The organism is Photorhabdus luminescens subsp. luminescens (genome assembly GCF_001083805.1).
Taxonomy (GTDB): domain Bacteria; phylum Pseudomonadota; class Gammaproteobacteria; order Enterobacterales; family Enterobacteriaceae; genus Photorhabdus; species Photorhabdus luminescens.
In genome coordinates, this window is record NZ_JXSK01000008.1 from 1 (window position 1) to 115,343 (window position 115,343).

The following is a 115,343-nucleotide window of genomic DNA, read 5'->3' on the forward strand; positions in this document are numbered from 1 at the left end:
CGGCGGTTTCTGAGTCCGGTCTCCGACATCCAGCAGGCCGCACAGGGTGGGCTGCGCCGTTGTCTTCCCCGTCCACAGCAGTTCATAATGCAGCAGGTGTCCCCGGCTGCCGCCATGCAACAACAGGTATTTCCATTTCCGTCAGCCGTTGACAGTGGTTCTTGAGCTGGCTGTCGCTCCAGTGGGTAAAGGCGCGGATATCCCGCCGGTAAAGCGCACTTCGTTTGGCTGGCAGTGCTGGATTTGCGCTTGTGCGTTCACCATCTCTTGTATCAGCAGTAACAGCTTACGCGTCTGCGGCGGCATTTCATCCAGCGTGCGCCCCAGCACCTCATGCGCCAGCCGGTTGGCGAGGGTAATGTCGTCTTGGGTGATTTCGATATATTCGATGACCTGTCCGCGGTGGGTCGTTTTCTTCACTTCACGTTGATACTGGCGCAGCAAGGCAATGGCCTGTATCAGCGTCCAGGTATTTCATATGGTCGCGCCGCATCCGGTTTTGTCTGACAGGAACGTCAGTTGATGGGCGTAAGGATTGACCACTTTCAGCGGCCTTAACAAGCGCTGGGCGTTCTGGTGTAACTGCGTCAGATAACCTTTCTCTGAGTCAGCCAGCAACCCTGCCAGTGTCTGACGGTGCCGTTGCATCGCGTGGATGGCCTGCGTCTGCTCGCGCGATTCGTTGACCGTCAGCACCAGACAGCGGTTCAGCAAGCTCTTCATCCACATCAATGGCCGTCGTCGTTAACATCAGCATGACCGGTCCCTGCACCTTGTATTCCCGCGTCACCAGTTCGCCGCTCTGTTCGTTTTTGCCGGTGCTGGCGATTTTCAGCTCGCCGTCGGACTGTAACAGTTTCAGGGCATAGGCCGCCTGCCGCACGCCTTCCTCTTCGGCGATAGCCAGTATCTTGTGTTGCAGGCTGGTTTCCCCCAGATAGTACAGGCTCTGTCCGGTCATCGCCGAGTACTGGATACGCTCCTCTTCCGGCATCAAGGTTCAGCACGGCGTCCATCAGGGAGGATTTCCCCGCCGCGCTGCTGCTCTGGATTAACACGGCCAGCGGTTTATCCAGTTTGCGCGAGACCGCCGCCAGATACCCGGTCAGCAGATTGGTCGATTCGCCGACCACGCCACAGGCGGCCATGTCGTTGATAATCTGTTCTGTCAGGTTTGGCGATGTCAGCAACGCCAGCGCGGCGGCTTCATCTTCTGCGCTGACCGTGACTGCGGTTGTCCCTGAGGCTTCGGCGTCGGCCTGCTGTTGCGCGTCCTGTTGCTGCTCCAGCATCAGCAAGACCCGCCCGGCTTCGCGTTTGATGACCGACAGCTCGCATTCCAGCTCTTGCGCCGCCGTGCTGATGTAGTTCTGACGATGCCGCGCGTGATACATGTCCAGTGTATCCACATGGAACAGGCCGGACGTTTCATCCCGCACCTGCACATTGACTTTCATCACATCGGGCACCGGCGATTTTTTCATCCCCCGTATCCGCCAGACCCGGGGCCCGCTTTTCATCAGCAGTTCACCGCAGGCCGTGCGCTCACAAGGCACGGGGGCAACAGTCAGCTCTGGTGGGGCGGCTAAGGCAGCCGGTTTAGCCACATCTGCATTGTGAGGCTTTTCCGTCATATCTGACGAGACGGGCCGCTCATGACTGAACACTGCACCTGGTGCCGTTCCCTGTCCCAACCAGACCGCCTGTTGCAGGGCCAGCCCCAGCGCATGTTCGGCGTTGCCACTTTTGACGGCATAGTCATTGACATCCATGCCCGGCGGGAACTGCACCCGCCACGCCTCAATGCCGGATTCCAGTAAGTCAGCCGCCACACTGGCCGCGCCACGGTCTCCGGCCTCGTCCCGGTCAAAGGCAATCAGCACCCGTTTCACGCCGTGATACTGCAAGGCGTCGAGGTGATCGCGGTTAAAACCGTTCACGCCGTAGGCGGCGATCACGTTGCGGAACCCGGCGCACCAGAAGGTCATCGCATCGATCAGTGCTTCGCACAGGATGATTTCCGAAGCCGCTTTCATCGCTTCCTCGTTCCAGACCCCGGCCAGTGGCGACGGCAGGTACAGATGCTTCGGGCTGTCTTTCAGCACCTTGTAATCCGGCTGGGTTCGGCGGCCATACAGTTGCAGCACCCGCCCGCGGCTGGCTACACTGGCCGATTCGGCCCAGCCGATCACCGGCACCACGACGCAGCCCCGGAAGTGATCCTGCCGGGTGGTCGTACGCAACACGCCCAGACCCGATAGCTTGTCACGCAGTTGCTGGCCTTCCTGACTGCTTTTGGACGGCAATAACCCCGCTGAACCGCCGATCCCGTGATGGCCCGCGTACCCCAGCTTAAAGTGACTGACCAGTTCAGGATGATTGAGTCCGCGTCGTTCCAGCCATTCTTTCGCTTCCGGTGACGCCAGTAAATTCTGATGATAAAAATCAATCACCTGGCGCAACAGCGCCTGCCCGTCATCGTCCAGATCGGCCAGTTTCGGGCGCGGCAGGGGGGCCGCCTGTGATTCCGGCTGGGCGGCTAAAGAAGAAGCGGCCACCACGGCATTGTCCATGTCCGGTAACCCGGCCAGTTCCCGCAGCCGGCGGATAGCAATTTTCAGCGTCACCCCTTCCGTTTGTATCACCCAGTCCAGCACCGACCCCGCGGCGCCACAGCCAAAGCAGTGATAGAGGTTTTTGGCCGGTGAGATGACCATTGAGGGCGTTTTCTCATTGTGGAACGGGCAGCGCAGCACATAATCCTCACCGCGTTTTTTCATCGGACGGCCCTGCTTACGCGCCAGCCCCAGCAATGAGACGGACTGCTTTAAGCGGGCTAAATCGGTATCGGGAGTGCGGGTCATAAGTCTTTCCTTTTGAACCTTGTCAATAGACATGTTTGCGATATATAATAATCACATAAAAGAGACTTTACAACAGCCAGCTAAAAAGGAAGGGGTACAATGGCGGACATTTGTGTTTTGCAAACAGGTATTGATATGTCCGTATTTTCTGAACGGCTTAAGATGCTCAGAGAAGCTCGGGGATTAACCCAATCACGGCTTGCCGAGATGATTGAGGTACTACCCAGAGTGTATAACCGCTGGGAGCGGGACACATCGTCCCTCAACTGGAGTCCTTGATTAAGCTGGCTGATGTTTTACAGGTTTCTCTCGATGAACTGGTTGGCCGCTGCGAGACCAGCAAAGATGTGAAGATACGTAACCACATATTGCATGAACTCTGGCAACAGGCTGATTCGTTATCCGATGAGGAGCAGAAGGCGTTGATTATGGTGATTGACAGTTTTGTCACCAAGTCAATGATGGAAAAAGTTGTTATGAAGAGCGCCAAGCGCTGAGATGACGCGGCTACCATGAGTTCGCACCTCATGATGGCCGCTGACCACATAACCAACTATGTAGGAGTTGATTTATGGCTGAACGCGATTGTAATGCAAACTCAAACAGTTCGAAAGCCCAGCGCCGCTATAAAGTCGGCTATATCAGCCGATGTCATGCCGACCGCCACACTGGCATCACTCGCTATTACAGCCAGCACCCCAGTTTGCACCTCAAAGGCAACTGGCTGGAAGAGGCGGGATTTGCCACCGGACAGGCGGTGCAGGTGAGAGTTGAACGGGGACAATTGATTATTCAAGTTGTTACGGAAGATTGAGTTTGCAGCTGGAAAGTTAAAAAAGATCGAAATTAGCGCAGTGAGCAAGCCTTCTGCGCTAATTTAGTCATTGAGATCACATAGTTAATACATCTATTTTAAGCAATATCACCTTCTTCATATCTTAACTGAATATTAACAGGTGCAAGAATTTCCCCAACCTTTTCCAAAAAATCAGCACATTCATGTGGGATATAATACTTAAAATAAACTTCTATTAATATTTCACTTTTTCCACAAGAAGCAGGAAAGCTTTCGTATATCTCTCCGCTTTCAATAAAACGAATATAACTATTTATTTTTTCTTGTAGTTTTAGTAAATGTTCTTCTATCGAACCACTCCACGATAAATGATCAGTTAATCCCAGAACAACTAAGTTTTCATTGTCATTAGGTATACCTATCATATCTATTTTGTTCACATCTTCTATAGACATATTAACTCCTTACTTAATCTTTAGAAGTGGGCCTGATAATGTCAACCTTGGTTGGCGGTATTTTGCTCCCTTCTTCAAAACCCGGTTTTCCTTTTCCAACGACAGTGCCCCCCTTGGTTTCAAGTTCAGGAAAACCTTTCTTTTGATTTGTTGTTAATGGAGCAGTTGATGAGCTTTTACATTCAACACAGATAATGTTTCCTTCTTTATCTTTGCCTATCATGTCAACCCTTATTTTTGTATTACTATCTGTTTTGACAGTAATTTCTCGTGCTGATTCAACTTTATCAACTTTGAATTTATCGTAAGTAGATTGTTCAAATTCTTTACCCTTCTCATAATTCTGCCGTATTTGTGAATCAGAGTTAGGTGATTGAACTTTTGTTTTCACGCCATTTTCAAACGTATAGTACCCACCGTTGTTACTATAAATCGTGTTTCCTGAGGCATCTACTTTTCCTGTATTGCCATAAACACTACCTTTTGGCCCGATAACTGAATTCCCTTTTGGAGCATAACCAGTAGGTAATGTTGCGCCTTTTCCGACTATATTTATAGAAGTTCTATTAGCTTTTGCCCCAATAATTCCCGTCGCTGTCTCCAGCAACATCAGATTCCGATGCTCTTCCTTCACATACTGCGCCGCATCGGCTTTAGATAATCCAGCGTTCTCCAGCTCTTTCTGACGTAATTCAGTATTAAAGAACCCGGAGAGTGGCCCACCGCCACCATTTAGCCAACTACTCTGCTCTGAACGACCTATCTTATCATTGGCACGGTAGCCCGAGACCGCCAGTTCTTTACCCAGTTCATGGTTGATAAAGGCCAGTTCTTCACGGCTCAACTCGCCATTCAGCGCCATTTGTTTCAAAGTATTGATGGTCGCATCGCTGGCCTGACGGTATTCCGTCCAGATGCCTTTGCGGCAGCTGTCATCCTGACAAGCCGCCAGTTTATCGCGCATGTCCTCAACTGACGGCAGACCTTTATCTAGAATGCGCTGACTCAGTTCTTTGGCCTTGCCGCACGCTTCCGGTGACATTGTGCTGCAATCCCCCAGATTTCGGGAGGCCAGCGCATTATTCTCAATAACAACTCTTTATGATTTCAGTTCAGTATTAATAAATGCTCCTGTTTTTTTCATTACTAAATCCTCTGCTAACGGTAAGTCTCTAATTAATTTTTCTATTGTTCCTCTAGGATATCGTTCTTCTTGGAATGTTTTTTCATAATTTGTTGTATAAATAAGACGATCTTCATCGCCATCAAAACCCAACCAAAAAATAAAGCCATAATCTGATAATTCAGAGGATAATGGGATAAAGTTCTCCTGTTCTCCTTCAGAAAAATCTAAATCAGACAATGGGATATTCCCAACATCTCGCAAGTTCTTGTGCATTCCGTCTTTAAGGCTCTCTTTTAGTTCAGATATCACCATGTATAAATCCATTGTTACTCCCTTCCCTGGAACTAATGTGTCATTAATTATAAAATTAAACATTCCACTTGGTGAACACAGGACATCAATTTGCTCAATATGGATAGCAATTTGATAAGGATCTCCAATAATCATTTTATTTTCCAACCTTCTTGTTTTTGTAACCTAGACTTCACCTTTCCAGTTAATTCCAATTTATTTTTTGAATCTCCAGTACTACCAGACCAATGGTAGACACCTGTATTATTTGGTGAAAATCTATGGATATGTCCATTGGTGTCTTTAGCATATCTATGTTTATCAGAATCTATAGATACTGAACCTTCAAAAATACTCAGAGAGTCTCGTGGTTCAATACCAGCGTTCGGTCTGAACCCTTGAGCTCCAGGAGTATGCTTAGAGTTAGATTCAATTTTTAGTCCATTATCTGCAACCGTTGTTTCGGGAATAGGTAATCTATTATCCCGTCCTTCGGCCAAATAAGCTAAATTATCTTTCGTTGCTCCATCAGGAATTGGGGTCACCGTCGTATTACCACCTACATCCGGCTTACCTTCCGTATTACCAGTATGATTTGGCTCAACTCCAGACAGATTTTCCTCATTGCCTGTATGGTTCGGTATACTACCCGGCTCTAACTGTTGGTTTCCACCGGTATGATTAGGGTATTTCCTGATATCACCGGACTGATCACCGCCAGTATGTGTTGGCAGATCAGTTGGATGAGCAACTTGAGTGTATTTATTCTGAAGTGTATTTAGGTAACTCTGTGTAATTTCATCATTTCCCATCATCTGAAGCATGATCAGATGGTCTAAGTCTTCTGAGGAAATCTTATCAGCAATTTCCTTTGCCACTATTCCGGTTATACCCGCCTTAACGCCTATCTCCAGGACTTTCTCTGCTACTTTGGCTCGGCATGGGGCAGCTATTGCACACCCTTCCGTTACCAGTTTACCTAAGAAATTATTGTCAGCCGCATTCTTCCCAGCCTGTGCCCCAGTGAGGGCGCTGGCGCTGGAATCACCGGCAATGCCGCCGGCCAGCCCGGCTGCCAGAGTAGCAAGGGTGCTGACAGTTTGTTTCTGCTCCTCCGTTAACTCACTGACGTTAGCCTTATCGCCGTAAAGTTGCTTAATCAATACCTGAGCCGCCAGTTCACCGGAAGCGGCGCCGGCTGCTCCCGCCAGGGCGTTGTTACCACTGACTTCCGCCGCCACGGCGCCCAAAATCGCATGGGCCAGCGTATTGGCGGCGATATCCACCTGATGGGTTTGTGGGTCAGTAGTCAGTTCTTTAATCACGCCAGCCAGATACGGCGAAGTACCGCCGGCCAGCGCCTGACCGAGATTGTTCCCCGCTAGCCCCTGAATCGCTGCTGTGGCCGCCTGTAACGCTTTCTGGTATTTACCGCCGGTTCCCAGGCCGGAGTCATTCAGCGCCTGCGTGTAGGCGGTATCATAGATTTGTTGGTTGATATCCGCGGAAGTCGGGTGTTGATTGCCCCGGTTAACCAACTTTTCTCTGGCAGCGGCTTTATCCTGTTCACTGATATGGTCCAGTTTCGCTTTCGCCGCTTGGGTGGCGATAATTTTCCCTTCGGTCCCGGCTATCTCGGTCATCTGGGCGCTGAGTTCGCCAATCAGTTGCGCCTGTTTCAACCGTTGTTGCTCTTTCTCCTTATCAAATATCGGACTCAGGACATTGGCGGCGTTATCGGTATCGCGACTTAAGTTGGCGATATCCTGCGTCTGGTGCGCCTTATCCCGGATAATCAGAGTGCCGTCACTGACCGCGGCATGCGTGGTACTGCTGTCATGGCCCTGATTATGGGCCCCCGTCAGCGCATTGACCGCCAGATTATTCAGCACCTGACCGGTGGTTGGCTGACCAAGGCTGACGCCCGCACTCTGCTGTTCGACAGTAAAGTCCGCTTTATTTTGAATATCTTTAAAGCCCAGTGTCCCGGTGTTGAGGGTGTTTTTGGCTTTGTCAGCTTGACTCGCTATCACCGCGCCGTCCAGTTGGGTGTGGTCGCCGACATTAACCTGATAACCGCCTTTACCAGCAAACAGCCCGGTTTGCTCCTGCACTGAATCATAGTTGCTGTGCAGTTTATTGCGGCTGGCATTGAGAGTCAGGGTGCCGTTGGTGAGGGGGCCCACGGTGGCACTGACGCCGGCGCTGGCATTCTGTTGTCGGCTGTCATAGCGCTGGCTGTCTTGTTCACTGCTGAGTGTCAAATGACGTTTCACGTCGGCAGTAATTTGTTCGCCGCTGATTTGTGCCCCTTTCAGCGTCGTATCCCGGCCACTGTTCAGCTCGACGGTCTGTCCTGCGTCTAACGTGGTGTTATTGTGGCTGACACCATTGCCGTTTTCACGGCCATTGCCCCGACTGACATTGGCCGAGACGTTCAGACCGGTGCCCCCGGGTCCGGCGGTCAGGCCCACGCCCAGCGAGCTGCCGTGGCTGCTGTTTTTGCCGGTGGTCTGTTCGGTGTTCTGGCTGGACGAGAGCGTAATATCCCGATTCGCATTGAGTTGCAGGTCTTTGCCCGCCTGTAACTGGCTGCCCTGAATGCGGATATCGCCGTTCGGCCCTGAGGTCCCTTTATCGTCACCGTGCGCCGTTATCGTGAGGTTATCCCCGGCGGTGAGGTGGCTGCCCTGTTGAGTGGTCTGGCGGTGCTGCTGTTCTGAACGGGCAGACTGGCGACCGTAGGACAGACTAACCCCGGCCAGGTTGTTATTGCTGCGGTTGTCGCTGCCCTGAGCTTCCGCCAGTCGGGCGGCCTGAGTCGCTTGTACTCCGCTGAGGGCGGCTTTAGTGTTCTGTAACGCTTTCAGGCGGGGGTCGGCAGTCTGTTGCGCTTCATGGGCCGTTTGCACGGCGCTGTTGATAGCACCTCCTGCGGCGCCGCTCAGCGCTACCGTCAGGCCGCTCTGTTTCTGTTCGGTTTTTGTTGTGGTGTGATTGCGGTTTTCCGCACTGGTGACCGTGACCTGTTGACCGGTCAGCGTCAGGTCTTTACCGGCAATCACCTCACTGCCGTGAACCCGGAGCTGTTCCCCTGCGTTGAGCGTCACATTGCCCTGACTGCTGCCGACCGTGCTGCCTTTACTCAGCTGGCTGTCGCTGTCCGTGGTGACTTTCTGGCTGGCTTTGCCAACGGTAAAACCAATCCCGCCCGTGCCCATCAGGCCCGATTTTTTCTCCTGCCGCAAATGGGTTTCACCGTGAGATTCTGCGGCGGTGGCGACGGTAAGCTGATGACCGGCGTTCAGGCTGACATCCTGCGTGCCCGCGACATTACTGCCGCTGACCGTCAAGTCATGGCCGGCCTGTAGGTTGACTTTATCACCGCTAAATGTGGTACTGAGCGCCTGCCGGTCGTGCACTTCGTCGTGGGTTTCCACTGACGACTTCGACAGCCAGCCTTTGCTGGTTTGCTTACTGTGCTCCACTAAGTCGGATGAGGCGGTACCGGTTGTCAATGTCAGGTTATGCCCGGCCTGCGCCGTCAGGTGTTGACCGGCATTGACGTGGGCGGCGGTGGCGGTCAAATCCTGCCCGGCTTGCAGGGTCACCTCACCGGCACCGGTTATCTGGCTGCCGATATCTTGTTGTTGGGTCAGATGGCGATAGTTATCTTTCCCCCAATTCCCCTGCTCTGTACGGTGTGTGCTTAAGGTGTCCAGCGTCAGGTTATGGCCTGCGGTTATCTCGGTGTGACCGTCTTTACCGGCGTTTTTGACGTCACTGGCGGTTAATTGCACATTGTTGATAGCGCTCAATGATAAGGTGCCCTTATCGTTCTGCACATAAATCCCCGCCGGACGGTCCAGCCAGCGGTTAGCCTTATCCCCGCGCAACGTAGACGCGCTGGTGATATCGCGACCTGTCAAAGTCACCCGGTCGTCTCCCTGAATCTGGCCGCCCCGGTTGGCGAGCGTTTGTTGGGCCGTCACATCCACTTTGCCGCCACGAATAAAGCCGTTGTTGGTCAGGTTGTTCGCCGTCAGTTGGGTGACGTCACGCCCGCTAATCGTACCGCTGTTGGTAATATCGCCCTGATTGTTGAGCGCCACGGCATTACCGGCGAGTAAGGCGCCATCACTGCTCAGGTCGCCCTGACGGACACGCGCATACACCTGCGGCACGGTCACCACTTCAGTAGTCCCATCCGGCAAGGTCACGGTTTGGTTAGTCAGCCAGATAATGTCTGAGGTGAGCAGCGCCATTTGCGCCGGGCTTAAGGCGACGCCCGGCGTTAGCTGTTGCTGTTGGCCAAAGGCGATACCGGCATCCATCAGCGCTTTAAACTGCGCTTCGTCGTTATTGTAGCCCGGCAGATAGCGTCGGCCAGTCAGTTGGGTGATTTGGTCGCGCACCAGCCGCTGTTCGTAAAACCCATCGCCCAGGCGTTTGTGGACCAGCGCCGGGTCGTGCGTTAATTGTTGCCGCATATAATCCGAGCCCAGCCACTGTTTATACTGGGTAAATTTCGGGTCGGTCTCGACCAGATAGTGGCTGTCACTGCCCGGTTGCACCGTATACAGGCTGTTATCCGGCAGGCGGGTATTGGGGGTCACTACACGTATCGCCGGGTCGATTGTTTGCCCTTTCACCGTTTCCGGGGGCAAACTCAGTTCAAATGGCTGGCCGGGGGGCAAGACCAGAGGCTGGTCGTTTATCCCGCTCACCGGTTTGACCGCCGTGGGAGCCGCGTGTATCTGACCGGTCTGTCGGTCTGTAATCGTGATATCGGTGCCCTGTGGACGGGTATGCTCCTGCCAGGCCAGCGTTTTCAGGTCAATCGTTTCTGTCACCGGGGCAGGGTGATAACCACTGCGGCTTTTCCCCTGCGAGGTTTTGGTGCCGCCGAACCCGAATTTTTTCTTTCTGGTTTTTTTTGCATACCAACGAGTCTGGCGGCCGGTATCAGTAGTGATACGTTCGCCCTGAGTCGCTATATTGTGCAGTTCGCCGATTTCCCCGTCCAGTGCGCCGCCCGCCACGATTTGGCTGTCGTGATTGGTGACTTTCGCACTGTTGAGCGTGATATTGCCGCCCGCCAGAATTTTACCGGGGTCACTCTGTTTGACCTGCGTTTCCTTCACGGTGCGGGTGTACTGATATTCGTAAAAGTCATTACTGCGACTGCCATCCGGCATGATGGCATCGTGCACGCCATATTTATTGTGGCGGGACGTGTCCACTTGCGACCAGTCATAGCGGGTGGTCTGGCCGCTCAATACCGCATCGTGATGTGGCGATTTTTCCGTTTCGACGACTTGGGTGACCAGACCGGCGTTGGTGTTGTGAATCTGCTCAGCCTGAATCTTCAAATTGTTCCCGGCTTCAATCGTTGCGGCGTGGTTATTGAGCTCACGCGCCTGACCGGTGGCTGTCAGGCTGTTGTCCAACCGGCCGCCAATGCGCATATCGCCCACGCTGTAAATCTGGGCATGATGCTGGTTGTTGAGTATCCCGGCGCCGATATCCAGCCGGTCACGGGCAGCAATCACGGCGGCTTTGCCGTCCTGTGCGCTGTTATTCAGCGTGCCCGTCTGGAGGGCGAGTTGGTCGCCGTAAATGCGCCCGGTGCCGGTATTGTTCAGGGTGTTGGCCGTGAGATGGGTCAGGCCGCCGTCAATCAATCCGGTATTGTTCAGCGTATCGTGGACCTTGATTTGCGTTTGCCCGGCGCTGATTTCACCGGCAGCGCTGTTGGTAAGATTTTGCGCCCCAAGATGCAGCGCCCGACCGGCTTTTATCTGGCGGTCATTAAGAATATTGCCGCTGGTTTTCAGGGTCAGATTGCCATTGGCCGCCGTGTTGCCGGTATGGTGAAAATCCTCGGTTAAGGTGACGGCCATATCCCCCTGCGATAACAGTTGGCCGTCACCGCTGAGGGACTCGGCGTTAATATCGAACTGCTTTCCGGCAATTAAGGCGCCCTGTTGGTTGTTAATCCTCAGATGCGGTTGCTGAGCCTCGCGGTTGATAGTGAGCTGTTTGCCTGCGGAGACCAGCCCCTGAGTATTATTCAAGGTCTGGCTGATGTTCGCTTGCAGGCGGTCGGCCGCCCGTAAAGCGCCCTGGCGGTTGTCCACCTGTTGGGCGTTGACCGTCAGGTTTTGCGCTTCCAGTCCTTTATCCGTCTGCGCCGTGTCGCGGTTAATCAGGTGAGCGGCGCTCAAGGTCAATTGCTGACCGCCACGGATAAGGCCGCCGGTGTTATCGGTTTGGGTTTTGACATTGAGTGTGGTGTCGCCCACGGCTTGCACCTGCCCGTGTCGATTATCGAGCCGCTGGGTTTTCAGGTTGAATGTACCGGCCGACAACAATTTGCCGTCCCGGTTATCGGTTTGCGCCTGTCGGGTGTCGATAACCAACTGTCCGCCTTGAAGATGGCCGTGGCGATTATCCAGCGGGCCGCTGGTGACGGTGGTTTTGCCCTCGCCAATAATCTGGCCCTGCTGGTTATCCAGTAACTGCCCGTCGGTATCCAGATTCAGGGCGTCTGCGGATTGTAAGGTCCCGTTGCGGTTAGTGAGTTGCTGACTGTGAATGTCCAGCCCGCCATTCCCGGCTATCTGTCCCTGAGTATTGTTGAGCATGCTGCTGGTCAGCGTCGTTTTGCCGTCCGCCGCTATCATGCCGCCGGTGTTATCAATGTCGCCGGTACGCAGGGTTAACTGCCCGCCGCTTAACAACCGGCCTCCTTTTTGGTCGGCATTGCGGGTATTAATGAGCCCATGCCCGTGGGTATCAACGGCCATCTCCCGGCCGGATTGTAACCGCCCCGCCGTATTATCCAGTTCACCACTGTTTAAGGTCAGGGTGTCCCCGGCTATCACCTGTCCCGCGGTATTGATGAAGGGCTGGCCGGTGGTCTGGCTGTTGATATGCTGCACCAGCAACACGCCTTGCGTGTTATCCAGTGTCTGGCTGGTTGTAGTCAGTCGGGTTTTGGCTTCAAGATGGCCGTTAGCGTTTTGAATGGCTTTGCCAATGGTCAGGGTGGCGCTGTCCCCAGCGGCGACAAGGCTACCCCGGCGATTATCCAGTTGGGCGGCGCTGAGCCGGAGCGCATTGCCCGCTTCCAGCCGGCCCGCCTGATTGTCCAGCGTGTCTTTGACCGTCAGTGTCAGCGAGCCCTTGTCGGCAGCCACAAGGTTGCCATGACGATTATCGACGGTCGTTGCCTTAAGGTTCAGGTTACCGTTACCGGCAAGGGTGCCGTTCTGGTTATTTAGGGTGTTCACCGTCAGAGACAGCGTATCTTTGCCGCGTTGTTGCATCAGCCCGCCTTGATGGCTCAGGGTATCCGCGTTGACGGTAATCTGCCCGGCCTGCGTTTCAGCCTGATTCAGTTGCAGTTCACCCGCCTGTATCGTCAGGGCGCCGTTGGTGAGCAGTTTGCCTTTATCACCCAGCCAGCGTTGGCTGTTGAGTGCCAGTTTCCCGTTACCCGCCAGTTGCACTGTGCCCTGAGTGTTATCTGCTTGATGCGCGGTCAGATGCAGGTCCTCGCCCTGACTGGCAATGTTGCCCTGCTGGTTATTCAGTGTGTCTGTGGTAATCGTGAGCTGTTTGCCCTGGCTGAACAGGGTACCGCCACGGTTATTCAGCATGCGAGTGTTAAGCGTCAGTTCACCGGTACCGGTCTGGTTAATTTTTCCCTGCTGGTTGGCGATATCCGGGGTCGTGAGGTGGATTTCCCGCGCCACTAACTGGCCGCCGTTGTTGTTAAACTGGCCCGGCGTTTTCGCAGTCAAACGGTTTGCGTTAACGGTGGCGCGAGCGGTACTTATCCCGTGTTGACTGGCATTCAATTGAATCTGACTGGCGGCGGTCTGGCTGTCGCTCAGGTCAATGTGTTGACTGTGGACGACCAGTGTGTCGGTCGCCAGATTTTTGCCATTGGCCTGAACGTGTTGCGCGGTCAGGGTCAGTGAACCGGGGCGGGTGGTGTTGCCCTTATCATCCAGTCCGGCGGCCCAGACGCTGTCATGGCTGCTGTGTATGGTGCCTGCGGTAACGGTGGTATCGCCGCGGGCTTCCACCCGGCCCTGATTCTTTAACGCCCCGTTGGCTTGTAAATTCACCGTTGATTGTGACAACAATTTGCCCGCGTTAGTCACATTGGAAGACGACGTTAATTGCAGCCCGTCACGGCTGCTGATGGCGCCGCGGTTTTCTATCCAGCCATCGGCGGTAATATGCACGTCCCCGGCTGAGGCCCCGATATTGCCGGCATTATGGACGCCCACCCCCGTTTCGGTGCCTATTAGCCTAATTTTATGGGCATACATGCCGCCCAGTGCCGCCACATCCAACGCAAACTCCGGCTGGTCAGTGGCCTCAGCGGATTTTTTCTCAATCTTCTGGTGTGCCGCATCCACCCGATTGCGCCCGGTGGTCACTTTCAGGTCTTGCGCGTGTAATTTGGCGTTAATCGCCACGGAGCGGGCGATAATATCGGTGTAACTTTGCTGGGTGCTGTCCATGCCGTGCCCGTCAATGCGCACTTCCCCCTGATTGACATCAAACCCTTTCAATCGGCCCCGCTCCATCAGCGCTTGTCCGGTGGTGAGCGTGGTGCGATGCGCGTTAATAAACCCGCAGCCGTTACAGGTGATCCCCGAAGGGTTGGCAATAATCACCTCGGCTTTATGCCCGGCCACTTCAATCCAGCCGTTGAGGTGACTGCGGTCGTGGCTGTTGACTTCATTGAGGATAACGCTGGCGTCCCCTTTGGCTAACCACGGATTACCCGCCACCATACCGCCGAGTTGGGTCTGCGTGGCCTGATGGCTGTTATTAAGGATAACCCCTTGTTTATCCACATCAAACTGACGGTAGCTGTTGTGAGAAACGCCATCAGAGCCGGGCGTCTGAATATTCACCTGCGGCGTGCCGTTGGCGCTGCGAATGATGGTCGGCTGCTGACGTCCCGGCGCCTGTCCATCGGCCACAATCGCCGCCTGTGCGGTGAGTGAAATCCCGCCCAGCGCTAACAAGAGACTGAATCGTAACGCCGTAAACCGGCAACGACACGACGGCAGAGATGGCCGACGAGCGCGGCGTCCCGTTCGTCCGCGCCCGGCACACACTATCTCGGCCACTACCATCCACATCTGACGGGCCTGATTAAAGATAATACGATACAACTGCTTGTTCATGATTTTTGCTCCACACAACACTACCCACTGGCAGTTTTGCTATTTGAATTAATACTGCCAATACAGGTTGAATCCGGCCGTGACCGGGGAGGTTTGGAAACCGGCGGGTTTGGACAGCGGGATGCCGACAAACAGGTCGTAGCTCACCCCTTTCAGGTTGCCTCGCCAGCCCAGGGCACTTCCCGCCAGGTGTTTTCCGAGCAGCGCGTCACTGCCCCGTCCGCCCACTTCGCCATAGTCGATCCCCAGATACAGCGATTGCCCGCGCAACGGGGTTTGCCAGTCCAGTTCGTTCCGGCTGTACCAACCCCGATCAGCGGATAACGTCAACTCGCCATCAAAGCCGCGTACCGTCCAGCGGCCGCCAATGGAAAAGCGATCCTGGGGCGTCAATGGGCTGGCGCTTATCTGACGTAAGTATTGGGTTTGATAAGAGAAGGGTTGAGAAAACAGCGTTACCGGCCCGGCCAGCGTCGCCGAGAATTGGGTGATTTTAGGTAAGGCGGTCCCTTCATTGCGATACTCTTCCGGCGCCGGTTGCGCGCCAAACCAGCGCATGCCCTGTTGGTAAGTCACCCGGGTATCGAGAGTGGCGTTGCCGATAGTGTGATGATGGGACAGCCCCAGCTTCCAGCCTGCGGTTTCCCGGCGCTGAACATCGATTTCAGTGTTGTCAATAAAATTGCGGGACGCCCGGCGATAAATTTCACCGTTGAGCAGGGTTTTCTGGTCGGCGTTACGGTGCAGCACCCGGCTGAGCTGGACCGCCAGGTTTTGGCTTTTGCCCCGGTATTGGATCGCCTGATTCAGCCCGGCGATTGTCTGCACATAATCGTAATGACTGGCGGTCACGCTCGCCATCCAGTAGCCGAAGGGCAGCGAATAATAGAGCGTGTCGTTTTGGCTGCCTTTTCCGGCAGACGCATGAATATCGCGTCCACCGGAGAGATAGAACAGGTCGCTTAGCGCCAGCGGGTTATCCAGAAAAAAGGTGAATCCGCCCTGATAACGCCCGGTGCTTTTGGTGCCGGTATCATCCAGATACGTGGCGACTCGCCAGTGCCGGGACTGACGCCAGTCCAGCACAATATCACTCTCCCCCGGTTGCGCTGCCGGGACAATGTTCATCTCCGCCTGAACCGTCGGAAAACGTTGCAAGTTTTCCAGTCCCTGCTCGATATCCCGTAAATCCAGCAATTTTCCTTCACGCGCGGGAAAGGGGGTTATCCGCTGGATATATTTTCCGCTGTCAGGGGTATAGCGGATATGTCGGATGTTGCCCGGTATCATCACCAGTTTTAGCGTTTGGGTATGCAGATCCTGACGAGGAACCAGAACCCGGCTGGTGACATAGCCGTGATTAATGAGCTGATCTTGCAATTCGGTCATCAGTCGGTTAATGCCCTGAGCGCCGAGGCAATGGTTTTCGCCCTGTTGAGCAACACGCCTGAACGGCAACCAATGCGGGAAATTTTCAGTGCCGGCCAACACGACGCGGGTGATCGGAAAACACGGCGTTTCCCGCGGAAATGCGGATGACACCGCCTGTTCGGGGACAGACAGGTGAACCTCCGCAGGGGGTGGGGCTAATTGCGCCTCCAGGGCTTGCGCGTGCCTGTTGATGAATGAGTTGTTGTGCTGAGAGGTCTGCGGCCTGACTGCCTGAGACTACACTATAAAAAACCGCAAACACTAAAATACTGCTTTTCATTGACTTTCTATTCCACAATGCCAGAGCGGTATTAACCACGAATTTAGCTTAGCGATCAATATTTGAGATTGATGATCAACTGGACATCTAAAATAGGAGGTTGGTTAAGATAGCAGCAAAAACAAGGGGTTATATTGCAAGCAAAAAACAGGCCAATGTGATTATTTTGTGACAATATTGTATAAAAAATAGATTAATATTAATCATTTAATAACCAATATTAATAATTTCAAATTAATTTCATTTTTTGTGTCAATTATGTGATGCATATCACATTTATTATGTTTGGTTTCATAATGAAATCACTAGCGAAGTGATTCTTGTCGTAAATTGGTGATGAAATGTTATCTTTTTTGATGAGGTTAGATGGTAACTTTTAGCTCAGTTGGCAGAAAAGTAAGACGCGGTATACCCTTATCGTTAAGCTCCATAGCAAACAGCATCAGAAGTCGCGCAAGCCGCCGTGAAAGTGTTATACGGGTTAAACATTCAACAACGGTTTGGTGTTTGCAGAGCATGAATTCATCAGTGAAAAATTAGAGGCACAAATTTACTTTTATCACACCCCTACTTACTTCTGGAAAAGAGGGGATCAATGGGTTAATCAGGCAATACTTTCCAAAGGGAACCAAACTTAATGAAGTCTCTGAGCCGGAAATAAATTTCGTGGTAAACCGATTCAATAATCGCTACCGAAAAATTCGAGGGTAAAACACCCAATGAATTATTTAAAGGAATGCGGATATGTTTACTTCTAGAGTAACGATATTGTACTTATTATATGAATCTTCCCTACACTATTAATAGGGTCATTCAAACTTATCCACCCTTAATAAAAACCTACTTTTTATTTTAAGAAAAATAACTTCCTCACCAAAGCGATTATAAATTAATTTTAAAATCACATTCAGTAATAATTAGTATAGATAGCCCAGTTACTCGCTAACAGAACAATGGACTAAGAAATAATAATAATATGAAATACCCAATTATAGTTATACTAAGGATGAAATTAACCAAAGAGGAGAATGATAATGTCTATATCCCTTGAGTACTTTCAATCTGCAAAATTTGACGGTAATTTATATCTCAAATGTCACGGTGAAATGAGTAACAATACAGAAATAAAATACACCGTAACCAATTTGAATACAAAAGAGATATATGAATATTATAGTGAAGATAATCAACTCGTCTGTTTGACTTCACTTAAACCCGCAAATTATACAATAGAAACCACCCTTATTCAGGAGGGTAAAACAATTTTTGATCTTACACCAGAAAATATAGAAATAAAAGAATCAGATTTCTTATTTGATATCAATAAGAAAATCGATGAGATAGATAAAAACAAAAGTTATAATATCGACATTAACCATATACCACCGAAAAAAACATCCCCAAAAGATAACACTATCTCTTTAAAAGGAAATAATGACATCCCAAATAAAAATTTAAAGTATAATCTTGAGATTATGTTTTACGCTGATGGGTTAAAAAGATTTGAAATAGAAAAAGATAATTTATTACCTGTTTTTAATTCATATAAAAGCATAATAGAAATAAAACCTGTTTTTAATCAAGAAGATTTAGATAAGAAAACCTGGAAAACACCCGAATTCAGTAAATTAATTCACCTTTACAAGGTAGATGCTGATATTAATCATGCTGATTTAGTCAAGTTAGCCAATGAATTGGAGAAACTGGATTATGTCGAATTTTGCTCTCTTACACCGATTTTGAAAGAGCTACCGCCGCCACCTTTGCTTCTCGAAGAAGAAACTGCAATTCCTGAATTTGATACTATTCATATCGTTACACCTGATTTTTCACATCTACAGGGATATTTAGACGAACACAACGGTATGAATATTAAAAAGGCTTGGGATGAAGGTTATAAAGGCAAAGGCGTCACTGTACATCATCTTGATTTTGGCGTTTATAGAAACCATGAAGATTTAGTTGGTAATATTACGGTTATCAACAGCCGCCCAGAAACACAAGATTGTAATCACGGTACAGCAGCTACCGGCTGTATTTCTGCAAAAGATAACAAATTCGGTGTGACGGGTATTGCTCACGAATGTCAATTCCGTTTTTATGATGTCGATGATTTTGATAGAATAATATATAGCTTTTTACCCGGAGATATTATTAGTTTAAATATTCAAACTGTAGCCAATAATAGATATTATCCTTTTACCTACCTCAAATCTAATTGGCAAAAAATAAAAAGTTGTGCTGATGCAGGAGCAATCATTATTTTCGCTTCTGGTAATAGTGGTATTAATTTAGCCTATGACTTCACTTTCCCTAATTATGGCGATCCTGGCGGTATTATGATCGGCGCCTGTGCATCAATTAATGGACACAGGTTAGTCTTTTCCAATCATAATCTTTACACCAGTTTAAACTCTTGGGGTGAGAATGTCACAACTACTGGATATACAAACTTACAGTATCTACCAGGAAATAATAGAAATTATACTCGCAGTTATAATGGCACATCCAGTGCTACACCTTTAGTCGCAGGTGCATTAGCACTTATTCAGTCCTATGCTAAATCAAAATATCATAAATATCTTAATTGCACTCAAATAGCAACACTGGTTAGAAGTAGCGGTTTTACAATAGGAGAACTACAAGGAATCGGCACACGACCAAATGTCGCAAATGCTTTCAAATTAGTTGATCGTCTGTTTTCTTAATTCAGATAAATGATTTCAAATTAAAGTAGCGATATTTTATCAAGGCCACCCGTTATTCTACGGGGGCCTTATATTAATTAAATAATTAATGCAGTTTTAATCGTGGGCGAATTACACGGTTAATACCGCCAACGAGCATCATCAGGCCAGTTTTGATATATCCATGTAAGGCTACCTGATGCATACGATATAAAGAGATATAGACAGCGCGAGCTACACGCCCTTCTATCATCATTGAACCACGCATCAAATTGCCCATCAAACTACCCACCGTACTGAATTTAGATAATGACACCAATGAGCCATGATCTTTATAGGTATATTCTTTTAACGGCTTGTCATGCAACAAGGCAATAATATTACTATAACAGCGGCTGGCCATTTGATGAGCCGCTTGCGCCCTTGGTGGAACAAAGCCGCCTTCCTTCTTCGAGCATGATGCGCAATCACCAATGGCAAAAATATGCTCATCAAATGTCGTTTGCAGCGTTGGCTTCACCACTAACTGATTAATCCGGTTCGTTTCAAGACCGGCAATATCTTTCATAAAATCAGGTGCTTTGATACCAGCAGCCCATACCATGAGATCAGCCTTAATCAGCTCACCCTCTTTAGTATTCAACCCATGCTCATCAGCACTGGTCACCATAGTTTTAGTTAATACATGAACGCCAAGTTTGGTAAGTTCCTGATGTGCCGCAGCAGAAATACGTGCCGGCAATGCAGGCAAAATTCGTTCTCCTGCTTCAACTAACGTAACGTTCAACGCTTCTGAACTTAGCCCTTCAAAACCATAACTGTTAAGCTGTTTTACCGCATTGTGCAATTCCGCTGATAACTCAACCCCTGTCGCACCACCGCCAACGATAGCAATATTAACCTTATCTTGCTGACCACAGTTTGCAGAATACTTAAGAAACAGATTCAACATTTCATTATGGAAACGGTGAGCCTGTTGCGGGTTATCCAGGAAGATACAGTGTTCTTTCACACCTTGTGTATTAAAATCATTAGATGTACTGCCCAGGGCCATAACCAGAATGTCATAACTCAATTCACGTTCAGGCACCAGTACTTCGTTATATTCATCCCTGATTTCAGACAAAGTAACTTTTTTGCTATCACGGTGAATATCAGTCAACGTCCCTAATTGGAAACTGAAATAGTGGTTACGGGCATGAGCCAGATAACTCAACGCATCAACTCCATCATCAAGGGAGCCGGTTGCTACTTCATGTAATAACGGCTTCCATAAGTGACTTTGGTTACGATCCACCAGCACAATTTCTGCTTTCTTCTTGCGACCTAACTTATGCCCCAGACTGGTTGCCAGTTCCAAACCACCAGCACCTCCACCAATGATAACAATTCTCTTCTTTGGTGTTGTCATGACTACTCCACTAAAATGTAAACCAAATGTTATTTAAGGGCAGTAAAATAGTACCTTTAAATAACATTTAGTTTTATACCCGTTATCTTTCAAGTTGCCTCTTTGTTGGCTGCGCTCACTCACCCCGGTCACATAGTTATCTATGCTCCCGGGGATTCGCTCCTTTGCCGTCGCGATGCATCTTGAAATCCATTGGGTATATATAAATAACTGATGTGATAATTACAGAATATCATGACTGGTTAGTGGGTCATACCAAAATTGAACAACATCAAATTCTTTTGAATAAATAAACATCAATCACAAAATTTGTCAATTTATTTTCAATCGGTTGGATTCGGCTCTTATTTCTTTCACTTTCCCATTTACATAGGAAATAAAATATGCCCTAAAAAAAGAGCGCTTAAAGAACCTGATATTAAAGAAATTTCAGGAATGTGACCATGCTATGTATACAAAAAAGCGGGATATTTTCCCGCACAATTAACGCTAAAGGTCATCTATTTGGCAGTAACACAAACACTTTACAAATTACCGTGCGCAATCCTGCCATTGTTCATACAAAGCCGTTAGTGCTTTATTAGCCTGCTGCCAACGCTTTGAATTCTTTAACTCATTCAGGCTATATTGACCGCCTCGATGATACAATTCTGATAATTTCTCCACTTTGGTCAACGGCAGATTGTCAAGCACGCTAACCGCCCCATCACGGTTATTACAGATCAAAATCATGTCACAACCAGCATTCAGTGCTGTCTGTCCGCGTTCAACGTAACTTCCCATCATCGCCGCCCCTTCCATAGAGAGGTCATCGGAAAATATCACGCCATTAAACCCCAATTGCTGACGCAGCACCGATTTTAACCAATATGAAGACCCACTGGCGGGATGCTCATCTACCTGAGGATAGATCACATGAGCCGGCATAATCGCATCCAATAAATTACGCTGGATAAAATCACGGAAAATAGACATATCATGATGACAAATAACTTCCAACGGGCGATCATCACAGGGAGTTTCTTTATGAGAATCAGCATTGACAGCGCCATGCCCCGGAAAATGTTTACCCGTCGATTTCATTCCGGCAGAATGCATGCCTTTAATAAAGCACTCCGCCATCATCTTGGCCTGTTCAGGATCTTCATGGAATGAACGTTCACCAATAGCCACACACTGGTGACCTAAATCCAAAACCGGCGCAAAGCTGATATCAATATCCATAGCAATCATTTCAGACGCCATCAACCAACCCGCTTCTTCCGCCAATTGAGTGCCATTAAGATTATCTCCCAATCCTGCAAAAGATTGAGCCGCCGGTAAGCAAGTAAAACCTTCACGGAAACGCTGAACTCTGCCGCCTTCTTGATCAACAGCAATCACCAGACGGTGACGGGAAGCCTTACGAATCTGACGTACTAATTCTCGTAATTGCTCAACATCATAAAAATTACGGGTAAACAGAATTAATCCGCCCACTAATGGATGTTGCAAAATTTCCTTCTCTTCACTATCCAATTCATAACCAACAACATCTAACATGACCGGACCCATAACATTCCTCGCTTGTATTCATATATTGCAATCAATACAGTAGTGATAGATTTAAAACGTTAGACCAAAAGAGAGACGTAACGGTTGCGCTAATTCTAAAAATTGTGGATCGCCACTCTGTCTCCAACGCACTTCAAACCACATCAAAAACATATAATCAACCCAAGGTTGCCAACGTTTAATCTGGCGCTCTAATCGCGTCCGATCTAAGTATCCTGATGGCTGACAGCAATAAGAGTTCAAAAAATCCTGCTGCTGCGAATCACCCCAATGATTAGTGCGAAACAGTGTCGCTAGCGCAAATCCAATATCGGTATCAGTTGCATATTCCCAATCAATGAGTTTCAACCCCCAAGAAGTATTAAGCAAATTACCGTAATGCACATCCATATGAGCAGGTGATAATTTTAGTATTGAAGGCATTGGAGACGATATAAAATGTTTATGCAACCGCAACCAGCGGGGAGTAAGACGCGCTTTATCAATTTGCAACCAGTAGCTTTCTAGCTGATGCCGTAGTTGAAGCCGATACCCAAACAGAGGCTGGTGATGCAAAATCGCCAATAATGCCGCCAATTTTTGCAAAAAATCAGGCTGAGAAAACTCATTTTGCCCAATAACACGACCGGGCAACCACTCCAACAACAGCCAGTGAGGAACCATTGCTATGACTTGCGGAGCAATTTTTACCTGGCCGAGATGGCGCAAAATGGCGCTTTCACGCCGACGATTAACGCCAAGCTGTTTCCCCTGCCGCCACTGCCTGCGGCCAACAACATGATATTCACCATTGGTAGCATAATAACTCTCGTTTGTCAGACCACTTAACGATCTTATCTTCCAATCGCTTACCTCAGTATGCGGCCATTGCCTGCACAACGCCCGCAACAAACAATCATGATTATTTAACGTCACCGTGCCCTGACCAAAGAATTTCACCCGTCTGTACCAGCATCAGTTGCATGACGATATCACGCTTATCACTGTTGCCCGAAACTATAGAATAGAGAACATAATCGGCATTCAAATAACGCGCCAGACCAATCGCTTTGCTACGCAAACCCAAACTATCTTCCTCAGATAAGCCTAGAGATTGACGGGCACTTTGCACCTGATCTTGCGGCACTAATTCAAAAACATGTTTGCTACTGAGAGCCTGACATAAAGCATTGGTTGCCGGCATGGTTTGTAACGCACCGTTGGTATTGTTTTTTACTGTATCAACTAACAGTAATTTTCCGTTTTCCAACCCATTAGCCTTAACTAATTGCTCGACTAATGGCTGCACAGTACCTTCCCAATCAGTCGTGCTCATTTTCGGGAGTTCTGGCACCTTTTCAGATGGTGGCGTCGGTTTTTCCGATGGAGTCACTGGTACAACTGGCGTCGGGGGTTCAGGCTGCTCCGGTGGCAAAGATGGACATCCAGCCAAAAACATAACCGATAGTGCTACAAAAAGAATTCTTCTCATTAACCTATTCCAATTACAGAGTTTTAAAAAACAGATAAGTTTTCGCTGTGACAGCAGCAACATACTATCGGTTCAACTCCAATGATAAATTCGCAGCATTTATTAAAAAATCGAGTATTAAAAAATCGAGATATTCGAGGCCATCTTGGAATAGACATCCCCAAATATCTACTTATATCCATGAATTTCAGTGCGTTACATTGTCTTTATCAGCAATGGCCCTAAATGGCGACCACCAACCAAATGCATATGAATATGATAAACTTCCTGTCCCGCATGGCGGTTACAGTTCATAATCAAACGATATCCATCTTCAGCAATGCCTTCTTGTTCAGCAATTTTTGCTGCAACCGTCATCATTCGTCCTAACGTTGCTTCATGCTCCGGTTTAACATCGTTCACTGTTGGGATAAGAACATTTGGAATAATCAGAATATGGGTCGGTGCCTGTGGAGAAATATCGCGGAATGCAGTGACCAGATCGTCCTGATAAACAATATCAGAAGGTATTTCACGGCGAATAATTTTACTGAAAATAGTTTCTTCTGCCATCACATTTTCCTTTTATTCAAAAAAATAACAGATATATGAGCGCCTACAAGCCAAAGATTCAAGTTGATAAATCAGATTTTGTCTACATCAACATGAAATAAATCGCAAAAATTCTGTGTGGTCACCTCTGCTAGTGTTTCAACATTCACACCTTTGAGTACAGCCATATATTCCGCAACATCACGTACATATGCAGGTTGGTTCTCTTTGCCACGATGAGGCACGGGAGCAAGGTAAGGAGAATCGGTTTCAATCAGAATACGATCCAACGGTACATATCTCGCCGCTTCACGAATCTGCTCCGCATTACGGAAAGTTACAATACCAGAGAATGAAATATAGAAGCCCAAATCCAGCAATTCTCTCGCCGTATCTTTATCTTCGGTAAAACAGTGCAAAACACCACCACACTCTCGTGCCTGTTCTTCACGCAATACCTTCAAAGTATCATCACGAGCATTACGGGTATGAACGATAACAGGCTTGTTAAGTTTGCGTCCGATACGGATATGTTCACGAAATGAGGTTCGCTGTAATTCAGCATTATCCTGTTGATAATAGTAATCCAACCCAGTTTCACCTAGTGCGACAACTTCATTCCCGGCCGCTAAACGTGCCAACTCATCAAAGTCATAACCTTCATCCAGATTAAGTGGATGAATACCGCAGGAAAAGACGATATTTTCCCGTTTACCAATGAGAGTTTTCATTTGCTGGAAACCGGGTAGCGTCGTCGCTACTGCCAGCATAAATTTAACCTCCCGATCTGCCGCTTTTGCAACCACATCATCTACATTTTTATGTAGGTTTTCATAATCGAGACAATCGAGATGACAATGCGAATCAACTAACAACATATTTAAACTCGTATACAAAAAGATTTCAGGGTTATGAAGTAAACTGTTTTTCCCAATTGAGCAACTGTTCTGTCAACAATAATTCCCAATTTACGCCCACCACTGAAAGCAACTGATGACGACAAGACATCCAATCATCAACGCTTTGCAGCAAAACAGCCATAGTATGCATGGAACTTAATTGATAAATCAGCGTTTGTTGATCCTGATTGATGCAATAACGCTGTACCTGCCGTTGCCACTTCACTGCATCAAGTAACAAACTGATAAGCCAATGAAGGCGTTGCGGCGCATTTTCATGATTCAGTTGAGGTAAAAGTGACAAAATATCACGTTTGTCCAAAGCCTGTTTGACAGCCTGGCAAAATCGCTCCCGTATCTGCCATTGCTCTGGTTGTAACAATTGTTCTGCTGCTACGGGTGCCCCTTGAGACAGTTTCAACGCTGTCATTGCATCGACCGAAGAAATTAAAGGCAACTGTTTTTGCAACCAATAAAGGCTACTTTCCATTTCAGGCACCGACAGAAAATAGTAAAAACAGCGGCTACGTAAAGTTGCCAAAAGGCTGGCTGGTTGCCGGCATTCCAGAAGAAAATAGGTATGTTCCGGCGGCTCTTCCAACGTTTTCAATAATGCATTAGCCGCAGCATCTGTCAAACACTCAGTCAAAGGTAACCAGACAATTTTTACCCCGCCTTGCTGAGAACGACTATAGAGCTTTTCCGTAATCTGCCGTACCGCTTCCACACCAACGCTGGTTTTACCCTTCTCCGGAGACATAATGTGCCAATCAGGATGGGTCTCTGCCATCATCAAGTGACAACTATGACACTTCCCACAACTTTTCATCTCCTGCCTATTCTGACACATCAACCATCGGCTTAATCCATAGATCAACACATCGGCTCCAGTACCTGCATTAGCATGAACCAATAAAGCGTGATGTCCTCGTCCTTGCCGGTGAGATTCCACCAACTGACGATATGCCTGATTAAGCCACGGATACCAATTCATCAGCTATTTTCCTGCTGCTTTAGCCACTGCCCAAGTACCTGATAAATATCTTCTTGTACCTGCTCTATTGATTGAGCCGCATCAACGGTCACAATACGCTTATCCTGTGCTGCAAACTCCAGGTAACGACTACGAGTACGATTAAAAAAATCCATCGACTCTTTTTCAATTCGGTCTAACTCTCCACGTTCGCGAGCGCGTAGTAAACCAATCTGAGGAGGAATATCAAGATAAATAGTTAGGTCAGGGTGAAAATCGCCAAGCACGGTATCACGCAGTGAAGTCATCAAGTTTTTATCAATACCACGCCCACCCCCTTGATATGCCTGGGAAGAGAGGTCATGACGATCACCCACAACCCATGTACCGCAAGCCAAAGCAGGTTTAATCACATTTTCGACTAATTGAACTCTGGCTGCATATAACATTAATACCTCTGCTTTATCCGTCAGAGATTCACCTTCAACACCTTGTTTAATTAACCCACGTAATTTTTCTGCCAGTGGTGTTCCACCCGGCTCACGGGTAAAAATTAAATTCTGAATACCGTGCTGCTGCAATATTTCAACGACTGTTTTCATCGCTGACGTTTTTCCTGCGCCTTCCAGCCCTTCAATAACAATAAATTTGCCGTTCATTTGTCTTGTTTTAACCTCTGACGGTAAGTATTTACCGCCTTATTATGCGCAGCCAGATTGGTTGTAAACGTATGACCACCTTTACCATTCGCCACAAAATAAAGAAATTCGGTTTTTGCCGGATGGGCAGCCGCTTTTATGGAAGCAAGGCCAGGCATCGCAATCGGTGTGGGTGGCAAACCACTAATCATATAAGTATTGTAGGGCGTTAATGTCGTTAAATCTTTACGAAAAATAGTGCCTGTGTATTTTTCACCTAAACCATAAATCACGGTCGGATCAGTTTGAAGCCGCATGTTCAACCGTAAGCGATTAATAAATACAGAAGCCACTTTTGTCCGCTCAGCCTCAACACCGGTCTCTTTTTCAATAATCGACGCCATAATCAACATTTCATAAGCATTCTTATAGGGCAGGTTTTTGTCGCGCCCTTCCCATTCCTCTTCAAGCGTCATTTTCATCTGTCGATATGCTCGTTTCAACAATGCCACATCGCTTGTACCTGCCGTATAGTGATAGGTATCAGGATAAAGCCATCCCTCCAAAGTATCTGTATCTTTTATATCGAGTATTTCAGCCAACTCCTGAGCATCTTTATTATCCAGTTCATGTTTAAGATATTCAGATTGCTGTAATATTTTCCACCAGTCAGATAAACGACTACCTTCAACAAAACGGACCGTAAATTGCGCTTCTTTACCACTAGAAAATAATTGCAGCATTTCCCGCAAAGTCATTTCGCGTGTTAATTGGTAAGTTCCCGCTTTAAACTCGGCAAGTTTTGGTTCCAACCTTAATAACCAAGGGAAAATATGACTATCTTCAATCAAGTTATCCCGAACCAGTAACGTCTCCAAACCATGACGACCAATACCTGCTGGTAAGGTAAATATTCGATCCTGTTTAATTGTTAGTGTTTGATCCGCAAATTTTTCAACTTTTTTATAGCCAGCATAGAGTAATATTGCTGCCGTAATGACCATCAAAACCAATAGAGCAAAAAGACGTTTTTTTCTTTTCATTAATTAATCTAATAATTTAAACAGATAGTGAATTACAACTTCAGGCACTCAGGAAGCAAATAACCATACAGCTCCCTTGACTGATATTCCCATATGGGCTGATTTTCATTAGCTTGAATTTCTCTAACAGGTATCACTGGCATTAAAGAATTACAGACTATCACCTCATCTGCATCAGCCAAGGTTTCGGGATAACAGTTTACACAGGAAAAGTAATAATCGCTTTCTGATAATAACGCGATGATTCTTTCCCGCATCACCCCTTCGATACCACAGCCTCGTAAATCAGGAGTATACACATCTTTTCCCTTACGCCAGAAAATGTTTGCAGTACAGCATTCAACCAACAAACCATCCGTATCAAGCACCAGAGCTTCATCAGCATTTGCTTTTTCAATAAATGATTTAATCAATACCTGTTCTAATCGATTAAGGTGTTTAATTCCGGCAAGATAGGGGTTTATTCCCATCGGTATCGGACTAAGCACCAGAGAGAAACCTTTCTGACGCTGTTTCAAATATTTTTCGGGATAAGGACTAAGAGACAAAATCTGATTGGGTTGCGTAAAACCCTCAGCACTGTAACCTCGCCCTCCGGTTCCACGGGAAATAATAACTTTAAGTACACCTTGTTCAGTTGTAGAAGCAATCTGTCTTATGTGGTTTTCAAGCTGTTGCCAATCGGGTTGTGGAAGATATAACCTTTCAACGCCCTTTTGTAATCTTTGGATATGCAATGGCAGCAAAGCGGCCTGCCCTTGTTCTACTCTTGCTGTTGTGAAGCAACCATCACCGAATTGAACTGAACGATCATTGACAGGTAAATAGTCGCTCCGCTCTCCATTAATCCAATACATATAACTTTGTTCTTAATTACTCAAAAAGGCATTTCAACCAATTTATCAACAAACGCTATCATAGTATATCGCTGACACGAGTGCAAAAATGCCCATAGTTCTTGCCACAAAAAAAGCTCCAATAATTATTAACTATTGGAGCTCTTTATCTATCACCTCTCGACATTTACAAAACCATACCGAGAGACTTTCAACATTAACAGCAACTTTCTGTAATATCAGGCTTTGTCTGTCAATTAGGTTTATATCTTACGAAAAATCAGTGAGCCGTTAGTACCACCGAAGCCGAAAGAGTTACACAATGCATATTCCATCCCCTCCACCTTACGGGACTCATTTGGCACGAAGTCCAGACGGCAGTTCTCATCCTGATTTTCCAGGTTGATAGTTGGCGGAACAAGCTGATCACGCAATGCCAAGATAGTGAAAATAGACTCAACCGCCCCCGCAGCACCCAACAAATGACCCGTCATTGATTTGGTTGAACTCACTAAAACATCAGTGCCTTCACCAAACACGGACTCAACTGCATGGGCTTCCGCTAAGTCGCCAGCCGATGTTGAAGTACCGTGAGCATTAATATAGCCCACTTGCTTGGTAGTGATACCGGCATCTTTCAGCGCATTTTCCATCGCCAGAGCAGCGCCTGCGCCATTTTCTGGTGGTGATGTCATATGATAAGCATCACTGCTCATGCCAAAGCCAACGATTTCTGCGTAAATTTTCGCACCACGTCTCTTCGCATGCTCATACTCTTCCAGTACCAAGATTCCTGCACCATCCCCTAGTACAAAGCCATCGCGGTCTTTATCCCACGGACGACTTGCGCCTTGTGGATTATCGTTACGGGTAGATAAAGCACGGGCAGCGCCAAAACCACCAACCCCCAGAGGAGTACTGGCCTTTTCCGCACCACCCGCCAGCATAATGTCAGCATCATTATAAGCAATAATACGGGCAGCATGACCAATATTATGTACACCTGATGTACATGCTGTGGCGATAGAAATACTTGGACCACGCAAACCGTAAATGATACTCAGATGACCTGCTACCATGTTTACGATCGTAGAAGGTACGAAGAATGGGCTGATCTTACGAGGACCACTCGCCACCAACGCCCCGTGATTTTCTTCAATCAGACCCAAACCACCAATACCAGAACCAATAGCAGCACCAAAACGACTAGCATTGGCTTCTGTTACTTCAATTCCGGAATCTTCAATGGCTTGCACACCTGCTGCAATACCATATTGAATGAAGTCATCCATTTTTCGTGCATCCTTGCGCGAAATATTGAAATCTTCATGATTAAAATCTTTAACCAGACCAGCAAACTTAGTTGCATGGTGACTGGTGTCAAAATGATCAATAAGGCTGATACCACTCTGTCCGGCACAAACAGCTTTCCAAGAAGATTCTGCTGTATTACCGACAGGAGATAACATGCCTAGTCCGGTCACAACTACTCGACGCTTAGACACGCTTATCCTCCAGGGAGGGAAATTATTTAGGGCAGAAACATAGGCGGTCGAATGACCGCCTAGGTGTGTTCACTTATTCGCTTTGGTTCTGGACGTAGTCAATAGCTGCCTGAACTGTAGTGATCTTTTCTGCTTCTTCATCTGGAATTTCGATATCGAACTCTTCTTCCAGAGCCATTACTAGTTCAACTGTGTCAAGAGAATCAGCGCCCAAGTCATCTACAAAAGAAGCTGAATTAACAACTTCTTCCTCTTTAACACCAAGTTGTTCAACGATGATTTTTTTAACGCGTTCTTCAATAGTGCTCATGCTATTAAATTTCCTATCAAAATTCGCTTTCGCGATGGTTTTCGTAGTTTATAAAATACAGGAAAAGATGCAACCCAATCCCGGCTGGTCGAACCACAAACTTGCACTATTTTGCGTCATCTGACACAAAAAATGCAACTGGTTCGCTCATTTTTTAGTTCATGTACATGCCGCCATTGACATGTAATGTTTCGCCTGTGATGTAAGCCGCTTCATCAGAAGCAAAGAAAGCTACAGCACTAGCAATTTCTTTTACATCCCCAAGCCGCTTAGCGGGGATATCATTCGAAAAGTTCGCCAACTGTTCCTCTGGCAATGCTTTTAGCATATCAGTTTCGATAAGCCCTGGCGCAACAACATTAACAGTAATACCGCGGGAAATCACTTCGCGAGCCAATGTCTTACTGAACCCAACAAGACCTGCTTTCGCTGCTGCATAGCTTGCTTGCCCAACGTTCCCCATTGATCCAACAACAGAACCAATAGAGACAATACGGCCATAACGTTTTTTTATCATGAAACGCATTGCCGCTTTTGTCATACGGAAAACGGATGAAAGATTAGTGTCAATAACATGCTGCCACTCATCATCCTTTATGCGCATCACCAGGTTATCACCCGTGATGCCCGCATTATTCACTAAAATGTCAAGCCCACCCCACTCTGTTCGGATGGTAGACATAAGTTGTTCAATCGATTCCGGATCAGTGACATCCAGCACAAAACCTTTACCTTTTTCACCAAGGTAATTACTGATGACTTCAGCACCTTTTTCACTCGTTGCTGTACCAATGACATAGGCTCCACGCTCTGCTAATAGCTCAGCAGTTGCACGGCCAATCCCACGGCTAGCACCTGTTACTAATGCAATCTTTCCGTCTAATCTCATATTGCCCTCAGTTATTTTCCAATGCGGTTATTAGTGAAGTTGTGTCATTAACTGCTGCTGCGCTTAAGGTATTGACAATTCGTTTATTTAAACCTGTCAAAACTTTACCTGGCCCTATTTCTAATAGCTGTCCGATACCCTGTCCAGCAATAAATTCAACTGTGTCTGTCCAACGAACAGGATTATAGAGTTGTCGTACCAGTGCATCACGAATAGCTTCAGCAGATTGTTCTATTTTCACATCAACATTATTTATCACTGGGAACTGAGGATGACTGAATTCAATTCCTTCCAAAACAACTGCCAGCTTGTCTGCGGCGGGTTTCATCAGCGCACAATGCGACGGTACACTGACTGCCAAAGGCAAAGCCCGTTTGGCGCCTGCGGCTTTACATGCATCACCAGCACGCTCTACCGCCTCTTTCTCACCCGCAATAACCACCTGACCATGTGAGTTGAAGTTAACAGGAGAAACAATTTGCCCCTGAGCCGCTTCTTTACAAGCACGGTCAATGGATTCATTATCTAAACCAATAATAACATACATTGCACCAATGCCTTCAGGTACAGCTTCTTGCATCAATTTACCACGTAGTTCAACAAGTCTAATTGCTTGTTTGAAATCAATGACGCCTGCACAAACCAATGCAGAATATTCGCCAAGGCTATGCCCAGCCATCAGTGATGGCGCTTTTCCGCCTTTTTCCTGCCAGACCCGCCAAATAGCAACCGATGCTGCCAACAACGCGGGCTGAGTTTGCCATGTTTTGTTCAGTTCTTCTTCTGGCCCCTGTTGAACCAATGCCCAGAGATCATATCCCAGCACATCAGACGCCTCAGCGAAAGTTTGCTCGACAGCCGGGAACGCTGTGGCCAAATCGGCCAACATACCAAGGTCTTGAGAACCCTGACCAGGAAATACCATTGCAAATTCAGACATAGACATGCTCATCTTCCTGTCAAATTAAAAACGTATCAGTGCTGAACCCCAAGTAAGGCCACCACCAAAAGCCTCAATTAAGATTAACTGACCACGCTTAATCCGGCCATCCCGCACTGCTTCATCAAATGCTGTGGGTACCGATGCCGCAGAAGTATTACCGTAACGATCCAGCGTTACCACTACTTTATCCATTGTCATATTTAATTTTTTAGCTGTCGCTGCGATAATACGCAAATTAGCCTGATGAGGCACCAACCAATCCAACTCGCTATACGACAAGTTATTTGCATCTAAAGTTTCATCAACTATGTTAGCCAATTCACGAACTGCAATCTTAAACACTTCATTACCGATCATACTGGCATACGCTGGTTCTTTTAGATTCTGACGCTCCTGATAAGGCAATACCAACAATTCACCATAGTTACCATTTGCATGAAGGTGGGTTGAAAGAATCCCTGGCTCATCAGAAGCCCCTACTACCATAGCGCCTGCGCCATCACCAAACAGGACAAGTGTTCCACGATCTTCTGGATCAAGTGTTCTGGTAATAGAATCAGAACCAATAACCAATGCATGTTTCGCCACACCGGTTCTAATAAACTTATCAGCAATACTCAGTGCATAAACAAAACCAGAACAAGCGGCAGAAATATCAAAAGCCGCTGAATTTTGGGTACCCAACATGTGCTGAATTTGGCACGCAGAACTGGGGAAAGCATGAGTGGATGAAGCTGTTGCAACAATGATTAAATCAATCTGATCTTTATCAATGCCCGACATTTCAATTGCTTTCTTTGCGGCCCGAAACCCCATAACCGCAACGGTTTCATCATCAGTAGCAATACGACGTTCGCGGACACCTGTACGGGTAACAATCCACTCATCAGAAGTATCTACCATTTTTTCTAAATCAGCATTAGTACGCACTTGCGCAGGCAGATAACTACCTGTACCTAAAATTTTTGTATACATGTATGTTCAGTCACTCTTGGGTAATGCTGTTTCCAGGCGTGCAGCAATTCTATCAGGAACCTGCCTTTCAACGGCCTGAACAGCCTGTTCGATTGCGGCTTTAAACGCATGCTCATTAGCCGCCCCATGGCTTTTGATTACAATTCCATATAATCCTAACAGACATGCGCCATTATACTGGTCAGGGTTCAGGTGACCGAAGCGTTTTGTCATCCGTTTTTGCAACCACTTCTTGACTATTTTCAACAACCAGGAAAACTTTTTCTTTTGCCCATCCGATGATTTAAGCAGGGATAAGATAACTCTGATCGCCCCTTCCATCGTTTTTAATGTCACGTTACCTGCGAAGCCGTCACATACCAATACATCACTCTTACCTGTCAGTAATTCATCACCTTCCAGATAACCAATGTAATTTATTGTCGGAATGCTCTTTAAAATAGTGGCGGCTTCGCGGATATTATCCAGCCCTTTACTCTCTTCCGTACCAATGTTAAGCAATGCTACCGCGGGATTAACCACCCCTACGACTTCCTCGGCCATTACTGAACCCATAATGGCGAATTGTACCAACATGCGGCTATCGCAATTAACATTGGCGCCTAAATCCAATACAACCGTTTCCCGCTGTTTCAAGTTTGGCAACACGGTCATCAAAGCAGGTCTTTCAATGCCTTCTATCGATTTTAGCATTAACTTAGATAACCCCATCAACACTCCGGTATTTCCTGCGCTGATACACGCCTGCGCTTCACCTGATTTCACTAAATCTAGAGCAATACGCATTGACGTTCCTCGGCTGTTGCGAATCGCTTGCGATGGTTTCGCATCATTAGCCACAACCCGTTCAGCAGGAACCACTTGTAAACGACTGAGCAACTTAGCATCGCTATTTACAAGCATCGGAGAAATGATATCGGGGATCCCGACCAGCAATAATTTAAGTCTAGGGTTAGACGCCAGTGCCTGCAATGCAGCAGGCACCGTAACGCGAGGACCAAAGTCCCCGCTCATGGCATCTAACGCTAAAGTCAGATTAGTCAAGGTATCAACTTGCTAATGACTGGCGGAGATTATTTGTTGATAACTTTGCGGCCACGGTAGTAGCCATCAGCAGTCACATGGTGACGCAGGTGAGTTTCACCAGAAGTTTTATCTACAGACAGTAATGGTGCAGTCAGTGCATCGTGTGAACGACGCATACCACGTTTAGAACGAGTTGGTTTATTCTGTTGTACGGCCATTGACCTTACTCCTTAAGTACTTTTCTTTAAGCTGGCTAATACGGCAAATGGGTTTGGTTTTTCAGCCTCTAGAGGTAATTCGCCAAACACCATGTCCGCCTCGGACACTTCACAGTGTTCAGAATCATGTACCGGGACCACCGGCAGAGAAAGAATTATTTCATCTTCAATCGTTGCCAGCAAATCTATTTCACCAAATTCGTTAACGTCAATTGGCTCATATTCTTCCGGTAATGCTTCAGCCTGTTCATCATTGACGACCGGGCTAAAACAATATGTTATGTGAACGTGATGGCTGAAATTACCGCCACAACGCTGACATTCAAGCGTAACATCCACATCGGAATGCCCACGCACAACCGCCAGACGTTGGTTATCTATCTGAAACGATAAAACGCTGTCTACATCATTGTCCACACTAACCACAGATTCCGCGATACGCAAAACTTGCTCAGGTGAATAACTACCTGCGTAGTCTAATCGTTTCTGAGCTGCGCGAAGCGCATCAATGGTCAGGGGTAATTTTACCTTTTGCATAAGGCGCGCATATTATCTTTGTAATGAGATATAGTCAAAGAAAAAGGCCACACATCTGTACCTTTCCGCCAAATATTCGCTTATTAAGCTGTGCCTAGTTTAAAATGCCTGCAATTATTTCGCCATGTCTTTTGGAAAAATTATGACACAAATCATTTTAGCTTCCACTTCATCTTACCGCCGCATGTTACTGGAAAAACTTCGTTTACCCTTTATATGTGCAGCTCCTGATACTGATGAAGCACCTCGAATGAATGAAAATGCAGAACAGCTTGTTATGCGCTTGGCGCAAGCTAAGGCACAGGCATTACAAGCAAAATATTCTCAGCATTTGATTATTGGTTCTGATCAGGTCTGTGTTATTAATGGCGAAATTACCGGCAAACCTCACAGTTTTGAAAATGCATTTAAACAATTACGGCAAGCCAGTGGTCATTGCGTCACCTTTTATACCGGCATTTCTCTCTTTAATAGCAAAACAGGAATAGCTGATACCCGTTGTGAATTATTCAATGTCTATTTTAGAGAGCTGACTGATGATGAAATTTGGGCTTATTTAACTGCGGAAAACCCCCTTAATTGTGCTGGAAGCTTTAAAAGCGAAGGGTTAGGAATTACTTTATTTGAACGACTAGAAGGGAAAGATCCGAATACGCTAATCGGTTTACCATTAATTACATTGACTGAATTATTAATCCGCCAGGGGGTAAACCCACTGACGGCGAGAGGTTAATTACTGTGATTCTGACGTAGCGTTTTTATACAATAGCGCAATTGCTCATCCATCGGTGCTTCAAGACGTAATATCTCCCCCGTCGAAGGATGAGTAAATTTTAGCGCGCTGGCATGCAAAAATAGGCGGTTAAGACCCGTATCTGACAATTGCGAATCAAAAACTTTATCGCCATAACGATCATCAAAAGCGATCGGATGCCCAGCATATTGAGCATGAACACGGATTTGATGAGTCCGACCTGTTACTGGGCTAGCTTTCACTAACGTTGCATTAGTAAAACGCTCTTCTACTTTAAAACGTGTTTCAGAAAGCTTACCTTCACTGCTTACTTTAACAATCCGCTCACCACTTTGCAGGATATTTTTCAGCAATGGAGCCTGAACAACTTTACAATGTGATTGCCATTGTCCTCGTACTAAAGCCAAATAATCTTTCTGCATCTGTTTAAGTCGTAATTGCTCGTGCAAAGCTCGCAAAGTTGAGCGTTTTTTAGCAATTAGCAGAATTCCAGAGGTATCACGATCCAAACGATGCGCCAATTCGAGGAATTTTGCTTCCGGACGCAAAACCCGTAACCCTTCAATCACCCCGAAACTTAAGCCACTGCCGCCATGAACGGCCGTACCAGAAGGTTTATTGAGCACCAGAATATGGTCATCTTCGTATAAGATACAGTCACCTAATGCAGCGACTTTATCCAGTTTAGCTGAAACTGGCGCCTCTTGCCGTTCTGCAACCCGAACTGGCGGAATTCTAACCACATCTCCCGCAGACAACTTATACTCAGGCTTTATCCTACCTTTGTTTACCCGAACTTCACCTTTACGCACAATCCGGTAAATCATGCTTTTAGGAACCCCTTTCAAACGCGCTAATAAAAAATTATCAACACGCTGTCCGGCCTCATCGTCATCAATAGTGACAAATTGTACAATTTGATTATTCGTTTTCATGATAGCAATTTTAATTATCACTCGAGCAGAGTGCTACTCATTTTTAAATATGTGTAAAAATCACACATACTTTCTGGTTGTTACCTTTCCTACTTTAAGATAAAGATTAAATATTAACTATTTCTTCCTATTTCATCAGAAAAACCGCTTAAAGACATAAAGTCACCTTGCTATCACCCCAACAGCAATGGAATAATACGTAGCCACCATCAGTTTTTTAATCCTGAATGGCGAAGTTAAACGTTTGTTCTTTATTTGATTGCACAAAAACGCAGCAATGGCGTAAGACGTACTGGGAAATCAAATAATTAGCGGGCTACGGGTAGCAGATTACTGGAATTGGATTCAATCCGCTTCATTTATATTTGCAGATTATTCCTAGAAAAGGGTACTGTTTTCTAAGTGAAAATTCAGACCTACCGAAAATATGCGTCTCTATACAAACGACAACCGGGAGGTTGGCGGATTTGTAAAAGACACGAGACCATCGGTTACCAGTCGCTTATCTATATTTGCCCGTAGCTCTATAACTAATGTAAAAAATAATGAGTAAGTTACAATGAAAAGAATGCTAATCAACGCAACTCAGCAAGAAGAGTTGCGTGTTGCTCTGGTTGACGGGCAACGTCTTTATGATTTGGATATCGAAAGCCCAGGACACGAGCAAAAAAAAGCAAATATCTACAAAGGTAAAATCACCCGAATTGAACCTAGTTTGGAAGCCGCTTTTGTTGACTATGGTTCTGAACGGCATGGTTTCCTTCCTATTAAAGAAATAGCTCGCGAATACTTCCCCAATAACTACCACCCTCATGGTCGCCCTAATATCAAAGATGTTCTCAGGGAAGGCCAAGAAGTTATCGTTCAAGTCGATAAAGAAGAACGTGGTAATAAAGGGGCTGCCTTGACCACTTTTATCAGCCTGGCGGGCAGTTATCTGGTATTAATGCCGAATAACCCTCGAGCTGGCGGTATTTCCCGTCGTATCGAAGGAGATGACCGCACAGAACTGAAAGAAGCGTTGGCATCGCTAGAAGTGCCGGAAGGAATGGGATTGATCGTCCGCACTGCGGGCGTCGGTAAATCCGCAGAAGCACTACAATGGGATTTATCATTCCGCCTTAAACACTGGGAGGCGATCAAAAAAGCCGCCGAAAACCGCTCTGCGCCATTCTTAATCCATCAAGAAAGTAATGTTATCGTCCGTGCTTTCCGCGACTATTTGCGCCCAGATATCGGTGAAATTTTAATCGACAATCCCAAAGTTCTCGATCTAGCTCGGCAGCATATCACCGCGCTTGGCCGCCCGGATTTCACCAGTAAAATTAAACTGTATAGTGGTGAAGTTCCCCTGTTCAGCCATTATCAGATTGAATCACAGATTGAATCTGCATTTCAGCGTGAAGTTCGCCTGCCATCAGGCGGCGCTGTAGTTATTGATACTACCGAAGCATTAACCGCGATCGATATTAACTCTTCCCGTGCAACACGCGGAGGGGATATCGAAGAAACAGCTTTTAATACCAACCTTGAAGCAGCGGATGAAATTGCCCGTCAGTTACGCCTGCGAGACCTTGGTGGTTTGATTGTTATCGATTTTATCGATATGACGCCAGTACGCCATCAGCGTGAAGTGGAAAACCGCCTACGCGATGCTGTTCGCCAGGATCGCGCTCGTATTCAAATTGGCCGTATTTCCCGCTTTGGCCTACTGGAAATGTCCCGTCAGCGCCTGAGCCCATCGCTAGGTGAATCTAGCCACCACGTTTGCCCGCGTTGTAGCGGTACAGGAACTATTCGTGATAACGAATCCCTGTCGCTATCCATTTTACGTCTGATTGAAGAAGAGGCGCTGAAAGAGAACACACATCAGGTACATGCTATTGTTCCAGTACAAATCGCTTCATATCTACTAAACGAAAAACGCCAGGCAGTCAGTGCAATTGAGCGCCGTCAAGGCGATGTCGGCGTGGTGATCGTGCCTAACGATCAAATGCAGACGCCTCACTTCTCTGTTCTACGCGTACGTAAGGGTGAGGAAGTTTCTACGCTGAGTTACCTGCTTCCTCAATTTCATGAAACTGGAACGACAAGTCCTCAAGAAGATGTCCAACCTGAACGTAAGCGTCCTGAGCAGCCCGCTATTTCTGCCTTTGCTTTGCCAACCGATACGCCAGCACAGCAACCATCACATAAAGCAAAAGAGAAAAAGCCTAACCGCCCTGCTCAGACTATAACGGAACAACCTAGTCTCTTACGCCGCTTCTTGACTGCTTTGAAAAAAATGTTCAGCGCAGAAGAAGAAAAACCGGCACAGAAAAAAGAGAACAAATTATCCGGTCATGATAACCGTCGCTCTTCTGAACGACGCAACCAACGTCGCCAAAATTCACGTAAAGATCGTGATGATAATAATCTGCGTGATGAACAACGTAATAACCGTGATCGTGACGAACAACGGAAAAATCGTAATACTCAACAGAAAAATGGCTCTCAAGATAACAACGTGACGATAGATACTGCTGCTCGTGAAGCCCAACAGCAGCAACGTCGCGAGCAACGTGCAGAACGTCAACGCCGTCGTCAGGAAGAAAAGCGTCAGCAGCAACTTGAAACCCAAAAGCCAGAAATCGTTGAAAATGAGGTTGAAGAGCGTCTGCCAGTTGTACCACGTCGTCAACGTCGTCAGCTTGAACAAAAAATTCGCATCATAGATGAGGTAAAAGAAGTTACAACGGTCGCTTCACTGCCAGTCCCTGTTGTTACAGAAGAGCAATTACCAGCACCTGTTGGAATACCTGTAGAAACAATTCAACCACAACAATTGGCTGAAAATAAAGAGCAACAAGATAATGTTATGCCACGCCGCTCTCGTCGTTCACCTCGTCATTTGCGTGTTAGTGGTCAACGCCGCCGTCGTTACCGCGATGAAAGAAATCTACTTCAATCACCGATGCCATTATCTATGGCTGTCGCATCACCCGAAATGGCTTCCGGTAAAGTTTGGGTTCGCTATCCCGTGGTTCCGATTTCCATAGAAATTCCTGAGGAGATTTCCATGATCGAACAGCAAGAACAGCAAAATGAGGTATTGCCAGCAATAGCAGCAGAAACAGTACCTGCAATTACCGTTGTTGCAGAATCTGAACAAACCATCACTGAATCTCCTAGGGTAACGGAAACGCTGGAAGTTCACCAAGACGGAATTAAACCTGAAACAGGCATTACAGAACAAAATGACATTGTTCTACAGCAAACTGAATCAGTGCAGGAAGAGCCGTCAGTTATTGAACTTGTTGCAATAACGCCGATTGCCCCTGAATTTGAACAGCAACCTGAAACAGACATTGTTGTTCCTGAAGAAATTGCAGTAGTGATGATTGTTGAAGAGAGTAAAGATGAAATGGCCCAAAAACAACCTGTTGCTATTATAGCCAAAGCTCATCATGCTTATGCGCCGATGACCAAAGCGCCAGCCCCTGAGATGATTGAGAAGCCGATTATTATCAGCGAATGGCAACGGCCTTTTTCTCATTTTGAAGGGAAAGGAGGAGCTGGGGGCCATTCAGCCACGAATGCGGCTACTTCACCAATGGCTAAACCGCAAGCCTTCAAATAAATAACATTGTTTAATATTAGCAGAATGGCTCTTTTTGGGGAGCCATTTTTTTTGCTACTAACCCCACAAAAATGCTTACCATTAATTCTATTCTACCTATATAAGGGGTAGTTTAAACGGCTATCACTGTTACTCTGTTCAATTAATTATCATTCGATCTATACCCTATGGATTTCAAGATGCATCGCGACGGCAAGGGAGTGAATCCCCGGGAGCATAGATAACTATGTGACCGGGGTGAGCGAGTGCAGCCAACAAAGAGGCAACTTGAAAGATAACGGGTATATTATTTAACCAGGAGAATAGTCTATGAAACCGTGGCTTATTTTTGGTGCAGGTAGCGGCGTTGGACGTCATCTCGCGACTGTCGCACTGCAACAAAAACGTCCCGTAATTGCGCTTATCCGTAATCCTGAGCAAGCTACTGAGCTTAGTGCTTTAGGTGTCAAAGTGATACAAGGTGATGCCTGTAATGCTGAAGATGTTGAAAAAGCAGTACAACATGTAAGCTCAGAAGCAATCGTCTTTTCTACTATTGGTGGAATTGATTCAGATCTCCCTGGCAATATGACTATAATTGATACTATTGAGAAAACTGGAATAACACGTATGTTACTCGTTACCTCAATAGGCTGTGGCGAAGGCTGGAAAAACCTGTCACCCAGAGCTAAATCACTGTTTGGCCAATCTGTCAGGCGTAAATCAATGGCAGAAAGCTACCTTCAGACAAGTTCTTTGAATTATACGATTATTCGCCCAGGTGGATTAACAGATAAACCGGGAACAGGCCATTGCCAAAGATATCAGCATGAAATTCATGGGGCAGTTAGTCGTCAAGATGTTGCACATCAACTGGCAACTATGGCAGAAGAAGAATCTTCATATCAGCAGATTTATACCTTAGTTGATCCAGAGCTTAAGCCTGATTGGGTTACTGCGTAGTCGGTAAAAATAACCACGCATTTATGCGTGGTTATCGAATGATGCTATTTGAGTTCACCCATTGCTTTAAGCTTTTTAGACAATTCACGACGCTCTTTAGAAAGATCCGCATTTTTAATTATGTGATCATCTATACGATCTTCATAATCACTTCTCATATTCATAATGATGCTCTGAATATCCTCAATTGACATACCGGGCTTGATGTATTCGCTCAAGTTATCAAGTAATAAAACACGTTTCTGGTTATCACGTATTTTCTTTTCATTGTCTGCGATTTCGCGCTGTAACTTATTCTTACGACGAAACATACGTACAAACTCCAGCACATTGTGGAATGACGGCTTATTTACGTTGTCCATTTTCATACCTTTCTTAACTCAAACGTACAGATTATCCAATTGGATTACACAATACAGCCTAAAGCCATTAATAGACAAGTCAGTTTCCGTTCTTTATTGATTTTAATTGATTACGTAAACCTGTTAGCTTACTGATGAAGAGTTCAGCATATTGCTTTAATCGAAAACAACTGGCTAACATCTGGTTAATATAGGTGAATAATGCAGCGCCAACCTTTCACTGATATACCCTTCATCTTTCAATCTGTTGCTTTGTTGGCTGCTTTCACTCACCCCAGTCACATAGTTATCTATGCTCCTGGGGATTCGTTCACTTGCCGCCGCGCTGCGGCTCGAAATCTATTAGGTATAATAAATTTTTCGAAACATAATCTTATATATTTTTATGTAATAATTATTCCGTTGCTATCTCATAGAAATGAAAAAATTATAAAACCATTTCAGATTATTTAGGAATAAAATTATTAATCCAGCCGTTAAAAAACAAGTTAAATAAAGGCAATTGATTGCATGGAATATTATTAAAATTTCAAATAATAAGCATCCTCCATAGGATTCTATACTCTTTGAATTTTCGCAAATAATTTTATCTTACAGTTTCTCACAAAATGGTATTTTTATGAAATCATTTCGAATTGAAATTTATATAAAATTAAAATTGTTCATTAGTTTATTATTTAAATATCTTACAAAAACCACTATATTTGTGATATTCGTCTTAATAATAAAATAAAAAGTTCCTTATTGCTTAAACATAATTAAAATTGACGAAAAACATAATGATGACTAGGTTAGGTGATGAAAAAAATTCCTTTTGATTTGGATGGTTACGAAATCTCTTTTGGCCATGCACGTAGAACAAGAATTCCCATTATCAGAATAACCCACCCCAAAAATGGGATTTCTATTAAACCATTTTATAGTGTCAATAGAATAAATTTACTTGAAAGAATCCAATATGAAACTGGTTTAAGTGATCAATATATTGAATCTATTAATGAGCATTTTCAAGAGATTAATTATCCATAATAAGACTAAACATATTTAGGAAACTATATTCTAATTATTATATGCTTTGTTTTCATATAAAATTTATTAAACAATTTACCAGAAAACTAGTAAAAGGAGTTTATAGATTTCCTATAATACTATTGATAACAGGAAATCTCTCCTTGAAAAATATAATTATTAGTCAACTTTCCCTAGGGAAAGAATAACTCCTACGTTTACTAATGATAATCTATTTGAATTATGCGCATCACGATTTTATCAAGATAATTATGATCTTCATCGTCATTTATCTAATCCTTTAGTGAACTCATCAAATATTTCATTAAATAAACCTCAATGTTGCATATTTTGACCGTCAACCTTTAAATAAATTAAATTTGACATATTCACACTATTAATATTTTCGACATCTCACCTACATTATTGAAGTAAATATATCAACGTAATCAAGGATAAATGGCCTTAAAACGTACAATTTTTTATTCCTCCCCCAAAATGTTAATAATTGGCTTCCAATCGTAGAACAGAAAGCAGAAAAACAGGTATACAATATTGATTGCAATTACCTAGATTCTCTAAGATAGTAAGCAACAATTGTCTGTATTTTATGACAAAAATGTCATCCATTCTTTGAAAAAACAGAAGAAACAAACAATTAACATCATTGGACATTGAACAACAGTGAAAAATAGCAGCGAACAACCCACTTTCTACATCCACGACTACGAAACTTTTGGTCAACATCCGGCCTTAGACAGACCAGCTCAGTTTGCTGGTGTTCGTACTGACATGGATTTCAATATTATTGAAGCGCCATTAGTTATTTACTGTTCACCTGCTGATGATTATCTCCCACAACCAGAAGCTGTCATGATTACCGGCATTACGCCTCAAATTGCATTAGAAAAAGGGATTAATGAAGCGGAGTTTGCCCGCCAGATTCATAATGTATTCAGCGTACCGAACAGTTGTATCCTCGGTTATAACAATATTCGGTTTGATGATGAAGTCAGCCGGAATATCTTTTACCGCAATTTTTATGATCCATACGCTTATAGTTGGCAAAAAGGCAATTCCCGTTGGGATTTGCTTGATGTATTACGTGCCTGTTATGCCTTGCGCCCCGAAGGTATTGTCTGGCCAGAGAATGACGATGGTCTGCCAAGCTTTAAACTAGAACATCTGACCAAGGCAAATGGTGTTGAACATTCACATGCTCACGATGCTATGTCTGATGTCTACGCCACAATTGCAATGGCAAAACTACTTAAAGAAGTACAGCCAAGGATGTTCAATTATTTCTTTCAGTTAAGAAATAAGCAGAAAATTAGCGCCCTCATTGATATCCCTCAAATGAAACCACTGGTTCATGTTTCCGGGATGTTTGGCGCTGCTCGCAGCAACCTTAGTTTGGTTGCGCCTCTTGCCTGGCATCCAGTAAACCGGAATGCTGTTATTATGTGTGATTTAGCTGGAGATATTTCACCATTACTGGAATTGGATGCAGATACGTTGCGTGAACGCCTATATACCCGCCATGATGAATTGCAGTCAGATCAACCACCAGTCCCGATAAAACTAGTTCATATTAATAAGTGCCCGATAATCGCTCCCGATAACACTTTACGAACAGAAGATGCTGAACGTATTGGATTGGATCGTGATCATTGCGAAAAAAATCTGGCTATTCTACGGAATAATCCTCAAATTAGAGAAAAAGCTGTAGAATTGTTTGCAGAAGCCGAACCTTTCCCTGAATCCGATAATGTTGACGCTAAGCTATATAATGGCTTTTTTAGTGATGCCGATAAAGCAGCAATGAATATTATTCGCGAGACGCTGCCTCAAAATTTACCTGCACTCGATCTGACTTTTCAGGACCCACGGATTAAAACGCTGTTATTCCGCTATCGTGCCAGAAACTACCCTGCTACTCTAACTTACGATGAACAACAACGCTGGTTACGTCATCGTCAAGATGTATTAACTCAAGATCAGCTCAATGAATATTTCTTTATAATTGAACAACTCTTTACTGAATATCAAGGCAACGAAGAAAAATGTCGTCAGCTTAAAGCACTCATGGAGTATGCCGTGCAACTGGCTGGATAATTAAACGGGTGGTGAATAAATATAAAACGGCGAGTCATATATACTCGCCTTTCTTTCTGACACGATAACTCTCTCATCAATCTCTACAGATTTAAACTTTCTTAGTACCAGCATGGCGTTGTAACTACTGAGAATATTGACATTAAGATCCATTGCCCCAATTTTTCAACTTGGATGTTTTCCCAATTCCTGGATTGAGAGTGTTAGTGGGATCAGTCATCCGATAAAAAGCCTTAAGTTGAGGCTTAGCCTGATATAGATGACCTACATTATGCTCTGCGGGATATTCCGCTCCTCTCTTATCAAGCAGTTCTATCATCTTTTCCTTCAATGCATGTACATCCACCCCTTTTTTAACAATGTAATCCTGATGGAACACATAGCACATAAAGTGCCCACAATAAAGTTTATGTACCAGTACATCATCAAACTCTGGGGGTAATTGTTCAAACCATTCACGATCATTACGGCGCAGAGCAATATCAAGCGAAAGGATATTCTCTACTTTGTTGCTATGCACCGCTTGATAACGGATCGCTGAGCCACCAGCGGAAAAACGATGCAAGAACGCTTTAGCACCTTCCTCTGGCGTACAAGCAAAGAAATCCCCTTCTGCCCGGCTAAAATATTCTTCCAACCAACTTCTGGCCTCTTCAACCCCATCACCAGACATCTTTAATATCAAATGGTGCTCAAAACGATTACGATATTCTTTCAAACGTTTAGGCAAGTGAGAAGGCAGTAAGCGACTTAATCCCTGCATAATGCGATCCATAAGATTAGAAGGTAAAAATGGAACCCGGTTGAAAATAGCATCCATTCTCCCTTTTAAAGTAAAATAAGCCGGCATTTTATCGGTACCAAGCTTATCAATCATGATGAAAGTATCTTTACCGTAAGTTTCCGCAATATCAAAAATATCCCGGTGCATATATTCACCCGCCACCGGTAAATTATGAAAATTTGCTAATATATGACGACGCAATTCCGTCAATACGCCAGTTTGGTTGGTACCGATATAAAATACTTGAGACAAAGGTTCTGCCGGGAAAGTATCGAGCCGGACCGCAAACACAACCAGCTTACCTGCACAACCTGAAGCTTCAAACAAACGGCGCTCGTCAGAATTGAAGCGAGATGGAGTATCCGCATCTACGTCACGCACTCGTTGGGCATATTCATGATCAGATGCTTTACGTTGACCCTGTTCTACATCCTGATCACTGTAACGCTGTTCTTCCAGACAAGAGAGGATCTCTTCTGGTGTTTCTCCCAAATAGATACCCAAATGATTAATCAATTCTGGCTTACCGCTCTCATTGACCCGTCCATACAATGCCATTTCGGTATAAGCTGGCCCACGATGAACCAAAGAACCTCCTGAATTATTACAAATGCCGCCAACCACGGAAGCACCGATGCAGGAAGAACCGATAACTGAGTGAGGTTCACGTCCCAGTGGCTTGAGCGCACGTTCAAGTTGCCATAATGTACTACCTGGTAACGCAACCACTTGGTTACACTGTTTTAAGATCTGAATTTTATTCATGCGTAGCGTACTAATGATCACTATGTCACGATCGTAATCCTTGCCATTCGGAGTAGAACCCTCAGTTACTCCGGTGTTGGCCGCTTGCATTAAGATAATTTTATCTGCTTCAACACAGGCCTTAAACACACGCCACTGTTCCACCAGCGAGCCGGGAAATACGACGGCTAAAGCGTCTCCCTGACCGGAGCGAAAGCCTTTACGATAACGTTCAGTTTTATGGGGAGCAGTCAGGATATGAGATTTACCGACAATATTGGTCAGGGTAGTAATGAATTGTTGATTTTGAGAGGTTTTTGTATCATTCATAGTCTCTTCCTTAATAAGAATCACCTCTCAGAGCATAGATTGTTTTTCTCCGTTTTCCGTTGAAATTTTTCTTATCTGTAAGCTACCTCGCTGTTTTTTTTCTTAAGCTCCCCTTCCTTCACTATTACTGTAAATTAGCAACATAGTAAAAATAATGGCGCCAAATTCGGCGCCATTATTCTTTAATACTAGATATTAAACCATTTCAGAACATTGAGGCATCGGCTGACGAAAACTACGGGTCAGGAATATCATATAAATCAGACCAATTGCTCCCCAAGTTAGCCCCAATTCCATAGAACTTTGTTCCAGATTCATCCACAGCACGCTAACAGTACAAGCACCTATCACAGGTAGCACCAAGAAATTAATGGTATCTCTTAGTGTACGATTACGACGTTCACGGATATAGAATTGAGAAATAACTGACAAGTTTACAAAGGTGAACGCTATTAATGCACCAAAGTTAATCAGAGCTGTTGCAGTCACCAGATCAAAGGTAATAGCAGATAACGCTACAATACCTACCAGCGATACGTTGACTACCGGAGTCCGCCATTTTGGATGAACATAGCCAAATACTTTTTCAGGAAATACACCATCTCGTCCCATAACATAGAGCAGACGGGAAACCCCCGCGTGAGCCGCCATACCAGAAGCCAAAACGGTGACGCAAGAGAACACCAAGATAATGGCTTGGAACAGAGTACCCGCTACATACAGCATAATTTCCGGCTGGGATTCATCTGGGTTCTTGAATCGAGAGACATCCGGAAAATAGAGCTGTAAGAAATAAGAAACCGCAATGAAGATAACTCCACCGATTAATACTATCAGGAAAATTGCTTTCGGAATTACCTTACCAGCATTCGGTGTCTCTTCCGACAACGAACTAATGCCATCAAACCCTAAAAATGAAAAGCACAAAATCGTGGCCCCAGTAATCATTGGGAGCAAATGGGCATCTTCAGAAATGAATGGTTTCGCACTCCATAAAGTTCCTACGCCTTCCCCGTTGTATACACCGTGGATCAGTAAACCCACAAATACAACCATAATGGCTACCTGAACAATAACAATAGCTGTGTTGAGATTAGCAACAACGTTAATGCCACGCAGGTTAAAAGCTGTCATCAGTAATGCAAAACCCACAACGAAGATCCACGGATCCACGCTAGGAAAAATGGCTTGAAGATAAATTTTCGCTAACAAGACATTAATCATCGGCATGAACATATAGTCCAATAGCGATGACCAACCCACCATAAAGCCAACATGCGGACTAATGGATTTTTGCGCATAAGTATATGCAGATCCGGCAGATGGGAAACGTTTTACCAATTTCCCATAGCTCAGAGCGGTAAACAGAATTGCGACCAAAGCAATAGCGTAGGATGTCGCTACGTGACCGTCGGTCAAACCAGAAACAATGCCGAAAGTATCAAAGATGGTCATAGGTTGCAGATAAGCAAGCCCCATCATCACCACCTGCATTAAGGTCAGTGTTTTTCTGAGTTGAACACGATTGTTCGCACCAGTTTGGTTGGTGCCTAGTGGGATTGCAGTATTATGAGACATGAGCGAAACCTCCCATAACTTCGATTCGCGTTATGACGCTACTTAATCGACAGTTACTGGGAAGACTTCGCTTCTGCCTATAGGCAGGAGAGTTAGAGGCTGGATTATACGCAGAGCGCAACGCTCCGTAGTCATCGATGCAGCAGCATGTACCGATTGGTACAAGTGCGAAAGAGAATAATTGCTCCATATTTAGCGTTCCTCATTACGGCAACCGATTCTCATTAAGGTTGCTCGTGGGCCAATTATCTATCCGGCTCAGAGTCCGGCCTCTGGTACAGTAAAAAATAAGTCAAAGCAAAAAAAATAACCGATACATAATAAACGCATCAGTTATTCTCTAGTGGGCGAATTCTGCACTTGAAGACCTGAAATAGCAATACTCGCCGCACTAAAAGTTCATTATTTTTTACCACACTCATCGATGACGCTATGGAATTCAATGGTGTCATATACATTTCTATGACATGAGCCAAGTTTTAACACAACACAAAACAGATTGCTATTCAGTTTTTACAGGTATAAATAAAAAACAAAAATCCCCTCTGTCAGCAACAAACAAAGAGGATTATGACACTGTTAGTTAGAACGCGTTATTAAAAGTCGTAATTGATACCAATGTTATAACGACGACCATCCAGTTGTGCTCCATAATTCTCGCTAGTCACACGTTTATCAAATACGTTATATACACCGCCCAACACGCGTAAATCTTTGGTTAGATTATAAACAGCACCTATATCCACAAAGGCATAAGACGGTGTTCCTTCACTCATTCTTTCACCACGGCCTAAATAATCTGAGGTTTTACCACGGAAGTTAACTCGGGCCCAAGTTTGCATTTCTGGTAAGGCTTGCCAGTTCAGAGTCGCATTTGCCATATGTTTAGGCATTTTGTTCAAAGGTTTTCCTTTGTGTGTTCCACTCTTCTGTTCTGAATCAGTGTAAGTGTAGTTTGCAGCCAATGACCAGTTTTCAACGATATCCCAGTTCATTGTCGCTTCGACACCACGGATATTAGCCTTCTGTACGTTTATACGTTTACTGATAAATGTATATACATGTGGATCCATTCCAACAGTGCAAGGTTTTGAACTCTGCCTATTACAAATTGGAATTTCTGTAATTTTATCTTTAAAATCAGTATTAAATACCGTTAACCCTGCATTAAAATTATCCCGATTATTCCAGATAACACCAATTTCTTCATTGACGCTTTTCTCAGGTTTCAAATTCGAGTTACCGAGAATAATACCATTTCCTACTGCACGACCACCTGTTTCCTGCCCCCAATCCTCCGAAATATAACGCAAATCCGGAGAACGGTAACCAGTAGATACACCGCCTTTAATCGTCCATTGTTCATCTACATGCCACACACCATACAGGCGCGGAGTCCAATGACTACCAAAATTCTCGTCTTTATCCATACGGATACCACCAGTTAAGGCGAAATCATTGGTCACCTGCCATTCATCCTCAGCAAACAATGCCCAACTCCAGCGAGTTAATTTATCCATGCCATTAGTAGAAACTAGTCTATTATCACCGCCATGTAAGTTCTCATAACGGTATTGCCCTCCCACACTCACAGTATGATCATCTAACTGTAAAACAGTTTGATTATTAAACACAGTATCCCGATACCTCATATCACGACCAGGATTACGTGAATCATCATGTTGAATATATGAAGTCATAGTGCCAAAATCATAAATACCATTATGCGTAATAGAATAATTATTACGATCATAATCACTTACCGAGTCATAGCGAGACGATTTTCCTTTAGTAGCATCACGCTTTTGCTCATAACGACCCGCTTCAAAATCAAAAGTATTCTTATCATCAGGCGTCAAAGAAAGAATTGCTGAACCGTTACGCATTTCTTGCTCGCTAAAACCATCAATAAATTTATCTTCGTTGCGGTAAGAATATAGGCCATTGACTTTCAAACCTAACAAGCCATCAACGACGGGACCTGCTGCATAAACACTGCTCTGATAACTGTTACCTGAATCTTTACTTTCAGTTAACATCGTATCGGCACGAAAACTGGTTCTCCACTCTTTCTGAACTTTGCGGGTGATCACGTTAATCACCCCTCCCATCGCATCAGAACCATAAAGGGAGGACATTGGCCCGCGTACCACTTCGATACGTTCTATCGCGGCCAATGGCGGCAACCACCCCTGTTCAATACCAGAGTTATCACTGTTCGGCCGTGTATTACGGGTATCAACACGCTTACCATCAATCAGAATCATCGTATATTGAGACGTCATACCGCGAATACTGATATCACTGTAACTCCCTCCGCCAGTAACAACGACCCCCGGCACATCTTTCAATGCATCAGTCACATCACGATAAGCCTTAGTTTCCAATTGTTCACGGCTCACCACAGAAATAGACGCTGGAGCATCTTCAATTTTCTGTTGAAAGCCTGCTGCCGTAGTGACAAGAATAGTGTCATTACTGCTACTAGCCGCAAAAACTGAGCCAGATGAGATTGCAGCAATAACGCCTAATGTGATTTTTCTTTTATTAAAAACACCCATTCCCGATTCTCCAAGAGATATAATTACGCTTCATTTATCTATAAAAATGGATAATCAACATGTGCTCAAATAACGAGGATAAAATATTTACCTCTGTGTAGTTTTATTATTTTATTAGTTTGCTTATATCTTATTATTATAAGACACAAGACAACATTCTATATTAATCACAATAATCCATGTTATTAACTTATTCCATTTACCATCCTTCGCAGTAAAGAGTGAATCTCAGCATTAACCCGACAAAAACTGTAGTTTTTAAATACGGATAGCTTTTAAATACACAGTAATACAAGGTAAATAAACTATTCCTCATATACAACAATGCACGTTCTGATTTTTGTGCGCATTCTGCGCCTACGCTTTATTACAAATATAATTTAAACAATAAGTTAAAATTAATTTTCAATCTCTAGCTTTGAAATCAGCACCTGTAAAATACCCCCTTAATAACCGCGTTTAATTTTTTACCATGTCACAAAGCAATATTAACATCATATACAACCACACAATATAATGATTATTAAGACAATATGTTTCTCGTGATACCAATACCATTACGTAATATTGATAATTCAAATTCAGTTCACTAAGTGGCTCATTTAATAAAAATAAATAATCAATACACGCCAAAATAACGAGAAAAAAATATTTATTCCTATGTAGTTTTATTAGTTTACTGACATCTTATTACCGTAAAGTATAAGACTGTATTTTTATTGACTATAATAATCTATCCCACTAATTCATTCTATTTACTACCCTTTGCAATAAATAATAGATTTCAGCATTATCCAGACAAAAAATGCAGCTTTTAAATATCATTTAAATAACAAGTTAAAATGAATTCTCATTCGCTAGCTTTGAAACCAATCCATCAACTAATACCTGGGGAATGCCCTGAGAACAACGTTCAATTCTGCCTTTTACACCATAAACCTGTGCCAGACTCTCTGGCGTAATTACCTGCTCAGGAGTTCCTTCTGCGATTAAATTACCTTTTTGCAACATTAATATATGGTCACCATGACGCAAAGCAATATTAATATCATGTACAACGACCACAGTAATAATATTCCGTCGATAAGTTTCTTGCGCCACCAACGCCATTACGTGATATTGATAATTTAAATCCAGAGCACTAAGTGGTTCATCTAATAACAATAATGTTGGTTTACGAATTAACGATTGCGCCAATCCGACTAACTGTTTTTGGCCGCCAGATAACTGATCTAAATAACATAACGCCAGATGTTCAATTCCCAACTGACGTAACAACAACATTACCTCTTCTTCACTGGTTTCAGAATGACGCCCTCCCGATGCTCGTTGAGCAACGATAATCGATTCCAATACATGCAAATGAACACCAGCAGGTAAGCTTTGCGGTAAATAAACCACATTGTCCGATCGCTGGATAAAATTCATCTTCATCAAATCTTGACCATCAAGCCAAAGCTGACCTCTTGCACGATTTAAACCAGCCAAAGAACGTAGCAGTGTTGATTTACCGCTACCATTTGGCCCCAACAGTACCGTAATTTTTCCACGCGGCAACGGAGCAACATTCAGATTTTCAATAACCGAATGTTTCGGATAACCCGCAAAAAAATTGCTAATGGTTAATCCCGGGCTCATATGTTCCCTCTATGACGTAAAATTATGCTAAGGAAGAATGGAACCCCAACTAACGCGGTAACGATCCCAACAGGAATAACAACACCTGGGATCAGATTCTTCGAGGCGATGGACGCCATAGACAACACTAATGCGCCAATTAAAGCACTAGCTGGCAAATAAAAACGATGATCTTCACCAAACATTATACGGGCAATATGTGGCGCAATTAAACCAACAAAGGCAATTGGCCCAACAAACGCAACGGCTAAAGCGGCAAGTATGCTGATACGCAATAATGTCCCCAAGCGCAGACGACGAACATCGATACCAAAACTGATTGCACGATCTTCACCCAAGCGCAGCGCTGTCAGTCTCCAGGAATTTATCATTGAAATAGGAAAAACAGCCGCAAACACCAACAACATAACACCCAATTTTATCCAGGTTGCTCTGGCAAGACTACCCATTGTCCAGAGTACCAACCCCTGAAGGGTATCTTCCGTTGCAATAAACTGCATCATGGAAACCAATGCGTCAAAGGTAAAGACCAATGCAATACCAAATAATACTACCCCGGACGTAGCAACCCGCGTCCAACGAGTAATCGTATCCAGTACCAATGCAGCCAACAAAGCGAAAATGAAAGCATTCGCAGAGATGAACCATTGATCAGGCACACCTGGAATACCAATACCAGATACAATCGCCAATGCAGCACCAAATGCAGCCGCCTGAGCAACCCCTAAGGTAGAGGGACTGGCTAATGGGTTATTTAAGATCGTCTGCATTTCCGCGCCAGCCAACCCAAGAGACAAGCCAATCACTACCGCCATCAGGGCATATGGTAAACGAATATCCCAAACAATTACCCGCGTACCCGCATCCACACTCTCTGGCGACACTAAAGTCTGCCAGAGAGATGGCAAAGATAAACTTGATGGCCCTATCGTAAAATCTAATACCAGTGAAGCACCAATAATCAGCACGATGAATACCATCATCACAATACGGCGGCGTAAAATATATCGGTAATGGACTTTTACACTGCTATCATCTAATTGTTGTTTCACCATTGGCTCGGTAGTGGCGCTCATTATTCCCGTTACCTGACTTACTGATTACTTTTCACTGATCCAATAAACCCCTGATGGCTCAACTGCCAGGAATTTACTGTGCAATTCATTCAGTGTCTTTTGCGGATCTAAATCTGTAAATTGCTTAGGATAGAACCATTTAGCAAATACCTGAGTCGCTACCACATTATATGGAGAATTGTAGTAGTTATGCCAAATCGCATAATCTCTGCCCTCTTTGACCGCAGTCAACGAGCTAATACCTTTACGTTCAGTCAGTTGTTTCAGGCTGGCTTTTGCTAGTTCAGGCGTAGATTGCGCTCCCAGTTTTACACCAGGTTCATTACTATCTGGCGCTTTTGCACCACTAGCAATGTAAATATAAGGGTCAACTGCAATAATTTTTTCGAGATTCATGTTACCAAGTACGCCTGGCAGAACACCTTTAGCAATGTTTTTACCACCGGCCAAATCGATAAAATTACCCATATTACCGTCACCGGCAGTCGCACAACAGTCTTCAAAAGCACCCGCTCTCAAATCGATAAATACTGTCGGTTTTTTCTCTTCCGGGATTTTATTGGTGATATCAGTCACCAGTTTTACGTTTTTCTCGTAAAAATCGGCATACTCTGCCGCTTGTTTTTCACGATTTAGTACCTTACCTAGCATACGAATGCTCGGTAACGTGTTCTTTAACGGCTCAGTACGAAAATCGACGAATACAACCGGAACACCGGCCTTTTCAAGTTGGGCAACCAATTCGCTGTCTTTTCCAGGACCATGACCAGACAAGCCAAAAATGGCGATATCCGGGTTGAGAGTTAATACTTTTTCAGAGCTGACACTTTCAGCGCTGGTATTACCAATCAAAGGAACCTTGTCAATCTCAGGGAATTTAGCTTTATAGACGGCGTAAGACTGTGGGTCCAATTTGCGGAAATCACCTTGCCAACCCGCGATACGGGCCAGAGGTTTATCACCTTCAAGTAAAGCAATAGCGTGGAACAAACGGCCTTCGCCCAGCAAAATACGATTTACATTCTCAGGAACTTCAACAGTGCGGCCAACTATGTCGGTAACCGCTTCAGCCCATGATGCAAAACTTGCCATGACTGCCGAACCTGCTAACAGGCCGACACTGATACTCTTTGCTATGGATCGAGATATAAATTTCATTTTGTTAGCCCTTTGATATTAATAATTATGGCATTAACAATAGGCCAAATGAGAATACTTATCAATATAATCTACACAGATTTTGGTAAATTACGTGATTAATTGTATGATTAACGCTATGAAAAATAAAAAATACCCATTTGATCACAAAATGGGGGTTTTCTTTTAATTTCTTATCAATAACGGCTTATCTACTCAAATAAATAAAACATTAAGATAATAATAAATTAATCGTGCATCGAATTAAAAGGACCATAAAACTAGGCCGGTAGGAATTTTCTCAAAGATTCCTACCGGCCTGTTAATCACGATCTAACGTATTCACATTCACTGATTTGCGATATCAGGAAATTTCATCTCGCTATATTTGATAAAGCGAGTTTTCTTCACTAATTTGTAACCAAACCAAATCAATAGGAATAGTGGAATACCAATATAAGTTGCAGTTACACCATACCAGTCAATTTTATCCTGTAGAAATGCTTGATAATTCTGCCCTAATGTAATGATTAGACACAAAACAAACGCAAAGATTGGGCCAACCGGGAAAAATCCTGAACGATAAGGTAATTTACTTAAATTTAATCCCTGCGCTATATAGCCACGGCGGAAACGATAATGGCTGATAGCAATCCCCAACCATGCAATAAAACCGGTCATCCCAGAGGTATTCAACAACCACAGATAGACAGTCTGGTTACCGTACATTGAACTGAGGAAACACAATGCAGCAACCACTGTTGTTGCATACAAAGCATTACGCGGTACACCGCCTTTGGATAATTTACCAAAAATCCTTGGCGCTTTACCCTCTTTTGCTAATGTGAACAACATACGAGTCGATGCATACATACCTGAATTACCCGCAGACAACACAGCCGTCAAAATAACCGCATTCATCATAGCTGCGGCGGATAACAAACCAGCGTTTTCAAACACCAACGTAAACGGACTAACACTGATATCACCGACCTCATTACGCAATAGGCTTGGATCAGTATAAGGAATAATCAGACTAATGATCAGGATTGCAAAAATATAGAACAGCAGAATACGCCAGAATACCTTACGCACAGCACTGGGAACATTCTTCGCTGGATCTTTTGACTCACCCGCAGCAATGCCAATCAGCTCGGTTCCCTGGAAAGAAAACCCAACTATCATTGCCACGCCAATCATGGCAGAAAAGCCACCAGCAAAAGGAGCATCACCAACAGTCCAGTTATGCCATCCAGCACCTTCTGCCCCTTTCATGATACCGGCTATCATCAGTAATCCGACCACAATAAAGACAATAACCGTGCTGACTTTAATTAAAGAGAACCAGTACTCAGCCTCACCAAATCCTTTCACTGAAATAAAATTCAATAGGAAAATCAACGCGAGGAATAGCGCACTCCAGATCCAACCCGGCATATCCGGCAACCAATAACCCATAACCAATTGAGCCGCAACCAAATCCACCGCGATAGTCACCGCCCAGTTGTACCAGTAGTTCCAACCCAGAGCAAAACCAAACCCTTCTTCAACATATTTAGAACCGTAAGTTGAGAAAGAACCGGAAACCGGCATATAAGCGGCCAATTCACCCAAACTGGTCATCAGGAAATAAACCATCAAGCCAATTAATGCATAGGAAAGTAATGCTCCGCCAGGCCCTGCCTGTGAAACTGTCGCACCTGAAGCCACGAATAACCCAGTACCTATTGATCCGCCAATGGCAATCATCGCCAGATGCCGAGCTTTCAATTCACGTCGCAAATGTTGTACTGGTTTCCGAGAAACACTTTTTTGTTGTTGAGACATTCTGTTCCTGTTAGCTGCGAATAAATCTGATGGCGGATTGTAACAAATCCTCACTATCAAAATAGCGAGGAAGCTCTGTTATAAGATACCTTCATAATTCAGAGAAAATTATAAGTAACACAGCTAATTTTGGATTCTAGACAGAACGTAAACTTTACCGGCAATAACTGAGCAATTTTTGCAAAGCGTTAGACATGTGCTTTTGCCGATGATGAATCAAGTACAATGTTCTGAAAAGTCTTAATTCTGGCACTTTTAACTCCAGTAAAGTGCGATTTTGCAATTGCTCTGCAACGACTCGTCTGGATAAACAACTGATGCCCATACCAAATTTGACCGCATGCTTTATCGCTTCAGAATTTCCCAACTCCATCAAAATTTTGAACCCAGGTAAACGGGCAAATAACAGATGATCCAGCACTTCTCTTGTACCCGATCCACTCTCCCTTAATATCCATGATGCCTTAACTAAATCATCCAATTTTAGATCCTGCTTAGCTAGCGGATTTTCAGGAGAAGAAAAAATAACCAACTCATCCTCCATCCATAGCTGAGTTATTAACTCAGGACTATGACAAGCCCCTTCTATCAAACCAAGATCAACACGGAATTCCAGCACCGAATTGATGACATCCTGCGTATTACTGATATTTAACTCCAGCGGCGTATCAGGAAAATCTTGACGATAATTTGCCAGCATTTCCGGCAACATATAATTCCCAATGGTGCTACTGGCAGCGATACGTAACGCTCCCAACTCCTGTTTGAATAACTGCTGAATTTCCCCTGCCTGCTCTAGCAATGCCAAAGCCTTGGGATAGAGTAGACGGCCATGTTCATTAGTCACCAACCGCTTTCCTACCCGATCAAAAAGCTGTACGCCAAGCTGGCTTTCCAGATCCGTTAATGAGGCGCTCACTGCGGACTGAGATAGCGCCAATTGCTGAGAGGCTTGCGTCGTTGAGCCGCTTTTCAATACCTCAGTAAAAACTTCCAACTGTCTCAAGGTGATGTGCATATTGCCCCGCAAAGTATGGTGTCAGTCAAAGTTAGCTTGTTTTAATTTTATACAGTAATAAACAACTTAACAAAAATCCTCTTTTTTACCATTTTTTTAGATTATATATAAATATATTATCGATTTTAATGATAACTCAATCTGCTATATGCTTATGTTTAAAGCATATAAGCAAAGTGAGAAACATCTATGTCTGACATTCGTGCTGAAAAATTCAGCAAACAATCATCTATTCTCGGCATCAAATTAATACCGGGGTTAATACTAGCGGCAATACTGACTGCAATTTCAATATATGCCGGAAATATTCCGTGGTTTATTAATATGGGGCTAGGTACATTAACACTGGCGATCCTTGCAGGGATCATTACCGGTAATACTGTCTACCCTTTACTCAAACCTTATTGTGATGAGGGTATCCATTTCTCAAAACATTATCTTTTGCGGGCAGGGATTATTCTTTACGGTTTCCGTCTGACATTTCAACAAATTGCCGATGTTGGCGTTACCGGCCTTCTGATTGATGCTGTGATATTATCGTCCACTTTTTTTATTGCAATCTGGCTAGGCAAATCCCTCTTTAGATTAGACCAGCAAACAGTAATACTGATTGGCGCCGGTAGCAGTATCTGCGGTGCAGCCGCTATTATGGCAACAGAGCCGGTAGTCAATGCCCCTGCCAGTAAAGTTGCTGTTGCGGTATCGACAGTTGTTATCTTTGGCACTATCGCTATTTTCATTTATCCGTGGTTTTATCAACTTAATGAGTATTATCAATGGTTACCACTTACTCAGGAAACTTTTGGTATCTTTACTGGCTCCACCATTCACGAAGTTGCTCAAGTTGTTGCTGTTGGACATGCTATTAGTGACCAAACGGAAAACGCAGCCGTCATCAGTAAAATGATTAGGGTTATGATGTTAGCGCCATTCCTGTTGTTATTATCTCGTTACATCAGCCGTGCCCACATTAAAAATGGCATAAACCATCAGGAGAAAACACCAATGACTATACCCTGGTTTGCGGTGATTTTTATTGCAATAGCGGGTTTTAATTCTTTCAATTTACTCCCCGCCGCAATCGTTCATTCTCTGATTAATATCGATACTATTATGCTTACTATGGCAATGGGAGCATTAGGTTTAACGACTCATGTGAGCGCTATCCGTCAAGCCGGATTTAAACCCATTTTATTAGCTCTAATTTTGTTTGTATGGCTGATAGCGGGTGGTTTTTTGATAAATCTGGGCATTCAACATTTATTTGGTTAATCAGAGTCTATACGGAGAAATTTCGGCAACATATAACCTTTCCATTCTTAAGGTTCATTGAGTGGTTGAACAATGCCATAATGACGTAAATTAGGAAGGAGAAAAATATGAAATTTGTTGGAGCACATGTCAGCGCTGCCGGCGGAGTTGATCAAGCGGTTATCCGGGCACACGAATTAAAAGCTACCGCCTTTGCCCTATTTACAAAAAATCAACGCCAGTGGAATGCTCCACCTTTAACCACTGATGTTATCAATAAATTTAAAGAAAATTGTGAACGCTATGGATATGGCAGCCGACAAATTCTCCCTCACGATAGCTATCTGATTAATCTTGGCCACCCAGAAATTGAAGCTCTGGAAAAATCCCGGCTGGCTTTTATCGATGAGATGCAACGTTGCGAACAATTAGGGATCGATTTATTAAATTTTCATCCTGGTAGCCATCTCAATAAAATAGATGTGGATAAATGCCTGGCACGTATTGCAGAATCTATCAACATTGCTCTCAATAAAACCCAAGGAGTCACGGCTGTTATCGAAAATACGGCAGGTCAAGGTACTAATCTGGGTTTTAAATTTGAACATCTGGCAGCAATTATTGATGGAGTTGAAGATAAAAGCCGAGTGGGCGTCTGTATTGATACCTGTCACGCCTTTGCGGCTGGCTACGATTTACGTACAGACGATGCTTGTAAACAAACTTTTCAGCAGTTTGAAAAAGTTGTTGGCTTTCAATACCTATGTGGAATGCATTTAAATGATGCCAAAAGTGAATTCGCCAGCCGTGTTGATCGACATCATAGCCTTGGAGAAGGGAATATTGGCAAAACACCTTTCAGTTATATTATGAAAGATGCTCGTTTTGATGGTATTCCACTCATCCTTGAAACGATAAATCCAGATATTTGGCCGCAAGAAATTGCCTGGCTGAAATTACAACAAAATTAACTATTCTTTAATTAAAGCATTATTTAACGGGTATCAGTTCAACGTTAGCCATCATGGCAGCTAAGTCGGGGCGATTGCTGATACCCACATTAGGCTGACTAACGGCAAGCGCAGATACAGCCGTCGCCAATCGCAACGTGTGTTCACTAGATTCCCTCATCAGCAAACCGTAAACCAAACCACCAACCATTGAATCACCAGCCCCAACAGTGCTAACGACTTTGCAATATGGTGGTTTTGCCAACCATGCTCCAGAAGCATTAACCCATAATGCTCCTTGCTCACCTAAGGATATGACAACATGCGCAATTCCCTGATCTCTCAGTTGATGCGCAGCCATGATGATATCGGATAACTCAGGTAACAGACGCCCCGCCCATACTTCAAGCTCATGGCGATTCGGCTTAACTAACCAAGGAGATGCCTTTAACCCTGCAACCAATGCTTCACGGCTGCTATCGAAAACAATACAAGGGCAAAGCTGACGTAGACAGGTCATCCAGTCGGTAAACGATTCAGCAGAGACGCCAGCAGGTAAGCTACCACTAACAACGACCATATCAAACTGTCCAAGCCATGAAAGCGAATCACTAACAAATCCCGACCATTCAGCTTCACCGACATAAAAACCAGAGAAGTTAAAATCTGTCACTTCTCCGCTTTCTTCTGTCAATTTAACATTAATCCGTGTTCTACCCGGTACTAAATGAAAACGATTTACCATACCATTTTCATGGAAGAATTGTTGAAATCCTTCCTGATTTTCCTTACCCAAAAAACCACTCACCGTGACATCAATACCTAAGTCACACAAAACCTTAGCAACATTATTGCCTTTCCCGGCAGCATGTAGTCCGGCGGTTTGCACTCGATTGATCGCCCCCTTGACAATTTCCGGGCACAATCCCACTAAATCATAAGCAGGGTTTAGGGTAATAGTGGCAACTCTACGGCTCATTTTGCCCGATGTCTCCTAAGTAGATATCATCATTACTATGAATTTTCAGCTCTATTTATATCACTAAAATTGAATCGTTTCAGTTAAATTCCGTACTTTATTGATTCGTTGCCTTAAATTGATTTACGGATAAGAATAGCATTGAATTTTTCTCAAAATGAGATGCAAACTTGCTGAAACTTAGATGTAGGGAATAAACCAAATGTCTGTCATTGTGGGTGTTGGCGTTGTTATTGTAAATGAAGATGGTCAGGTATTACTTGGAAAACGCAGTAGTAAACATGCGCCATACTGGTCGATCTTTGGTGGTCATGTTGATGCCGGCGAAACTTTTGAACAATGTGCTATCCGTGAAATTGCAGAAGAAACAGGCCTGACGATTCAGTCACCAAAAGTCTACGGTATCTGTAATAACCTTCAAACTTATCAACAAGAAGGAAAACATACTATTTCGGTGTGTTTACTGGCAAAACATCCAGGTGATGAACCAAAATTAATGGAACCAGAAAAGTGTGAACAGTTTATGTGGTGCGATCCCGATAATCTTCCTGAACCTCATTTTGAAGCCAGCCGGAATGCAATAAAAATGTGGCAAGAAAATAAATTTTATCTTACCGAATGAACTAATTTATGTTAGTTCAATTTTAAATAATCCTTTATGACATCTATTTACACTCTATAGACAAAAATGTATCTTTAAGCTAGTACAAAGAAACAATATTACCAGCAGGAGTTAAATATGTCCATTGAGACAACCCAGAGTTTAAAGCGCCCTCCCATACTGGGCGGCGCCATGATAATTGCCGGAACTGCTGTCGGTGCAGGAATGTTCTCTACTCCCGTGGTGACTTCCGGCGTCTGGTTTACTGGCTCAATTATTCTGCTGGTTTACACATGGACGTGTATGTATTTTTCCGGCTTGATGATACTAGAAACCAACCTAAACTATCCAGCAGGCGCAAGCTTCCATACCATAACTAAAGATTTACTCGGTAAAGGATGGAATGCAATCAACGGCATCTCTATTGCATTCGTGCTTTATATATTGACCTACGCTTATATTTCAGCGGGCGGCTCAATTATTGCCCTCAATTTTAAAAATATTATTCCGATATCACAGGCAAATGCTGGCTTTATTTTCTCCTTTATCGTTGCATTTATTGTCTGGTTATCAACTAAAGCCGTCGATCGTCTGAGTACAATTTTAATCGGTGGGATGGTTATTACCTTTTTTATGTCGGTCGGCGGTATGTTTACCGAAGTTAAATATGCCATCTTGTTTAATCAGGCAGATGCTATATCAAACAACACAGCAACGAGTTATATGCCTTACGCCTTAGCCGCTCTGCCCTATTTACTCGTTTCATTCGGATATCACGGTAATATCCCAAGTTTAGTAAAATATTACCGTAAAGATAGTAAAGCCGTTATTCACAGTCTTTTATTCGGTACATTGATCGCATTAGCCATTTATATTCTGTGGCAATATGTCATTCAGGGAAATATTCCCCGTGAAGCATTCAAACAGATTATTGCTGATGGCGGGAATATTGGTGATTTATTAAAACACATGGATAATACAACAAACAGTGAAGTCGTTCACCAGCTTCTAAATACCTTTTCTTATATGGCATTAGCAAGTTCATTTCTCGGTGTCTCTTTAGGGTTATTTGATTACATAGCCGACTTCTTCGGTTTTAAAGATAACAACATCGGCCGGTTAAAATCTGCATTAGTGACATTTATTCCACCAACAGCGCTGGCTCTAATGGTCCCTAATGGTTTTCTATACGCCATTGGTTTTGCCGGGTTCGCTGCAACCATCTGGGCTGTCATTATTCCAGCACTTATGGTTCGGGCAAGTCGCCAGCGCTTCCCAGAAGCCAGTTATCGAGCGCCAGGAGGAAAATTCCTCATTGGGTTCGTTATCCTGTTTGGTTTGTTAAATGCTATAGCTCATATTTTGTCCTCCCTTGATTTATTACCTGTGTATCGTTGATATAAGACATTCTTACTACAACCCCAATGTAAAAAAACAGTGGGGTTTTCTAATCCCCACTTGCCTAATGCCTTGACTGCGAGTAATTTTGTCGCCGATTATTCTCTTGCGGTTTTATGGAAGGTTACATATGGCTAAAGCCAACGAAATTAAACGCGGTAGCGCCGTCAGTTATAATGGTAAATTACTGCTGGTCAAAGACATTGATATTCAAGCACCAAGCGCCCGGGGAGCTAGCACATTATATAAAATGCGCTTTACTGATATCCGCACCGGTCAGAAAGTGGAAGAACGTTTCAAGGGCGATGATATCCTTGATACGATCAGCCTGACTCGTCGTAGCGTTAACTTTTCCTATATTGATGGTGATGAATATGTTTTCATGGATGATGAAGATTTCACACCTTATCACTTTAAAAAGGAACAAATCGAAGAAGAGTTGTTATTTATTCCTGAAGGCGGCCTGCCAGGTATGCAAGTTCTGACAATAGAAGGACAAGTCATTGCCCTTGAATTGCCACAGACAGTCGATATGGTTATCGAAGAAACGGCCCCGGAATTAAAGGCGCTTCAGCCAGTGCACGGACAAAACCTGCCAAAATGAGCACCGGACTCACGGTACAAGTACCTGAATATATCAGCAGCGGGGAAAAAATCCGTATTCACATTGCAGAACGTCGCTATATGGGACGTTGCGATTAACAATATTATCTCATTCTAAAATATTATCTCATTCTGAGTTGCCCGGTATAAAACAGGGTAACTCACTTTACCTACTCGATTAATTAAATCAGTCACCTGCTTTAGCATTTGAATATAGTTTAAATTTCCAAATAAAATACAATATCAATCTGTCACTCATTAATTTTAACAAAAATAAATAAAACCCTTACTCTTCTTCAATTAACTATTGAAGAAATAACATACAAAATTTTTCTTAACATCAATTATAGGAAATTGTAACAACACCAATTTTCTCTTTTCCTTTTATCCATTTAATCTCTGTTACACCCATTTGGTGCGGTAAATAAAAATAAATATCATTTTGCAAATCAAGCTTTCGTCTTTGGGTAATCTTATGTCCCTTTCGCCAACAAGTGGTGTCAGCCCAATTATCACGCCAATCAAAACGACACGGTGATTCAACGATCGCACCTGAAAAGCGAATAACCCCTGTACTCGATGTTGTTTCTGACCCACTATTGACAAGACTAGGAATCATCAGAAAAAAACAGCCCATCATAACCCGAAACATAGACATACCCCCCCACCATAAAACAGCATCATTTGCTGCGATTTCCGAAAATTAAATCAATCTAGAAATCGGAAAAATTTATGAGTCTATGTATTGGTAACGGCTATTTTCGTTGTTTATTTATGATTTTTAGCGATTAAAACTAATTAAGATATTTACATCTTCCAATATTAGAGTTATCAGAATTAATTATCAATAAATTAAGAATTTACAACCTTAAACACCATAATATCACTCAAGAAAAACGCACAGAATTGAACAGGAATAGTCACCAAAGTAAATAAAAAAATAAAGGAAAAAGCACAAAGTAGATAAAAAATCAACAGATTAACTTATGATTAAGAATTGTGACATTATTACTCAATATTTGTTATATTAACCTACATAATTGTAAGTTTAGTTACCACTTATTTTATTTTTAACAAATTAGGTATCCCATGACACGCAATCACCCATTTGCCATATTGATACTGAACCTATTAGGAATTACTTTGTTTCTCTCCTGGTATTTACCAGAACACCACGGTTTTTGGTTCAAGATCGACTCTGCAATCTTCTACTTCTTTAATGAGAAATTAATTCCCGGTTCAACATTCACAGAATTTGTCGCATTTGTGAATATCAGGGCTTTCGATGCTATTTCACTTTTATGTATGGGATTACTGTATTACAACGCTTTTCGTAAACAGAATTACGATGGCAAGCGCAGATTATTCATGATTGGTTTGGTCATGATAATAAGCGCAATTATACTTAACCAAATCGGTCATCTACTCCCAGTTATCCGTCCAAGCCCAACATTAACCTTTGAGCATATCAATCGTATTAGCGAAATGACCAATCTGGCCACAAAAGATGCATCAGGTGATAGCTTTCCAGGTGATCACGGATTAATGCTCCTGATTTTTAGCTGCTTTATCCTTCGCTATATCTCAGGTAGCGCATTCTGTATCGCATTATTGATCATGGTAATCTTTGTATTACCTCGTATCATGGCAGGAGCGCATTGGTTTACCGATATTGCAGTCGGCTCTTTATCTGTGGTGCTAATCGGAACAAGTTGGCTACTATTAACACCATTAAGTGACATCATGATTAACTGGTTGGATAAGCGTCTGCCACAAATTGGTCGCCCAATTTAAAAGCTTTCCCATAAACTCTTTTTATCCAACAATATTGGGAAGGTATTTAACCTTCCCAATAGCTCATAAAACCCACATAAATAACATAAATTAACAACATTCCTGATCTCTCCTACTTCGAAATCTAATTTTTTGTAAATTATGTCATTAAATACTCGCCTTTTCCTGATTGTTTCTGTACTCTCGGTCTGAATGACATTTATTGTAAATATCGTTATAAAACGTGGCATCAGACGCGTTTTTTCACCAAGCGCGTTGTTTACTCATTGTTTTTTCTAACACCAGGCATCTAAGCGTTTGATATTTTTCAATAATAGCGACCAACTAAGGTAAGGATAGCAAGGGAAAACAAAAATAATGGTCAAGTCTCAACCGACTCTGAGATACATGACGCGGCTGATACCCGCGCTGTTCGTAGCGATCACTTTATCCGCGTGCAGCTCACCAGATTCATCAAAGTTTCGTAACACACAAACTGATACGCATGCAGTAAACGGTAAGAATGGCTTCTTACTTCAAGCGTCTCAGGATGAATTCGAAGCACTCGTTCGTAATCTGGACATAAAATCTAAAATTCTTAGCCAATACAATGGCTGGAAGGGGGTTGCCTATCGACTTGGCGGCGATACCAAACGCGGTATAGATTGTTCTGGCTTTGTTCAACGTACTTTCCGTGACCAGTTTGGTATGGAACTACCGCGTTCAACATTTGAACAACAGAATATTGGCAAAAGAATCGACCGTTCAAAATTACGCCCTGGAGATTTAGTTTTATTTAAGACAGGTTCTCGTACCAGACATATTGGCATCTATGTTGGCAATGACCAATTCGTCCATGCCTCTACCAGCAATGGTGTCATTGTTTCCAGGTTAAGCAGCACATACTGGAGCAAACGTTATTACGGCGGTCGCCGAGTCATCAGCAATAGCATGGTGCCTAACGGTTAAAAATTTTTCCCTTGCCCACAAAAAAGCGCTTCTATCAAAGGAAGCGCTTTTCGCATTTATACCCGTTATCTTTCAAGTTGCCTCTTTGTTAGCTGCTCTCACTCACCCCGGCCACATAGTTCACTATGCTCCCGGGGATTCGCTTCCTTGCCGTCGCGATGCATCTTAAATCCATAGGGTATATATCAAAATGGATAAAGCGCGGTTATCTTTTCAGCAATAGCAGCGCCAAGTGTCTTCAAACGGCACATAACCGCACTTTCATCTTCACTATTAATAAATAAGCACGGTTGACCTTCCAACTCAATCACCGTGCTTCCGATTTGCATATCAGCAAGTGATTGCTGTAATTTTTGCATAACATTCCACGCAGCCTCATCTTCGTGGCTGAGTAACTTCAACCCCATCAGACTGCTTTCCGCATTCACTTCATCAACCGGAAGCGGCTCAACTTTGATACCCGCAAAACCGGGTGACCACCTGTAACTTTGCGGCAGCCGATGTACTACCGAAAGCTGAATATTATTCACGAATCATTCCTACCTGAAAGAACATAGATACAAAAGTTAAAGTTAGCGGCTATCTTCAGGTGTTCTACTCGCCAAAACCGAATAACTAACGCCCAAAAAAGGTAAACGAAAAGTTAAATTTGTGTTTATAGTATTACATTAATTCCAAATTTCACCTTAGAAAAAGTGAGATCAATCTCTCATTTCTCATATATTTATACTTTTTTTAAAGAAAACTCAACTAATTTTTATGCAAAAACCCAACTTTATGTTTAATGATTGTTTACATATTTTATTTTTTCAACTCAACACTTTAACATAAAAATCAAATAAGAACTGTAAAAACAAATAGATAACAATGTGTTTTATAAGGTATAATTAATGACAACCTAATGATAACGCCATTTAATATTTTTTAATTTAACAAAAATACAACAAAGACTTATAATCACCATCAATGCATCAACAACAACTTATTCGCACGGCAAAACATTTCGGAATTTCCTTATTGTGAAAAGTTAACCTCTCAGCTCAACGGGAATACAAAAATCAACAAATACGCAACAACAATAATAAAAAAACAGTGAAGCGACAATAGTTTCACCTCTCCACAAATAGATCAGTATCACCATTTATAGCTATTAAGCATAGCCAATTGTTCAGTTCCCCGGAATATTCAGGAAAAATATTCCCTTTAATAACATTATCGTTTTTAATGATAATTTCAATGATACAGAAAATGCGACTGATACCACAAATTTATTACAGCTTCATTGCTTAATGGTAAATCTTAGAATAAGAAAAAAATATCATAATAATATGATTTAACTTACTATTTTCAATAAATCATATCAAATTTTACCCCTACCAATCAAGAATATATCAATGAGAGCAGATATACATTTTAAGATAAAATAGCTCTTCAATAATATCGCATAAAATTATAACCAGAAAATATCATCAAAAATATTTTTCGCTGACAATAATTTTCTTTTTAAGGAAAAGGCTGCACATGAAAACAGCCTTCTGTTTTTATTTACCGCCTCTTTTTTGCGTATACAATAAGCAATACAGCCAAAATAACAGATAAAACCATAGAACCAACCATTGGCCAGGCATTACGTGCAGGTAACATGGCAAGTAATACACCAACTAAGGCACTAATACCAAAACGAATTGTACCCGCCAATGAAGACACTGTTCCGGCCATATGCGGATAATCATCTAAAACCACCGCCATGACATTGGATGTAATCATAGAAATACCACATATATAAGCTGCAACACCGATGACCAGAGCAGTGAAGCCAAAATCGAGTGTGGTAGACAGTAATAACCAGATCCCCATCACAAACTGCACACTCAAACCAAAATACATCATCTTCAACGCACCAAAGCGCCGGACATAGCGACTATTTATTGTCGTCATCACAAACAGAAATACGATGTTAAGCGCAAAGTAATAACCAAAATGCTGAGGAGAAACACCATTTAACTCAATATAAACAAATGGCCCTGCACTGAGAAAAGAAAACATTCCTGCAAATGAAAAACCGCTGGCAAGCATATAGCAAAATACACGACGCTGGCGAAATAACATAATAAACTGACTTACAGTTGTACGCAGATGAAATTTTTGTCTTTTCTCTTTTGGCAAAGTCTCTCTTATAAAGAAAGCAATAAGGAATACGGCAATAACAGAAGTCACCGCAATACTCCAGAAAATAGCATGCCATGTAAACCAAATCATTATCATGCCACCAAGAATTGGAGCAATTAATGGAGCAATGGTCATTACTAATATCACAAAAGACATGCTACGCGAAAATTCATCTTTGGTGAACAGATCTCGCATGAGCGCATTGATAACAACTCCCGCAGCGGCAGCAGAGAATCCATGCAAAAAGCGCATATAAATAAAATCATCAATATTCTGAACCATTGCGCATGCAGCCGAAGTTAAAGCAAATACAGTAACTCCCCCCAGAATAACTGGCTTACGCCCCAAACTGTCAGCCATTGGGCCATATACCATTTGACCGATAGCAAAACCAAGAATATAACTGCTTAGCGTCATCTGAACCTGACCATTATCCACACCGAAATCTTCGGCAACGGTCGGCAAACTCGGTAAATACATATCAATGGCAAGAGGCATTAACATAGAAAGCAGCCCAAGAATTAAAATCAGTCCTAAATAGGATGATCGTTGTTGTTGCACGTATATTGCTCCAATAATTTAAAACAATTAACTAAAAATAGGATTAAGGAACATTGATACTGGCAATTTCTTGCTCAGTTAATGAACGATACTCTCCTGGTTCCAATTCAGGATCTAAAATGATTTCACCAATTCGCTCACGATGGAGCGCTATTACCCGATTACCTACCGCTGCAAACATACGTTTTACCTGATGGTAACGCCCTTCACTAATCGTCAAGCGGGCTACCTGAGACTCCAGAATTTCTAGTTGGGCAGGTTTTGTCACTGTCTTTTCACCATTAAGTTGAACCCCTGCAAGAAATTTATCTGCCGTCTCTGCTGCAACCGGACATTCAAGTGTGACTAGATATGTTTTTTTACAATGATGTTTCGGGGAAGTAATACGATGTGACCATTGACCATCATCAGTTAGCAAAACCAGACCGGTGGTATCCATATCCAGCCTGCCAGCCGTATGTAATTTATGCGCAGCCGGTTCATCAATAAAATAGAGAACTGTCGGATTTATTGGATCATCAGTGGAACAAACATACCCTTGCGGTTTATTTAGCATAAAATAACGAGGCCCTTGCTGCTGTTCCAATAACGAACCATCAAACATAACCTGTTGCTCTGGAGTTAATTTATAAGCTCCGGTTTTTACAATCTCGTCATCAACAGTGATACGCCCTGCACGCAACTCGCGTCCTACGTCATTCCGACTGATACCAAGCTGTTGTGACAAAAATTTATCCAATCGCATGGATGAAGACACCTGTATTAATTAATTTAACAATGAATGTTATCCACTACTATTTTGGCACTACCTTGACACTACAACACTGAGCCACCAAAAAAGAAGATGTGAAATGAACCAAAAAGATTTGAAAGCTAATCATAACTATGTTTATGTTTACTATAAACAACAATTATCTATTTGTTATATACCCAATGGATTTCAAGATGCATCGCGACGGCAAGGGAGCGAATCCCCGGGAGCATAGATAACTATGTGACCGGGGTGAGTGAGTGCAGCCAACAAAGAGGCAACTTGAAAGATGACGGGTATAACCAGTTATAGTTTCACTCAATCAGATAATTATCTTACCTTGACTTCCGTCCACAGCAAATTGATAAGAAAAATGTTACTCTTTTACGAATATTTTTCTGTTGCGGAACGATTATGACTTTTACTTTACGTCCCTATCAGCAAGAAGCCGTGGATGCTACTGTTAATCATTTCCGGCACCATCATGAGCCTGCGGTCATTGTATTACCAACTGGAGCAGGTAAAAGCCTAGTTATTGCTGAACTGGCAAAATTAGCTCGTGGGAAAGTATTAGTATTAGCGCATGTAAAAGAATTAGTTGCACAAAACTACAGCAAATATTGCGCATACGGTTTACCGGCAGATATTTTTTCCGCCGGATTGCAGCAAAAGCAAAGTGCAGGAAAAGTCGTATTTGGTAGTGTGCAATCTGTCACCCGTAATCTTGAACATTTTGATAATCAATTCTCTTTGCTGATAATTGATGAGTGCCACCGCATCAGCGATGATGAAAACAGCCAGTATCAGCAAATTATTCATCACCTTCGGCAAAATAACCCGCAGCTACGTATTCTTGGCTTAACAGCAACACCTTACAGACTGGCTATCGGCTGGATATATCAATATCACTATCACGGAATGATCCGTGGTGATGAAAACTGTTTTTTCCGTGATTGCATCTATGAATTACCCCTGCGTTATATGATTAAACACGGTTTCCTGGTGCCCCCAAAGCGGCTAGATATGCCGGTTATGCAATATGATTTCAGCCAAGTTCGCTCCAGTCAGCAAGGTATCTTCAATGAAACTAATTTAAATCACGAAATTAAACGACAAAAACGCATCACACCTCATATTATAAAACAAGTCATTGAATATTCCGCTGATCGCAAAGGCGTTATGCTTTTTGCCGCAACTGTCGAACATGCCAAAGAGATTGTTCAATTACTCCCTTCCGGCCAAGCCGCATTAGTCAGCGCCGATACATCAACCGCTGATCGTGATCTATTTATCGAAGCCTTTAAAACTCAGCAATTGCGCTATATGGTTAACGTCGCTGTATTGACAACTGGATTTGATGCTCCTCATGTTGATCTGATAGCCATTCTGCGTCCTACTGAATCCGTCAGTCTATATCAGCAAATTATTGGTCGTGGTTTACGATTATTTCCCAGCAAAAAAGATTGTTTGATTCTCGATTATGCAGGAAATCCTCATGATCTCTATACACCAGAAGTTGGCAGCAATAAACCCGATAAACAGAGCCAACCAGTTCAAGTATTCTGCCCTATCTGCAACTTTGCCAATATATTTTGGGGAAAATGCACTTCCGACGGGGAAATTATTGAACATTTTGGCCGCCGCTGTCAGGGTTGGGAAAAGGATCAATACGGCAAACGCCATCAATGTGAGTTCCGTTTTCGTTTCAAACTCTGCCCTCACTGCAATACAGAAAACGATATCGCGGCGCGGCGCTGCTACAGTTGTCAAGCGGTGCTGGTTGATCCTGACGATATGCTGAAAGCCGCATTAAAACTCAAAGACGCACTGGTGCTACGTTGTGGTGGTATGCAGCTCACCCCTGAAATTGATAGTAAAGGAGAATGGCTGAAAATCATTTATTACGATGAAGATGGTGCTGACGTTTCCGAACGTTTTCGACTTACAACCCCTGCCCAGCGACGGCTCTTTGAGCACCAATTTCTTCGTCAGCATCAACGTGCTCCGGCCATACCTTTTAACTGGAAAACCGCCTCAGATATCGTTCACCAGCAACCTTTATTACGTCATCCAGATTTTATTGTCGCCCGTAAAAAAGGTCGATTCTGGCAGATTCGTGAAAAAGTCTTTGATTACCAAGGACGTTTCCGACGAGCAGACGAACTATATTAATAGGAATCATATTAATAGGAATCGTACTAATAGATTCAGATTGACCTATTCCATTTGCTGTAACCGCCATTTTTCGCTAGAATGCCGCCCGCTTAACCTATGTTAAGCCAAATCTCGAACCTGCTGCTGGGTCGCCTGTAGCAGGGTTTATTTTCTTCTTAAAGAGAAAAAATAATGTTTACTATTAATGCAGAAGTACGTAAAGAGCAGGGCAAAGGTGCGAGCCGCCGCCTGCGCAGAGCTAACAAGTTCCCAGCTATCGTATACGGTGGCAACCAAGAGCCAGTTTCTATTGAGCTGGATCACGATCAGGTTATTAATATGGAACGCAAAGCTGAATTTTATAGCGAAGTTCTGACCCTGGTTATCGACGGTAAAGAAACTAAAGTTAAAGTGCAGGCTGTACAGCGCCATCCGTTTAAGCCAAAACTGGCGCACATTGACTTCCTGCGTGCTTAATTAGCCACAGCCGAGCTTTTCGGGACGCCGAGTAAATAACGCCGCATTTGCGGCGTTATTTATTTGTCAACCTCAATGACCACCATTACGGCGCTGTAACTGGTCACGTAAATTTGGCGGCGTACCTTTAATAGTTAAAGTATCCGTTGCTGGGTCCCAGAAAATTCTTTCACCAAATAACATCGCATCAAAATTAATTGTTAATCCGCCGCCACTGCCGGCAAATTTAGTTAGCTGCCGCAACGTACTGCGATCTGCCGGAAAACTCTCTTCCAGTTCATATCCCTGCGCCTGAGAAAACTGCTGAAAATTCTGCTCCCCAAACGTGGGTAATGCCTGAGACAACTCCTTAATTTCGATTTCCTCTCCCGCCTGCAATTGTTCATTACAATAGCTGTATACTTGCTGGCGATACGCCTGACGCTCATTTTTATTAAGCTCGCCAGATTCACAATAATCATCAACCGCTTGTAGCAGGCCTTTATTCTGAACTTTCGCATTCATACCTTCACTGGCAGCAAGAAAATCCATAAAGAAATCTGAAACTTTACGCCCTACCCGGCCTTTCAGAAATGTCAAATAACGGCTTGATTCAGGATTAGTTTCCCACTCCGTCAAATCTATACGAGCGACAATATCAGCATGAGGAATATCCAGATAATGCGTAGTATTTAAATCCAAATTATCGTTAACAGACATACTGTTACAGCTATTAAGCACAGCAATCAGTAAATACTCTACCGCCAGATAGCGATACTGACAAAACAAGACCGTTCCCCCTTCGGCAAACGGATATTTCGCCAGCTCATCCCTCAGACGTGCCGTTGCTGCACGGCTGAACCCAAGAAAATCTTCATCGCCTTTACGCTGATGTCTGAGCGCTTCTGCCAATTCACTCTCTTCATTAAATAAGCCGTAAGCTTTACTTTTTGCGCTGTATACCCGGTGTAATTCAGCCATCATATCTTCCACCACGTGATCGGCGGCGAGTAAAGAATCACGCAACACGACATCTAATGTCTGTTCATCACGCTTGATTAATTGATGCAAGGCAATCTGGTCTATTTGCAGACTCATTCTTTCTACTCCTTTCGCGGCTGACTTCATGCGTTTTGAAACACGCATTCAAACACCGATAACAAACGACTGCAATAAAAAACCCCGAAAGAAAATAACGTTTCGTTATCTGCCATCAACTATAATTTACTGGCAGATATCAAAAAATTGCTAAAAATGGGTTATTACTGCAACATAATCTTAACCGTGAATTAATTTGCCACAAAAGAGCAGAAAAACACGCATCTATACGGTAAGATAATGTGCTTTGTTAGTTCAGGAAGTTTAAATCTATGCCACAGTCATCTCGTTACAGTGACGAACACGTTGAACGCTTATTAACAGAACTCGTCAGTGTTCTGGAAAGAAACCATACGCCGACAGACCTTTCTTTAATGGTACTGGGCAATATGGTAACAAACTTAATCAATACGAGTATATCTCCTGCACAGCGCAGACATATTGCTGACTCGTTTGCACACGCGCTTAAATCTTCGGTAAACGAAGATAAAGCCCATTAATTTTTTAACTAAGACTACAACGTAAACAAAATATGGTGACTAGCCGTCAGCGTTATCGTGAAAAAGTTTCCCAAATGATTAGCTGGGGGCATTGGTTTGCCCTATTTAATATTCTGTTCAGTCTTGGATTAGGTAGTCGTTACCTGTTTGTTTCTGACTGGCCGAACTCACTGTTCGGCCGAGTCTATGCTCTGGCTAGTTGGCTTGGGCACTTTAGTTTTATTATTTTTGCCGCTTATTTGCTGGTCCTGTTTCCACTGACATTTATTGTCATGTCACAGCGCTTGCTAAGGTTTCTCTCAGCCATTTTCGCCACAGCCGGGCTGACACTGTTAATATTCGATATTGCCATATACAACCGTTTCCATCTTCACCTTACACCTTTGGTGTGGGATTTAGTTATCAATCCTGATCAAGGGGAGCTAGCGCGAGAATGGCAGCTAATGTTCATCTGTATTCCCGTTATTTTTCTGATACAGATGCTATTTGGCACCTGGAGTTGGCAGAAACTACGCAGCCTGAATCGGCAACGGTTTGGTAAGCCACTGGCTGTCGTCTTTATTTCGGCTTTTTTAGCTTCCCATTTGATGTATATCTGGGCTGATGCTAATTTTTATCGTCCTATTACCATGCAACGCTCTAACCTGCCGCTCTCCTATCCAATGACCGCGCGTAAATTTCTTGAAAAACATGGTCTGCTCGATCAACAAGAATATCAGCGCCGCCTTATGCAACAGGGTGATCCTGCTGCGCTGACAGTGGAATATCCACTTAATGATCTGACTTATCAGGATAAAGGAAGCGGATACAATCTGTTAATACTGGTAGTTGATAAACTGGATAATAGAGATATTACAGAGAATATGCCTGTGCTCTCTCATTTCAGAGAAACCAACATTCAGTTCAATCAACATTTCAGTACTGGGATTCAAAATGATACTGCCCTATTCGGATTGTTTTATGGCATTTCTTCCGGTTATCTGGATGGAATACTGGCTGGACGTAAATCATCAGCCCTAATTGATGCCCTGACTCATCAAGGATATCAATTCGGCCTATTCTCTTCCGTGGGATTTGATACTCCGCTTTATCGTCATGCATTACTTTCCGACTACTCATTACCGACCGAAGTCAACCAAAGTAACCAACTGACGGTCGAACAATGGCAACAATGGCTAAACTTACCCAATACTAACGCCCCGTGGTTCTCTTTCTTAAGAATGAGTGGATTGGATAAAATTGATGCACTAGGTAATGCTGCTGCGCTCGATGATACAATTAATATGGTATTAGAGACGCTAAAAAATAAAAATGCACTGAACAACACGGTCATTGTTATTACCGCTGAACATAGTGAAATCGCCTCTACACATCCACCTAAATGGATCAACAATGGCAAATTTAATCGTGCTCAAATGCACGTTCCACTGCTAATTCATTGGCCTGGAACACCATCACAGACAATTAATAAACTGACCAATCATCAGGACGTCATGACAACATTAATGCAACGTTTGTTGCATGTCAGCAATACTCCTGCTGATTATTCTCAAGGCCAAGATCTATTTGCAACACAGCGTGATAATCCGTGGGTGATTACCGGTGATGATGGTTCCCTTATCATTACAACCAGCGAAAACACCCTGTTCCTGGATAAAAATGGTGATTATCACTTATATGACTTGGAAGGCAATAAAATCAAAGATGCTAAGCCCAATTTGGCGCAACTGTTACAGATACTAACCGAGGTTAAACATTTTATAGCCAACTAAATGCTTAAAAATCAATCGGTCACAAAATTCAGTACTTGCTTTTAGATAAAAAATCAGTACTATAATACGAATTATCGGCATGTAGCGCAGCTTGGTAGCGCACCGTCATGGGGTGTCGGGGGTCGTAGGTTCAAATCCTATCATGCCGACCAAATTCCTCTAGAAAAACCAACCTCTTACGGTTGGTTTTTTTATTTGTGGGATTTGGCTCTGGTAAAATTTTGGTAAAACTCTGGTAAAACCCCAACTTCAAATCTGGTATTTATAGCTACTGATAAGCCAGCTTTTCCTGACTAAAAACATAAAATTATCTAATTATTACTCTTCACTTCGGCACCTCCGGCCACTCCACATCCGGCGCTTGTGAAACATCTACACGAGTCAGCAATACCCGGTATTTCTTCCACTCTAACAGAGCGGCTTTCTCTGAGTCTGTAGCGACTTCTAAGTCAACCGAGTCTTGTAGCAATGAGAGTGTTTCATTTGCTTGCTGTAACAGTGCTGCTTGCTTCTGTTTTGCTTCGTTGATTTGATGAGACTTGAGTAAGTCTTTATCAACTACCCACTCTTTACCATCCCATTTGTCGAAATCGGTGGGAGGCTTCTTGAAGGTTAGTGTTGCGGGTAACTCACCGATTTCTGTTATCTCTATCGGCGCACGAGTTAACGTGTCGTAAGCGATTTTTCCTCTGTAATCAGGAAGTATTTCCCAACACTTACCGTCTTCACTGCGACAGACGGCCTTATCGTGAGAATCGGGAAGCTTTGGCGCGTCAGGATAGGCCCCAGCCGATAAACTGACACCAAGCATGACATACTCGATATCAGAGTTTGTGAATTCTCTCGTTATCTGATTCGAGTGATAAACCTTTATCCAGCCGGCTTGAATAGCCAATCCGTCTTTACCCAATACGGCTGTTTCATGTTCTAAAGAGTACTTTTGTTCTGTCATTATGCTGCTCTCACTATGTAGTTAAATGCGACGTTGCGGGGGCGATTTTCATTTGCAGTCGGCACAACACGAGACGCATCAAACGATAATGCTGCAAGTCGATCACGTGCACCTACACTACTCATTGGCCCTTGAGACCTTACAACGTAATCTCCGTATTCGCCTGATGTTAAAAATGCTCCAGACCTATCATCATTACCTGAAAATATTCTCCCGTTGGCTATATCCGTGCGTCCTTGTACGAATGCCGTGATATTTCTAATGGCGTCTCCCTGCAACGATAAAATCTTACGACCATTATCCACACCACGTTTCCCACTCCAGCCACGAATAAATTCCCCACGCAAATCAGGTAATTTTCCTGTGGGATATGCTGCCGCTAATTGTGGGTAAGCTGCTTTATCAAACTCGGCTCCGTTACATTGTAACCACCCAACTGGCGGTATATCAGTAGGCCAAGGAATAGGAGTACCCACGGGTAGATAATTAGCTTTATTACTGATATTAATCTCTTCACGTAATGAATTTATTATTTCCTGAGCAAGCTTTTGTGTAACCGCCAATGTGTCGCTATTGCCCACCACATCCGTAAGCTGAACAACGCCCTTTTGTGTTAATGAGGCATCGGGAACTTTTGTTGTGGTTTTTTGTTCTAAAGCTCTATTTAATTGTGCGGTTAGTTTAACTACGTTTCCATCATCCAGAACATCATCACCAGATTGTGTCGCAATGAAATTAGCTACGACAGATGATATGGTTGATGATTGACGCAATGCTTTATTTAACAAGTGAGTTGGAACATCATTTGGTGGAAACCCCGTCAGTAAATCCTTACTTTCTTCATATAATCTCTGACTCACTACATTCGCATTATCACTAATAGAAAAAGCTTTAAAATCATTCTTCTGACTCATATACACCCCTTAAATTAAATAATATTATTTTATAGATTTATAGACGACTTATCACAATTAAGTGTATTTCAACAAAATAATAATAAAACATCCTTATAACTCAGAAAGCTGATTATTTTTATATAATCCAAAGAGTAAAAACAAAATATTTATCAATCAAAGATATACTAAACCCATTTATATTTAACATCTGAAAACTATTTTTCTTTTATTACTTTAATCCTTTCCTGCAACTCCCGCGGCTTAACATTCCACATTGAATCTTTAGGCATTTTAACTCTAACATCTAATCTACAGTGTTCAGGAATATCACAAGGCTCTCCACCTTTGTAAAATAGGTTACTGGTTTTACCTTATTAAACAAGCGACACATTCGCTTTGATTGAATAATCATATCTGAGAGGTTCTTATATTCCGTATCGAAAATAACCCAGCGCCAAAATGGGACATAACTAATTCAGCATCGAGTTTAACCACTTCATTATACTCTGACTTTGAATTCTGAGATCCATTTTTGAATATCTAGTTTTAACAAGTTTTTTGAACTAATCTGGTTTGCAGAATCTGCACTGTTTGCATTCACAGTCAAAACTCACGAAACCCATGTGTAGCAAGGCCTTGAGCCAAATAATGCTATTGTCATGGAGTGTCGGATCATAGGTTCAAATCCTCTCATGCCGACCAAATTCCCCTAGAAAAACCAACCTCTTACGCTTGGTTTTTTTGTGCCTGAAATTTGCTTGGTGTAAAATGGGTGTAAAACCCCAACTTCAAATCTGGTATTTATAGCTACTGATAAGCCAGCTTTTCCTGACTAAAAACATAAAATTATCTAATTATTCTTCACTTCGGCATCTCCGGCCAAATCACATCAGGCGCTTGTGAAACATCTACACGAGTAAGTAATACCCATAAAGATCTGCTCACAATTTATACTCATCAAAGTATTTCACTGTAAATCACTGTTTTGGTCATTTGTTGATACCCGGATATAGCCTATCTTTGCCATGTTTAATCCTGTTTAATACCAACAAGGGCTATTGGTATAGGAATGATCATGAATTTGAGGATTCTAAAAAACCTCGGTTTGTCGGAAACCGTGGAGCAGGCGAGAAATGCCGTACCGAGCAGCCGGAAAATTAATGGTAAGGCGTTGACTGGGGATGTCAGTTTGAGTGCCGGGGATGTGGGGGCTTTTCCGATTTCGAGTAATTTAAATGTCCAAACAGGTACATTGAGAATCAATAATGCTTCGAATTGGCCAAATCTTGAGTTTGCCGCGACAAACGGCCACATCATTGGTCTTGAAGGGACACAGGGTAACAGAATCACAATTTACGCTAACGATGCAGCCCGCAAACGCAGATATACATTAATAACACCGGAGAAAGGCGGTACACTAGCAACAATAGATGAAGTTATTAGCTCAAATGGTGGTGTTGTTGGGAAAAACTCATATTCCACAATCGATGATTTTGATAAAGTTCCACCTAATTCTACATTTTTTGGATACTCAGAAGGGCTAAATGGGGCCGGAATAACGGGCCCTGGTATTAAACTTTCAGGAGGAGGAGCATTTCGTGGTTATGATCTTATGATTCAAGCTGCATATTATGCGGGAAGTAGTGGTTTATACTTTAGGTCGCGTAATGGAGACGGTGCTGGTCGTTGGAATCCGTGGTATAGCATTTGGTCAACAAGCAACGCAAAACCCGACACTAACGGATTCCTTAAGCAATCTTCCCCGATAGTAGAAATCTATTCCGATGGCACATTCAAAACGAATGACGAATCTAAAGAGGCAACAGTCGAACGGCTTTCAGAGGGGGTTTATCTCATCACTGGAGTTCTTGGATTCAATGCAGATGCCGCTTGGGGCGGTGGGGATGGCGGAATTGAAATACCGTTATGTAAGAACAAGTTACCCCTCATCTGGGTTGATTATGAAGTTATGCAAGATGGTTCAATAAAACTCATGACATATCATCGCGAGCATCCAGATGCGCCAGCATTCGCCAGAAATGTGAGAGAAGGTTACACTGACGGTAATTTGATTGATATCCCACAAGGCCGATTTATCTCTGTTCGTGTGCAAATGCCAGCCACCCCTGATAAGTTACCGACTGTTTAACTCATTTAACGCCTGCTGCTTGGCGTTCCATACTGATATCTTCCGGCATCTGGACACGGACGTCTAAACAGTAGTTATCAGGAATATCACAAGGTTCTCCATCTTCGTAAAATACACGCTCATTATTCTCATCGATAAGCTTAAGTCGCCAGTTCTGAAAACGGGTTGGTAAATGTGAATGCTGTCTGTGAAAGGTTTCGATGATAATAGAGCCATTATATTGAACACGGTCATCGATAAAAATCAGTTCTAAGCCGTTATTGTCTTTTGGTACTGAGATACCGCCATGCACACCCCAAGCACCATCAGCGTTATAGCCCGAAATATTCGATATGCGATATACACCGGTACCCTCTTTTGTGACTTTTGCCCCCTCTGATTCTTCGTTAGTTGTGAATGCGCCATCAGGGTAAACTTCAATTATCGGGGAAGCTTTCTTATAGAATCCATTTGCGTCAACAGTCCATTGATCTGACGTCATCACGTAGTACCAGTCTCCCCATTTCCCGTATTCCCTATATCTATAATAGAATTGGTTCTTGTAATATGCCTGCTGCAAAATATGATCTGGAACTCTTGCTAAAACAAAGCAGGGTCCATATGGAGTGTTACCTATTGCATTCTTTGCTGCTGCTCCCGGCCCGGCATAAACACCGGAAATAATAGCATTATTATAATCGCCATCCGGCACAATCATTCCATTTGATGAGCCAATCCCAAATTGACCTGGATAGATTTTCCAATCAATAGCTTTTTCCACACTTTCCATTTTTTCATTAAAGTCATTGGTTGACACCGCATTTCTCGCCTGCTCCACGGTTTCCGACAAACCGAGGTTTTTTACAAACGTATCTTTATCAGGAATATCTGCGCCGTTTTGATTTTTTGCCAATCGGTTATTAGCATTATCATTTACATCAGAAACAAGCTTCTGTGTTACCGCGAGGGTATTACTGTTACCGGTTCTATCTGTGAGCTGAATAACACCTTTTTGTGTTAATGAGGCATTTGGCACTTCGGCTGCAATTTTTTGTTCTAATGCTCGACTTAATTGAGTAGCAAGTTTAACTAAATCACCATCATCCAGAACATCATTGCCAGAATATGTCGCGATAAAATTAGCTAAAACAGATGTTATTGTCGACGACTGACGTAATACTTTATTGAGCAAATGGACCGTAATATCGTCTGGCGGAAACCCCATTTTTAAACTCCGGCTTTCTTCATACCCTTCTTGACTCACTACATTGGCATTATTATTAGTAGAAAAAGCTTTAAAATCATTCTTGTAATTCATATACCTTCCTTAAGTTAGATAATGTTATTTCATAATCAATATATTTGAATCATTGCAAAAATAATCCCCTTGCAACTCACGCCAATCAAAGTTTAACTCATAAAAATAATAATTCGCCGTTATTATTCATTATAAGGTTAACTATCTTTATATAATTAATAGTAATAAGTAGCTCAATGTTTCGAAATTGAAGATATATTTAGAAATATATATTTAATATCTGGAAACTATTTTTCTATTATTTCCTGTAACTCTCTCTACTTAATGTTCCACACTGAATCTTTACCTAATACCTAACCTACAGTGTTCAGGGAATACTACATAGCTCACCGTCTTCATAAAATACACGCCCATTATTCTCATAAATGCATTTGAGTCTCCAGTTTTGAATACGAGTTGGTAAGTAAGAGAGCCATATGTAAATTCCCTAGAAAAACCAACCTATTACGATTAGTTTTTTATGCTTGAGGCTTGTCTGGTGTAAAACTCTTTTGCCTAACTTCATTCATTTGGGCATCTCCGGCCACTCAATATCAGGCGTTTGTAAAATATCTACACGAGCGAGTAATACTCTGTATTTCTTCCACTCTAGCAAAGCAGCTTCTTCTGCCGTAGTAGCAATTTCAAGGTCAACAGAGTCTTGTAGCAATGAGAGTGTTTCATTTGCCTGAAGTAACAGTTCTGCTTGCTTCTGTTTTGCTTCTGCAATCTGATGGGATTTGAGTAGGTCTTGATCAACTACCCACTCTTTACCATTCCATCTATCGTAATCGGTATCAGGTTTCTTGAATGTCAGAATTTCTGGCAACTCGCCCAATTCCGTAATTTCTTGCTGTGCACGAGTTTGCTTGTTGTAAACAATTTTTCCGCGATAGTCAGGTACTATTTCCCAACGCTTACCGTCTTCACTGCGACAAATAGCCATATCATCAGAATCGGGCAGCTCTGGCTCATCAAGATAAGCACCCGCCGACAAACTGACACCAAGCATGGCATATTCAATATCAGAGTTTGTAAATTCTCGTGTAATTTGATTAGTGTGATAAACTTTTATCCAACCTGCTTGAATTGCTAATCCGTCTTTACCCAATACTGCTGTTTCATGTTCTAAAGCGTATTTTTGTTCAGTCATTATGCTACATACTGCTCTCACTATGTAATTAAATGTATCAAATTTACCACGCAAATCAGGTATTTTACCGTCAGGATAAGCTGCCGCTAATTGCGGATATCGAGATTTATCAAATGTCTGACCATGACAACAAAGATACCCTTTCGGAGTGTATCTTGACGAATGCAAGATGGGGGCACCAACTGGAATATTTACAGAACTAACATCGTCAGTCATCGCTAATGTTCCGGATTTCTTTTGTAAACTTGCATAATAGAGGGTATTGCCACTTTTATCTCTGTAATAGATAGTCAATGGATCTTGTCCGTCAGGATTCGTTGCCATCTGAATATAATATCCATCTTTTTTCTTTAGCCGGATACCTGCATATTCGTGATTTGCATCTACATCTAAACTACTGCATGTGAATTGTTCTTGAGATTTTTTTAACGCATAGTTCCCGCTCACCCAGTCGCGCTGAGCTGAATTCTTAGCCAAACTCACCGTTTCCGACAAACCCAAATTTTTCACAAACTCATTTTTATCAGAAATATCTGCACCATTTTGGTTTTTGGACAATCTGCTGTTAGCATTATTATTTACATCGGAAACAAGCTTCTGAGTTGCAGCAAGTATATTACTATTACCAACCACCTCTATAAGCTGAACAACACCTTTCTGTGTTAATGAAGCATTTGGTACTTCGGTTGCAATTTTTTGATCTAAAGCTCCATTTAATTGGGCAGTGAGCTTAACTATATCCCCATCATCCAAAACATCATTGCCGGAATATGTTGCAATAAAATTAGATACAACAGATGCTATTGTTGACGACTGACGTAATACCTTATTAAGCAAATGAACAGTAATATTATCTGGTGGAAACCCTGTTTTTAAACTCTGACTTTCCTCATATCTTTCTTGACTGACTACATTCGCATTATCATTGATAGAAAAAGCCTTAAAATCATTCTTAGAACTCATATACTCTCCCCTCAAGTTAAATAATATTACTTTATAATCAACATGTTGAATTATTGTAAAAACAATTCCCTGTGACTCACGCTAATCAAAGTCTAGTTCATAAAAAGAATGATGTAGTTTTTTCATTAATTTATAACGTTAACTGCTTTTTTATAATAGGCAGAAATACGTAATTCAACATTTTGAAATTTAAAATATATCCAAAAATATATATTTAACATCTGAAAATTATTTTCTCTTATTTCCTCTATCTTTTCCTGCAACTCTCTCTACTTAATGTTCCATACTGAATCTTTAAGTATCTGAACTCTAATACTTAATCTACAACGTTCAGGGAATATTACATAGCTCACCGTCTTCACAAAATACGCGCCCATTATTTTCATAAACTCATTTGAGTCTTAGTTTTGAAGACGGGTTAGTAAGTAAGAGAGCTGTATGTAAATTCCCTAGAAAAACCAACCTTTTACGGTTGGTTTTTTATGCTTGAGACTTATCTGATATAAAACTCCTCTTACCCAATCTCATTCATTTGGGCATCTCCGGCCACTCCACATCCGGCGCTTGTGAAGTATCTACACGAGCGAGTAATACTCTGTATTTTTTCCACTCTAGCAAAGCAGCTTCTTCTGCCGTATTAGCAATTTCAAGGTCAACAGAGTCTTGTAGCAATGAGAGTGTTTCATTTGCATGTCGCAACATTTCTACTTGCTTCTGTTTTGCGTCATTGATTTGACTGGATTTGAGAAGGTCTTTATCGATTACCCATTCTTCACCATTCCATTTGTCATAATCGGTGTCAGGCTTCTCGAAGGTCAGAGTTTCTGGTAACTCACCAATTTCAGTAATTTTCTGCGGTAAACGAGTCTGTTTGTCGTAAGCTGTTTTTCCGCGATAATCTGGCACAATCAGCCAATGGGTTAAATCAGATGAACGGCAAGCGACATATCCCTCTTTAATCTCAGGTAATGCATCTGTGCAAGAGTTAGCAGGAAGACCAATACCAACAGGAAGATACTCATCAGTGCTGTTTAAATACTCCAGCGTAATTGCATCGTAATTAAACACCATGATATTTCCGCTACTGATAGCAATATTATTTTTATCCAATACAGCCTTATTCATCAGGCAATCCTCACAATATAATTAAATGCTACGTTTCGTGGACGTGTTTCTATTCCTGTTGAAGCAACAATCACATTATCCATATAACCGTAGCCACCAGATCCCATTCCAATAGCAATACCTAGCCCGCGAGTATCAATTCCATAGTTAACATTTTGGTAAACACTATTGAGAATACGGCTTGGTGTACCCAAACCATCGGTTCCACCATTTGAGTTGGACCACATCCGGCCAATTCTGTGACTATGTGGAGCGATATCTGCCAGTTGAGTGGAAAGTAGATATCGATTAATGTCCACTCCACGCCCATCATCCCAACCACGAATAAATTCACCCCGCAAATCGGGTAATACACCGGATGGATATGCTGCCGCTAATTTTGGATATAAAATTTTATCAAAGATCGCTCCATTACATTTCACCCACCCAATTGGTGGTACATCAGTCGGCCAAGGAAGTGGTATTCCTACCGGAATCTCTTCAAGTAAAGATATGCTCATTATGCTGCCCTTAAAATATAGTTAAATGCTATGTTTCATGGTCTTGACACGCCTATAAAATTAAAATCCTCTGACCATTCTGCCCCTTTTGGATAATATACAACTTTTACCGAAAAATAGAGTAACGGCCACGAAATAGGATAACTTACAGGTATATTAATTTCTTCAAGTAATGAATTTATTATTTCCTTAATAAACTTTTATGTAACCACCTATGTGTCGCTATTGCCCATCACATCTGTAAACTGGACAATATCTTTCTATATTAATAAAGCACTGAGAATGTCTGTTGTAATTTTCACCCTAAAGACTTAAAATCATTTTTTCTCATATAATTTTCTTAAATAAAATAATTTTCTTATGTAATAAATATATTAAATTATTGAAAAAATACTCCCTCTGCAATTCACACTAACCAAAGTCTAGTTCATAAAAATAATAATGCGGTATTCTTATTTCTTATAAGGCCAATCGTTTCTATATAATTAAAAGTAATAAATATTTCAATATTTTTGAATCGAAAACATATACAAACCATCTATATTTAACGCCTGGGAACTATTTTTTTCTTATTCTTTCTATCTATTCCTGCAATTCTTTCTGTTTTAAATTCTAAACTGAATCTTTCTGCATTTGGGCACGAATATCTAAGTGACAGAATTGGGAAAAATTCCACCTTCTAACTTAAAGCTTTCATCAGACTTGTCTCTACCTTTTCCTTATCTAACAAAATAGCATCCATGCGCCAATAAGATCTCTTTCAGTTGAGGATATAAACCAAATCCCATGTCAGAACACCATCCTTAAATCGTAAGACTGTTCCTGAACGAAACTAATTTTCACCGCCTCAGGATTACTACCCAAATTCATCTCGTATAACTCTGGAACTATCTCCCATACTCGTTCTATCAATTTATCATAGGTTTTGGCTTCGGTTATTAACCCTAACTCATCACATTCAGCAATCCACATATCATCATAAGTGACTTTTACAACAAAATTAGTTTGCCGATCACCGAAATGTACTTTGTAAACTATGTTCATAACACTCCTCCTCATCACTTACTACCATTTGGTAATAATAGTCCGCACGATAATGTAAGAAAAGGAGATCATTTAAGCCATCCTACCAATCTTGAAGACATTCAACTACTGCGCATTTCTCGCGAAGTTCCCAATTCTGTTTTACTAGGGCCTTAAAATCCGCATTGTTATCCGTAACCAATTTAGCTTGAAGGTAATCAACATTATAGATTGTTATCAGCTTGAGATAATGCCGGGGTCGAGCAGATTAACTTTTCAGCCTTACTAGTAGCTTTTGAGCAATCAAAGCTCGCACCGAATGATAGGAATGACATACCACACAGTATTAATGCCAAAAAACCTATTAGTGTTCTCATACACTACTCCTATTAGTGATTTTTCAGCATTATTTTAAATACATTAAAGATAAAATCACAACCTGAATCTTTTCTAATTTACAATTTTCTCCTCAAGAGACTAATTGTATTTTTAACTCTTGATTTCCTCGAAGTTATCATACCTTCTCCGCCCGCTCCTACATGGCTATGAATAATCTGAGCACATCTATTTATCCTCAAGCATGCGGTAAACACACCATCAAGTTTTACCTGATATGTCTCATATTCGGTTCATTCCTTTATTTAATGATTTTCACTGGCAAATACATCGTCGCTGTAGAGTTGGATAATTCAGTATTAACAAAACTATTCTAAGAATGGCCTGTCTATTCAGGCCACTGTCGTTATTTTGGCTGTTCCGGCCATTCAATATCAGGAGCCTGTGAAATATCAACCCTGTTCAGCATGACTCTGTATTTCTTCCATACTGATAGAGCCGTTTCCTCTTCTTTAGTCGCAATCCCTAAATCAACAGCATCTTGTAATGGCGCTATCTGCTGACTAGCCTCTACAATAAATTGTTGCTTTTTACTTTCAACATACTGCTGCAATTCTTCTCTTGTTGGCGGAGGAATATCAGCCCATTCCGGTAAACCATTTTGACCTGCTATACGATATTTTCCTTCTGGAACATTATTAGCGGCGTATTCTTGATAAACATCAATACCAACCTCAATAATATCATCGGGCAATGAACCAGAAGCAATATAATTCTGTTCCAATTCTATAGGGTAGAATGCATTTGTCTTTGCGCTATAAAAATACATAATTAATATCCTATCGCCAAATATCTCACGACACTATTTGTTAACGCATATACAGAGTTTCTACATGTTACAATAAATTGATTTGCAGAAAGAGGTACAGCAGCAACCCCTGCGCCATATTGACCAAAATCAGAATATGTCGCAACAATCTGTAAACAAGCATTAGGAAATGGGATGGCGAAAGTTTTGTAATCATTTAGATTCATAGAGCCGGCTACCTGACCCCACTGAATAATTATCCCAGTATCACCACATTTCCACCAACCATTCACAACCTTGTTGGCAGTATTCACATTAAGATTACAACACTTGGCAATTTTTTGGTCTAATACGCTTTTAAATTGTGCGGTGATTTTAGCTACATCACCATCATCCAAAACATCAGTGCCAGATTCTGTCGCAATAAAATCAGCTACAGCAGATGATATAGTTGATGCTTGACGTAATATCTTATTTAATATGTGATTAGGAATATATTGATTGTCTGGAAACCCAACCAGCAAATTCGGATATGTTTCATAGCTTTGTTGACTAGTCACATTAGCGTTACTACTGATAGCAAAAGCTTTAAAATCATTTTTTGCACTCATATACATCTCCTTAAATTAAATAACATTATTTCATAATAAACATATTTAACTATCACTAAAGATGATTTCTCACAATTCACATCGATAATAGTCTAGTTTAGAAAAACGATAATGAAATATTTTTATAACTAAAAGGAGTAACTATTTTTATATAATGTGCAAAAATAAACAACGCGATATATTGTAATCAAATACATCCCCAAAACCATTATATTCAACATTAGAAATTATTATTTCTATATCTTTTTTTCCTTCAATTATTTTCTCATTAAGTCACAAATATAACCTTAAAGCATTTTATTACACTCCCCATCACTGCCATTCAATAATATTCCATATTATTCATATATAGCCAAAATCCATATTTAAATTCTGGCTATATTCCTATGGCACTCACTGAGAGATTATTACCTTATACACCCAAATAAATTACCGGTATCATACTGACATTTAACGGGCGGTTTTCATCTGCCGTTGGTACGACCTTTGATGCATCAAAAGTGGCATATGCCGAATATCCATGATTACTATTAGCATTCGTTCCCGCAGCAATGACTGTTGCCGTACTCCTAACACCATAAAATACACCACTGGTACGAGTAAAAAGCCCATGCGCTTGCCATCCCAAATTACCTGTAATATTTCTAATCGCATCTCCCTGTATTACACCTGGTGTCAATCCAGCGCGCACAAATACCCCTCTTCCATCGGCAAACAGATTAGGCAGGTTGATTTTATTGCCATTCTGTTTGATTCCCCATGCTGCCTTATACGCATCTGATAAATTATTCAATGCCCGACCAACAGTTGAATCAATCTCATGAATAGCACCATTCGCAATATATTCTCCTTTAGCTAAATCTGATGCTGGATGTGCAGATAAATAGATATCACCCGGTCGCTTAGATCCGACATAAAAAGCTTTTTTTAATTGTGCAGTGAGTTTGGTTATATCACCATTATCCAAAACGTCCTCGCCAGATTGTTCCGCAATAAAATTAGCCACGATGGATGCCATTACTGACGTTTGACGTAATATTTTATTTAACACATGGGTAGGAACATTATACGGTGGAAATCCAGTCGACAATTCCGGCATCTCTTCATATAGTTGCTGGCTTACTACATTAGCATTATTACTAGTAGAAAAAGCTTTAAAATCATTTTTTGCGCTCATATATATCCCCTTTAGATTAAATGATATTATTTTATAATTAACATATTGAATCACTATTAGATGATTGACATTAATTCATGCAGATTAGAATCTAGTTCAAAAAATAATTAAATATTCTTGTAATATGAATAATCTATTTATTCAGACTATCTTTATTACTTCGGCTGTTGCGGCCACTCAACATCAGGAGCCAATGAAATATTAACTTTGCTCAACATTACTCTATATTTCTTCCATTCCAATAGAACTGTTTTTTCTGCTTCGGAAGCAATACCTAAATCAACAGCATCTTGTAGTGGCGCAACAAGATTATTGGCTTTAATCAATAACTGAGATTTCTCATGTTCTGCTTGCTGTATTAGTTTCTCTTTATCAGCAACATAAACATTATCAGATTCTACTTCCGTATTCTCCCCAACAGCCTTGTCAGAAGGTTTATTCAATGAGTTATATTCTTGCGCCCAAGGTGTCCACGGACTATCGTGAAATTGGCTACGTGTATATACTCTACTGCTGTTATAAACAAAATAACGCTGAATAACGCCTGCCGCTTTCAATACAATAAGCGAACCAGCGAACGGCTCAGGGTAATTCGCGCCATTTTTAGCATGAGCATTATATTCTTGATAATAAATCCCTGGAGTTTTATAACTATTTAAATCCGCGTTATCACCTAAATTAATCGACTGCCCGGCAAAGATATCTTGAGAGGTAATATTGATATCCGCAGCTAACGCTTTTCCATTAACTTTGCGGAGCCCTGTGATATATCGAGAATCAGACTCTGCTTTTGCATACGCTCCAACCTCTCCAGCAGTAGGCCTATTCAATGTGTTATATTCTCTAGTCCAAGGAGTCCACGGGCTTTCATGAAATTGACTACGTGTATATACCCGGCTGCTGTTATAGACAAAATAACGTTGAATAACCCCGGCCGCTTTCAGTACAACAAGCGAACCAGCGAACGGTTCAGGGTAATTATTACCGTTTTTGGCATGAGCATTATACTCTTGGTGATAAATCCCCGGTATTTTGTAATTATCCAAATTCGCATTGTCGCCTAAACTATGCGCCTGCCCAGCAAGAATATCCTGAGAAGTAATATTAATATCCTCAGTCAATACTTTCCCGTTAACTTTTCTGGTATTCGGTATCCTGGTATTAATACTTTCACGCAATGAATTTATTATTTCCTGAACCAGCTTTTGCGTAACCGCTAGTGTGTCACTATTACCCACTACATCGGTAAGCTGAACAATACCTTTTCGTGTTAATGAGGCATTTGGAACTTCTGTTGCAATTTTTTGTTCTAAGGCTCTATTTAGTTGATCAGTAAGTTTAGCTATATTGCCATCATCCAAAATATCATTGCCAGATTGGGTCGCGATAAAATTAGCTACCACAGATGATATTGTTGACGATTGACGTAATACCTTATTTAACAGATTAACAGGAATATTATCGGATGGAAATCCAGTCTGCAAACTCTGGCTTTCTTCATACTTTGCCTGATTCACTACATTCGCATTATCACTAATAGAAAAAGCCTTAAAATCATTTTTAGCACTCATATATAACCCTCAAATTGAATAATATTATTTACAAAAGACACCTTTAATTACTGCAAAAATAACCTATCACAATTCACATCAGTAATAGTCTAGTTGATAAAAACAATAACAAAACATCCTTATGAATCAGAATATTAACTATTTTTGTATAATTTAAAAAAAGAAAATTAAATTTCACAGAATTACTCTCATATTTATTCTACATTTCTCACTCTAACTTTCCTGTTTTAAGTTACAAACTTAATTTTTCAGCATATTATATAAAAAAGATCTGATTTCAACTCTACATTTTACATATTAAATTATTTCAAAAATAAACTAATTTTATAATTTAAACATAAAATCCTCATTAATATATTTGGTCATTTAAAGAAAGTCTGACTCTTATTAACTACAGAAATCAGACTTTAATAGCTACTTAATTTAAACTGTTCAAGTTTTGAAAGGCAGTGCAAAAATAAAAAGCATTTACTTTTGCATTATAAATTATATATCAATATCCTACTGCAAACCAAAATGCAGAGCTTTCAGTCTCATATGCGCAATAATTAAATCCTGTTACAGCTAATTGTTTTGCAACAACATTGTATGATGATTGCGGATTAGATTTATCACCCAATGTCAACGAAACATTTACACAGGCATTAGGAAACTGAATTGGAAAATTAACGGGTGTATCATACGCTGCCCAATTCACGATCCCCCACTGATAAATCACTCCTGTATCCCCACATTTCCACCAACCATTCACTGATTTCAAAGCTGTATTTTTATTTCCTTTAGCACTAATTAAGCTATCTACTTCTGCTTTTGTATACCCACTAATAACTCTGTCAGCAGGTTTATTTAATGTGTTATATTCCTGGGCCCAAGGTGTCCACGGATTATCATGGAATTGGCTACGTGTATATACCCGACTGCTGTTATAAACGAAATAACGTTGAATGATTCCGGCCGCTTTCAATACAATAAGCGAACCAGAGAGCGGCTCAGGATAATTGACGCCATTTTTAGCATGAGCATTATAATCCTGATAATAAATTCCTGGTGTTTTACAGTAATCCAAATTCACATTATCACCTAAACTAATCGCCTGCCCACTCAAAATATCCTGAGAAGTAATAGTGACATCCGTAGATAAAGACTTTCCATTCACTTTGCGAATTCCCGCAATATATCGAGAATCAGCTTCTATTTTTGTATATGCGCCAATATCCTCAGCAGTAGGTTTATTCAGCGTATTATATTCTCTGGTCCAAGGTGTCCACGGATTATCATGAAACTGGCTACGTGTATATACTCGACTACTATTATAAACAAAATAGCGTTGAACTACTCCGGCCGATTTCAATACAACAAGAGAACCAGCGAGAAATTCAGGGTAATTAAGGCCATTTTTAGCATGAGCATCATACTCTTGATGATAAATTCCCGGCGTTTTATAGCTATTCAAATCCGCCTTTTCACCTAAGCTAATCGCCTGTCCACCCAAAATATCCTGAGAAGTAATAATGATATCCTCAGACAGTGCTTTCCCGTTAATTTTTCGAGTATTGGGTACCTTGGTATTAACACTTTCACGCAATGAATTTACTATTTCCTGAGCAAGCTTTTGTGTAACAGCTAATGTATCACTATCGCCCACCACATTAGTAAGCTGAACAACACCTTTTTGTGTTAATGAGGCATTTGGAACTTCTGTTGTAATTTTTTGTTTTAATGCCTTATTTAATTGCTCAGCTAATTTAGCTATATCGCCATCATCCAGAATATCACTGCCAGATTGGGTCGCAATAAAATTAGCCACGACAGATGCTATTGTTGACGATTGACGTAATACCTTGTTTAGCAAATTACTAGTGATATTATCTGGTGGAAACCCAGCCTGCAAACTCTGATCTTGTTCATATTTATCCTGACTCACTATATTAGCATTATTACTAATAGAAAAAGCTTTAAAATCATTCTTAGTACTCATATACACCCCTTAGATTAAATATCATTATTTAATTATTATTAAAGCAACCCACCATAATTTACGGCAGCCATAGTTTAATTCATAAAAATAATAATAAAATGTTCTTCTAAGTTAGAAGAATAATTATTTTTATATCATTGACAGCAAGAAAAAAAACCAACAAATTTCAACTAAAATTATATTCAAACCATTCATATTCAACATCTATAATTATTTCACTTTGTCATTACTTATTTTTATATTCCAGACTAAATTTTTCAATATTCTAACCCTAGAAAAATAAAAACACTGTATAAACGGCCTGTTTATTCAGGCCATTCAATATCAGGAACCAGTGAAGCATCTATCCTGTTTAGCACCGACAACTTCAATATTTTATTAATTAAAAGCGCAGCCTAAATAGACCGCGCTTTATCAATAATATGTCAAGACCATATGACTTTATTTCTACTTTAATAGCTTAAAGCAATTAACATCAGAAATGAATGAATTATCTTTGTTAGTAGTAAAAATATCTGCTGATTCTGATAAACCATTTTCATTCTCTACACAGTATTCATCCCTCAAAGGAATAATGTACTTTTAATATCCAATAGCCATCCAATGGACCGCTCGTGCCCGATAATCAGTGTTTAGCGCACCAACAGTTGTTGCTGTAAAAGATACTGCTGTAATCTCACCAACTTCAACAAAACAACGATCTAAGATCGGAGACGAAGGTTTTTTTCTACCATCAGGTGTCGCAACCACCGTTGTACATGCACTAGGAAAGCGAATAGGAAAGTTGACCAAATAATTATCACTACCAGTTACAACCCCCCACTGATAGATTATTCCTGTATCACCACATTTCCACCAGCCATTTGCAGATTTTAAAGCTGTGTTTTTATTGCCATATCGAACATCAGATTCAGATTTAGCATAACTCCCTACATCCCCAGCACTTAGACTAATATCATTCGACAACACTTTCCCATTCACCTTACGACTATTAGGTACTCTGGTATTAATATCTCCACGTAATGAATTTACTATTTCCTGAGCAAGCTTTTGTGTCACGGCCAATATATCACTATTGCCAATGACATCAGTAAGCTGAACAACGCCTGTCTGGGTTAATGAAGCATTAGGAATTTCTGTTGTAATCTTTTGTTTTAATGCCTTATTTAATTGCTCAGCAAGTTTGGCTACATCACCATTATCCATAATATCATCGCCAGATTGTGTCGCAATGAAGTTAGCCACAACAGATGATATAATTGACGATTGACGTAATACCTTATTTAATATGTGAGGCGTCATAGAATATGGTGGAAACCCAGTTTGTAACTCCGGGCTCTCTTCATATCCTTGCTGGCTTATTACATTAGCATTACTATTAGTAGAAAAAGCTTTAAAATCATTCTTTTGACTCATATACACTCCTTAAATTGAATAATATTATCTTATGATAAACATATTAAATTATTGTAAAAGTGACTTTTATTAATTCATTGCAACAATCATCCAGCTCATAAAAATAATAATAAAATCCCATTGCAACTTAAAGAATAAATTATCTCTATACAACTGATAGGAATAAATACCCAAATAAATTACAATCAAAAACACATCCAAAATAATTATATTCAACATTCGAGATTATTTTTCTGTTATCTTTCTTATTTTAATTATCCTATTCGGAGAAATAATAATAAAAACGGAAAGTTAATAACCCCTTTAAGCACAGTTTTATCTTGCTAGATTTGTATCAAATCGATAGATCGCCTGATTCTGGCTGTTCAGTATCCCCCACAAGATACGCTCACTTTGTCACCTAAAACTCTTATACCCGTTATCTTTCAAGTTGCCTCTTTGTTGGCTGCACTCACTCACCCCGGTCACCTAGTTATCTATGCTCCCGGGGATTCGCTCCTTTGCCGTCGCGATGCATCTTGAAATCCATAGGGTATATACAAAATTATTTTAATCTTTAAAATAATTTTTAAAAACCGCTTGACTCTGAAGTTTTTCTGATTAAAATCACAGCCACAATTTAGATTTTCGTGAAACAAATCACATTTTACCAATAAAGAGAGTTCATCATGAAATCTGTTACATCTTTCATATCAAGCGTTCACAACGTTGTTGTCTACCTCTCAACATCTCGCTTTCTGTAAGGCGACTTTTTGATCGATGCGTGAAAAGCCAGTTTCCAAGCTGGCTTTTATGTTCAGGGCTTAACCTCTGTCAAATTAACCCGCCAATCCATTTTTTTATTTCCTGGGTTATTTTTTACTTTCTTAATAAAATGACAGCAAGAAAACATCTGAAGATAAACCTGTTTCAGGAAATATTCTTTTATTTCCTGATTTCGTTTCAACTTTCTGCTAATAGTTGATGGACTTCAGTGCATTTTCCTTTAGAACAAGGATAATAGCGACTCACCCCCCCCTGAAAATGCACTTATTAGTTTAGCCGAATCTATTTGTTATTAATAATCCAATGCGTTAAGAATTCATTTCTTCAATAAAGCAACTTCATCCGCGTTTTTCTGGCATAACAGAGTAAGATTAGTAATAGAACGGGTAAGATTATCTATAGTACTCTCCAGCTTTTTAATATCCATTTCCAGTTGCTTATTTTTTATATCCAATGCACTCATTTTTTTCAATTCAGCATATAATTGCTGACCATTTACCGCCTCCGTACTGTTCCTGGAAATATCCCCGGCAGCAACATTCACAATCTTACGTTGATTACCCGGTCTTCCTACAGAAACAACATTCGATTTGCCGGCAACAGCATTTGCACCTAATGCAATGCTCCCGCTTGCTGTTACAGAGGCGTTTTGACCAATCGCGATTCCCTGTGACGCACTAACACTAACTTTTTGCCCCACGACAATAGCAGACGAAGAGTCGGATCTAGAGTCTGATCCTAATACAATACTCTTACTTCCTGTTACAGAGGAGTTTTGACCAATCACAATTGCCTGAGACCCACTGGCAGAAACCTTTTGCCCAAGAGCAATAGAAGACGAGCCGCTGGATACAGAACTATCTCCTAATGCAACACTCGCGCTTCCTGTTGCAGAGGAATTTTGACTAATTGCTACTGCTTGATTCCCTCTGGCAATAGCTTTTTTCCCCAGAGCAATAGCAGCCGAACCGCTGGATATAGAATCTGATCCCAATGCAACACTTGAATTTCCTGTTGCAGTGGAGTTTTGACTAATTGCTACTGCCTGAACCGCGCTAGCAACAACCTTTTGCCCCAGGGCAATAGAAGCTGAAGCACTAGATATAGAATCAGCGCCAATCGCAATTGGCCATATGACTTTATCATCCTTATTCTCTTTTCTACCCGCCAGTTGATTTTGCCCAATAGCAATAGCACCCTCGCTAATTGATTTAGAAGCTAGTGGTGAAGCGCCAATTGCTACAGCATATATTGCTGGCGCTTCTGCATTTCCCACAACAACTGAATCTTTACCAACTGTTTGATCGGTTATATTCATATTCTCTGTAGACATATATACCTCTTAATTTAGAAATTAGATTATTATACCCGTCATCTTTCAAGTTGCCTCTTTGTTGATAGGATATATCATATATTCTCAGCCTAATAGCCAAGAATATATGAAACAACAACCAACAGATATTAATAATTCAATGCATCAAGAAGTCGTTTCTTCAGTGCTGCAACATCATCCACACTATTCTGAACCAGCAAAGTAAGATTAGCTATATCGCTTTCCAAAGATTGAATCTTCTCTTCCAATTCCTTATTCTTCGCATCCAATAATATATCAATCCTTGCCGATTCAGCATGTAACTGCTGACCATTAACCGCCTCAGTACTGTGATTTGAAATATCCCCAGCCGCAACATGTATAATCTTACGTTCATGGCCGGTTTTTCCTACAGAAACAACATTCGGTTTATTAGCAATAGAATCTGCGCCTAATGCAATGCTCCCCTTTTCTGTTGCAGAGGAGTGTTGACCAATTGCCACCGCTTGAGCCGCACTAGCAGTCACCTTTTGTCCCAGAGCGATAGAAGCCAAGCCGTTGGATACAGAATCAGCGCCAATCGCAATAGGCCAAACGACTTTCGCATCACCTTGTTTACCCGCAAGTTGATTTTGCCCAATGGCAATAGCCGCTTCACTGATGGTTTTAGAATTTCGGGATGAAGCGCCAATTGCGATAGAATGTACTGCTGGCGCTTCTGCATGTCCAAGTACAACTGAATCCTTACCCGTTGTTTGTTCAGCTACATCGATATTTTCAATAGACATATTAAACCTCTTAATTTATAAATTAAATAACCATGCGTTGTTTGAAACTTAATAAAGTGTGCAACAGAATATGATATGGATTACGTGAACTCGTTTCTCATATCAAAACTTAAATTAACGTTATATTTATTCCGCCGACAATATTAGATATAAATGCCAACTTGTAAATAAATTAAAATTATTGGATGGTGGAATACATTGCATGGAATTTATTTAATGCATTATCAAGCTTTATGGAATATATATTCCACAAAGTCCATTACAACCAATTAATCAATCATTTCCATATTAATGGATTTTTATATACTTAATCTAAATGAACATAGGATAAGATTTTATTATTAACCTTAAATTGTTTAAGAAATAATTATCAAATATATATTTAACACTCTGAAAATACAATCACATTTGATTAATTATAATTTTAATAATAAATACTCTCAATGAAATTTTTTACCACTAATGATTTCGCAGCCTTCATAGACGATAATTCACTAACTAAATAAATTCCCAATAAGCTGTTGAAAGTTTATAATCTATTAGCCAAAAAAATTTCTTAATATCAATGATAAGAATCTTGAAGATAACTTATCATTTGGTTTATTAACCGAGGTAACATGTATTGAGTGATAAGCGACTCATCAAAATGCAGAATAATGGCAGAGCGTTTTCATAAATCTGGCACAGTATCAAATATAACCATGAGAGAAATTAATGTACTGGTTAAACAAGATAAAAACGTGAATCACTCTTCATCTGATGTAATAACGGGGAAGCGCATAATTAAGTGAAAGCATATTTTACGGAACGCATTTCACTAATAGTATCCGCCAGTTCAATTAATTCAACAGGGTAATCTTGTCCGGTAATGATCACCGTTTGATTAATTGGTCGTTCGCTTAATCCCTTGATAATTTCATCAAGGGATAAATAACCATTACTTATCATATAAGTTAGTTCACCGAGCACTACCAATGATAATTCAGGATCACGCATCATACGCAGCGCGTGCTGCCAAACCGCAGTACAAACAGCAATATCTTTAGTACGATTTTGCGTTTCTCCAGCCAAGTTCATTGATATTAGTTGAAATTCTACCCCATGCTGCTGTAACAAAACACGCTCACCGGCTGACCATTCATCCCTAATAAACTGGATAACACCGGCCTTTAATCTATGACCCAACGCTCGCGTAACCGTTCCCATTGCTGCGGTGGTTCTCCCCCTACCGTTACCAGTATAGATAATGATAATTCCCCGACTTTCCTGAGCGGCTGCGACTTGTGCCATAAATCTCTCTTTTTGCCGCTGTTTTCTCTGTTTATATCGTTCCTCGCTCATTTGCCCAGCTCCAATATATTAGTCAGTCAAAGAACAACTGTTCGTTTTGTCTGTATTTGCTTGAGATGATTCAGAGAATAATGTTTCTACTACCTGATCAACTTGTTGACGATCTTGGCTGACCAACGATTGTATTAATCGCTCATTAGTGAAAAACCGTTCCCAAAAGTGACGACGTGCCGCCAAATGATGAAAATGTCGCTTTACCCGTTGACGAAGTGTTCCACCATAAGCAGCCAGACGACCAAGATGCATCGGTAACAACCGTTCGAGTTTTTCACGCCATAATCTAACCAATACCGGCGCATTACCCCCGGAGGAGATAGCAATTACCAGCGGTGAGCGATCAATCACTGACGGCGTGATAAAACTGGCTTGCTGCGGCTCATCCACCACATTACAAAAAATACGGCGCTCCGTCGCACAATCATTCACATAGCCATTCACCGCTGTATCATTAGTGGCAGCAATAACCAGCCAACAACGTTCAAGCCAGTGAGGCTCAAACTCTCCGTGAATGAGTGTTACTTGGCCGTTATCCGCCCATATCTTAAATTGCGAGGTAAATTCTCTTGCATTAACTAATAGATGCGCGCCAGCGTCTAATAACAAACGCGCTTTACGCTCCGCGACCTGACCTCCTCCAACCAGCAGACAGGTTTTATCCCGGATCTGACAAAACATCGGCAAATAATCCAACATAAGTCCCCTCCTACAGTTAACGCACACCGCCCGGTATCATGGTCAGCAAGTGCTGACGAGGATAAAAACGCGTGACGCCTCGGTGTTTCAACCACCAGCATAGGTATTCAACATCATGATGGCGACGATCGCACAATAACCCGACAACACTGCCACTATGAGCAACGTTCAGCCCGTAGATCCCACTCCGTTCTACTAGTTCCAACAAGCTGTCAAATGCAGGTTTTACCGACAACTTTTGATTGGCCTGCGCACTGAGCGTCGTGGCTTCTCCCAATCTGAGACAATTCCGTGTCGCAACAGCCTGACAAAATAGTTTCCAGGCATGCTCTAGCATTGCGGCATTCTCCAGTAATGTCGGATGGCGATTTAAACGGTGATAATCAGCAGTAATCAAAGTTGCCGGACTTTCCAATAACAAAATGTCTATGGGCGGCTGCCAGTCACAGGCAATTTGAGTTTTACCTGTTTGATGATCGAACAAGGTAAGCTGGCTGAACAACGTGCTATCAGTAGGTTCAAGCTGTACGCAAAAGCTAGCCAGTGTCGTTTCATCAACGGTTTCCCCCAGATAACGCGCCGTCGCCAGCGCCGTAGCGGCAATATCCGCGGTACTACTTGCCAGCCCTTTTGCCACCGGGATCGTAGAGGTAAAGGAGATCCGTAAACCTCGCGCCATCTCCACCGACAAACCAAAATACGCCAGTACAATTTTCACCATTTGGCGCATACGGGGACGTTCATCTTTTCCCGGTACGCCATCTGTAACAGATACCTCGCTGAACCAATTCACCGGACAAGAGATCAATTTCTCACCGCCAAGGACCCATCCCTGGATAAGTTCACCACATGATGCCGGACAACGAGCTTTAGCCATAACCGAATACCTGACGTAACGCCGACACCAGACGGCGATTGTCATGCTCACCCTTGATAGCGACCCGATAATAATCAGCGTTCAAGCCTGAATAGTTAGCACAATGACGAATCAGTATTCTCTGTTTCAACAATGCTTGTTGAAGATTGATTTCCGGGCGCAAACAACGCAGGAAGATATAATTTGCCGAAGGAGGCCAAACACACAGTTCCGGTAAGGCGGTCAATGCCTGATAAAGCCAACGTTGCTGCTCCGCTAACCAACAGTGTGTTGCCTGAATGTAAGCGTTATCATTAAGCACAATTTCACCCGCCAACGCTGCGAAAGCGTTAATGGTCCACGGCTCCCGCCAACATTTCATTGCCCTGATACCCGCAATATCACCACTGACCAGATAACCAAGGCGCAACCCCGGAATAGCAAAAAATTTCGTTAGTGAACGCAGAATATAGAGACGGGGGAAATGCGTTATCTGAGAAATAAATCCGACAGTATCCGGGAGAAAATCGATAAACGCTTCATCGACAATCAGTGCAATATTATGCTGACGGCAACGTTCAAATATCACCTGCAACAGCACCGCATCCGGCATCAAACCGGTCGGATTATTGGGTGTGGCAAGAAACAGGCAATCAGGGCGACTGCGATCCAATGCTGCTAATAAACGTTCATCAGGCTGATAACCATCGGCTTCACTCATTACATACTCATCAATCCGGCAATCAATCCGCTGTAAGGCTTTCCGATATTCAGCAAATCCCGGTATCAACAGCATGGCACGACGCGGCTTAAGATAATTCACCACAGCATAAATCAATTCGGTAGCGCCATTACCCGCCATCAAGTTTTCAGTCGAACAATGATGAGCCTTCGCTAACGCTGCATGTAACCGGCGGTATTCTGTATCAGGGTAGCACTCTGCTCGCTGCAACTGGTCGATAATGGCCGTTCTCAGGGATGTCGGCATTCCCAACGGATTAATATTAGCGCTGAAATCAATTATCTCTTCCGCTGCAACACCGATTTTCAGCGCCATTTCCAGCACATTACCACCATGTTCGCTCATCAAATATTATCCAAATGTTAAACAGAAAATCAGAGTGCCATCAGTGATGGAACAGAAGACAACAACAAACGATCCCGGCTAAAAGCCAGTGTTTCCCGCAGACGTACCACATCACCAATCACAATCAATGCTGGCGCAGTCAATTTCTGAGCTGCCACTTGTTGAGCCAGCGTTAACAAGGTTGCGCTAGCAACTTGCTGTTGCTGATGGCTAGCATACATCACAACCGCCGCTGGCGTCGTCGGCGCTTTACCGCCAGCGATCAATTGCTCACAGATACTCGCCAGTTGCGTCATTCCCATTAAGATCACCAACGTACCTTCCAACTTTGCCAACGTCGCCCAATCCTGTGATTCATTTCCCTGACGCAGATGGCCGGTAATCACATGAAAACCTGATGCATAATCACGATGGGTAACCGGTATCCCGGCACAAGCCAGACCACCAATGGATGAACTGATGCCCGGTACCACTTCAAAGGGAATTTTCGCCAGTGCCAAAGCTTCCGCTTCTTCACCGCCACGGCCAAACACATAGGGATCTCCCCCTTTCAGCCGGACAACATTTAACCCTTGTTGCGCACACTCCACCAAGATCTGATTAATTTGCCGTTGCGGCACTGGGTGATAGTTCGGCGTTTTGCCGACATTAATCATTTGGCAATCATCGGGTGCTTCAGATAGCAGGTCCGGGCTGACTAATCGATCATAGACCAGCGCCTCAGCCTGACGGATACAATGTAACCCTCTGACAGTAATCAGCGCCGCATCGCCGGGACCGGCGCCTACCAACCAAACTTTTCCGCTATTCATCATATTGTTCACCCTGTAACGAAAGTCTGTTGGAAGATATATAACCGATAGCCAGCAACACGATCTGGTGTGAGATCAATAATTCTTCATTTTTATTAATGTATTGACGATAACTATCTGTCCTGACACATTGCAGCTTTATCTACTTGTTTCCCTTAGTAACTTTGCCCGGTATCTTGTATCTACGCCATTTTTATTATAATCCTTAATGTTTTTGTGACCGCAGTTGATTTTTCAATCAAATTGACGATGTTTAATACTGATTGATAAAAAAAAATGCCAACATACGCCTTATTACAGACAAGGGGCGTAGCGATGGAAGCCAAGGAATTATTCAGTGTCGGTATTGACATCGGCACCACCACCACACAAGTGATCTTTTCGCGTCTGTCACTGGTGAACCGTGCAGCGGTATCACAAGTGCCACGCTACGAGTTTGTTAGCCGCGAGATTATCTGGCAAAGCCCGGTATTATTTACCCCCGTAGATTTCGCCGGGCAATTGCGTGAAGACGAACTGTTCAACTTGATCCAGGCACAATATCAGGCAGCAAATATCGATCCGGAAAGTATCGATTCCGGCGCAGTCATCATTACCGGTGAAACCGCGAAAACGTGTAATGCACGCCCGGCGATTATGGCATTGGCACAAAAATTAGGGGATTTTGTTGTCGCAACAGCGGGGCCACATCTGGAATCAATGATTGCCGGTTTGGGTTCCGGCGCTCAAGCGCTGTCACAACAGAAAATGGCCAGAGTGCTCAATATTGATATCGGCGGCGGCACAGCCAACTATGCGTTATTCGATGCCGGGCGACTTATCGCCTCTGCTTGCTTAAATGTCGGTGGCCGCCTCTTGGAAACCGATCCCCAAGGGAAAGTTTTACGGGCGCATCCGCCCGGCGCACTGATCGTTGATTCACTGTTTGGTGAAAACACCGATATTCAACATCTGACAGCCACGCAATTGCAGCAAATTGCTACGCGGATGTCCCAATTGCTATGGGAAGTCGTCACCGGGCAACTCACACCACTGGCGCAACAATTACTGATGACCGAACCGCTGCCAAACTGTGATGCGCTCTACGCAGTTACCCTCTCCGGCGGGGTAGGAGAATGTTATCGTGAAGCATCGGATCATGATCTATTCCGTTTTCACGATTTAGGACCACTGCTGGCGCAAGCTATTCATCGTGATAATGATTTCGTCAAACTGCCGCTGCAAGTGCCGAAACAAACCGTACGCGCTACCGTCATTGGCGCCGGCGCTCATACATTATCGTTATCCGGCAGTACTATCTGGCTTGATACGCTGTCACTACCACTGCGCAACATTCCCGTCGTTCATCCTGACACAGAAGCCGCTGAATCACTGGCAGAAGCCTGGCAACATGCGCTCACACAAATGGATCTGAATGCCGAACAAGATCTCTATGCATTGGCCCTACCCGACGCCCTGCCGGTGAATTATGCCGCCGTACAGACATGCATTACCGCTTTACAGAACTTTGCCGGACGCTATCCCTCTTCTCACCCGCTGCTCATCGTCGCTGGTCAAGACTTTGGTAAGGCATTGGGAATGCTGTTACATCCTCTGATGGGAGAACGACCGCTGGCGGTTATTGATGAAGTTATCACCCGCACCGGAGATTATATCGACATTGGCACACCACTATTTAATGGCACTGTCGTTCCCGTCACTATCAAATCACTGGCTTTTCCTTCCTGAGAGAACGTAAACATGAAATTGAAAACTCAGCTTTTTGGTAAGACCTATCAGTTTAAAGATGTCAAACAGGTGCTGGCAATGGCTAACGAATTGCGCTCTGGGGATATACTCGCCGGGGTGGCTGCCGAAAATTCCCAACAACGGGTAGCGGCTAAACATGTCCTCTCGGAGATGACGATTGCGGATATTCGCATGAACCCAATCATCCCTTATGAAGAGGATTGCGTGACCCGCATTATTCAGGATGACATCAACGAAATTGCCTACGCCCGCATAAAAAACTGGAGCATTGGCGAACTGCGTGAATATATACTAAGCGACGATACCAGCGTGGATGATATCGCCTTTCTACGTAAAGGAATCAGTTCTGAAGTTGTCGCCGCCGTGGCAAAAATTAGTTCCAATGCGGACCTGATCTATGGCGCGAAAAAAATGCCGGTGATCAAAAAAGCCAATACCACCATCGGGGCGCCGGGAACGTTCAGCGCCCGGCTGCAACCTAACGATACCCGCGACGATGTACAAAGCATTCTGGCCCAGATTTACGAAGGGCTATCGTTTGGCGTTGGTGATGCAGTCATCGGCGTTAACCCGGTAACTGACGATGTGGAAAACCTCACCCGCGTGCTGGATACCATTTATGAAGTGATCGACAAATTCGCTATCCCAACACAGGGCTGTGTTTTAGCCCATGTCACGACTCAGATAGAAGCCATTAAACGTGGGGCGCCGGGCGGCTTGATTTTCCAAAGTATCTGCGGCAGTGAAAAAGGGCTAAAAGAGTTTGGCGTAGAATTGGCTATGTTGGATGAAGCCCGTGCCGTTGGTGCGGAATATTGCCGTCTTGCCGGCGATAACTGCCTGTATCTTGAAACCGGACAAGGTTCAGCCCTCTCCGCCGGTGCTCACTTTGGCGCTGATCAAGTAACAATGGAGGCACGAAACTACGGTTTAGCACGCCACTATGACCCATTTCTCGTGAATACCGTTGTCGGTTTCATCGGGCCGGAATACCTCTACAATGATCGCCAGATTATCCGCGCCGGATTAGAAGACCACTTTATGGGAAAACTCAGCGGCGTCTCAATGGGATGTGACTGCTGCTACACCAACCACGCAGACTCTGATCAAAACCAGAATGAAAACCTGATGATTCTGCTGGCAACCGCAGGATGTAATTTCATCATGGGAATGCCGCTCGGTGATGACATTATGCTTAATTACCAGACATCTGCTTTCCACGATACCGCCACTATCCGTCATCTGCTCAATCTGCGCCCATCACCAGAGTTTGAACGCTGGCTGGAACAGATGGGGATCATGGCAAACGGGCGTTTAACATCACGCGCAGGCGATGCATCGTTCTTTTTCTGATTCTTTGCTGAGATAAATCACCATGAACCAAAAACCAATTAAAGCATGTGCAGATAATGCGGTCCTTAGCCAAGAACCACCAACATTATCCCCTCCTACAGCGGTAATCATTGACGAAACCGAAAGCTGTACGCCGGATTTAGGCTCCTTAGAAGCCAAACAGTGGATAGGCGTCCAAAACCCGAACCGTATGGAAGTCTTACAGGAATTACGCCGTAGCACTGTGGCGAGAGTCGGTACCGGCCGCAGCGGTCCGCGCCCCCGAACTCAGGCATTACTGCGTTTTCAGGCTGATCACTCCCGTTCAAAAGATACAGTGTTAAAAGAAGTCCCGGTTGAATGGATAGAAAAACGGGGATTGCTGGAAGTGCAATCTCAAGTCAGCGACAAAAATCTCTATCTGACTCGGCCGGATTTAGGGCGAAAACTCAGTGCGAATGCAGCAGAAACCTTGCTGACACAGTGTAAAACAGGTCCTGACGTACAGGTTGTTATCTCCGATGGCCTTTCTACTGATGCCATTATCGCTAACTACGAAGATCTTGTGCCCCCCTTGTTAAAAGGGTTGGAGCAAGCAGGAATGTGCATCGGCACCCCGTTTTTTGTGCGCTATGGTCGCGTTAAAATCGAAGATCAAATTGGCGAGTTACTAAAAGCTAAAGTGGTTATCTTACTAATTGGAGAACGCCCCGGATTAGGGCAATCGGAAAGTCTCTCCTGCTATGCCGTTTACCAGCCGACAGTAGAGAAAACCGTTGAAGCTGACCGTACTTGTATCTCTAATATTCACCGTGGCGGCACACCGCCAATTGAAGCCGCGGCAATTATTGTCGATTTAGCTAAAAATATGCTGGCACAACAAGCCTCCGGTATTGCGCTTAGTCGTTAATGGAATGGCGGATATATACCCTATAGATTTCAAGGTGCATCGCGACGGCAAGGGAGCGAATCCCCAAGAGCATAGATAACTATGTGACTGGGGTGAGTGAGTGCAGCCAACAAAGAGGCAACTTGAAAGATAACGGGAATAACCATTTACCTCTAAGGGCTACATAACTACGTAAACATACGGAGCAAAAGCATATGGCTAGTATTCAATTTATTACAGACGAGCATGGCAAAAAACAAGCCGTTATTTTACCAATGGACGAGTACGAAAGACTGTTGGCAGCCGCGGATCATGATGAAGATTATCAAATTATTCCCTATACAGCGGGACCAAATGACGATGAAACTATTCCTCATGAAGTCGTTTCTATCATGGTAGACAATGAAGTTTCACTACAAGCCGCTTGGCGCATTTATCGTGGACTATCACAAGCTGAGGTAGCGGAAAAGCTGGGTATAAAACAAGCTGCCGTTTCTCAGTTTGAGAAATCAGATCGCCCACGCAAAGCAACGATTGAAAAATTAGCGGCTTTATATGATTGCCGAATAAGTCAACTAGTGCTCGACTGATTAAAAGAAAATCATCAATATAAAAATAAAAAAGAGGATGGCAGGCCAGAACCTGCCTCCTACTTTATTAACTGGCGGGCCATATATGCGATATAACTTCAAATTCTGCATTTTGAACATCACGGCTAATGTTATAGACTACAATTTTATAGAAATTAACAACATTAGGCGGTGATGCAAGTATATCGGTGTTACCGGCGTCAACATCAACATGGGTATACATATTATAACTTCCAAACGCACTAGCCCAATAATTTATAGCCCTAATATGTGCAAAGCCATTGTTTCTTATAATTGCATCACTGAATTCAGTAGGGAATACTGCATCACCAGAATTATAAATTTCAAATCCATGTGGATTGGTCAACAGTATTTTTCTTGATCGAATGTCAGTGTTTTTATACTTAGAATCCAATACAAAATCAATTTCTGCCGTTTCAGTACTGCTAAGATTGGAAACTACTATTTTATATCGGTAAAGAAGGTGAGTAGGTCTTGCGAGTATTCTAACTTCTCCAAGATAAACATCAACATAACTATACTGCTGATAATCTCCAGTCAGACTAGCCCAGTAATTTATAGCTCTAATTGGTGCTATAGTCCTGTTTTTTATAACTGCCGTTGGGACAGTATTGGGCATTACAATATTGCTACTACTATGAATCTCAACGGTTTGAAGAGGACCTATAGATATTCTTTTTTTCGTTGACATTATTCTTTTCCTTATTATTTATGTTGTTTAGTAATATACATAACAGGTAGTTTTACCTGTAAAATTTAACTTAACACTTTCCACAAACAGTTAAATATTGAAATTTGTCAGCACAGTAAAAAAATACAATCAACGAATTCATTGTATATACTTTGTCATTCAATCATGTAATAAATAACAACCGAAATAATAAGGTGCTATTTTTTTCGCATTATCTATTCTGATAACACCTTTCTCTCTCATTTCTATTACGACAGCAGTACCATACCATTAAATACAACAAACTTTTGAAAAACAGATCTAAAGAATGCATTTATTAGGTATAATAAAGTTATAATTATGTTATGATAAATCATTATATCAACAAAATATTATGAGATTGAATAGATGGATTTGGAAAAGTTAAGAAAATTAACCCTCAGTAGTGGATTCACATTTAAAGAGCTTCTCGAAATGGAAAGAATCTTTAAAAATCTTGACGATGATGAAAGAAGGTACCTTATAGAGATTTATACAAAAAACGATAATATTTACAATGTTATAATATTATTTTCTGAAGAAGTAGGTTTTCCTGTGTTATACATAACTGCCTGGTATGTAGTATTCATATTAATAGAACTGTACGATAATGCGTGGTTTATGATTCCATTTACATCACTTACTTATGTCATTGTGACAATGATATGTTTATGTTACAAACATTTTTGTCAAAATTATACTTTCCCCATGTGCATAAAATTAATAATTTTCTATATTCGATTTAAAATAAAAGAAAAACTCAAGAAATTATAAAAAATAATAAAAATAACCATAAAATAAAACCGAGCCTAAATAAATGAACCTAGCTGACTTAAGAAAATTAATATTAAATAGCGGATTCACCATTAAAGAACTTCTTAAGATAAAGAGAAGCTTTATTATTCTACATAAAGATGATCCTGATATTTATCATAAATACCAAAGCAAAACCGATTGCTTTTGTCATTATCTGCTATTTAGAGGTGAAGAAGCAGCCATGCCAATAATATATTCGACACTGATTTCTTCATTTATAATGTTAGGCATGCTTTTTAGTGGAAAAGCATATGGGATTCCATTAATGTTTTTTGTTTATTTATTAACAATAGTATCTTTTTATTTTTATTTGGTCATTCCATTAATCTTATTACAGAATTGAAATTATCAATACTTTATTTCCGATTTAAAATAAAAACTAAATTTCAATCGTCATGAAGTTTATTTATGTCATCTATCAAAAGTTTGACTTTATACATACTACCAGATATTTGAATGGTTAATATAGGATTTGGTGTTAACCGCCATTTTCTGGCAAGATCCTCATTAATATACCTAAATAATTTTCCCGCCCCCAGCTTTACAGGATAGCCCCCCGATATATTATTCTTTGATTTAATAGGCTTAAGCTTGAACATTCCATATGCACTCGCCACTAAATCAACTGAACTATAAGCAACATTAGCTACATTATCACCATAACCTAAAGCATGAGAGATGTGCCGATATCCCTCCCTGAGCCAGCCTATATCTTGACTCTCATAGAGAATCGGACTAATAGCTTCATAAAAGTTATTACCTCCATGAGCCAACAAAACAACCCCCATAGACTGAACCTTTTTAGATCTTACCAATTTACCAGATTTAAAAACTGCAACACCAGCAGCTGACTGAACAATACCAGCAACAACCCCACCGCCTATTTTTGCGTATTTAACCACGCCCTGATCTTCAAATATATCGGTTACAATATATTTGGTATAATCCTTACGCCTTAAAGCCTGATATTCTCTTTCCGTTATTTCATATTCATCTTTTACTTCATAAACCAATCTCTTCTTTTCACTTAGTGTGCTTTACGCTTCAATGACGAAGCGTAATTATTTAAATCATAAGAAAGATCGGATATCCCTTTCATAAAAACCTCAATAAACGTTGTCTTCCCATATGCTATATGCACTGGTGCCAGACATCACATGTTCCCACGTTATTGATTTATACATTAAAGATAAACTTTCCTGTGGCTGGCATTCATTATGCGTAGATGAGTTTGGATAAAAGCCATTCAATCCACATAGATATGCGCCTGTGAGTTTTATCTTATAATAGAGTTCTAAACCACCTTTAGTTGATGTTCTGTAAAAATAAAAAATACATTGCAGCGATTCTTTATTGGTTATGGCTAATCCCAAAAGAGGAGAAGATTTGTCTATTGGTTTTCTTATCTCAACCGGTTGATGATTAACATGTTGACCTCTGGTTATATTAGACGTCAATTCATAAACAAATATATGGTCTTCATGACCAAGCTGACATGTGTTACCAATAGAATCAACCGTTGAACATCCCTGTGATATCAAACCTTGTTTATCACCCTTAATTTCCAAATAGATTATATTTGCCATAAAAAATCATCAATTAGTTAACATTCAAAAATATGAATATATAGTATATTGATAAGAAATGTAATATAACTGTTGGTTTCATTTCCAAAGAGTGTGATAAATCTCATGACAAGAAAAGTTTCGTTAATCCCTTTAGTGTTAGAAATAGAATTTAATCGCTATAAATATTCCACTTAAATCAACCTTGAAAGCCATTAACAATTAAATATTACGAGATATACTTACTGAAAACACTTAAAGTTATTTCTTAATAGAATAGCCAACTCCAAAAGAGTGAGATTTAATATCACCTAAAATAAAGGATGGCAGGTTAAAACCTGCCTCCTTAATCGGTTTGCTAGATAATTAAATTCTTAAAATATGCCCCATAAAGGTTCAACTACCAATTCCAAAACTGCGATGTAACTTCAATTTCTGCGTTGTAAATAGTGCTGAAATTGGTGACTATAATTTTATAGAAATAAACAGCGTTAACAGGTGCGAGAAATGTTTTCTCCTCACCGGGGTAAACATCAATATAACCATACTGGTTATAATCTCCAATCGGGGGAGCCCAGTAATTTACCGCCCTAATCGGCGCCATACCATTGTTTTTTATAATCGCCAAAGGATAATGATTGGGAAATATTACATTTCCATGCTTAAAAATCTCAAACGATTGACCAGGGTTTATAGCTATAACTTTCGATGACATTTTATTCCTTCCTTATTTTAACTGTTATTTAATGACATATATAATAGGTAATTTCACCTATGAAATTTAACTTAACATTTTCCACAAACAGTTAAATATTGAAATTTGTCAGCACAGTTAAGAAAAATACAACCAACAAATTCATTGTATATACTTTGTCATTCAATCATGTAATAAATAACAACCGAAATAATAAGGTGCTGTTTTTTCCGCATTATCTATTCTGATAACCAATTCTCTCTCTCATTTCTATTACGACAGCAGTACCATACCATTAAATACAACAAACTTTTGAAAAACAGATATAAATAATGCATTTATTAGGTATAATAAAATTATAATTATGTTATGATAAGTCATTATATCAACAAAATATTATGAGATTGAATAGATGGATTTGGAAAAGTTAAGAAAATTAACCCTCAATAGTGGATTCACATTTAAAGAGCTTCTTATGCTGCAAAGGACCTTTAAAAATCTTGACGATGATGAAAGAAGATATGTAATAAAATATTACACAAAAAGCGATAATATTTACAATGTTATAATAGTGCTTGCTGAAGATGCCGGCGATCCCGTGTTATTTTTAACTTTCACATATACATGCTTCATAATAGCTGGGCTTCTCAGCTATGATAAAAATACAATATCCATTTTATCATTTGCGTCGCTCATTTATATAATTCTAACAATAATATGCATATGCTATAAGTCTTTTTATCACCGCTATCGTTATAATTTTTTCACATGTATAAAATTAGTCATTTTCTATATTCGTCTAAAAATAAAAGAAAAACTCAAACAGTTATAAAGAATAAGTATTTTACGGCAAGCAATTTATATAGTTATAACAATGAGTTTAAACAAATGAATTTAATTGACTTAAGAAAATTAATATTAAATAGCGAATTCACCTTTAAAGAATTGATTAAGATAAAGAGAAACTTTATTATGCTATATAAAGATGAGCCTGATATTTATGATAAATACCAAAGCAAAACAGATTGTTTTTGTCATTATCTGTTATTTATAGCTGAAGAAGTCGCTATACCATTAATATATTCAACACTAATTAACTTATTTATAATATCAGGAATGTTTTTCAGTGGAAAAGCATATGGAATTCCATTGATGATTTTTGTTTACTTATCAATAACAATATCAGCTTTATTCTATTTCAGCTACTCCGTTAACTGTAATTTCATAACAGGATCAAAATTAGCAACATTCTATATTCGTTTTAAAATAAAAAATAAATTTCAATCATCATAAAATTTATGATTTATTTCGCTATACAGAAGTTGAGCTTTATAGAAACTACTAGATATTTGGATAGTTAGCATAGGTTTTGACGTTAACCGCCATTTCCTTGCAAGATCCGCGTTAATATACCTAAATAATTTTCCCGTACCCGGTTTGACAGAATAGCCTCCCGATATCCTATTCTTAGATTTAACAGGTTTAAGCTTGAACATTCCAAACGTTCCATATGCACTCGCCGCTAAATCAACCGAACTATAAACAATATCTCCTACATCGTCATCATAACCCAAAACATGAGAAATATACTGATAGCCCTCTCTAACCCAACCTATATATTGATTTTCATAGAGAACTGGAGTAATAGATTCATAAACATTATTAGGACCATGCGCCAACAAAACAACACCTATTGATTGAACACCTTTAGATCTTACAAATTTCTTTGACTTAATTACAGCAAAACCAGCAACTGCTTGAGCACCACCAGCAACAACCCCACCGCCTATTTTTGCGTATTTAACCACGCCCTGATCTTCAAATATATCGGTTACAATATATTTGGTATAATCCTTACGCCTTAAAGCCTGATATTCTCTTTCCGTTATTTCATATTCATCTTTTACTTCATAAACCAATCTCTTCTTTTCACTTACATCAAAGGTATTTTCAAACTCACGTGTTTTTATATTAACAAAGTCATCAATTTCTTTTAAATATGACATTCTCAACTGGCTATCCTCTATAAAAAAGCTGGCAGCCAAGTGTGCTTTACGCTTCAATGACGAAGCGTAATTATTTAAATCATAAGAAAGATGGGATATCCCTTTCATAAAAACCTCAATAAACGTTGTCTTCCCATATGCTATATGCACTGGTGCCAGACATAACATGTTCCCACGTTATTGACTTATACATTAAAGATAAACTTTCCTGTGGCTGGCATTCATTATGCGTAGATGAATTTGGATAAAAACCATTCAATCCACATATATACGCGCCAGTGAGTTTTATCTTATAATAGAGTTCTAAACCACCTTTAGTTGATGTTCTGTAAAAATAAAAAATACATTGCAGCGATTCTTTATTGGTTATGGCTAACCCCAAAAGAGGAGAAGATTTGTCTATTGGCTTTCTTATCTCAACCGGTTGATGGTTAACATGTTGACCTCTGGTTATATTGGAAGTCAATTCATAAACAAATATATGGTCTTCATGACCAAGCTGACATGTGTTACCAATAGAATCAACCGTTGAACATCCCTGTGATATCAAACCTTGTTTATCACCCTTAATTTCCAAATAGATTATATTTGCCATAAATAACCATCAGTTAGTCAATTTTTCAAAAACGTGAATATATATCAAATTAATAAGAATTATAATTAGTTATAAGTTCTATTCCAAAAAATATGATATATTTCATGACAAGATAGACTCAGTTAATACTTTTGCGTTAGTAATTTAATTAATTTACTAATCCAAGCAAACTCAGAATAGATGAGAGATATTGGTAATCAAATTGTACAAGATATATTTACCTAAAACACTTAAAGTTTTTGCCCAAGGTTAGTTATAGCAGAGCAGAACAAAAAGTCCCTAAAACAGATAAATTATCCTTTTCTGTTTCAAACATGAAAATAGCAAATATAAATGTTGACCAAGGTAATCAAAAATGTTTACCATAACTCTATGTTCAACAAAAAGGAGGGATGGTGAAACAACGCGTAATGCCGAGGCACCCCGGCAATGAGATAAAAGAAGCTCTAAGAAGAGCCATTATCAAGCAGTTAGGTCTTTAACAAATCCAGCCCTTCGTGGCTGGTACTTGCGGACTTTCACCATAAAAAAATATGCGATATCCAGTAAACTTACAGTCAGCCGATGAGGGCGGCTTTGTTGTATCGTTTCCCGATATACCAGAGGCCCTTACACAAGGTGATACACGCGAAGAAGCGCTAGAAATGGCGCTTGATGCACTTATTACCGCTTTTGAGTTTTATTTTGAAGATAGTGAGAAAGTGCCTTTACCTAGTTCAATAACAGGTGATTTTGTCGATGTGCCTATAAGTGTTGCAGCAAAAATTATGATGTTGAATACGTTTATTGATTCCGGCTTAACTCAGGTGGAGCTGGCCGAGCGTATTTCGGTTAAAAAACAGGAAGTACAACGTATTTTTAATTTACGGCATTCAACAAAAATCGACACTGTTCAGCGTGCTATCGGGGCAATGGGTAAAAATCTTGAGGTATCCGTGACTTCACACTGATAGGTAACGGAAGCAACAATATAAAGCTTTATTCAGTCTCTTATTGGTATGACCCACGCCAATAAGAGACCAGAGATCAGCACTCAGTAAAATGCTGGCATAAAGCAGGGTATTTTCTGATCCCTTCCGCCAAAAACCTTAATTTATATTCAGTATTGGAAACCATGAGCAGATCACGTAGTCATGATGAAGCAGTAATTGAAATAATTCGTAAGGACCCTGAGTTTGCTGAAATATACCCTATTGATTTCAAGATGCATCGCGACGGCAAGGGAGCGAATCCCCGGGAGCATAGATAACGATGTGACCGGGGTGAGTGAGCGCAGCCAACAAAGAGGCAACTTGAAAGATGACGGGTATAAATCAAATACCATTTTATCCGCGTTATCCTACCCCGATAACGCTTTTTCTCTCATTCTTTTACAACGGCAGCACAATATTGCTATCGGCCAATAGCCCCATATTGTTATACATAGCACAAGCCGCATCCACCAGATGCATAGCCAACGCAGCGCCGCTCCCCTCCCCCAAACGCATGTCCAAATGTAGATAAGGCGCTAGTTGCAGGTGTTGCAACGCAATAATGGAGCCTTTCTCTGCCGATAAATGCGAAGGAATCAGGTAATGACGCACATCAGGAGCGATTCGACAAGCGGCCAGCGCCGCCGCGTAAGAGGGGAATCCATCCAGAATCACCGGCAGCCCGGCAGAAGCCGCGCCAAGCATGATGCCCGTCATCCCCACCAAATCATAACCACCGACCTTTGCCAATACATCAATACTATCTCTGGCATCAGGTCGATTGATTTCAATCGCCTGTTGCACAACCGCCACTTTGTGATGCAGGCGTTCTATGGGGAAGTTAGCTCCAATGCCTACGATCTGTTGTGGATGGTTATCCGTAAGGACGCTGATCACAGCCGCCGCCGGTGTGGTATTCGCCATGCCCAATTCGCCCACACCAAACAATTTCACGCCATTTGCAACCTGTTCCAATGTCAGGTACGCACTTGCCAGTAGCAAATCTTCGGCTTGCTGGCGGCTCATCGCTGGCCCTTGAGCAATGTTGCCACTGCCGCACCCCATCTTCATGTTCACTAATCCCGGAACAGGATCACTATCAATGCCCACATCCACAACTTTAATATCTGCGCCCGCGTTCACCGCCAAAACGCAAACACCAGTGATCCCTTTCATCATATTCTGCGCATGAATAGCCGTTGCTGACTTAGGCGATATGGTCACGCCTTCGTCATAAACCCCATGATCAGCAACCATCACAATAATCTGTTTACGATCAATATGATGGCCCGGCAATCCTCGCATTCCGGCAAGCTGAATCGCCAGATGTTCCAGACGTCCGAAACTACCTGTCGGTTTAACCAGCCCATCCAATCGGGTAGCAGTACGCGCCATCGCAACGTTATCCAATGGCACAATAGTATTGATGATCGATGACAATGTTTGCATGGTGTTATTTCCGTATCTCAGGCAGCCAGTCAGTCCGGCTATTAAATGTGCGCAATGTCGTAAATCCATGTTGGATTTCCACAACACTGTACGCTCCCTGTTCAAAATGAAAATGCCACATAGCCGCAGGCGGCATCGCTAGCAGACACGCCAATAACAAGCCCAATACTCCCTGATGCGCGACTAATAACAGATTATCCTGACTTTCTTGTATCAGCAGTTGCTGAACCACATGTTCTATCCGGGCAGCAAATGTCGGAAAGGTTTCACCTCCGGTCGGGGATGCCTGTTGCCAATCTGCTAACCAAGCAGCCCAGGCTTGAGCGTCTTCATGTTGTAAATCGCGGTGATGGCGCATTTCCCATGCGCCGAAATGCATCTCATTGAGTTGAGCATCAATGCTAGCTGATAGCGCATGATCGGCCAGAATAATCTCCGCAGTATGGCGCGCCCGCCGTAACGTGCTGCTTATCGCTTGTGAAAATGTCACTGCCGATAGATAACGGGCAACTTGCCGAGCCTGATTTATCCCCGTTTCAGTCAACGCCACATCCGTCATACCACAGAAAACACCGCTCAGATTCGCTTCCGTTTGACCATGCCGAACCAAAAATAGTCGCATTATCGTTACTCACAGTAACGCCAGTAAAAACACCAACTCCCCAACTTCCACTGACGCACCAAGGGTATCACCAGTCTGACCGCCTAATCGTCGATGCAGATAAACCGCCAACAACCCGATAACCAACAGCGTGATCGCTAACGCCAACACACCAGACCAGCGCATCAGTAGAGCAATCAACATTGCCCCGCCTAACAATGTCAACAGTGTCTGATAACCGTTAACCCGCCCGATATAGAGATTCCCCAATCCACTCCCTTCACGAGCACAACGCTGGCGGTACATTAATAAGATAATCGCGCTCCTACCCGCAACAGATGCCGCAGTCAAAGCCATTAGCATAGGAGCGCCACGCAGAGATAATTCACTCACCACCAGTACTTTCGCCAAAATAAGGAAGATCAATGCCAACCCGCCATTT

General features: G+C 42.2%; 93 protein-coding genes, 1 tRNA gene and 8 pseudogenes (1 of these 102 running past the window's edge). 30 read left to right on the forward strand and 72 right to left on the reverse strand.

Going from position 1 to position 115,343, the window contains the following annotated elements; all coding sequences use genetic code 11:
* Nucleotides 1-2,864: pseudogene (locus tag TI10_RS16980) on the reverse strand (CHC2 zinc finger domain-containing protein); the annotation flags it as partial.
* 99 nt (nucleotides 2,865-2,963) lie between these two features.
* Between TI10_RS16980 and TI10_RS26155 the strand changes: the two are divergent.
* The 3 genes from TI10_RS26155 (at nucleotide 2,964) to TI10_RS16990 (ending at nucleotide 3,678) form a co-directional block, all read left to right on the forward strand.
* Nucleotides 2,964-3,143 carry a helix-turn-helix transcriptional regulator gene (locus tag TI10_RS26155; protein WP_244161640.1) on the forward strand — a complete coding sequence of 60 codons (180 nt, stop codon included), beginning with the start codon at nucleotides 2,964-2,966 and terminating at the stop codon, nucleotides 3,141-3,143.
* Nucleotides 3,140-3,361 carry a hypothetical protein gene (locus TI10_RS26160; protein WP_244161641.1) on the forward strand — a complete coding sequence of 74 codons (222 nt, stop codon included), beginning with the start codon at nucleotides 3,140-3,142 and terminating at the stop codon, nucleotides 3,359-3,361. The genes TI10_RS26155 and TI10_RS26160 overlap by 4 nt, the downstream gene beginning before the upstream one ends.
* Nucleotides 3,362-3,435: 74 nt before the next feature.
* A complete protein-coding gene (locus TI10_RS16990) occupies nucleotides 3,436-3,678 on the forward strand; it encodes a SymE family type I addiction module toxin (protein WP_049582795.1) in 243 nt (80 codons plus the stop codon).
* A gap of 98 nt (nucleotides 3,679-3,776) precedes the next feature.
* On the opposite strand, the gene TI10_RS16995 is transcribed toward TI10_RS16990, so the two are convergent.
* The 5 genes and pseudogenes from TI10_RS16995 to TI10_RS17015 form a co-directional block, all read right to left on the reverse strand.
* On the reverse strand, nucleotides 3,777-4,115 hold the full coding sequence (locus TI10_RS16995; protein WP_049582794.1) for a DUF6572 domain-containing protein: 339 nt from the start codon (nucleotides 4,113-4,115) through the stop codon (nucleotides 3,777-3,779).
* A 13-nt stretch (nucleotides 4,116-4,128) separates the two neighbouring features.
* A complete protein-coding gene (locus TI10_RS17000) occupies nucleotides 4,129-5,157 on the reverse strand; it encodes a hypothetical protein (protein WP_049584593.1) in 1,029 nt (342 codons plus the stop codon).
* Between the two features lie 57 nt (nucleotides 5,158-5,214).
* Nucleotides 5,215-5,688, reverse strand: coding sequence for an Imm42 family immunity protein (locus TI10_RS17005; protein WP_049584594.1), 474 nt, complete (start codon nucleotides 5,686-5,688; stop codon nucleotides 5,215-5,217).
* Nucleotides 5,685-14,747 (reverse strand): two-partner secretion domain-containing protein, encoded by a 9,063-nt coding sequence (locus tag TI10_RS17010; protein ID WP_049584595.1) that lies wholly within the window; start codon nucleotides 14,745-14,747, stop codon nucleotides 5,685-5,687. Before TI10_RS17010 ends, TI10_RS17005 begins: the two co-directional genes overlap by 4 nt.
* A gap of 48 nt (nucleotides 14,748-14,795) precedes the next feature.
* Nucleotides 14,796-16,458, reverse strand: a pseudogene (locus TI10_RS17015) (ShlB/FhaC/HecB family hemolysin secretion/activation protein).
* 398 nt (nucleotides 16,459-16,856) lie between these two features.
* On the opposite strand from TI10_RS17015, the pseudogene TI10_RS25460 reads away from it, so the two are divergent.
* Together TI10_RS25460 and TI10_RS17020 are read left to right on the forward strand one after the other, a co-directional pair.
* A pseudogene (locus TI10_RS25460) lies at nucleotides 16,857-17,221 on the forward strand (IS30 family transposase); the annotation flags it as partial.
* A 271-nt stretch (nucleotides 17,222-17,492) separates the two neighbouring features.
* Nucleotides 17,493-19,166, forward strand: coding sequence for a S8 family peptidase (locus TI10_RS17020; RefSeq protein WP_049584597.1), 1,674 nt, complete (start codon nucleotides 17,493-17,495; stop codon nucleotides 19,164-19,166).
* Nucleotides 19,167-19,251: 85 nt separating this feature from the next.
* On the opposite strand, the gene TI10_RS17025 is transcribed toward TI10_RS17020, so the two are convergent.
* The 18 genes from TI10_RS17025 to yceD all read right to left on the reverse strand — a co-directional run bounded on the left by TI10_RS17025 (nucleotide 19,252) and on the right by yceD (nucleotide 34,904).
* Nucleotides 19,252-20,556: an NAD(P)/FAD-dependent oxidoreductase gene (locus TI10_RS17025; protein ID WP_049584598.1), complete on the reverse strand. Its 1,305-nt coding sequence runs from the start codon at nucleotides 20,554-20,556 to the stop codon at nucleotides 19,252-19,254.
* 531 nt (nucleotides 20,557-21,087) lie between these two features.
* Entirely contained in the window at nucleotides 21,088-22,110 is a 1,023-nt protein-coding gene (nagZ, locus tag TI10_RS17030) for a beta-N-acetylhexosaminidase (RefSeq protein WP_049584599.1), read from the reverse strand.
* Between the two features lie 51 nt (nucleotides 22,111-22,161).
* On the reverse strand, nucleotides 22,162-23,025 hold the full coding sequence (gene thiK, locus TI10_RS17035) for a thiamine kinase (protein ID WP_080985094.1): 864 nt from the start codon (nucleotides 23,023-23,025) through the stop codon (nucleotides 22,162-22,164).
* Nucleotides 23,012-23,581, reverse strand: coding sequence for a penicillin-binding protein activator LpoB (lpoB, locus tag TI10_RS17040; protein WP_049584600.1), 570 nt, complete (start codon nucleotides 23,579-23,581; stop codon nucleotides 23,012-23,014). The genes thiK and lpoB overlap by 14 nt, the downstream gene beginning before the upstream one ends.
* Before the next feature lie 195 nt (nucleotides 23,582-23,776).
* On the reverse strand, nucleotides 23,777-24,133 hold the full coding sequence (gene hinT, locus TI10_RS17045; RefSeq protein ID WP_049584601.1) for a purine nucleoside phosphoramidase: 357 nt from the start codon (nucleotides 24,131-24,133) through the stop codon (nucleotides 23,777-23,779).
* A gap of 71 nt (nucleotides 24,134-24,204) precedes the next feature.
* Nucleotides 24,205-24,990: a metal-dependent hydrolase gene (locus tag TI10_RS17050; RefSeq protein ID WP_049584602.1), complete on the reverse strand. Its 786-nt coding sequence runs from the start codon at nucleotides 24,988-24,990 to the stop codon at nucleotides 24,205-24,207.
* A gap of 31 nt (nucleotides 24,991-25,021) precedes the next feature.
* A complete protein-coding gene (gene holB / locus TI10_RS17055) occupies nucleotides 25,022-26,005 on the reverse strand; it encodes a DNA polymerase III subunit delta' (RefSeq protein WP_049584603.1) in 984 nt (327 codons plus the stop codon).
* Nucleotides 26,005-26,643 (reverse strand): dTMP kinase, encoded by a 639-nt coding sequence (gene tmk / locus TI10_RS17060; RefSeq protein ID WP_049584604.1) that lies wholly within the window; start codon nucleotides 26,641-26,643, stop codon nucleotides 26,005-26,007. Before tmk ends, holB begins: the two co-directional genes overlap by 1 nt.
* Nucleotides 26,640-27,665, reverse strand: a complete 1,026-nt coding sequence (gene mltG / locus TI10_RS17065; RefSeq protein WP_049584605.1) for an endolytic transglycosylase MltG — start codon at nucleotides 27,663-27,665, stop codon at nucleotides 26,640-26,642. Before mltG ends, tmk begins: the two co-directional genes overlap by 4 nt.
* 32 nt (nucleotides 27,666-27,697) lie before the next feature.
* A complete protein-coding gene (pabC, locus tag TI10_RS17070) occupies nucleotides 27,698-28,522 on the reverse strand; it encodes an aminodeoxychorismate lyase (RefSeq protein WP_049584606.1) in 825 nt (274 codons plus the stop codon).
* A 242-nt stretch (nucleotides 28,523-28,764) separates the two neighbouring features.
* On the reverse strand, nucleotides 28,765-30,006 hold the full coding sequence (gene fabF / locus TI10_RS17075) for a beta-ketoacyl-ACP synthase II (RefSeq protein ID WP_049584607.1): 1,242 nt from the start codon (nucleotides 30,004-30,006) through the stop codon (nucleotides 28,765-28,767).
* 73 nt (nucleotides 30,007-30,079) lie between these two features.
* Entirely contained in the window at nucleotides 30,080-30,316 is a 237-nt protein-coding gene (gene acpP, locus TI10_RS17080) for an acyl carrier protein (protein WP_011147052.1), read from the reverse strand.
* Between the two features lie 154 nt (nucleotides 30,317-30,470).
* A complete protein-coding gene (gene fabG, locus TI10_RS17085) occupies nucleotides 30,471-31,205 on the reverse strand; it encodes a 3-oxoacyl-ACP reductase FabG (protein WP_049584608.1) in 735 nt (244 codons plus the stop codon).
* A 7-nt stretch (nucleotides 31,206-31,212) separates the two neighbouring features.
* Nucleotides 31,213-32,145 carry an ACP S-malonyltransferase gene (gene fabD, locus TI10_RS17090; RefSeq protein WP_049584816.1) on the reverse strand — a complete coding sequence of 311 codons (933 nt, stop codon included), beginning with the start codon at nucleotides 32,143-32,145 and terminating at the stop codon, nucleotides 31,213-31,215.
* 24 nt (nucleotides 32,146-32,169) lie between these two features.
* Complete coding sequence (locus tag TI10_RS17095) at nucleotides 32,170-33,123, reverse strand: beta-ketoacyl-ACP synthase III (protein ID WP_049584609.1); 954 nt, start codon at nucleotides 33,121-33,123, stop codon at nucleotides 32,170-32,172.
* A gap of 6 nt (nucleotides 33,124-33,129) precedes the next feature.
* Nucleotides 33,130-34,167, reverse strand: coding sequence for a phosphate acyltransferase PlsX (gene plsX / locus TI10_RS17100; protein WP_074525084.1), 1,038 nt, complete (start codon nucleotides 34,165-34,167; stop codon nucleotides 33,130-33,132).
* A 29-nt stretch (nucleotides 34,168-34,196) separates the two neighbouring features.
* The gene (gene rpmF, locus TI10_RS17105) at nucleotides 34,197-34,367 is read right to left on the reverse strand and encodes a 50S ribosomal protein L32 (RefSeq protein WP_011147057.1); all 171 of its coding nucleotides are present in this window, start codon (nucleotides 34,365-34,367) and stop codon (nucleotides 34,197-34,199) included.
* 12 nt (nucleotides 34,368-34,379) lie between these two features.
* Nucleotides 34,380-34,904 (reverse strand): 23S rRNA accumulation protein YceD, encoded by a 525-nt coding sequence (gene yceD, locus TI10_RS17110; protein ID WP_049584611.1) that lies wholly within the window; start codon nucleotides 34,902-34,904, stop codon nucleotides 34,380-34,382.
* A 142-nt stretch (nucleotides 34,905-35,046) separates the two neighbouring features.
* Here yceD and TI10_RS17115 point away from each other — a divergent pair, with 142 nt between their 5' ends.
* On the forward strand, nucleotides 35,047-35,637 hold the full coding sequence (locus tag TI10_RS17115) for a Maf family protein (RefSeq protein WP_049584612.1): 591 nt from the start codon (nucleotides 35,047-35,049) through the stop codon (nucleotides 35,635-35,637).
* On the opposite strand, the gene rluC is transcribed toward TI10_RS17115, so the two are convergent.
* Nucleotides 35,634-36,593, reverse strand: a complete 960-nt coding sequence (gene rluC, locus TI10_RS17120) for a 23S rRNA pseudouridine(955/2504/2580) synthase RluC (RefSeq protein WP_049584817.1) — start codon at nucleotides 36,591-36,593, stop codon at nucleotides 35,634-35,636. The two genes, TI10_RS17115 and rluC, sit on opposite strands and share 4 nt — an antisense overlap.
* 559 nt (nucleotides 36,594-37,152) lie before the next feature.
* On the opposite strand from rluC, the gene rne reads away from it, so the two are divergent.
* Both rne and TI10_RS17130 read left to right on the forward strand, forming a co-directional pair.
* The gene (gene rne, locus TI10_RS17125; RefSeq protein WP_049584613.1) at nucleotides 37,153-40,212 is read left to right on the forward strand and encodes a ribonuclease E; all 3,060 of its coding nucleotides are present in this window, start codon (nucleotides 37,153-37,155) and stop codon (nucleotides 40,210-40,212) included.
* A gap of 309 nt (nucleotides 40,213-40,521) precedes the next feature.
* Nucleotides 40,522-41,154 (forward strand): NAD(P)-binding oxidoreductase, encoded by a 633-nt coding sequence (locus TI10_RS17130; RefSeq protein ID WP_049584614.1) that lies wholly within the window; start codon nucleotides 40,522-40,524, stop codon nucleotides 41,152-41,154.
* A 44-nt stretch (nucleotides 41,155-41,198) separates the two neighbouring features.
* Here TI10_RS17130 and tmaR read toward each other — a convergent pair whose 3' ends face one another.
* Nucleotides 41,199-41,516 carry a PTS system regulator TmaR gene (gene tmaR / locus TI10_RS17135; RefSeq protein WP_049584818.1) on the reverse strand — a complete coding sequence of 106 codons (318 nt, stop codon included), beginning with the start codon at nucleotides 41,514-41,516 and terminating at the stop codon, nucleotides 41,199-41,201.
* A gap of 798 nt (nucleotides 41,517-42,314) precedes the next feature.
* Between tmaR and TI10_RS17145 the strand changes: the two genes are divergently transcribed.
* Together TI10_RS17145 and sbcB are read left to right on the forward strand one after the other, a co-directional pair.
* Complete coding sequence (locus tag TI10_RS17145; protein WP_049584616.1) at nucleotides 42,315-42,545, forward strand: hypothetical protein; 231 nt, start codon at nucleotides 42,315-42,317, stop codon at nucleotides 42,543-42,545.
* Nucleotides 42,546-43,208: 663 nt separating this feature from the next.
* Nucleotides 43,209-44,639, forward strand: coding sequence for an exodeoxyribonuclease I (gene sbcB / locus TI10_RS17150; RefSeq protein WP_049584617.1), 1,431 nt, complete (start codon nucleotides 43,209-43,211; stop codon nucleotides 44,637-44,639).
* 142 nt (nucleotides 44,640-44,781) lie between these two features.
* Here sbcB and dld read toward each other — a convergent pair whose 3' ends face one another.
* From dld to yieE, 8 genes are all read right to left on the reverse strand, one after another.
* Nucleotides 44,782-46,497 (reverse strand): D-lactate dehydrogenase, encoded by a 1,716-nt coding sequence (gene dld, locus TI10_RS17155; RefSeq protein WP_049584618.1) that lies wholly within the window; start codon nucleotides 46,495-46,497, stop codon nucleotides 44,782-44,784.
* Nucleotides 46,498-46,692: 195 nt separating this feature from the next.
* Entirely contained in the window at nucleotides 46,693-48,075 is a 1,383-nt protein-coding gene (locus TI10_RS17160) for an APC family permease (protein WP_049584619.1), read from the reverse strand.
* Nucleotides 48,076-48,671: 596 nt separating this feature from the next.
* Nucleotides 48,672-50,636: a ligand-gated channel protein gene (locus tag TI10_RS17165; protein WP_049584620.1), complete on the reverse strand. Its 1,965-nt coding sequence runs from the start codon at nucleotides 50,634-50,636 to the stop codon at nucleotides 48,672-48,674.
* An 837-nt stretch (nucleotides 50,637-51,473) separates the two neighbouring features.
* Nucleotides 51,474-52,274: an ABC transporter ATP-binding protein gene (locus TI10_RS17170; RefSeq protein WP_049584621.1), complete on the reverse strand. Its 801-nt coding sequence runs from the start codon at nucleotides 52,272-52,274 to the stop codon at nucleotides 51,474-51,476.
* Nucleotides 52,271-53,350, reverse strand: coding sequence for a FecCD family ABC transporter permease (locus TI10_RS17175; protein WP_049584622.1), 1,080 nt, complete (start codon nucleotides 53,348-53,350; stop codon nucleotides 52,271-52,273). Before TI10_RS17175 ends, TI10_RS17170 begins: the two co-directional genes overlap by 4 nt.
* 24 nt (nucleotides 53,351-53,374) lie before the next feature.
* On the reverse strand, nucleotides 53,375-54,508 hold the full coding sequence (locus TI10_RS17180; protein ID WP_049584623.1) for an ABC transporter substrate-binding protein: 1,134 nt from the start codon (nucleotides 54,506-54,508) through the stop codon (nucleotides 53,375-53,377).
* A gap of 327 nt (nucleotides 54,509-54,835) precedes the next feature.
* Nucleotides 54,836-56,314: an amino acid permease gene (locus TI10_RS17185; protein WP_049584624.1), complete on the reverse strand. Its 1,479-nt coding sequence runs from the start codon at nucleotides 56,312-56,314 to the stop codon at nucleotides 54,836-54,838.
* 154 nt (nucleotides 56,315-56,468) lie between these two features.
* Nucleotides 56,469-57,332, reverse strand: coding sequence for a DNA-binding transcriptional regulator YeiE (yieE, locus tag TI10_RS17190; protein WP_049584625.1), 864 nt, complete (start codon nucleotides 57,330-57,332; stop codon nucleotides 56,469-56,471).
* Nucleotides 57,333-57,521: 189 nt separating this feature from the next.
* Between yieE and TI10_RS17195 the strand changes: the two genes are divergently transcribed.
* Nucleotides 57,522-58,604 carry a YeiH family protein gene (locus TI10_RS17195; RefSeq protein ID WP_049584626.1) on the forward strand — a complete coding sequence of 361 codons (1,083 nt, stop codon included), beginning with the start codon at nucleotides 57,522-57,524 and terminating at the stop codon, nucleotides 58,602-58,604.
* 107 nt (nucleotides 58,605-58,711) lie between these two features.
* A complete protein-coding gene (gene nfo, locus TI10_RS17200) occupies nucleotides 58,712-59,554 on the forward strand; it encodes a deoxyribonuclease IV (protein ID WP_049584627.1) in 843 nt (280 codons plus the stop codon).
* Nucleotides 59,555-59,573: 19 nt separating this feature from the next.
* Here nfo and fruK read toward each other — a convergent pair whose 3' ends face one another.
* Complete coding sequence (gene fruK, locus TI10_RS17205) at nucleotides 59,574-60,512, reverse strand: 1-phosphofructokinase (protein ID WP_049584628.1); 939 nt, start codon at nucleotides 60,510-60,512, stop codon at nucleotides 59,574-59,576.
* 202 nt (nucleotides 60,513-60,714) lie between these two features.
* On the opposite strand from fruK, the gene TI10_RS17210 reads away from it, so the two are divergent.
* The 3 genes and pseudogenes from TI10_RS17210 (at nucleotide 60,715) to yeiP (ending at nucleotide 63,213) form a co-directional block, all read left to right on the forward strand.
* The gene (locus TI10_RS17210) at nucleotides 60,715-61,134 is read left to right on the forward strand and encodes a nucleotide triphosphate diphosphatase NUDT15 (protein ID WP_049584629.1); all 420 of its coding nucleotides are present in this window, start codon (nucleotides 60,715-60,717) and stop codon (nucleotides 61,132-61,134) included.
* Nucleotides 61,135-61,251: 117 nt separating this feature from the next.
* Entirely contained in the window at nucleotides 61,252-62,511 is a 1,260-nt protein-coding gene (gene mtr / locus TI10_RS17215) for a tryptophan permease (protein WP_049584630.1), read from the forward strand.
* 130 nt (nucleotides 62,512-62,641) lie between these two features.
* Nucleotides 62,642-63,213, forward strand: a pseudogene (gene yeiP, locus TI10_RS17220) (elongation factor P-like protein YeiP).
* A 241-nt stretch (nucleotides 63,214-63,454) separates the two neighbouring features.
* Here the strand turns inward: yeiP and TI10_RS17225 are convergent.
* Nucleotides 63,455-63,772 carry a hypothetical protein gene (locus TI10_RS17225; RefSeq protein WP_240042804.1) on the reverse strand — a complete coding sequence of 106 codons (318 nt, stop codon included), beginning with the start codon at nucleotides 63,770-63,772 and terminating at the stop codon, nucleotides 63,455-63,457.
* Nucleotides 63,773-64,203: 431 nt separating this feature from the next.
* Between TI10_RS17225 and TI10_RS17230 the strand changes: the two genes are divergently transcribed.
* Together TI10_RS17230 and mepS are read left to right on the forward strand one after the other, a co-directional pair.
* Entirely contained in the window at nucleotides 64,204-64,908 is a 705-nt protein-coding gene (locus TI10_RS17230) for a phosphatase PAP2 family protein (protein ID WP_049584631.1), read from the forward strand.
* Nucleotides 64,909-65,265: 357 nt separating this feature from the next.
* Nucleotides 65,266-65,856, forward strand: a complete 591-nt coding sequence (gene mepS, locus TI10_RS17240) for a bifunctional murein DD-endopeptidase/murein LD-carboxypeptidase (protein ID WP_049584633.1) — start codon at nucleotides 65,266-65,268, stop codon at nucleotides 65,854-65,856.
* A 185-nt stretch (nucleotides 65,857-66,041) separates the two neighbouring features.
* Here the strand turns inward: mepS and TI10_RS17245 are convergent, their stop codons facing one another.
* The 3 genes from TI10_RS17245 to rsuA form a co-directional block, all read right to left on the reverse strand.
* A complete protein-coding gene (locus TI10_RS17245; RefSeq protein ID WP_049584634.1) occupies nucleotides 66,042-66,386 on the reverse strand; it encodes a YejG family protein in 345 nt (114 codons plus the stop codon).
* Between the two features lie 1,015 nt (nucleotides 66,387-67,401).
* Complete coding sequence (locus tag TI10_RS17250; protein WP_049584635.1) at nucleotides 67,402-68,586, reverse strand: Bcr/CflA family multidrug efflux MFS transporter; 1,185 nt, start codon at nucleotides 68,584-68,586, stop codon at nucleotides 67,402-67,404.
* Between the two features lie 43 nt (nucleotides 68,587-68,629).
* Nucleotides 68,630-69,331 carry a 16S rRNA pseudouridine(516) synthase RsuA gene (rsuA, locus tag TI10_RS17255; protein ID WP_049584636.1) on the reverse strand — a complete coding sequence of 234 codons (702 nt, stop codon included), beginning with the start codon at nucleotides 69,329-69,331 and terminating at the stop codon, nucleotides 68,630-68,632.
* Nucleotides 69,332-69,751: 420 nt separating this feature from the next.
* On the opposite strand from rsuA, the gene TI10_RS17260 reads away from it, so the two are divergent.
* Both TI10_RS17260 and rplY read left to right on the forward strand, forming a co-directional pair.
* On the forward strand, nucleotides 69,752-71,509 hold the full coding sequence (locus tag TI10_RS17260) for a DEAD/DEAH box helicase (RefSeq protein WP_049584637.1): 1,758 nt from the start codon (nucleotides 69,752-69,754) through the stop codon (nucleotides 71,507-71,509).
* Nucleotides 71,510-71,683: 174 nt separating this feature from the next.
* Nucleotides 71,684-71,968: a 50S ribosomal protein L25 gene (gene rplY, locus TI10_RS17265; protein WP_049584638.1), complete on the forward strand. Its 285-nt coding sequence runs from the start codon at nucleotides 71,684-71,686 to the stop codon at nucleotides 71,966-71,968.
* A gap of 72 nt (nucleotides 71,969-72,040) precedes the next feature.
* Here the strand turns inward: rplY and yejK are convergent, their stop codons facing one another.
* Entirely contained in the window at nucleotides 72,041-73,045 is a 1,005-nt protein-coding gene (yejK, locus tag TI10_RS17270; RefSeq protein WP_049584639.1) for a nucleoid-associated protein YejK, read from the reverse strand.
* A 272-nt stretch (nucleotides 73,046-73,317) separates the two neighbouring features.
* Here yejK and TI10_RS17275 point away from each other — a divergent pair, with 272 nt between their 5' ends.
* The 3 genes from TI10_RS17275 (at nucleotide 73,318) to TI10_RS17285 (ending at nucleotide 75,469) form a co-directional block, all read left to right on the forward strand.
* Entirely contained in the window at nucleotides 73,318-73,545 is a 228-nt protein-coding gene (locus TI10_RS17275; RefSeq protein ID WP_049584640.1) for a YejL family protein, read from the forward strand.
* A 32-nt stretch (nucleotides 73,546-73,577) separates the two neighbouring features.
* Entirely contained in the window at nucleotides 73,578-75,317 is a 1,740-nt protein-coding gene (yejM, locus tag TI10_RS17280) for an LPS biosynthesis-modulating metalloenzyme YejM (protein ID WP_049584641.1), read from the forward strand.
* Between the two features lie 75 nt (nucleotides 75,318-75,392).
* Nucleotides 75,393-75,469: transfer RNA gene (locus tag TI10_RS17285), tRNA-Pro, on the forward strand.
* A 173-nt stretch (nucleotides 75,470-75,642) separates the two neighbouring features.
* On the opposite strand, the gene TI10_RS17290 is transcribed toward TI10_RS17285, so the two are convergent.
* The 3 genes from TI10_RS17290 to TI10_RS26710 form a co-directional block, all read right to left on the reverse strand.
* A complete protein-coding gene (locus tag TI10_RS17290) occupies nucleotides 75,643-76,269 on the reverse strand; it encodes a tail fiber assembly protein (RefSeq protein WP_049584642.1) in 627 nt (208 codons plus the stop codon).
* Nucleotides 76,269-77,183, reverse strand: coding sequence for a tail fiber protein (locus TI10_RS17295; RefSeq protein ID WP_049584643.1), 915 nt, complete (start codon nucleotides 77,181-77,183; stop codon nucleotides 76,269-76,271). Before TI10_RS17295 ends, TI10_RS17290 begins: the two co-directional genes overlap by 1 nt.
* An 843-nt stretch (nucleotides 77,184-78,026) precedes the next feature.
* On the reverse strand, nucleotides 78,027-78,110 hold the full coding sequence (locus TI10_RS26710) for a tail fiber assembly protein (protein ID WP_367889019.1): 84 nt from the start codon (nucleotides 78,108-78,110) through the stop codon (nucleotides 78,027-78,029).
* A gap of 130 nt (nucleotides 78,111-78,240) precedes the next feature.
* On the opposite strand from TI10_RS26710, the gene TI10_RS26170 reads away from it, so the two are divergent.
* Nucleotides 78,241-79,314, forward strand: coding sequence for a phage tail fiber protein (locus TI10_RS26170; protein WP_053093473.1), 1,074 nt, complete (start codon nucleotides 78,241-78,243; stop codon nucleotides 79,312-79,314).
* A gap of 1 nt (nucleotide 79,315) precedes the next feature.
* On the opposite strand, the gene TI10_RS17305 is transcribed toward TI10_RS26170, so the two are convergent.
* The 20 genes and pseudogenes from TI10_RS17305 to cobA form a co-directional block, all read right to left on the reverse strand.
* A complete protein-coding gene (locus TI10_RS17305) occupies nucleotides 79,316-80,611 on the reverse strand; it encodes a pyocin knob domain-containing protein (protein ID WP_049584644.1) in 1,296 nt (431 codons plus the stop codon).
* 505 nt (nucleotides 80,612-81,116) lie between these two features.
* Nucleotides 81,117-81,743, reverse strand: coding sequence for a tail fiber assembly protein (locus tag TI10_RS17310; protein WP_049584821.1), 627 nt, complete (start codon nucleotides 81,741-81,743; stop codon nucleotides 81,117-81,119).
* A 51-nt stretch (nucleotides 81,744-81,794) separates the two neighbouring features.
* A pseudogene (locus TI10_RS26510) lies at nucleotides 81,795-82,067 on the reverse strand (tail fiber protein); the annotation flags it as partial.
* Between the two features lie 228 nt (nucleotides 82,068-82,295).
* Nucleotides 82,296-82,706, reverse strand: a pseudogene (locus tag TI10_RS24130) (tail fiber protein); the annotation flags it as partial.
* A 528-nt stretch (nucleotides 82,707-83,234) separates the two neighbouring features.
* Nucleotides 83,235-83,831: a tail fiber assembly protein gene (locus TI10_RS17315; RefSeq protein ID WP_049584645.1), complete on the reverse strand. Its 597-nt coding sequence runs from the start codon at nucleotides 83,829-83,831 to the stop codon at nucleotides 83,235-83,237.
* Nucleotides 83,831-84,307, reverse strand: a pseudogene (locus TI10_RS17320) (phage tail protein); the annotation flags it as partial. The gene TI10_RS17315 and the pseudogene TI10_RS17320, both read right to left, overlap by 1 nt.
* A gap of 813 nt (nucleotides 84,308-85,120) precedes the next feature.
* The gene (locus TI10_RS17325; protein WP_049584647.1) at nucleotides 85,121-85,375 is read right to left on the reverse strand and encodes a DUF1902 domain-containing protein; all 255 of its coding nucleotides are present in this window, start codon (nucleotides 85,373-85,375) and stop codon (nucleotides 85,121-85,123) included.
* 721 nt (nucleotides 85,376-86,096) lie between these two features.
* The gene (locus TI10_RS17330; protein ID WP_049584648.1) at nucleotides 86,097-86,519 is read right to left on the reverse strand and encodes a tail fiber assembly protein; all 423 of its coding nucleotides are present in this window, start codon (nucleotides 86,517-86,519) and stop codon (nucleotides 86,097-86,099) included.
* Nucleotides 86,520-86,521: 2 nt separating this feature from the next.
* Nucleotides 86,522-87,109: a gp53-like domain-containing protein gene (locus TI10_RS17335; protein WP_049584649.1), complete on the reverse strand. Its 588-nt coding sequence runs from the start codon at nucleotides 87,107-87,109 to the stop codon at nucleotides 86,522-86,524.
* A 412-nt stretch (nucleotides 87,110-87,521) separates the two neighbouring features.
* The gene (locus TI10_RS17340) at nucleotides 87,522-88,286 is read right to left on the reverse strand and encodes a hypothetical protein (protein WP_049584650.1); all 765 of its coding nucleotides are present in this window, start codon (nucleotides 88,284-88,286) and stop codon (nucleotides 87,522-87,524) included.
* A 155-nt stretch (nucleotides 88,287-88,441) separates the two neighbouring features.
* A complete protein-coding gene (locus TI10_RS17345; RefSeq protein WP_049584651.1) occupies nucleotides 88,442-89,857 on the reverse strand; it encodes a tail fiber assembly protein in 1,416 nt (471 codons plus the stop codon).
* Between the two features lie 493 nt (nucleotides 89,858-90,350).
* On the reverse strand, nucleotides 90,351-91,835 hold the full coding sequence (locus tag TI10_RS17350) for a pyocin knob domain-containing protein (RefSeq protein ID WP_049584652.1): 1,485 nt from the start codon (nucleotides 91,833-91,835) through the stop codon (nucleotides 90,351-90,353).
* A 582-nt stretch (nucleotides 91,836-92,417) separates the two neighbouring features.
* Nucleotides 92,418-93,251 (reverse strand): gp53-like domain-containing protein, encoded by an 834-nt coding sequence (locus TI10_RS26180; protein ID WP_244161643.1) that lies wholly within the window; start codon nucleotides 93,249-93,251, stop codon nucleotides 92,418-92,420.
* Between the two features lie 1,081 nt (nucleotides 93,252-94,332).
* Nucleotides 94,333-95,349: a hypothetical protein gene (locus TI10_RS24135; RefSeq protein WP_074524966.1), complete on the reverse strand. Its 1,017-nt coding sequence runs from the start codon at nucleotides 95,347-95,349 to the stop codon at nucleotides 94,333-94,335.
* 128 nt (nucleotides 95,350-95,477) lie between these two features.
* Nucleotides 95,478-96,116: a hypothetical protein gene (locus tag TI10_RS17365; RefSeq protein ID WP_049584653.1), complete on the reverse strand. Its 639-nt coding sequence runs from the start codon at nucleotides 96,114-96,116 to the stop codon at nucleotides 95,478-95,480.
* Nucleotides 96,117-96,899: 783 nt separating this feature from the next.
* The gene (gene cobO, locus TI10_RS17370) at nucleotides 96,900-97,457 is read right to left on the reverse strand and encodes a cob(I)yrinic acid a,c-diamide adenosyltransferase (protein ID WP_049584654.1); all 558 of its coding nucleotides are present in this window, start codon (nucleotides 97,455-97,457) and stop codon (nucleotides 96,900-96,902) included.
* Between the two features lie 69 nt (nucleotides 97,458-97,526).
* Nucleotides 97,527-98,156: pseudogene (locus tag TI10_RS17375) on the reverse strand (NAD(P)-dependent oxidoreductase); the annotation flags it as partial.
* A gap of 19 nt (nucleotides 98,157-98,175) precedes the next feature.
* The gene (locus tag TI10_RS17380) at nucleotides 98,176-99,036 is read right to left on the reverse strand and encodes a GHMP family kinase ATP-binding protein (RefSeq protein WP_049584655.1); all 861 of its coding nucleotides are present in this window, start codon (nucleotides 99,034-99,036) and stop codon (nucleotides 98,176-98,178) included.
* Complete coding sequence (gene cobD, locus TI10_RS17385) at nucleotides 99,029-100,102, reverse strand: threonine-phosphate decarboxylase CobD (protein WP_049584656.1); 1,074 nt, start codon at nucleotides 100,100-100,102, stop codon at nucleotides 99,029-99,031. Before cobD ends, TI10_RS17380 begins: the two co-directional genes overlap by 8 nt.
* 29 nt (nucleotides 100,103-100,131) lie before the next feature.
* Nucleotides 100,132-100,914, reverse strand: a complete 783-nt coding sequence (gene cobA / locus TI10_RS17390) for a uroporphyrinogen-III C-methyltransferase (protein ID WP_049584825.1) — start codon at nucleotides 100,912-100,914, stop codon at nucleotides 100,132-100,134.
* Nucleotides 100,915-101,229: 315 nt separating this feature from the next.
* Here cobA and eutA point away from each other — a divergent pair, with 315 nt between their 5' ends.
* The 4 genes from eutA to TI10_RS17410 all read left to right on the forward strand — a co-directional run bounded on the left by eutA (nucleotide 101,230) and on the right by TI10_RS17410 (nucleotide 105,474).
* Entirely contained in the window at nucleotides 101,230-102,642 is a 1,413-nt protein-coding gene (eutA, locus tag TI10_RS17395) for an ethanolamine ammonia-lyase reactivating factor EutA (RefSeq protein ID WP_049584657.1), read from the forward strand.
* 12 nt (nucleotides 102,643-102,654) lie between these two features.
* A complete protein-coding gene (locus tag TI10_RS17400) occupies nucleotides 102,655-104,016 on the forward strand; it encodes an ethanolamine ammonia-lyase subunit EutB (protein WP_049584658.1) in 1,362 nt (453 codons plus the stop codon).
* A 22-nt stretch (nucleotides 104,017-104,038) separates the two neighbouring features.
* On the forward strand, nucleotides 104,039-104,905 hold the full coding sequence (eutC, locus tag TI10_RS17405; protein WP_049584659.1) for an ethanolamine ammonia-lyase subunit EutC: 867 nt from the start codon (nucleotides 104,039-104,041) through the stop codon (nucleotides 104,903-104,905).
* A 194-nt stretch (nucleotides 104,906-105,099) separates the two neighbouring features.
* Complete coding sequence (locus TI10_RS17410; protein WP_049584660.1) at nucleotides 105,100-105,474, forward strand: helix-turn-helix domain-containing protein; 375 nt, start codon at nucleotides 105,100-105,102, stop codon at nucleotides 105,472-105,474.
* A gap of 67 nt (nucleotides 105,475-105,541) precedes the next feature.
* Here TI10_RS17410 and TI10_RS17415 read toward each other — a convergent pair whose 3' ends face one another.
* On the reverse strand, nucleotides 105,542-106,186 hold the full coding sequence (locus tag TI10_RS17415; protein WP_049584661.1) for a hypothetical protein: 645 nt from the start codon (nucleotides 106,184-106,186) through the stop codon (nucleotides 105,542-105,544).
* 835 nt (nucleotides 106,187-107,021) lie between these two features.
* On the opposite strand from TI10_RS17415, the gene TI10_RS17425 reads away from it, so the two are divergent.
* Nucleotides 107,022-107,363 carry a hypothetical protein gene (locus TI10_RS17425; protein WP_336431736.1) on the forward strand — a complete coding sequence of 114 codons (342 nt, stop codon included), beginning with the start codon at nucleotides 107,022-107,024 and terminating at the stop codon, nucleotides 107,361-107,363.
* A 43-nt stretch (nucleotides 107,364-107,406) separates the two neighbouring features.
* Here TI10_RS17425 and TI10_RS17430 read toward each other — a convergent pair whose 3' ends face one another.
* The 3 genes from TI10_RS17430 to TI10_RS17440 form a co-directional block, all read right to left on the reverse strand.
* Nucleotides 107,407-108,033 carry a DUF4225 domain-containing protein gene (locus tag TI10_RS17430; protein ID WP_244161644.1) on the reverse strand — a complete coding sequence of 209 codons (627 nt, stop codon included), beginning with the start codon at nucleotides 108,031-108,033 and terminating at the stop codon, nucleotides 107,407-107,409.
* A gap of 93 nt (nucleotides 108,034-108,126) precedes the next feature.
* On the reverse strand, nucleotides 108,127-108,606 hold the full coding sequence (locus tag TI10_RS17435) for an Hcp family type VI secretion system effector (RefSeq protein ID WP_049584663.1): 480 nt from the start codon (nucleotides 108,604-108,606) through the stop codon (nucleotides 108,127-108,129).
* 379 nt (nucleotides 108,607-108,985) lie between these two features.
* Nucleotides 108,986-109,300 (reverse strand): hypothetical protein, encoded by a 315-nt coding sequence (locus TI10_RS17440; protein WP_049584664.1) that lies wholly within the window; start codon nucleotides 109,298-109,300, stop codon nucleotides 108,986-108,988.
* 867 nt (nucleotides 109,301-110,167) lie between these two features.
* On the opposite strand from TI10_RS17440, the gene TI10_RS17450 reads away from it, so the two are divergent.
* Nucleotides 110,168-110,572 (forward strand): hypothetical protein, encoded by a 405-nt coding sequence (locus TI10_RS17450; protein WP_049584666.1) that lies wholly within the window; start codon nucleotides 110,168-110,170, stop codon nucleotides 110,570-110,572.
* On the opposite strand, the gene TI10_RS17455 is transcribed toward TI10_RS17450, so the two are convergent.
* Both TI10_RS17455 and TI10_RS17460 read right to left on the reverse strand, forming a co-directional pair.
* On the reverse strand, nucleotides 110,560-111,393 hold the full coding sequence (locus tag TI10_RS17455; protein WP_049584667.1) for a DUF4225 domain-containing protein: 834 nt from the start codon (nucleotides 111,391-111,393) through the stop codon (nucleotides 110,560-110,562). The two genes, TI10_RS17450 and TI10_RS17455, sit on opposite strands and share 13 nt — an antisense overlap.
* Nucleotides 111,394-111,400: 7 nt before the next feature.
* Nucleotides 111,401-111,880, reverse strand: coding sequence for an Hcp family type VI secretion system effector (locus TI10_RS17460; protein WP_049584668.1), 480 nt, complete (start codon nucleotides 111,878-111,880; stop codon nucleotides 111,401-111,403).
* A 533-nt stretch (nucleotides 111,881-112,413) separates the two neighbouring features.
* On the opposite strand from TI10_RS17460, the gene TI10_RS17465 reads away from it, so the two are divergent.
* Nucleotides 112,414-112,830, forward strand: coding sequence for a type II toxin-antitoxin system HicB family antitoxin (locus tag TI10_RS17465; protein WP_049584669.1), 417 nt, complete (start codon nucleotides 112,414-112,416; stop codon nucleotides 112,828-112,830).
* 420 nt (nucleotides 112,831-113,250) lie between these two features.
* Here the strand turns inward: TI10_RS17465 and cobT are convergent, their stop codons facing one another.
* The 3 genes in view from cobT to cobS are tightly spaced (at most 9 nt apart) and all read right to left on the reverse strand, a layout consistent with a single transcriptional unit that may run on beyond the window.
* On the reverse strand, nucleotides 113,251-114,300 hold the full coding sequence (gene cobT / locus TI10_RS17470; protein ID WP_049584670.1) for a nicotinate-nucleotide--dimethylbenzimidazole phosphoribosyltransferase: 1,050 nt from the start codon (nucleotides 114,298-114,300) through the stop codon (nucleotides 113,251-113,253).
* A 4-nt stretch (nucleotides 114,301-114,304) separates the two neighbouring features.
* Nucleotides 114,305-114,922, reverse strand: a complete 618-nt coding sequence (locus TI10_RS17475; protein WP_049584671.1) for an adenosylcobalamin/alpha-ribazole phosphatase — start codon at nucleotides 114,920-114,922, stop codon at nucleotides 114,305-114,307.
* Nucleotides 114,923-114,931: 9 nt separating this feature from the next.
* Nucleotides 114,932-115,343, reverse strand: partial view of an adenosylcobinamide-GDP ribazoletransferase gene (gene cobS, locus TI10_RS17480; protein WP_049584672.1) — the 3' portion only. Its footprint extends 335 nt past the window's final position; the window shows 412 of its 747 coding nt (coding positions 336-747); its start codon lies off the right edge, out of view; its stop codon occupies nucleotides 114,932-114,934.

Coding starts and splice junctions, on each gene's coding strand:
- TI10_RS17340 (WP_049584650.1), bottom strand. CDS start 88,286: ATGAGCGCAAAAAATGATTTTAAAGCTTTTTCTACTAGTAATAATGCT.
- TI10_RS26170 (WP_053093473.1), top strand. CDS start 78,241: ATGAATTTGAGGATTCTAAAAAACCTCGGTTTGTCGGAAACCGTGGAG.
- TI10_RS17415 (WP_049584661.1), bottom strand. CDS start 106,186: ATGTCAACGAAAAAAAGAATATCTATAGGTCCTCTTCAAACCGTTGAG.
- cobD (WP_049584656.1), bottom strand. CDS start 100,102: ATGAGCGAACATGGTGGTAATGTGCTGGAAATGGCGCTGAAAATCGGT.
- TI10_RS17295 (WP_049584643.1), bottom strand. CDS start 77,183: ATGAGTCAGAAGAATGATTTTAAAGCTTTTTCTATTAGTGATAATGCG.
- mepS (WP_049584633.1), top strand. CDS start 65,266: ATGGTCAAGTCTCAACCGACTCTGAGATACATGACGCGGCTGATACCC.
- fruK (WP_049584628.1), bottom strand. CDS start 60,512: ATGAGCCGTAGAGTTGCCACTATTACCCTAAACCCTGCTTATGATTTA.
- TI10_RS16990 (WP_049582795.1), top strand. CDS start 3,436: ATGGCTGAACGCGATTGTAATGCAAACTCAAACAGTTCGAAAGCCCAG.
- dld (WP_049584618.1), bottom strand. CDS start 46,497: ATGAATGATACAAAAACCTCTCAAAATCAACAATTCATTACTACCCTG.
- TI10_RS17315 (WP_049584645.1), bottom strand. CDS start 83,831: ATGAATAAGGCTGTATTGGATAAAAATAATATTGCTATCAGTAGCGGA.
- TI10_RS17400 (WP_049584658.1), top strand. CDS start 102,655: ATGAAATTGAAAACTCAGCTTTTTGGTAAGACCTATCAGTTTAAAGAT.
- TI10_RS17210 (WP_049584629.1), top strand. CDS start 60,715: ATGTCTGTCATTGTGGGTGTTGGCGTTGTTATTGTAAATGAAGATGGT.
- TI10_RS17440 (WP_049584664.1), bottom strand. CDS start 109,300: ATGTCATCGAAAGTTATAGCTATAAACCCTGGTCAATCGTTTGAGATT.
- fabG (WP_049584608.1), bottom strand. CDS start 31,205: ATGAGATTAGACGGAAAGATTGCATTAGTAACAGGTGCTAGCCGTGGG.
- tmaR (WP_049584818.1), bottom strand. CDS start 41,516: ATGGACAACGTAAATAAGCCGTCATTCCACAATGTGCTGGAGTTTGTA.
- TI10_RS17225 (WP_240042804.1), bottom strand. CDS start 63,772: ATGTCTATGTTTCGGGTTATGATGGGCTGTTTTTTTCTGATGATTCCT.
- yceD (WP_049584611.1), bottom strand. CDS start 34,904: ATGCAAAAGGTAAAATTACCCCTGACCATTGATGCGCTTCGCGCAGCT.
- TI10_RS17020 (WP_049584597.1), top strand. CDS start 17,493: ATGTCTATATCCCTTGAGTACTTTCAATCTGCAAAATTTGACGGTAAT.
- TI10_RS17345 (WP_049584651.1), bottom strand. CDS start 89,857: ATGAGTGCTAAAAATGATTTTAAGGCTTTTTCTATTAGTGATAATGCG.
- cobT (WP_049584670.1), bottom strand. CDS start 114,300: ATGCAAACATTGTCATCGATCATCAATACTATTGTGCCATTGGATAAC.
- TI10_RS17025 (WP_049584598.1), bottom strand. CDS start 20,556: ATGACAACACCAAAGAAGAGAATTGTTATCATTGGTGGAGGTGCTGGT.
- TI10_RS17165 (WP_049584620.1), bottom strand. CDS start 50,636: ATGGGTGTTTTTAATAAAAGAAAAATCACATTAGGCGTTATTGCTGCA.
- rsuA (WP_049584636.1), bottom strand. CDS start 69,331: ATGCGATTGGATAAATTTTTGTCACAACAGCTTGGTATCAGTCGGAAT.
- mltG (WP_049584605.1), bottom strand. CDS start 27,665: ATGAAAAGAAAAAAACGTCTTTTTGCTCTATTGGTTTTGATGGTCATT.
- hinT (WP_049584601.1), bottom strand. CDS start 24,133: ATGGCAGAAGAAACTATTTTCAGTAAAATTATTCGCCGTGAAATACCT.
- acpP (WP_011147052.1), bottom strand. CDS start 30,316: ATGAGCACTATTGAAGAACGCGTTAAAAAAATCATCGTTGAACAACTT.
- TI10_RS17050 (WP_049584602.1), bottom strand. CDS start 24,990: ATGTTGTTAGTTGATTCGCATTGTCATCTCGATTGTCTCGATTATGAA.
- eutA (WP_049584657.1), top strand. CDS start 101,230: ATGGAAGCCAAGGAATTATTCAGTGTCGGTATTGACATCGGCACCACC.
- TI10_RS17170 (WP_049584621.1), bottom strand. CDS start 52,274: ATGAGCCCGGGATTAACCATTAGCAATTTTTTTGCGGGTTATCCGAAA.
- TI10_RS17185 (WP_049584624.1), bottom strand. CDS start 56,314: ATGTCTCAACAACAAAAAAGTGTTTCTCGGAAACCAGTACAACATTTG.
- mtr (WP_049584630.1), top strand. CDS start 61,252: ATGTCCATTGAGACAACCCAGAGTTTAAAGCGCCCTCCCATACTGGGC.
- TI10_RS17425 (WP_336431736.1), top strand. CDS start 107,022: ATGAACCTAGCTGACTTAAGAAAATTAATATTAAATAGCGGATTCACC.
- TI10_RS17000 (WP_049584593.1), bottom strand. CDS start 5,157: ATGTCACCGGAAGCGTGCGGCAAGGCCAAAGAACTGAGTCAGCGCATT.
- pabC (WP_049584606.1), bottom strand. CDS start 28,522: ATGTATTGGATTAATGGAGAGCGGAGCGACTATTTACCTGTCAATGAT.
- TI10_RS17455 (WP_049584667.1), bottom strand. CDS start 111,393: ATGAAAGGGATATCCCATCTTTCTTATGATTTAAATAATTACGCTTCG.
- lpoB (WP_049584600.1), bottom strand. CDS start 23,581: ATGAGAAGAATTCTTTTTGTAGCACTATCGGTTATGTTTTTGGCTGGA.
- TI10_RS17130 (WP_049584614.1), top strand. CDS start 40,522: ATGAAACCGTGGCTTATTTTTGGTGCAGGTAGCGGCGTTGGACGTCAT.
- rluC (WP_049584817.1), bottom strand. CDS start 36,593: ATGAAAACGAATAATCAAATTGTACAATTTGTCACTATTGATGACGAT.
- TI10_RS17095 (WP_049584609.1), bottom strand. CDS start 33,123: ATGTATACAAAAATTTTAGGTACAGGTAGTTATCTGCCTGCGCAAGTG.
- TI10_RS17330 (WP_049584648.1), bottom strand. CDS start 86,519: ATGTATTTTTATAGCGCAAAGACAAATGCATTCTACCCTATAGAATTG.
- fabD (WP_049584816.1), bottom strand. CDS start 32,145: ATGTCTGAATTTGCAATGGTATTTCCTGGTCAGGGTTCTCAAGACCTT.
- TI10_RS17365 (WP_049584653.1), bottom strand. CDS start 96,116: ATGTCTATTGAAAATATCGATGTAGCTGAACAAACAACGGGTAAGGAT.
- yejK (WP_049584639.1), bottom strand. CDS start 73,045: ATGAGTCTGCAAATAGACCAGATTGCCTTGCATCAATTAATCAAGCGT.
- yieE (WP_049584625.1), bottom strand. CDS start 57,332: ATGCACATCACCTTGAGACAGTTGGAAGTTTTTACTGAGGTATTGAAA.
- holB (WP_049584603.1), bottom strand. CDS start 26,005: ATGAATTGGTATCCGTGGCTTAATCAGGCATATCGTCAGTTGGTGGAA.
- cobO (WP_049584654.1), bottom strand. CDS start 97,457: ATGAGCGAGGAACGATATAAACAGAGAAAACAGCGGCAAAAAGAGAGA.
- TI10_RS17260 (WP_049584637.1), top strand. CDS start 69,752: ATGACTTTTACTTTACGTCCCTATCAGCAAGAAGCCGTGGATGCTACT.
- TI10_RS17410 (WP_049584660.1), top strand. CDS start 105,100: ATGGCTAGTATTCAATTTATTACAGACGAGCATGGCAAAAAACAAGCC.
- TI10_RS17290 (WP_049584642.1), bottom strand. CDS start 76,269: ATGACAGAACAAAAGTACTCTTTAGAACATGAAACAGCCGTATTGGGT.
- TI10_RS17310 (WP_049584821.1), bottom strand. CDS start 81,743: ATGACTGAACAAAAATACGCTTTAGAACATGAAACAGCAGTATTGGGT.
- TI10_RS24135 (WP_074524966.1), bottom strand. CDS start 95,349: ATGTCTACAGAGAATATGAATATAACCGATCAAACAGTTGGTAAAGAT.
- TI10_RS17450 (WP_049584666.1), top strand. CDS start 110,168: ATGAATTTAATTGACTTAAGAAAATTAATATTAAATAGCGAATTCACC.
- TI10_RS17325 (WP_049584647.1), bottom strand. CDS start 85,375: ATGAACATAGTTTACAAAGTACATTTCGGTGATCGGCAAACTAATTTT.
- TI10_RS26155 (WP_244161640.1), top strand. CDS start 2,964: ATGGCGGACATTTGTGTTTTGCAAACAGGTATTGATATGTCCGTATTT.
- cobA (WP_049584825.1), bottom strand. CDS start 100,914: ATGAATAGCGGAAAAGTTTGGTTGGTAGGCGCCGGTCCCGGCGATGCG.
- TI10_RS17230 (WP_049584631.1), top strand. CDS start 64,204: ATGACACGCAATCACCCATTTGCCATATTGATACTGAACCTATTAGGA.
- TI10_RS17010 (WP_049584595.1), bottom strand. CDS start 14,747: ATGAACAAGCAGTTGTATCGTATTATCTTTAATCAGGCCCGTCAGATG.
- TI10_RS16995 (WP_049582794.1), bottom strand. CDS start 4,115: ATGTCTATAGAAGATGTGAACAAAATAGATATGATAGGTATACCTAAT.
- TI10_RS17180 (WP_049584623.1), bottom strand. CDS start 54,508: ATGAAATTTATATCTCGATCCATAGCAAAGAGTATCAGTGTCGGCCTG.
- TI10_RS17305 (WP_049584644.1), bottom strand. CDS start 80,611: ATGAATTACAAGAATGATTTTAAAGCTTTTTCTACTAATAATAATGCC.
- TI10_RS17115 (WP_049584612.1), top strand. CDS start 35,047: ATGACACAAATCATTTTAGCTTCCACTTCATCTTACCGCCGCATGTTA.
- TI10_RS17175 (WP_049584622.1), bottom strand. CDS start 53,350: ATGAGCGCCACTACCGAGCCAATGGTGAAACAACAATTAGATGATAGC.
- eutC (WP_049584659.1), top strand. CDS start 104,039: ATGAACCAAAAACCAATTAAAGCATGTGCAGATAATGCGGTCCTTAGC.
- TI10_RS17435 (WP_049584663.1), bottom strand. CDS start 108,606: ATGGCAAATATAATCTATTTGGAAATTAAGGGTGATAAACAAGGTTTG.
- yejM (WP_049584641.1), top strand. CDS start 73,578: ATGGTGACTAGCCGTCAGCGTTATCGTGAAAAAGTTTCCCAAATGATT.
- TI10_RS17275 (WP_049584640.1), top strand. CDS start 73,318: ATGCCACAGTCATCTCGTTACAGTGACGAACACGTTGAACGCTTATTA.
- TI10_RS17380 (WP_049584655.1), bottom strand. CDS start 99,036: ATGGCTAAAGCTCGTTGTCCGGCATCATGTGGTGAACTTATCCAGGGA.
- nagZ (WP_049584599.1), bottom strand. CDS start 22,110: ATGGGTCCGGTCATGTTAGATGTTGTTGGTTATGAATTGGATAGTGAA.
- TI10_RS17145 (WP_049584616.1), top strand. CDS start 42,315: ATGAAAAAAATTCCTTTTGATTTGGATGGTTACGAAATCTCTTTTGGC.
- nfo (WP_049584627.1), top strand. CDS start 58,712: ATGAAATTTGTTGGAGCACATGTCAGCGCTGCCGGCGGAGTTGATCAA.
- rplY (WP_049584638.1), top strand. CDS start 71,684: ATGTTTACTATTAATGCAGAAGTACGTAAAGAGCAGGGCAAAGGTGCG.
- TI10_RS17195 (WP_049584626.1), top strand. CDS start 57,522: ATGTCTGACATTCGTGCTGAAAAATTCAGCAAACAATCATCTATTCTC.
- TI10_RS17460 (WP_049584668.1), bottom strand. CDS start 111,880: ATGGCAAATATAATCTATTTGGAAATTAAGGGTGATAAACAAGGTTTG.
- TI10_RS17475 (WP_049584671.1), bottom strand. CDS start 114,922: ATGCGACTATTTTTGGTTCGGCATGGTCAAACGGAAGCGAATCTGAGC.
- rpmF (WP_011147057.1), bottom strand. CDS start 34,367: ATGGCCGTACAACAGAATAAACCAACTCGTTCTAAACGTGGTATGCGT.
- TI10_RS17350 (WP_049584652.1), bottom strand. CDS start 91,835: ATGAGTACTAAGAATGATTTTAAAGCTTTTTCTATTAGTAATAATGCT.
- TI10_RS17005 (WP_049584594.1), bottom strand. CDS start 5,688: ATGATTATTGGAGATCCTTATCAAATTGCTATCCATATTGAGCAAATT.
- TI10_RS17465 (WP_049584669.1), top strand. CDS start 112,414: ATGCGATATCCAGTAAACTTACAGTCAGCCGATGAGGGCGGCTTTGTT.
- tmk (WP_049584604.1), bottom strand. CDS start 26,643: ATGAACGGCAAATTTATTGTTATTGAAGGGCTGGAAGGCGCAGGAAAA.
- TI10_RS26180 (WP_244161643.1), bottom strand. CDS start 93,251: ATGAGTCAAAAGAATGATTTTAAAGCTTTTTCTACTAATAGTAATGCT.
- TI10_RS17160 (WP_049584619.1), bottom strand. CDS start 48,075: ATGTCTCATAATACTGCAATCCCACTAGGCACCAACCAAACTGGTGCG.
- TI10_RS17335 (WP_049584649.1), bottom strand. CDS start 87,109: ATGAGTGCAAAAAATGATTTTAAAGCTTTTGCTATCAGTAGTAACGCT.
- rne (WP_049584613.1), top strand. CDS start 37,153: ATGAAAAGAATGCTAATCAACGCAACTCAGCAAGAAGAGTTGCGTGTT.